The following is a 115,343-nucleotide window of genomic DNA, read 5'->3' as shown; positions in this document are numbered from 1 at the left end:
CTTGATATTGGTCTTGTCGTTCAACTCAGTCTGGGCGTTCTCGCTCACGTTTGGCTCCTGTCCTTACACGGTTACGCATAACTCTAGCGCAGGGCACGCCCGTTTCGGGCGTTTTTTTCAAGTGTATGCATACATTATCAGGTGATTTTCAGGTTTCTGGTTCTCCGCGTCGCCTGCACCGCGTGTTCCCCTCGTGGCCCCGTGGTCGGTTCCTTGATCCAAGCCCCTAATAGCCTGCATCCATGGGGTCGTCGCCGAACAGCGTTTCCCGTTCCTCATGGGTGGTGGTTCGGGACTCCAGCCAGCCGTACGGCACATGCACCTTCTTGGCGAAACGCACGCGACCGCGAGGCTTGTCCACCACACGCTGCGGGAACACCATGTTCGGATCGAGCCGGCCGATCTCGCGGCGCACATCGTCAAGCGACTCGCATTCCATGAACGCCTTGCGCGTGGAACCGCCCACGGGGAAGCCCTTCAGATACCACGCGACGTGCTTGCGCAGATCGTGCACGGCCATGCGCTCGTCGCCGTCGTAGAAGCGGGTCAGCAGTTCGGCATGACGTTCGATCACCGCACAGACCTCGCCCAGTGTGGGGTTGATCCGCTGCGTGGAGCCTTCGAACGCATGCTTGATGTCGGCGAACAGCCACGGGCGGCCCTGGCAGCCACGGCCGATGGCCACGCCGTCGCAACCGGTCTGGTCGATCATGGCCAGCGCATCGTCCGCACCCCAGATATCGCCGTTGCCGAACACGGGGATGTCAAGCTCCTGCTTCAATTCGGCGATGCGGGTCCAATCGGAATGCCCGCCATAGTATTCGGCGGTGGTGCGGGCGTGCAGCGTCACGGCGGCGCACCCCTCCTCCTGGGCGATATGCCCGGCCTGAAGGAACGTCTCATGCTCATGGTCGATGCCGACGCGGAATTTCGCCGTTACGGGAATATTCGCCGCAGAGCATACCTTCACCACGCGGCTGATGATCTCCTGCAGCAGGTCGGTTTTCCATGGCAGCGCGGATCCGCCGCCACGACGGGTGACCTTGGGCACCGGGCAGCCGAAGTTCAGATCGACATGATCGGCCATGTTCTCATCGACCACGATCTTCGCCGCCTGCTCCACAATGGCCGGGTTCACGCCGTACAGCTGCAGCGAGCGCACCCGCTCGCTCGGGTCGAAGCGGCATAGGCGCAACGCCTTGGGGTTGCGTGCGACCAGTGCGCGTGCGGTGATCATCTCCGCAACGTACAGGCCGCTGGGTCCGTACTGTTCGCACAGCACACGGAATGGCCAGTTCGTCACCCCGGCCATGGGCGAAAGCACCACGGGCGTGGGCACGTCGATGTTGCCGAGTTTCACCGGCGCGATCCGGTGCGAAGCGGCATGCTGCGAATGCTGCGGCGAACAGGGGTTCTCCCCTACTCGGCAGCCTTCATGCACGTCGATTGTTTCTTCGTTGGTTGCCACGATTCGATACGACTCCAATAGGGCCTTATCGGTTCCATATGGTCCGATAAGGCCCCGGTACGGTTGTGTGTTTCGGTATGCCTGACGATTTCAGCCCGCCATCAGTCCGTTATCAGTACAGACCGCCGGCTTCGGCGATGTGGACGGAATCCGGCCATGCCTCGCCGCCCATTTCGACCGGCATCTGCGGCACGCTGACGCGCTTTTCGCCGATGCGCTCGGCAACGTAGTCGGCCACCTTGTCGAGGCTGACGCGCTCCTGCTGCATGGTGTCGCGTTCGCGGATGGTGACGGCCTGATCGTCCAGGGTGTCGAAGTCCACGGTGACGCACAGCGGGGTGCCGATCTCGTCTTCACGGCGGTAGCGGCGGCCGATGGCGCCTGCCTCGTCGTAGTCGATCATCCACTCGTGCTGGCGCAGATCGGCGGCGAGCTTCTGTGCCACGTTCTGCAGGTCGGGCTTCTTGCTCAACGGCAGCACGGCGGCCTTGACCGGAGCCAGGCGCGGGTCGAGGTGCAGCACGGTGCGCTTGTCGACGCCGCCCTTGGTGTTCGGCGCCTCGTCGACGTCGTAGGCGTCGACCAGGAAGCACATGAGAGAACGGGTCAGGCCGGCGGCCGGCTCGATGACGTACGGCACGTACTTTTCGCCGGTGGCCTGGTTGAAGTAGCTCAGATCCTCGCCGGAGTGCTTGGCATGAGCGGATAGGTCGAAGTCGGTGCGGTTGGCCACGCCTTCGAGCTCGCCCCAGTCGGAGCCTTGGAAGCCGAACTTGTATTCGATGTCGACGGTGCGCTTCGAATAGTGGGCGAGCTTCTCCTTCGGGTGCTCGTAGTGGCGCAGATTCTCCGGCTTGACGCCCAGGTCGAGATACCACTGGGTGCGTGCGTCGATCCAGTACTGGTGCCAGGCTTCGTCCTCACCGGGCTTGACGAAGAATTCCATCTCCATCTGCTCGAACTCGCGGGTGCGGAAGATGAAGTTGCCCGGGGTGATCTCGTTACGGAAGGACTTGCCCATGTTGGCGATGCCGAACGGCGGCTTCTTACGGGAGGAGGTCATGACGTTCTTGAAGTCCACGAAGATGCCCTGTGCGGTTTCGGGGCGCAGGTAGTGCAGGGAGTTCTCGTCTTCGACCGGACCGAGATGGGTGCGCAGCATCATATTGAAGTCGCGCGGTTCGGTCCACTTGCCAAGGGTGCCGCAGTCGGGGCAGGCGATGTCGGCCATGCCGTTTTCGGGCAGCTTGTCGCCATGCTTCTCGGCGTAGCTTTCCTCAAGCTTGTCAGAACGCTGGCGCTTATGGCAGTTGAGGCATTCCACCAGCGGATCGTTGAAGACGGCCACGTGGCCGGATGCGACCCACACGGGGGTCGGCAGGATGATGGAGGTATCCACGCCCACCACGTCGCCACGGGTGACGACCATGGAACGCCACCATTCGCGCTTGATGTTGTCCTTCAGCGCAACGCCGAGAGGGCCATAATCCCAGGCGGAACGGGTTCCACCGTAGATTTCGCCGGCGGGGAACACGAAGCCGCGACGCTTGGCAAGGGATACTACTTCATCGAGTTTGGACTGAGCCACAATGCACCTTCTGGTTCGAACGGTTTGGGGTCTATACAAGCGCACAGCCTACCGTTATGCGCTGACTTCTGCACGCCGTGACGGCGACGGAAAAATCCCCAAACCACCGGCGGTGAAAGGAGGATAAGCGCCGGCGGTTTGGGGAATGGGTTGAGAGGCGGAAGAAGCTACGAATCAGCCGTTTGCCTTGTTCTCGGCGGAGGAGCCGCTGAGCATCATCGACCAGATGTTGCATTCGAGCACCACGCTGTTCTTGGTGTCGTCGCCATCCTTGTCGATGCTGTAGGTCACGGTGTTCGGCACAGCGATACGCTCGATCTTCTGCACCGCGTCGACGAACGCGCGCATGGAGTCGTAGCTGCCGGAAGCGGTGATGGTCAATGGCACTTCGACCAGATGACCGGCCACGATGCTTTTCTGCGCCTGCGCCGGCAATGCCGCCTCGACCGCATCGTCGAAGGTGACGGACTTGATGGTCACGCCGGTTCCCGCCGCAGCCTGGTCGATCGAGGTGATGAAGGCCGACTGGTCGAAGTTCTCCGGCAGCTGCGCCTGCAGCTGCTTCAGACGCGCCCGCTGGATGGTCATGGTTTCGCTGGCGATCATCAGCTGGTCGATCTTCTTCTGCGTCTTCTCGTTCTGCGCTTCGATCTGCGCGGTCTGCTCGTCGGCGTTGTGGATCTTGTCAAGGCAAGGCGAGACGGCCGCCATCCATGTGATGAGGATGACCAGCACGATGCCTACGGCAAAGCCGATCCACGCAATTCTATGCTTGTTGAGGTTCATGATTATCGCTCACTCTCCGTTGAATCGTTTCCGTTGCCGCGTCAGTTGGACGAGCCTGACGTGCTGGAATTGGACGTGCCGTTCGACGCGCTGGCGTTGCCCGCCTCGGTGCCGCTTGCGGTCTTGGTCAGGTTCTCGCGCAGCTGCTTGAGCAATGCGCGGTGGGAGTCGTCGGCGCCTGCGGAGTTGTCGCCGCGCGAGGTGGTGTTGTCCGTCAGATCGATGGACACGCTGCCGGTGTAGGTGTACCCCTGGTCGCTGTCGGAACCGTTGGTGATGGAGCTGACGTCGCCGGTCATATACCCGTTGATGTGCGAGAAGTTCGAGATGAACGCCTCGGCGGACACGAAGTCGGGCGACTGCACGGTGAAGTCGATCGAGATCACGCCCTTGGACGCCCACACGGAGGAGGCGTTGTCGCCAGTGGACGACGAGGAGCTCTGATTGTCGCCGCCCAGCTGGTATTCGCTGAGCTTGAGGTTGGTGTATTTGCCGTTCGCGGGCAATGCGCCGTTGAGTCCGTCCGCCACCTTGTACCAATCGATTTCGTCGTACAGCATGGAGACGCGAGCCACCTGGCTGTCGGCCAGCAAGTTCAGGGTGTCTTCCACGTCCTTGTATTTGGCGCGCTGCTTCTGCAGTGCGATGGAATGCTCCTGCGCCTTGTCGGTGCGGTGGTTGGCGAAGCCGACCTGTGCCATCATCACGCCGCTGACCACGATCGCGGCGATCAGCACTGCGGCCAGTACGTAGGCGAGCAGGTATTTGATGGCGCGATCGCGGTTCAGGGCGATGATCGATTTCGGCATGAGGTTGGCGCGCATGACCCACTGGTCGGGCGTCTCCGCCTTGCCGCTGCGCTTGCTGCTGCCCCGGCTCAGCGCCTGGCCGATGTCGGAGAAGTCCATCGACAGAATCGAGGTCTTCTCCACGCCGCCTTCGTCGCCGCCGCGCTTGCCACGCTGGTTCTTGGCCGGCTTCTGCGCTTTCGTCTTGGCTTTGGAACTGCTGGTGCGCCGGGTCTTTTCTCCCCTGTCCCTGCTCATCGTGCCCTCTTTCCGATTACGAGTCCGAGCATTGCGGCCATATCGGTCGCATGCATCATGATGTCCTGTTTTCTGACTTCCTTGGTCAGCTTGAATTTCTCGAACGGGTCGCCGATGCGCACCACTTTGCCGGTGGAACTGGCGAGCACGGACGGGAAGCCTTCGAGCTGCGAGCCAACGCCGGTGAGGATGATGCCTTCGATGGTGCTGCCCTCGTGGTCGGTGCTGTAGTAGTTCAGGGTGTTGCGGATGCCGACGATGAGCTGGGCCGCGGTTTCTCGAATGACTTCCTCGGCTTTTTCGAGGCGTTCGTCGCCGACCACGTTCTGCAGGCCGAGACGCTGCTTGATCTGTTCGGCGTCTTCGAACGAGATGTTGAGCGCGTTGGCCACGGCGTCGGTCAGATCGTCGGTGCCGGATGGCACGACGCGCAGGTATGCGGGCTTGCCGTGGTCGAGCACGATCACGTCGGTGCTGTTGCTGCCCACGTTCACCACGGCTTCGAGCTTTTCCTGGCTTGGGTCGCCGAACAGTCGCGACAATGCGAACGGCGCCGCGTCCACGGAGGTGACGACGAATCCGGCGTCTTCGATGACGCGCGCGGTTTTCTCCAATCCGGCGCGAAGCGTGGCGACGATCAGCCCGTGCAGCTGCTGCCCCTGGTCGCCTTCCTCCAGCGACAGCGGCACGAAGTCCAGTACGGATTCCTCCGCCGGCAGCGGGATCATGCTTTTGGCCTGGAACGGCAGCGTGGCACGCAGGTCGTCGAGCGCCATGTATGGGAAGTCGGCTTCGCGGAAGACCATGCGGCGGCTGGAGTACAGCAGCGCGGTGTCTTCGCGCGGGTATTTGAACCGCTTGACGAGTGTTTCCAACAGGCCTTTGACGGTGGTTTCGTCCACCACTTCGCCGTCGACCACGGTGCCGTTGGGCAGCGGGAAGACCTGGAAATGCTTGATGGTGGGGTGCGCCGAGTAGGGGTCGGCAATGACCGCCGCGCGTATGGCGTCGTTGGACAACGCCAGTATCGAGATAGCTCTCATGGACTCTCCTCTTGTTGTGGGCTCTAGGCGAGGCCCGAAATCTGCAGATACCAGTTGGCGATGAGCGCACCGGCGTAGATGCCGATCCATGCGCCGATCACCATGGACGGGCCGAAGGGTATGCCGCCGCGCAGCTTGACCTTGTGCAGGGCGAGCAGCACGATGCTGATGATTCCTCCGACGAAGAACGCGGCGAATGCACCGACGATGAGCTGCGGCCAGCCGAGCCAGCCGAGCGTCAAGCCGATGAGCACGGCGAGTTTGATGTCGCCGCCGCCCATGCCGCCTGCCCAGACGAGCGCGAGCAGCAGGTAGAATGCGCCGAGCACCACTGCGCCGATAAGCGCGTGCACCATGCGCATCCAATCGCCGGTGAGCAGCGAGGCCAGTGCGAGTAGCACCGCGGTGATGCCCAGGCTCGGGTAGATGATGACGTTCAGAATGAGATGGTGGTCAAGGTCGATGAACGCCACCACGATCGACACCGCGGCGAAGAACAGCAGTGCGGGCAGCGCCCACGGCTCGTAGAAGCCGAACACCGCCCCGGCCATCACTGCGGCGAAGGCCACGCCGGTCAGGCTTTCGACCAGCGGGTAGCGCACGGCGATGGGCTCCTTGCAATGACGGCATTTCGCGCCGAGCACCAGCCAGGAGACGACGGGGATGTTGTCGTACCATGCGATCTGCGCCTTGCAATTGGGGCAGAAGCTGCGTTTGGGGTTCACGATGCTGATGTGGTTGGGTACGCGCCAGATCACCACGTTGAGGAACGAGCCGATGATGGCGCCGATCACCAGCGCGGCGACCATCACCACCACGGCGGTGGTGGTGTCGAGCAGCAGATGCGGTTGCGTGTTCATGCGATCACCAGCCCGTATACGTGGCGCCGATTTCCTTGGAGGTCACGTATCCCTTGTATTGGGAGGCTTCGTGCGTGGTGACGACGGTGCCGCCGCTGGAGCCGCCGGAGCTGCCGCCACCGCTTGGGCCGCTGGAATCCCATTGCACGGCCGCGTTCCACACCTGCGATTTGATGGAGCGGTCGAGGTAGTCGGTGGACGAGCCGCAGGCGGCCATGCGAACGTCCGGTTTGCCGTCGGTGCGCGCGTAGGCGGAGACGCCGCCGATCTTATCGCCGGGGTAGACCTCGGTCAGGCATTGGCCGTTGGCTTGGAAGGTGCCTTTGTCGCTCTTGTTGGCGGCCTTGGCGTTGTAGCGCGTGAAGGTCGTTGCGGCGCCCTCGTTGTCGGTGAGTTTGATCGTGTCGCCGTCAATGACGAAGTACTTCTTCGCGCCGTTTACGCTCTTCCAGATCTTGGTCGGCGTGCCGGAGCCGTCGGTGGAGGTGTTCTCGTCGTATTCGGCGTGGTCGTCCGGCGCGGCCTCGTTGTGGTCGGCGGCACTGCAGTAGTCCGTGGCATGCAGGTCGGAGTCCTGCTGTGCGGGGTTGCCGGTCAGTGCTTTCTTGTAGCAGTACGGGTTGAAATCGCCGGATTTCACATGGCAGGTGTCGGTGTAGGTGTCGGTGCCGTCCGCGGAGGTGGACAGGCAGAATCCGGAGGTCTCGTTCACCAGCTGCTGGGTGGCGGCTCCGGCTTCGCCGGCCTGGCCGAAGGATGCGGTGGCGTTCTCCATATCGCCAGCCACGTCGAACCATGCGGTCACGTCGGCGGCATAGCTCCATTTCGAAGTGCCAAGGAAGCGGACTTGCAGGTTGGCGAAGTCATCGATGTTGGATGCCCAGTGGCCGCCGCTCAGATACCGAATATCCTGCCCGGGGTTCACGCTGGTCGAAACCTCCAGCACCTGGAAGCGGGTCTTCTTCTGCTTCTGCACGCCGCCTACCGAGAAGCCCTGCGATTCGGGCAGGCTGCTGTCGTAGGCCGCGGCCTGATCCTGCACGGAGGAGAGTTCGTTGAAATACCCGGCGTTGATGAAGCCGTTGTAGAACGCCCACTTCTGGTACAGGTTGAGCGTGCTGTTGGGGTCGCGCTTCTCCTTCTGCTGCGGCCCGTCGTCACCGGTGTTGGTGTAGTAGTCGGCCTGGCCGGCGATGTTCACGCCGTAGGAGGTGCCGCATTTCTGCAGGGTGGCCGGGGCCGCGATGCCGCCTCCGATATTGGAGCTGCTGATGTCTGCACCGGTGACACACAGCGACATGTCGGAGCTGGGGCGGATGGTGTTGTCCGTCCAATACACCCATGTGTTGAGCTTGGAGTATGTGCCGTTGGCCTTGCACTGTTCGGTGTAGCGTACAGCGCTGTCGCTGCTGGTGGTCTTATGCGCCTGCGGGATGATGACCAGCGCGGAGCCGACCTGCGGCATGCCGGTGGGGTCGACCATCTGGTCCAGGGTCTCGGCCTTGTCGACCACCTTGGTGGTGGCCAGCATGCAGGTCTGGTTCACCGGGTTCATCACGCTGGAGGGCGAAATGGGATCGGAGCCACCCGAGGTTCCCGAACCGTTGGCGTATTTGACTTCGCCGGTCGGGTTCTTGTCGGTGTCGAAGTCGGGCTTGGCGATGATCTTCCATGTGGGCTGGTTGTCCATACGCCCGTTGTATGGGGCGGCGGCGTAGAAGCCCATGCCGACGCGGCCGCCGCCACCGGATGGGGTGGGCGGCGTGGGCGGCGGGGTGACGCTGCTCTGCTGTTCGAACTTGTAGACGGCTCGCATGGAGCGCAGCGGATTGGATTCGCTGCCGGTGCGCCCGTTCGGGTAGCGGTTGATGTAGCCGTAGGATTTGGCCACCGCGTATTTCACGCCGCTTAGGCCGCTGGTGGTGGTGATCTGGTTGGTGCCGCTGGCGTCGGGGTCGCCGTCGAAGTAGGCGATCTCCACTTTGTACGACATGTTCGCCGGCGCGTAGGCGATGGTGCTGGCGTTGGCGGTGCCCGCATTCACGGCGACGTTGTTGAGCAGTACGGTGCCGCCCGCGGTTTTGGTGAACTGTTCGTCTTTGGCGGCCGCGCCCTTATCGGCGACGGTGGTGGGCAGTAGTGCGGAGGCGCTGCCGCCGGCTTCGGCCTCGCGCAGGAAGCTCAATGCGGCTTCGAGCCCGGATTCGGCGGCGTAGCCGGCCTGGGCATTGGCCCTGTTGTTCTTGTAGGGCAATGCCTGGGCGAGCAGGATGCTCAATACCAGTGCGGAGGTGGCGAGCACCACCATCACGAACATGATGGCCATGAGCATGGCGGCGCCCTGCTCCCCCACGCAGGCGTTGAGGCGTGCGCGGTAGCGTTTGTTCAATGTTGCCCAAAGCTGCGAATGCTTCATGGTTGCTTCCTCTCCCCAGCCGTCAGGCGGTGGCGTTCATGGCGTCGAACATGGAGAACATCGGCATGTACAGGCCGAGCACCATGAAGCCGACCACCACGCCAAGCACCAGGATCATCAATGGTTCAAGCAGTGAGGTGAGCTGCTTGGCCATGGATTGCGCTTCCTCGTCGTAGGCTTTGCCGGCGCTGGCGAGCATCTGGTCGATGGCGCCGGAGTCCTCGCCGATGGAGACCATTTGGGTGAGCATGGTGGGGAACACGTTTTCGCTGGCCATGCTGTCGGAGAGGCGGTAGCCGCGTTCCACCAGGTTGGAGACGCGTTTGGAGGCGGTGTCGAGCACATAGTTGCCGGAGGTGGAGCCCACGATGTCGAGGGCGTTGAGAATCGGCACGCCGGAGGCGAGCATGGACGAGAAGTTGTTGCAGAAGCGCGCCAGGGCCACGTTGGTGTTGAGCTTGCCAAATACCGGCGCCTTGAGCAGGAACGGCTCCCACCAGGAGCGAATGAAGTCCTTGTTGCGGTTGCGCCGCCAGAACATGAAGAATGCGATGAGCCCCACGATGACCAGCGGAATGGCCACGGGGGCGACTTTGCCCATGGCCACCATGATCTGCGTGATGAGCGGCAGGGTGGCGTTCATGGATTTGTACATGTTGTCGAACATGGGGACGATGGTGAGCAGCATCACGGCGACGAGCGCCAGGGCGATGCACAGCACAACCACCGGGTAGGCGAGGGCGGATTTGATCTGGCCCTGCAGGCGCACGTCCGCTTCGAAGCTGTCGGCCACGGTGATAAGCGATTTGTCAAGGAAGCCGCCGGTTTCGCCGGCACGCACCATGTACACCATGACGGGCGGGAAGATGTCGTCCTCGTTTTCCTCCATGGCCTGGGAGAAGGATGAGCCGGCTTCGATCTTGGCGGCGCATTCTGCCAGCGCGGTGCGCAGCTTCTCGTTGCGGGTCTGTTCGATGACGATGTTCAGCGCGCGGATGAGCGAGACACCTGCAGAGACCATGGTGGCGAGCTGGCGCGAGGTGACGGCGAAGTCCTTTTTGGAGGGCAGTTTGGCCAGGCCCTTGATTTCGATGTTCTTGTTGAGGCCGGTGCCTGCGGAGAGGTTCACCAGTTCGGTGGGGATGGCACCCATCTGGGTGATGCGTGCCACGGCCTGATCGCGCGAGTTGGCTTCGATGGTGCCCTTCATCTGCTTGGAGCCGTCGAGCGAGACGCCCTTGTACTTCCACTTCTGCGTGGTGTTCTGCTGCAGTGGCGCTTGTGCCTGTGCCTTGGCCATGGATTCCCCTCAATTACCGAATGGCGTACATAATATTTTCGTGAATATGAGTAAGGTGTCGAAGGCATCATTTGCCTTCGACACCTCAGTCATCAAATGTTCAGCCCGTTATTTATCAGGGCTTAGCAGGAGCAGCAGCCTTGGCTTCTTCCTTAGTCTCGCCAGTCGAAGAATTATATGTATACTTCTTGGTTCCATCATTGGTGTCTTGTCCAGAGACCTCGTAGGCATTGCCACCCAAATCAGAAATCGTAATCGTCACATCCTTAGATACAGTGACGGTATTATCACCAATTTTGCCAGTATTTCCCTTGTAGGTCTTTGCCCAAGTGCTATCAAACTTGCCGTTATTGCTGGTCATAGCGGTCTCAACAACTAGACTTGCATTCTTAACGTCAGACTGAATGGTGCTATTCCATGCGGCCTTGCGCTGGTTCAGGTAGATCGGAACAGCCACTGCGGCAAGGATGCCGATGATGATGACCACGACAAGCAGCTCGACGAGGGTGAAGCCCTTTTCACCGTTGGCGCGACGCTTCAGTGCATTCTGCACACTCTTCATATTGGATTCTTCCCTCCAATTCAGCGGAGAGTGGCTGCAAAACTCATGTCCCACACAACAGACATTTCCAACCAGTGCTTCCCCCACGGAATACCTATTGGAATCGCAACCAATCTCCTGTTGCCGAACGCCCATCTGCGGACTTCCGGCACCTTGCCCTGCCCTTATGGGCAGGGCCTCAGTTTTGTGAACTGATGGCTCCTATAGTACGTCGTTATGCAACCGTTGTCAAACCAAGAAACCCAATATTTGCACCACATCTGTTGATTAACGCGTTTAATTCCTGCAAACGATGGTATTACAGAATCTTTACTTTATTTCATCAACTAATGCATTATCGATCATGCACTCCGCTTTTTCGCACGCATACCCCCGTCGCAACCCCCGTCGTTACAAGGTCTGCGCCACGGCCACAAAACGTTAACGCCGTTTATGTTTATGAAAACACAAAAACAAATCCATGACCATCGCCGCTTCCGCCAGCCTGCCGGCTCCCCGAAAATCCCCTCTGCACCATGTGTCCGCATCATGAATCCCGCGTGTCGCACGCCATCGCCGCTTCCGCCACATACCTCTCCATATGCGGCATACCTATATATAAAGCTCCTCAATCAGCCGCACCCGGCACGTGTGGCAGCAACAAGCCCCGCGCCCGCCACCAGCCAGCGGCAGACACGGGGCCCCGAAAACGCTCCGGGCATTACAGCCGAGAACTTGTCCACAGTGTACACGACCCGGCCCACGCCCCGGCTCATACCGCTCAGCTGCACACCGAAAAATCCGGCGTGGGGTTCGTGGCCTTCACATTGCGTGCGGTGAACGTGGTAGTCACATTCGAAGTGATCGGCTTGCCGCCCGAATACGAGCCGGCCACCGGCGAGAAAGTCAGCACCTTCTTCATGCCGTCCAGGCCGAACATCTGCGCGCCGAACAAGGAATCGTCCGACGTGACACCACTGCTCGACGAATGGTTCATCAGCGAGCCGAGCACCACATTCGAACTCCACGAAGCCGCCCCGGCATCCTTGGTCTTAAGCACCAGCTTGCCATAGGTGTTCACCGTGCCGTTCGCCCACGCGGCCTCATCGTATTGCAGCACCACGCAGCGCTGCTTGCCGGCGGCCTCGCCCGGCATAAGCATGGTGACCCGCTGCGCCGCATCATCGTATTCCATGGCGGAGGCGTAGCGCACATACCGGTCGATGCGCTGCGTGGCCGTGGCGATCTCGGACGCCGACCTGGTGCGGATCGCATCCGTGGTGGTGGTGTGCAGGAACTGGATGATGGACGTGAGGAAGATGCCGGAAATCATCATGAAGATGAACATCGCCACCATCAGCTCCACCATGCTCACGCCACGCTCGCCCCGCCGTGCGGGGAATACGGTACGCCGACCAGCGCCACAGCCTGCCCGAAGCCCACGCCGCATCCGACGCACAACACCACTCATACCCGCTTCGCATTCCCTATTCATCGTCATCGCTCCCCCGTTTCCTTCACACGCCTGCCGGCTTGGCTTTTGCTCTGGCATCATGGCACCGATCACACAATCAGCTTCCAGTCGGCATTCACGTCAAGCACCGTGGCCGTGGTGTAAATGCAGGTCTTGTTCTTGGTCAGGTTATCCGGCCATGTCACGCCCACCACCACGCGGATCACAGGAACATAGGTGCTGGTGGAACCGGACTCGAACGCCTTGGTGACCGGCTTGGTGGGCGTCCACACATCACCCGAGGCGTCGCCGCCGTTCACATAGTCCAGGCCGTGATTGGGAAGCCCCCATGCGCTGGCCGTCTTGACCTGCATGGTGCCGGAAAGCCGGTAGGCCTTCTCCACCACCGTATACACCGTGAACTCGGACTGCTTGAAATCCTTGCCGGTGGTGGTACGAGCCGGATGGATGTATTTATCGGAGGAGTCGGCCGTGGCGGCCCAGCCCAGATCCTTCAGTTGCGTGGTGACGGCGCCGTTGGCAGTGAAGGCACCGGCCTTCTGCAATGCCGTATAGGCGTCGTCCACTCTGGACTCGCCCATGCCTTTGGTCAGCTCGTCGAAATACGAGTCGGAATTCACCGAGGCGATCTGCGCCTGCACACGCTCCACACCATCGTCGCCCAGTGAGACGGCGGTGGAACGCATCTGCTGCGCGTACGATGTGCGAATCGCCGTCACCGCGAACTGCGCCGCCGCCAAGCCGACCAGGCTCAGCACCAGCACGGCCACAATGGTCTCCACCAACGTGAAACCCCGTTCGCCACGTTTCGGCATGCCTCGTTTCAACATGCGCCCAGTCAGCATCACGCCTTCGGCCCCGCCTTCCTGCGGGGAGCCGACGCCTCTTCTGCGCCCCATATTCAGCCCTTCCACGCTGACGCCCGCCCATCAGTGGGCACGCGATCATAAGACCTGACAACACAACCACGCATTATCACTCTTTGCTTGACTATACCACGATACCGTGCCAACGTTTTCAGAACAGAAGACGTCTCACAAACCCTGCTGTATTAGGTTTTTCCAGATTCATCCTTTACAATGACTACGAAAGTCTGCAATTATTTTGCATACGTTACAGTCCGCGGCTCCGGCAAGCACGGAAGCTCCGAAACCGCGGACGAACAAGCCCCACAGTGGCGTGCGGGGCGGGGAGGAGGAGTCATGAGCATGAGTGACGCCGCAGGAGCTCTGTTCAATTTCAGACGGAAAAACAAAGACGAAGACGACACCGCGCCGCACGTCAGCACCGGCGACATCCCACAGGTGTTCGCACCGACGCCCACCGGAGCCGTGCCACGGCACGCCGCCGAAAACATGACGCTGCCCAAGCCGGAAATGCCCGAAGACGGCGACGAGAAAATGGACGAGGAAACCGAACGCGCCAAGGCGCTGGCCCTGGCGCAAAGCCTGAGCTTCCCCTTCGTGGACCTCAACGAATACCAGATCGACGACAGCGTGATGAAACTCGTGCCCGATGACCTGTGCCGCCGCAACAACCTGCTGCCGCTGTCCATCATCAACGGGCGACTCACCATCGCCATGGCCGACCCGAAGAACTTCTCCGCCATCGACGACGTCTCCGCCATCACCGGCATGCCCGTCATCGCCATGGTGGCCATGCCATCCCAAGTGCAGGAATCCATCAACCGACACCTGCGCGCCAACGCCGAGCTCGACGAGATCTCGCATGAGGTCGCCGTCACCGCCAAAAAGGAAATCGACCTCGAAAAGGACGATGCCGAAGCGTCATCGCCCGTCGCACGATTCGTCACCCTGCTCATCAACCAGGCCATCGACGACCACTGCTCCGATATCCACATCGAACCGCAGGAGGACGGCCTGCTCGTCCGCTACCGCATCGACGGCGTACTGCACGTGTTCCAGCGGGCACCCCGCGCCATGACCGCCGGCGTGATCAGCCGTATCAAGGTGATGTCCGACATGGACATCGGCGAGCGCCGCAAGCCACAGGACGGCCGCATCACCGTCAAGCACAACGGCGAGAAGGTCGATTTGCGTGTGGCCGCACTGCCGACCGTGTGGGGTGAGAAAATCGTCATGCGAATCCTCAGCACCCCGGCAGGCAACCTGAAGGTGGCGGATCTGAACTTCAGCAAACGCAACTTCGAAGTGTATTCCAAAGCGTATTCGCGCCCATACGGCATGGTGCTGGTCACCGGTCCGACCGGTTCGGGTAAATCCACCACCCTGTACGCCACACTGGGCGACGTGGCCAAGCCGGAGATCAACATCATCACCGTCGAAGACCCTGTGGAATTTCGCATGAGGGGCATCAACCAGGTGCAGGTGAACAACAAGGCCGGCATGACCTTCGCCGCGGCACTGCGTTCCATCCTGCGAGCCGACCCCGATGTGGTGCTCATCGGCGAGATCCGTGACGCCGAAACGGCGAACATCGCCATCGAAGCCTCGCTGACCGGCCATTTGGTGCTTTCCACCCTGCACACCAACGATGCGCCGAGCGCCGTAACCCGTTTGACGGAAATGGGCGTGGAACCGTTCCTGGTGAGCTCGTCGCTGGCCGCCGTGATGGCACAACGACTGGCGCGACGCCTATGCAAGAAATGCTGCAAGGCCGACCAGGCCACACCGGTGGAACTCAAGCTGATGGGCGTGCCGTACAAGCCGGGCGACCCGTTGCCGACCGTGTACCGCCCCGTGGGGTGCCGTGAATGTTCCAACACCGGGTATCGCGGGCGCGTGGCCATCCAGCAGGTGATGGGCGTGGACGCGAAGATGGAGGACATGATCGCCAAGGGCGCCACCTCGCTGGATATTCAGGCCGCGGCAGAGGCCGCAGGCATGACCAGTCTGCGTGACGACGGCTGGCAGAAGGTGCTGGAAGGCATCACCTCCGTGGACGAGGTGCTGCGCGTCACCGTGTAGCAGCGTGGACGATGACGTGCCACCGATTTCGTGGTTGTGACCGGCGGCACGGCACACGCTCATACACGTGCATGCACGTTCATGCACGTTCATGCACGTTCATGCACACTGTACCCGCGCTCATCGGGCAGCCGCCCAACGGCCAATGCGCCGGGGCGGCGCTCCCCCAAGATTTTCAACGAAGAAAGCAATCGAGATTAAGGACAACACATGACTGATGCGGCAGAGCAGGCCGAGTGGGATTCGGACAATGGCTCATATCTGGCCGGGTTGAAAGGCGTGACCATTCCCGGCACCGCCCCCTCGCTCAACGAATCGTACAAACGCGGTCGCCACGGCTCATCCGAAGACGCGTTGCGAGCCAACGCATCCGACATGATGGGCATCTTCGAATCACTGAACGGCAAACCAGCCGTGCAAATGACCGTCGAATCGATTGTCCCGGCAAAACCGGCCCCGAAAGCCGAAGGCGACGACGCAGAGAACGCCGACAACGCCAATCAGACGGCACGCGGCAACGAAGACGAACACAGGAAAGCCAACGGCGCAACCGCAGCCTCGCCCACAGCCGCCCAGCACCAGCCGACCTCACGCCAGTCCGCCCCGAGCCAAGTCGACGCCACAGCACACGGCGACGGCAACAAACGCCACACCAAACCCTGGTTCTCCAAACCGGCCCCCTCCACGCCCGCACAGCGCCCCGCGCCATTCCCCGAAGCCCAAAAGCCCTCCATGACGCCGGTCGAAGACTATTACACCATGCCCGAAAACACGTTCGAAGAGCAACAAGACGAGCCATTGACGGCGCGCATGCCCGAACTCGACCCCGAATTCACGCGCGACACCGGCACAACACCGAAAATCCCATTGAACAGCATTCCCTCACCGCTGCCCGTCACCGATTTCGTAGTGCCGGAAACCACCGGCTCCGACAAAGACGCCATCCCGCCGCAACGGCTGGAAAAAGCCCGGCTCGTAGAGGAAACCCTACGCGCCGAACACCCCGACGCAGACGACGAGTTCGTAGCCGCCATCCGCCAGCTCGTGGAATTGAACGCCTCCGATCTGCACCTGGTGATCAACGACCCTCCCATGCTGCGCGTGGATGGCAAACTCCAGCCCGCCAAAGACCTGAGCGTGTGGAACAAAGACCACACCTTCGCCGCCGTGCAGACCATGACCAACGATCTGGAACTCGAACGCTTCAAAGACGATCTGGAACTCGACATCTCATTCTCCATCGGCGACCTGCTACGCTTCCGCGTAAATGTATACCACGACCGCCTGGGCGTCTGCGCCGCGCTACGAACCATCCCCACCGAAATCAAAACCGCCAAGCAGCTCGACCTCGACCCGCGCATCGCCGACCTGGCGCTGCTGCCGCGCGGACTGGTGCTCGTATGCGGCCCGACCGGCTCCGGAAAGTCGACCACCTTGGCCGCGATCGTAGACAAGGCGAACGCGGAACGCGCCGACCACATCATCACCATCGAAGACCCGATCGAATTCGTGCACCAGCACAAGCGCTGCGTAATGAGCCAGCGCGAAGTGGGCACCGACACGAAAAGCTTCGCCGAAGCGCTGAAGCGAGCGCTTCGCGAAGACCCTGACATCATCGAAGTAGGTGAGCTTCGAGACCTGGAGACCATCTCCACCGCATTGACCGCAGTGGAAACCGGCCACCTGGTGTTCGCCACCCTGCACACGCAGGACGCAGGCTCCACCGTGGACCGTCTGATCGACGTATACCCGGAGAACCAGCAGCAGCAGATCCGCATGCAGGTGGCGTCCACACTGCGCGCCGTGGTCGTGCAAACCCTACTGCCCCGCGCCAGCGGGCATGGCCGAGTGCCCGCCACCGAAGTGATGCTCAACACCCCGGCCGTGGCGGCACTGATCCGCGGCGGCAAAGCCCATCAGATCCGCACGGTGCTGCAATCCGGCGAAAAGGAAGGCATGCACACGCTCGACCAGGATCTGGCGCGCCTGGTGAACAAGGGCACCGTGAAATACGAGGACGCCCTCGCCAAAGTGCAGGTGCTTGAGGAGTTCGAGAAGATGGCCGGCGCCCGGTCCGTGTTCTAGAAGCGGCGGAGCCGGAATCCGGAGACGCTTTTCTTTCTTCCGTAACCGCCCCAAGGGTGTGAAGCAGACAAACGGCTTCACACCCTTCTGTTTTGAGCAATCCGATCAGAGCGAACGACGGCACATATTCCCTGCTGTTCTGGAGAATTCCGTAGGGGGTTTGCGGTTCCGTAGGTGTTCGCCTTCCGAAACCGCGAATGGAGACGGCTGAAATACAGCGGTTTCCGCAACCGCTTTCCAAGCCCAACCACCTACGGAATGCAAAAACCACCTACGGAATCCCGGACTACAGCTGTTCATACCATTCGTGCTCATCTTCACGCGGCGGCACACCGATCCGCCGCAAAAACAAGCGAGTCACCACGACCGCATGAAAGAAGAACGACCTGGGATAGACTGGGCAGGCATGGATGCTCTGAGGGGCATAATCCAAAAGAGCGCAATCCGAGGAAACGCCTAGGGAAGAGCGATTACAGAAAAAGGGGCTGACGCAGGATGATGTTCTACGATGCCAACCGACGTGGTTCGCGCATTGCGGCGAGGATTCTCATCGCGCTGCTGATCGTGGCCGGAGGCATTGGCATTGCCGGCCGCGGGCAGATTTCCAGCGGCGAGCTGGCAGACATTCGCGCCGTGATCGAATCCGCGAAATCCACACGCGCCACCGCAGCGGCAAGTATGGATTTCGCGCAAGGCACCATGCATGCCAACGATTTCCAAAGCGCCATCACGTCCACTCGCCAAGCCGTTGCCGATTATGACCAGTTGGCCGCGAGCGCCAGTCTCACGCGTTTCACTTCGGATTCGCCATTCGCCCAGTTCGTCTTCACCCCGCGAACCACCCTGCTGGGCACCGTCGACAGGCTCAACAACGCCGCGAATACCATGCAAACGCAAACAGCCGCGCTTATCGACGCCATGGAAACCAGTTTCGCCAACGATTTCCGCACCGATGGCGGGCATTGGATGGTACAGGTCGACGACCCAGCCGCCATCAACGAACTCGTTTCCCGCTATGGCAAGCAGCGTTCATACCAGACCTTGCAGGAGCATCTCGATGATCTGAAAAGCCTGTACAACCTGGAGCAGCGGGTGCGCCAACAGGTGGCGGATTCCATAGCCAGCCTGCACACGGAAGAGACGAACGCGGCGCAGATTGCCGTGCCGACCGAAGCGGGCGCGATGGATGCCGCCGGGTGGCTGGGCACGGCGCAATCGGTGGCGTCCACCTTGGGCGTGCAGGTCAAACAGACCAGCGTATACGGCTGCCCCGGCGCCGACGACAACGGAGACGACAACGCCGACATGGTGATCGGCTTCTTCTGTGGCGGCTCGCAAGCCAGCCGCAACGAGGTGAACATGCTGACCACACACCCGGAGTGGCCCACGGTGGAGCGCAGTCCGCTGCTGGTCGACTACACGAAGCATGAGCTGGCGCATCGTTCGATCATGATCGTGTGCGGCACCACCGAGCCTGAGATCGCCGCGAACCGGACGGAGGCGGTGACCAATTCGTATGCGGTGCAGTTCCTCGGCGCCAGCCGCGAGCGCATCGCAGGCAGTCAGCAGGGTTTGGCCGCGTATGCGATGGACGCGCAGAGCGACCAGATCGCGCAGTCCATTCACAACGGCACCTGTGCGTAAGCCACGCGGTGTCAATGCTTTTACCAGCATCGCGCCGCCATGTCAATACCCTTGGTCAATACCCTTGTATACGTTGAAAACCGTATTTGTACATGCAGGGGGGCTTCCCGCACGCGCGGGAGGCTGAGATAGGCGAACGCCTGACCCTTTGAACCTGTTGGTTAGGACCAACGTAGGGAGCAGCGCAATGAGTGACAGCTCATACACTGACGGCACAGCAGCCGTTTCCGCGATTTCCGCAGCAGACCCGATTCGCGAGCGCATCGCACAGGCGGTGAGCGACGTACGTTCCACCACGCCGCTGGCGCAGTCGTTCACGAATTTCGTCACCATCAACCTGGTGGCGAACGCCCAGCTTGCCGCTGGCGGCACCGCGGCCATGAGCTTTCTGCCGGACGATATCGTGGATACCGCGAAGATCGCCGGTTCGACATACATCAACGTGGGCACGCTGCTGCCGTTCTACAAGGACGCGCTGGCGGACATCGCCCCGAAACTGCAGTATTTGGGCAAGCCGTGGGTGCTTGACCCGGTGGCCGCTGGCATCGGCAAGACCCGCACCGCCATCCTGCAGTCCTTCAAGACTGCTCCCCCGACGGTGATTCGCGGCAACGCCAGCGAGATCATCGCCTTGGACGCCATGTGGGAGCTTGGCGCGAACGACGGCGCTGAAGGCGAGACCACCCGCCCTGCCGGCGTGGAAGCCGTGGACGAGGTGGAAGCCGCCGTGGATGCCGCCAAACGACTGGCACGCTATCTTGCACAGCATGCCGCTGGCGGCAAAGGCGCGGTCGCCGTATCCGGCGCATCCGATCTGGTGACCGATGGCGAGACCGTATACCGTTTGCCCGGCGGCAGCGCGATGATGACGAAGATCACCGGAGCCGGCTGCTCGCTTGGCGGCGTGACCGCCACCTACCTGGCCGTGGCGGAACCACTGACCGCCTCCATCGCGGCATCGCTGCTGTACAACCGTGCCAGCGAAATCGCCGAACGTGAGTCCAACGGCCCGGGCTCCTTCCAGGTCGCGTTCCTCGACGCATTGTGGAACGTCACCGCAGAACAGGTGGCTCAGTCCGAGATTCTGATCGGCTGACCGTCGAAGCGGCTTCCACACGTATCAAGCCGCTTGCCAGACGGGTATGCACGCAGCATTTGGCGCATACCGTCATGCTCCGTGCCGACACACGCGCAAGCCCGTGGACCGGCTTTCCGTGCAGCAGCACGACGCATACAGATACCCGTAACGCGCGGCGAAATCCATCCACACTTTCCTTCCATATCAAGCTATAAGGGGACACCAATGAGCAATAATTTCCCATACGCATCCATGCGCGGCTGTTTCGATCTGAGCGCCTACTTCGTCGTAGGCCCGGAAGATTGCAAAGGCCGACCGGTCACCGACGTGGTGGACGACGCCCTGCGTGGCGGCGCCACCTTCATCCAGCTGCGCGCCAAGAAGATGGACGCCAAGGAACTTACCGAAACCGCACGCGACATCGCGCAGATCATCGAGGACAACAATAAGTCCGACACGGTGCCGTTCGTAATCGACGACCGCGTGGACGTGGTCTGGCAGGCTCGCAACAAGGGCATCAAAGTGGACGGCGTGCATATCGGCCAGACCGATATGGAACCGCGCGAAGCCCGCGCGCTGCTCGGCGAGGACGCCATCGTCGGCCTGTCCGCGGAAACCGAAAGCCTGGTCAAGCTCATCAACGAACTGCCGGCAGGCTGCATCGACTACATCGGCGCCGGCCCGCTGCACGTCTCCACCACCAAGCCCGAAGCCTCCGTGGGCGGCAACGACGGCTCCGGCCACACGCTTGACGAGGAACAGATCAACACCATCTGCGCGGCAAGCGATTTCCCCGTCGTGGTCGGCGGCGGCGTGCACGCCGACGATATGGAGATGCTGGCCTCCACTGACGCTGCCGGCTGGTTCGTGGTGTCCGCCATTGCAGGCGCGGACGATCCGGAAGCCGCCACCCGTGAGATGGTGACGCGCTGGAAGGCCGTGCGCGGCGACAGGAGGCACGGCTACGCGCAACGCCCGGCAGCCGTTGCGGAGAACGCCAGCCAGCAGCCGGCACAGCCCGCCGCAAAGAAGTTCACCAACGCCAAGGAGGCCAAGGCCGCCTCCAAGCTGGCCAAGCAGCAGCGCGTGGACATCGCGGCCCGCGGCTGCACCCAGCGCGACAAGGCGCATATCCGCAAGACCACGCCGATTCATTTCGAAAACCAGTTCGGCACCTACGATCTGGAAGTGCCGTACACCGAGATCAAACTGTCCGACACCCCCGGCGTCGGCCCGAACCCGCCGTTCAAGGATTACAACACGGAAGGTCCCAAGTGCGATCCGAAGGAAGGCCTGGCGCCGCTTCGTCTCGACTGGATCCGCGACCGTGGCGACGTGGAGGAATACGAAGGTCGCCGCCGCAATCTTGAGGATGACGGCAAGCGTGCCATCAAGCGCGGCAAGGCATCCAAGGAGTGGCGCGGCCGCCAGCACAAGCCCATGCGCGCCAAGGACCATCCGGTGACGCAGATGTGGTATGCACGCCACAACATCATCACCCCGGAAATGCGCTACGTGGCCGAACGCGAGCATTGCAGCGTGGAGCTTGTGCGCTCCGAACTGGCCGCGGGCCGCGCGGTAATGCCGTGCAACATCAACCACCCCGAAGCCGAGCCGATGATCATCGGCGCCAAGTTCCTCACCAAGCTCAACGCGAACATGGGCAATTCGGCCGTCACCTCGTCCATCGACGAAGAGGTGGAGAAACTCACCTGGGCGACCAAGTGGGGTGCCGACACCGTGATGGACCTTTCGACCGGCAACGACATCCACACCACGCGTGAGTGGATTCTGCGCAACTCCCCCGTCCCGATCGGCACTGTGCCGATGTACCAGGCGCTGGAAAAGGTGGAGGACGACGCGTCCAAGCTGAGCTGGGAGCTGTTCCGCGACACCGTGATCGAACAGTGCGAGCAGGGCGTGGACTATATGACGATCCATGCCGGCGTGCTCATGCGCTACGTGCCGCTGACCGCCAACCGCATGACCGGCATCGTCTCGCGCGGCGGTTCGATCATGGCCGAATGGTGCCTGCAGCATCATCAGGAAAGCTTCCTGTACACGCATTTCGACGAACTGTGCGACATCTTCGCCAAATACGATGTGGCGTTCTCACTGGGCGACGGCCTGCGCCCCGGTTCACTCGCGGACGCGAACGACCAGGCGCAGCTGGCCGAACTCATGACGCTGGGCGAACTCACCAAGCGCGCCTGGGCCAAGGACGTGCAGGTCATGATCGAAGGACCGGGCCATATTCCGTTCGACACCGTGCGCATGAACATCGAGATGGAAAAGGCCATCTGCAACGATGCGCCGTTCTACACGCTCGGCCCGCTCACCACCGACACCGCCCCCGGCTACGACCACATCACCTCCGCCATCGGCGGCGTGGAGATCGCACGCTACGGCACCGCCATGCTGTGCTACGTCACACCGAAGGAACACCTCGGCCTGCCGAACAAGGACGATGTGAAACAGGGCGTGATCGCCTACAAGATCGCCTGCCATGCGGCCGACATCGCCAAGCACCACCCGCACGCCATGGACCGCGACAACGCGATGAGCAAGGCACGCTTCGAATTCCGCTGGCTCGACCAGTTCAACCTGAGCTACGACCCGGACACCGCCATCGCCTACCATGACGAGACGCTGCCCGCCGAGCCCGCGAAGATGGCGCATTTCTGCTCCATGTGCGGCCCGAAGTTCTGCTCCATGGCCATCTCGCAGAATATTCGCAAAAAGTTCGGCGACGCGGCCGCGCAGGAAAGGCTCGTGGCCGAAGCCCGGCAGGACTGAACGACTGCGAGTAGGCTGAAAGCAGAGAACCACACACCAAGGAGACATGAATGGAACACACGACATTGCAACCGGTACTCGCCATCGCCGGATCGGATTCCTCCGGCGGCGCAGGCATTCAGGCCGATCTGAAGACCATGCTGGCCAACGGCGTATTCGGCATGAGCGCCATCACCGCGCTCACCGCGCAGAACACCACCGGCGTGCGTTCCATTCAAGACACCGAACCGTCGATCCTCGCCGATCAGATCGATGCAGTATTCGACGATATTCCACCGGTCGCGGTGAAGATCGGCATGGTCTCCTCGGTGGATCTCATCAACGCCATCGCCGATCGCCTCACCGCCCATCACGCCACCAACGTGGTGCTCGACCCGGTTATGGTGGCCACCTCGGGCGCAAAGCTCATCAGCGACGACGCCATCGACGCGCTCACAAGCCGCCTGTTCCCCCTCGCCACGGTGATCACACCGAACATTCCGGAAACCTGTGCGCTGACCGGACTGGATATCGACGATGCGGCAGGCATGGAACGTGCCGCGCTGGCGCTCACCCGGCAGTATGGCTGCGCCTCGCTGGTCAAAGGCGGGCACGACACGAACGACGCGAACGACGTGCTGGCGCAGACCGACGGCACCATCACCTGGTTCAAGGGCAAGCGCGTGGACAATCCGAACACGCACGGCACCGGCTGCACGCTGAGCTCCGCCATCGCCTCGCACCTGGCGCTTGGCGAAACGCTGCCCGAAGCCATCCGCAGCGCCAAGACGTACCTGACCGGCGCGTTGAACGCGCAGCTTGACCTGGGCCACGGCTCCGGCCCGATGGATCACGCCTGGCATTGGCGCTGAGCGCCGGGGCCGACGAGACCCAAACGCACGCGCCAATACGCCGCTATCCGTACAAACCGTAAGCAACACCTACGAGAAACGAGGAACATCATGCCCCTTGACCGCAATGCCGAAAAGCAGGAAGTGCCGGTCGATCCGAAAACCGGCAAGCCGTACATCAACACGCTGGCGGCCGTCGCCATCAGCCCGGCCGGAGCAAGCCCGGAGAAATCCACCTACGTGTCGCAGGCGGTGGATGTGATTCGACAGTCCGGCCTGCCGAATGAGACGAACGCCATGTTCACCAACATCGAAGGCGACATCGACGATGTGCTCAAGGTGATTCGTGACGCGACGATGAAGCTCGCCGGCCAGGGCTACCGCACCGACGTGGTGATCCGCCTTGACATCCGCCCTGGATTCGAAGGACAGATCCACGCCAAGCAGGAGCTGGTGAACGAGATCCTGGGCGATAAGCAGGACTGACGCTCTCGAAGAATACGAATGCGCCGGCGAACGGAATCCATGCCGTTCGCCGGCGCATTCGTATATATGGCGCATCGATGCGGATGCATACGTGGGTGTGGGAAGAGATGGAATCTCAATGATTCCGTCCGACTTGACATGTCACCCGATCTGCCATGAGCATGCTGCCCACAGCCGCAGGCTTACCGCACATGGCTAGGAACGGCGGTATGGGGAAAGCCTCGGAGCGCACCGAAATGCGTATTTCCGGCACTCCCCTATCGCGCACTATTCGCTCAGGCCGTACTCTTCGGCGATCACCTTCCACAGGTCGTCCGCGGCCTTGTCCACGGTGTCGTTGACGATGACCACATCGAATTCATTCTCGGCCGCAAGCTCCACCTTGGCGGTTTCCAACCGCTTGGCCTGCTGTTCGGCGGTTTCGGTACCGCGACCGATCAGGCGACGCTTCAGCTCTTCGAACGACGGCGGCGCGATGAACACCGTCACCACGTCAAGCCCAAGCTCGGTGGCACGTTCGCGGACGCGCCTGGCGCCTTGCAGATCGATTTCCAGCAGCGTGGGAACGTTCCTGCTCAAATGCTCCTTCACCGGTTCCAGAGGCGTGCCGTAATGGGCCATACCGTGCACCACGGCGGTTTCCAGGAACTTGCCGTCGCGTTCGCCGGCCACAAACTCGTCTTCCGTCATGAACCAATAGTTCACGCCATCCTGCTCGCCGGGTCGCGGATCGCGGGTGGTGGCGGACACCGACACCCAGATTTCGGGATGGTCGGCCAGCAGCTTCTGCTCCACCGTGCCCTTGCCGACCGCGGTGGGCCCGCTGAGCACGATAAGACGTCCGTTCGTCACTGCTTATACCTCCATGGTTTCGTCTTCGGCTTCCATCATGGCCTGGCGCACGTCGAACGCAATGGCTTCGGTAGCCGCTGCAAGATCGGCGATGTCAGGCCCTTTGGTAGCGATGGAACGCGACACGGTGACCAGCACGTTGCCATGCGTTCCCTTGAACAGGGTTTTCAGATCCTGAGCCTCGGCCCCCTGCCAGCCGTAGCCCGGGGAAAGGATCGGACCGGTGAAATGCGCCGGATTGACACCGGTCTGCTCGATCCACTGCCCTACGGTCGCACCCACGATCAGACCAACGGACCCCATGCCCTCATGCTCGGCATTATGCTTCTGCGCGGCGGCGGCAATGCCATACGCCACGGTCTGCCCCTTGTAGGAGCCGCCTTGGCGAATGGCGCTTTGCACGCTGCGCCCCTCCTCGTTCGAGGTCAGCGAAGCGATGAACACACCACTGCCGTTATCAAGGGCATCATCGATCAGGCCACGTAGCGAACGCTCACCGTAATACGGCAGTAGCGTGATCGCATCGGCCTTCATCGGCGCACCAGGCTTGAAATACGCGTCGGCGATGGCGGAGATGGTGGTGGAAAGACCTCCATGCACGCAATCCACGATGGTGATCACACCCATCTGCCGTGCCGCGTAGAGCAGCCGTTCCAATACGACAAAGCCTTTGGAACCGTACCGTTCGAACATGGGCATCTGGAATTTGACGGCGGCGGCGCGGCCGTTCGCGGCCTGCAGCATGCGCATCGAGAACATCTCCGCGCCGTTCGCGTCAACGTTGTAGCCCCAGTCCGTCAGGAGTCTGCGATGCGGGTCAATGCCAACGCACAGCGGACCGTACTTGCTCATGGAGTTGTGCAGACGCAGGCCGAAATTGGAGCGTTCCGCACGAAGCTGATCCTCGTGGCTGCTGGCAATGACGTCGTTCATCTCAGTGTCCTTCGTTTTCCAGGGCGAACAACTGCTGTGCGTGTTCCTGAATGCTCATCACCTGGTAATCGTTGCGCTTGACCGCGTCGATGGCGAGCAGCACGGCGTTGAATTCGGTGATGGTGGTGAACTGCGGCAGATCCGCGGCGATGGCGGCGGCACGAATCGAATAGCCGTCCGCACGAGATCCGCGCGAGTTCGGGGTGTTGAGAATCATGTCGATCTCGCCCTCTTCGATGAGCTGAACCACGTTCTTGCCCACGGAGCCTTCGGCATGCTTGATGACCACCGGATCGTCCGGGGCGGAGTCGACACGGCCGGAGATCTTGTCCACGATCTTCGATTCGATGCCATAGCGGCGCAGCACGGAAGCGGTGCCCTCGGTCGCCCAGATCTTGAATCCGAGCTCTTCCAGGCGCACGGCGATCAGCGGCAGCTGGCGCTTGTCGGAGTCGTTCACGGAGACGAACACGTTGCCTTCGGTCGGCAGGCCGCCATCGTATGCGGCGAGCTGGCTCTTGGCGAAGGCGTGCGGAACGTCGCGGTCGAAGCCCATGACCTCGCCGGTGGAACGCATTTCGGGCCCGAGCAGCACGTCGACGGTCTTGCCCAGCGGCGTGCGGAAACGCTTGAACGGCAGCACGGATTCCTTGACCGCGATCTGCTGGCCGGGGTGGAAGTCGCCGCCGTCGCCCTTCGGCAGCAGCAGGCCGTTGGCACGCTGCTGGGCGATGGTCTCGCCGGCCATGATGCGTGCAGCGGCCTTGGCCAGCGGAACGCCGGTGGCCTTGGACGCGAACGGCACGGTACGGGAGGCGCGCGGATTGGCTTCGATCACATACAGCGTGTTGGCCATGAAAGCGTACTGCACGTTGATCAGACCCTGCACGTTGCAGCCCTTGGCGATGGCATAGGTGCCTTCGCGCAGGCGACGGATCTGGTCGACGGACAGCGTGTTCGGGGGCAGGGTGCAGGCGGCGTCGCCGGAATGCACGCCGGCCTCCTCGATATGCTCCATGATGCCGCCGATGTACAGTTCCTCGCCGTCGAACAGTGCGTCGACGTCGATTTCGATGGCGTCCTGCAGGAACTTGTCGATCAGCAGCGGGCTGGGCAGACGGCCGGAGACCACGGTATCGGCCTTGGCCTCGTCGAGCGCGCGCTCCACGTACTTCTCAAGCTGGGCGTTGTCGTACACGATCTCCATGCCGCGGCCGCCGAGCACGTAGCTCGGGCGCACAAGCACCGGGTAACCGATGGAATGCGCGGCCTCCTGGGCCTCTTCAAGGCTCAGCGCGGTGCCGTAGCGCGGCGCGTTCATCTTGGCCTTCTTGAGTACTTCGCCGAAGAGCTCACGGTTCTCGGCCAGATCGATGGCTTCCGGGGTGGTGCCCAGAATCGGCACGCCGGCGGCCTTCAGACGTGCGGCGAGCGACAGCGGGGTCTGACCGCCGAGCTGCACGATCACGCCCTTGACCGGGCCCATCTTCTTCTCGGCCTCGTAGATCTCGAGCACGTCTTCGAAGGTGAGCGGCTCGAAGTACAGACGGTCGGAGATGTCGTAATCGGTGGACACGGTCTCGGGGTTGCAGTTGACCATGATCGTGTCGTAGTCCTTGCCGAGCTCCTGCACCGCATGCACGCAGGTGTAGTCGAACTCGATGCCCTGGCCGATGCGGTTCGGGCCGGAGCCGAGGATGATGACGGCTTCGCGTTCGCGCGGCTTGACTTCGGTCTCGTCGGCGTAGCAGGAGTAGTAGTACGGCGTGGCGGCGTCGAATTCGGCGGCGCAGGTGTCGACGGTCTTGTAGACCGGACGCAGGCCGTAGGTCCAGCGCAGCTCGCGGATGGTGTTCTCGCCTTCGTCGCCCAGGTGGCGCAGGTGTGCGATCTGCAGATCGGACAGACCGGCGAGCTTGGCCTTCTTCAGCAGCTTCGGGGTCAGTGCCTCGGCGTCGCGCACGGTGAGCGCGGTCTGGTTGATCAGCGTGAACTGCTTGAGGAACCACGGGTCGATCTTGGTGGTGGCGTACAGCTGGTCGATGGTCGCGCCGCCCCAGATGGCGCGCATGAGCTGCAGGTAGCGGTTCTCGGTCGGCACCTTGATGGCTTCAAGCAGCTCGTTCACCTCATCGGCGGACGGCTTGTCGCCATCCCAGTTGAAGCCCATGTGACGCTTGTCGATGGAACGCATGGCCTTGCCCAGGGATTCCTGGAAGTTGCCGCCCAAAGCCATGGCCTCGCCCACGGACTTCATGGAGGTGGTCAGGGTGGGGTCGGCGCCCGGGAACTTTTCGAAGGCGAAACGCGGCACCTTGGTGACCACGTAGTCGATGGTCGGCTCGAAGGATGCCGGGGTGGACTGGGTGATGTCGTTCTGGATCTCGTCCAGCGTGTAGCCGAGAGCCAGCTTGGTGGCGATCTTGGCGATCGGGAAGCCGGTGGCCTTGGACGCCAGTGCGGAGGAACGGGATACACGCGGGTTCATCTCGATGACGATGATGCGGCCGGTCTTCGGGTGGATGGCGAACTGGATGTTGCAGCCGCCGGTGTCGACGCCCACGCCGCGGATGATGGCGATGCCGATGTCGCGCAGCTTCTGGTATTCGCGGTCGGTCAGGGTGAAGCACGGGGCCACGGTGATGGAGTCGCCGGTGTGCACGCCGACCGGATCGACGTTTTCGATCGGGCAGACGACCACGACGTTGTCGTTGCGGTCGCGCATGAGCTCAAGCTCGAATTCCTTCCAGCCTTCGATGCCCTCCTCGATCAGCACCTCGTCGGTCGGCGAATAGTGGATGCCGGCGCCGGCGATGCGGTGCAGCTCCTCCTCGTCGTGCGCGATGCCGGAACCTAGGCCGCCCATGGTGAAGCTCGGGCGAACGACCAGCGGGTAGCCGAATTCCTCGGCGATCTTGTCGACTTCGGCCAGGGAATGCGCGATCTGCGAGCGTGCGGACTCCGCGCCTGCCTTCTCGACGACCTTCTTGAACAGTTCACGGTCCTCGCCGCGGTCGATGGCGTCAAGGGACGCGCCGATCAGCTCGACGTTGTACTTCTTGAGCACGCCGGCCTCGCCCAGTGCCATGGCGGCGTTCAAAGCCGTCTGCCCGCCCAGTGTCGGCAGCAATGCGTCCGGGCGTTCCTTGGCGATGATGCGTTCAAGGATCGGCGTGGCGATCGGCTCGATGTAGGTGGCGTCGGCCATCTCCGGGTCGGTCATGATGGTGGCCGGGTTGGAGTTGACCAGGATGACGCGAATGCCTTCCTCGCGGAGAACGCGGCACGCCTGAGTACCTGAATAATCGAACTCCGCAGCCTGACCGATCACGATCGGGCCGGAACCGATTACCATCACGGATTTGATGTCGGTGCGCTTCGGCATGTCACTTACCTTCCTTGGAATTCTTCATCAGTTCAACGAAACGATCAAACAGGTATGCCGCGTCGTGCGGTCCGGCGGCGGCTTCGGGGTGGTACTGCACGGAGAACGCGGGAATGTCCACGCACTGCAGACCCTCCACCACATTGTCGTTCAGATCGATATGCGAGACGAACACCTTGCCGTACTTGCCGTTCTCGAACGGGGCGTCGACGGTCTGGCCGATCGGGGCGTCGACCGCGAAGCCGTGATTGTGCGCGGTGATCTCGATCTTGCCGGTAGTCATGTCCTTCACCGGCTGGTTGATGCCACGGTGGCCGAACTTCAGCTTGTAGGTGCCGAAGCCGAGTGCGCGGCCAAGCAGCTGGTTGCCGAAGCAGATGCCGAAGAACGGGTAACCGGCGTCGAGCACCTTGCGTAGCAGTTCGACTTCGGGGCCGGCCTGTTCCGGGTCGCCCGGGCCGTTGGAGAAGAACACGCCGTCGGGATTGAGCTCCTGCAGCTGTTCGAACGTGATGTTGGAGGGGACGACGTGCACACGGCAGCCGCGCTCCGCCATACGATGCGGAGTCATGGCCTTGATGCCCAGATCGACGGCGGCCACGGTGTACAGCGGCTCCTTGCCTTCGAACTCGCCGCACGGCTCGATGGTGTACGCCTCCTTGGTGCTGACCTCCTCATACAGGCTCAGCCCCTGCATCTGCGCGGTGGCCTTCACATCCGCCAGGAACTCATCCAGTTCCTTGACCTTGCCCTTGGCGTCCAGCAGCGCCTCACCGGAGAACACACCGGCGCGCATCACACCGGCGGAACGCAGGTGACGCACCAGCTTACGGGTGTCGATGCCGCTGATGCCCACAATGCCCTGCTTCGTCAGATCATCGTCGAGGCTGCCTTCGGCACGCCAGTTGCTCACGTTCGGGCTGGGATCGCGGACCACATAGCCGGCGACCCAGATGCGGGCGGATTCCGGATCCTCGCTGTTCACACCGGTATCGCCGATATGCGGGAAGGTCTGCACCACAATCTGACGGTCGTAGCTCGGATCGGTAAGAGTCTCCTGATAGCCGGTCATGGCAGTGGCGAACACGATCTCGCCGGTCGTCTTGCCTTCGGCCCCGTAAGGCTCGCCTACATATACCTGACCATCTTCCAGAACGAGAATGGCCTCATTCTGGTCACAGATTGGTTTGTCGCTCACCGCGCAACCCCCTTATTCTCATTCGGGTTATTCAAGCCAAGAGTAACGTTCATCACGAATTCACACGCCGACCGGGCGTATTACCTGACTACTTCGATTCTCTCACGCTTGTATCGTTCTATGCCCTGTGCGCCCATAGAACGGAACCCGATACCACATTTGTCACATCTCATAAGAACGCCCCCCGTGCAATAACGGGAGGCGTTCAACAAATATCAATCCAACGGCTTCTCGTGAGCCGTGCATACAGCGGACAGCAGTCCGTGAATGAAAGCAGGCGATTCGCCGTCGCACAATGTCTTCGCAAGGCCGAGAGCCTCATCGATGGCCACCCTGTCGGGCACCTCATCGTTATACATGATCTCCCATGCGGCAATGCGCAGAATATTGCGATCGACAACGCCCATACGACTGATCTTCCAACCAGTGGAGCATTCATCGAGCTTTTCGTCGATATCGCGACGATGCTCGGCAACGCCACGAACGATTTCGATGGCGTATTCCGGCAACGGCGTCTGTGCGCCGGGAACCGCAATGCGCTCCTCAAGAAGGGAAAGAATATCCTGCCCCTTCTCATCCGCTTCATACAACGTATTCAGAGCCCTCTTACGAGCAGTGGAACGTGCCATACAGCCGTCAGTCCTTTACCTTGGTCGTAACTTGGTGATCGATAATCCGATAACTCAGTTTTCGCGGCCGAGGTAGGAGCCGTCGGTGGTGTTGACCTTCACACGCTCACCCTCGTTGATGAACAGCGGGACCTGGATCTCGGCGCCGGTCTCGACGGTGGCGGGCTTGGTGCCGGCGTTGGAGCGGTTGCCCTGCAGGCCCGGCTCGGTGTGGGTGACGGTCAGGATGACGGAAGCCGGCAGTTCGACGGACAGCGGGGTACCGTCATGGAAGGACACGATGCAGTCGGTGCCCTCAAGCAGGAACTTGCTGTCGACCAGGGTCTTCGGAACCATGATCTGATCGTAGGTGGTCATATCCATGAACACGTAGTTGTCGCCGTCCTCATAGGAGTACTGGAGCGTACGGTTGTCCACGGTCTCGAACTCCATCTTCATGCCGGCGTTGAAGGTCTTATCGACGATCTTGCCGCTCAGCACGTTCTTGATGGTGGTACGCACGAAAGCGGGGCCCTTGCCCGGCTTGACGTGCTGGAACTTCAGGACGGTCCACAGCTGGCCGTCAAGGTTCAGAACAGAGCCGTTCTTGATGTCATTGGTAGTCTGTGCCACGTTTACTCACCTATACTGTTGGTCCTCAAGGGCAAAACCCTAAAAATTGCCTTGGCTATTATGCCACCACCCCTAGAACACCTTTGTTACGCCTCGTTATGCGATTCGCCGACCCCGTTCGACCCGCCGTGTTACTCCCCCTCTCCCTCACCTATCGTCGGCAGACCGAGGAACGTCCAAACCACCGACGGTGAGAGAGCCGCCAGCGTCAACAGTTTGGGAAAGAGACACCATCCTCCCAAACTGTCGACGGTGACTCCCCTCCCACCGTCAACAGCTTGAGGAATGTCCAAACTATCGATGGTGAGAGGACCATCAGCGTCGGCAGTTTGGGAACCGATGGGAGCAGGAAGCAAAGCGGCATTCTTCTCAGAGAACAATCAGCAAATACCATCGACACCCCCAGCAAGACCACACACAATCCGCGGGGTGATGCACGACGCTATTAGCGAACAATTGCTCAGACCAACGACGAGTCTGCTACCACTTGGACCACTGCGAAAGCGACCATTATGAGACCACTGCGACCGCATTCACGCGCAAACGCAACAGCGAATGCAACAGGCACCCCATTCACACGCAAACGCATCACCACCATCGCCGCCGCAGCCACGGCAGTGGCGATCATCATCACCATGTTCCCCCTTGGTGGCACCGCCAAGATCGGCGAAGCCATCGAACGCAATCGGATCGAACGCCTAAATGCCACAATCACCAACATCTACACCACCGCATACCAGCAGGACGCCGACGCCACGCTCATCACGAACCGAGACAAGGCCACCGCCACACTGGACGATCCGTTCACCGCAGTCAACCCCTACGGAACCAACACCACATCGATGTACGTGTACTTCACCACAAGCGAAGCCACCAGCGTCTCCTACACCGTGCACGCCGAAGGGTACCCGGATTTCACCGCAACCGCCAACCAGGGCAAGGACTACGCCACCACCCATGAGTTCATCGTGCTCGGTCTTATTCCAAAGACGACCAACACCATCACGCTGAAACTCACCGATGCCAGCGGCTCCACCGTGGCGACCGGGCAGCTCACCTGCAAAGGCCCGAAGCTCCTCGGCGACGAGGAAATCCAACTCGAACAGAAACGAACGCCCACTTCGGCCGCGGCACAAAGCGTGGGCAACGGATTGTATGCAATCCTCGGCAACGATTCCGACGACCAGGACTTCATGTACTACTACGACGTCAATGGCGTGATCCGCGGCGAGATCCCGGTGAAATACTACCGTTCGCACCGGTTGCTGTTCGACGATAACGGCCTGATGTGGTTCTCGGCATCCACGCACACCATGGTCGGCATGAACAGGCTCGGCAAGCTGGAGAAGATTCTCGACCTGGACGACCAGTTCATTCTCCACCACGATTACGTGCTCGACTCCGACGGCAATCTGGTGCTGCTCGCCACCGATCTGACGCGATCGGACCACGCGGTGCAGGATCAGGTGGTCAAGCTCGACACCACCACCGGTAAAACCACACTGCTGCTCGATCTGGGCACGATGTTCCCCGACTACAAATCCACGACCACGCATTCGGGCATCGACGAATCCGATACAAGCGCCATAGGCCGTTGGGATTGGATCCACTGCAACACCATCCAGCTGTTGGACGACGGTTCGGCGATTCTTTCGGCACGCGAAACGTCCACGATCATCAAAGTGGCGGATATTGAAGGAACACCGAAACTGCAATATATGATCGGCGAGCCGAGCGTGTGGAACGGCACGCAGTACACAGCATCCTTCCTCACCAGGAACGGTGATTTCGGCGATACCGGCGGCCAGCATTCCGTAACCTACAGCACCGATGATTCGCTGGAAAGCGGCAGCTACTATCTCACACTGTTCGACAACAGCTTCGGATATGCGATGACCCGCCCCGATTATGACTGGACCACGATCAAGGGGTTGAGCACTTCGCAAAGCGCCACCGATGCGGACTCGCGATCCCGCCTGCGTAAGTACCTGGTGAATGAGAACGACGGCACGTACACCGAGGTGAATTCCTTCAAGGTGCCCTATTCCCCCTACGTCAGCTCCGTGCAGGAGATCGACGACGACCTGAATCTGGTGGATTCGGGCATGCAGGGCCTGTTCGGCATCTACGATTCGGACGGCACCTTGCAGGCGCAGTATGCGATGAAGCTCGCCACCTCGTACATCTACCGCGTGTACCTGTACGATTTCCAAGACTTCTACTTCGCGTAGCGTGCGAGCCGGGCTGGCTTGGGTGGGTTTCCATTGCGCCCATTGCACCCAACCAGCCCGGCCTTCCTATGCCCGCGAATCAGCCCGACCAGCCCGATATGTCGCAAAACCGCATGGATCCCGGCGCATCTGCCGTAGCGGAGCACCGGGAATACAAGAAAAGCCGCCATTTCTGGCGGCTTTCATTCGTGGAGCTGCGGGGAATTGAACCCCGGTCCGATGACCGTACCCTCAGTCTTCTACGTGCGTAGTCTGCTGGCCAAGATGGCGATTTTTCTGCCCCCAACGATGTCGCAGACAACTGTTGGCGAGCATATCTACAGTACGAGTCCCCTACCAGCCCTGTGGCTCAACTGGTAGAGCAAGTCTTCTAAACGACGCTCAGCATCCTCCCAAAGACGAAGAGGAGTGAACGGAGCGGCTGCTCACTGGTTAATCCTGGCGCGAAGCTCAGGCAGCGAGAGCGAACTCAGTGCGGTTAGATTTAGCACTTATTCTTTTGCAGGGGGCATCGCGAGCGGACCCTGCGTTCTCGGCACGCTTCCCTGCGACGAACAGGTCACCGTCGAAACCGATCAGCCCCAATCTTGAATTATCAAGCTCCGGTTGTGAACCGGACTTTTTAGAGTACACCCGATCAGCGACTCATGCAATCCGCTGCAGGCATAACGGCGCATCCGGCAGATTCGGCAGTTCAACGGTTCAGCGCAGCACCGGATGATACGGCGACGACACATCGACCTGCTTCTTGTCGCCGATCACGTTCGGATCGGAAAGAATCTTATCGACATCCGCCTTCTTCAATTCGATATTCGACGAATCGCCCCACACCACGGAATGCTCGCCGTCGTTCAACTCGGTGGTCACCGAATCCTGGGTTTTCGCAGTCACCTTGGTGATCTGCCTGCGCATCGACTCCGGCAGGGAGTCAAGTACCTTCACCGCTTCCTTGACGGAACGGTTCCTCACACTGGATTCGATATCGCCGACTTCGATAACGGGAATGCCCACGCTGTCGCTTTTCGAAATGACGTTCAGCACACGGTATTGCGCATCGACCGCTGCAACGGTGCCGCTCGGGGTCTTTAGCATGGCCGCCGGGCGCTGGGTCGTCAACGATATGGCAAGCCCATGCGGGAATTCCCTCGACACTTTGGCATCGAAAACGCCAGGGATGCCCTTGGCCTGCGAGGCGATCTTCGATGTATCCACCAATAGCAGCGACCGGTCGACCTGTTCCACGGCAAGGCTGCGCACCTCCGCCTCGGACACCCAACCGTTAAGCCCGTCAACGCTGATCTGTGTGGCGTTGAGCTTCAGCACCGGTGAGAAGAACAGCAGCCAGCCGAGACCGATCACCGCGAGCACGCTTACCAACGCGATAAGAATCCGCACGATGATAATGCGCGCATTCACCCGCTTGCGCTCCTTGGCCCTGGCGGTGAAATCCACGACCTTCGGTCGGGCTGCCATGCCGAATGTGCCGGCGCTCTCCCGCAACGTCTTGGCGACAAGATCTTCGCTGGCGAGTTTTCTGGCATCGACGAAGGAGCCTGGCTCGCTTCGGCTTGCCCGGCCGTTCACCGTTCCGGTATGCGATTCCACCGTACGTTTGGCGACACCGCCTGAAACGCTACGCCGCTGGCCTGACGGCATTATGCCGCCTGACGACCGGGCGCTTCTTGACGTTCCGCCGTTCGCCGCCGACTTGTATGGGCTGCGTTTTCTCGGTTTGCTTACGGATCCGGGAACGATTCCGGCCGACGCTACGGCTTTTCTCGTAGTGCCCTTCGCGGCGACGTTCCGTGCCGCGCCCGCATTCGACGCTTTGCCGCCGGATTTCGCGTTCGACCGCTGCTTGGTGCCGCCGACCCTGCGCAACTGGGTACGGGTGCTCGGCTTGATGGGATGCTTGGGCTGTTGCCTGCCGTTTGCGGCATTCTCCGTCTTAGCGGTTTGCCGTTCCTTGCCCGTAAGGGTGCGTGGCTTGCGTCCCTGATGGTCGGGGCCCGAGCGAACCACCCTTCCCGTCATCACTCACACCCTTCGCGGTGCGCTTCCAGCGCATGCAGCATGACCGGCCCCATGTCGGTGATGTCGCCGGCGCCCACGGTGAAGATCACATCGCCATGATGCGCACGCATCACCATCATCTGGGCCGCCACACGCATGTCTTCCTGAGCGCTGAATTCGACGCCCTGCATGCCCTTGGCCTCGCGCACGATGCTCAGCGGGCCGACTCCGGGGAAATCCTCCTGCTTCTCGCGTGCGGGGAACACGCCGGTGACGATGACATCGTCGGCCTTGGCGAGCGCTTCGGCGAACTCATGGGCGAAGAACTTCGTACGGGAGAACAGGTGCGGTTGGAACAGCACACGAATGGTGCTTTCCGGGTAGCGGCGGCGAGCCGCATCCAGCAGGGCCGCGATCTCGGTGGGATGATGCGCGTAATCGTCGACCACCGTGACCTGCTTGACGGTGCCACGCACCTGGAAACGACGCGCGGCGCCAAGGAACCCGGTGATGGACTTGGCGGCTTCGTCCGCATCGACCCCCAGCAGCATGGCGGCGGTGAGTGCGGCGGCGGCATTACGCGCGTTATGGACGCCCGGCACGGACAGTTCCACCGGAATATCACGGGGCTGATCGCCTGCGATACCGGCCGGCATACGCAGTGTGAACCGTTCCACGCCGCTTCCGGCGCTCTCCTGTTCCGACACGATATGCACGTAGGCCGCACCGTTCAGGTTCAAACCGTTCGGATCGGCGGTTCCGTAAGCCACGGCCTTGGATGCCACCTCAGCCGGCATGGCGTCGAGCACGGCGAGCGCATCGGCGTCATCCGCGCAAAGCACCACATGGCCCACCGCGTGGCTTGCATGACGCACGAATGCGGCACGGTAATGGGCTTCGTCGCCGTAATGGTCGAGATGATCGGCCTCGCAATTGGTGATGATGGCGATCTGTGGACGGTATTTGTCGAAGCTACCGTCGGATTCGTCGGCTTCGGCCACCAGCACGTCGCCTGCGCCAACGTGGCCGCCGTCAAGGGTCGAACCGTCCGCGCCTTGGATGGAACCGCCGATGGCATAGCTTGGGTCCTTGCCTGTCTGCACGAGAACATGCGACAGCATCGAGCTGGTCGTGGTCTTGCCATGCGCACCGGCAACGGTTACCGCACGGCACCCGTTCATCAGCAGTGCGAGGATATCGCTGCGATGCACGATGCGGGCACCACGCTGGGCCGCTGCGACGATTTCGGGATTGCTTGGTTTGATGGCGCTGGAATACACGACGGTGTCCGCATCGTCCACGTTTTCGGCCTTCTGCCCGAACTGCACGGTGATGCCCAGGGATTCCAGGCGATCGGTTTTGGCGCTGCGCTCACGATCGGAGCCGTCGACCGCAACGCCTCGTTCATGAAGCATCTCGGCAAGAACGCTCATGCCTGCGCCTCCGATGCCGATGAAATGAGTACGTCCCAATACCTCGATGCGTTCATCGGCATCGAATGCTGCGGTGGCAGGGGTAAGGGTGATGGTTGCAGTCACGACAACGCTCCTTGTTGGATTGATTCGACTGTGTTTCATTATGAACCATGGCGCACCCGCCCGAGGCGAGCAGTCCACGGTTCATGCGGTAGGTTCACACGGTATGGCGATCCGCCAAGTCAAGAATGCGGCGTGCCATGGTATCGGCCGCGTCACGAATACCGTACTCCCATGCTTTGCCGCCCATCGCCAGCAGCGCATCCGTGTCGTTCAGCAGAGCGGGGATGTGCTTACGCACCCATGCGGGGGTCAGCTCGGCATCGTCGACCATCATGCCGCCGCCGGCTTCCACTACGGGCTGCGCGTTGAATCGCTGCTCGCCATTGCCAATGGGAAGCGGCACATATACGGCGGGCAGGCCGAGCGCGGTGAGTTCCGCAACGGTTCCCGCACCGGACCGGCAGATGATCAGATCGGCGCAGGCGAAGGCCAGGTCAATACGCTCCAGATATTCGGCGACATGATAATCGCCCTCGTCGGCGGACTGCGGTCCGATGCCGGCAAGATGCCCTTCGCCGGCGTTCACCTCCACCAGATTGCGCACCTCGTCGGCCTTGCCGCGGCCGGTCAGATGCACGATCTGTGCGACGGACAATATGTCTTTGGACGCCGCGGCCACCGCCCGGTTGAGGCTGACCGCACCCAGCGAACCGCCGGTCACCAGCACAAGCGGGCGCTTCGAATCAACGCCGAGCTCCTGAGCTGCGCGCTCACGTGCCTGTTCACGATTGGATTCGAGTTCGGCGGCCAGCTTGGCGATGACGGGGCGCAATGGCAGGCCGACCCGTTCGATGGTTCCTTGCTTGCCGACTTTCAGCCCCGTCGACTCGTATACGGTGCCGACAAAATCGGCATACCTGGCACCCAGTTTGTTGGCCATGCCAGCGCGGGCGTTCTGTTCATGGATCACCACGGGGATGCCCATCGTATGCGCCACGGAATATGCCGGCGCCGACGCATAGCCGCCGAATCCGACGACCACATCGGCCTCGCGACGTTCCAGAATCGCACGCGTCTTGGCGCATTCCCTACGCCAGCGTGCAGGGAATTGGAACGCCGCCTTGTTAAGCCGCCTGGGGAACGGCACCTTTTCTATGGTGTCGAGCTCATAGCCCGCGGCTGGAACAAGATCCTTCTCCAAGCCAACCTCGGTTCCAAGCGCACTTACCTTGGCCTCAGGATCAAGCCTGACAATGGCGTCGGCTACAGCAAGCAACGGGTTGACATGACCGGCGGTCCCACCGCCCGCAAGAACAATCTTTTTCATAATCTCCGAGCATAGTCCGTGAACTAAACGCGTTGCGACGCGGCCTTGACCTGCGGCTGCTGGCGCATCATGCTGATGGCCACGCCGGATATCATCAGGCACATGATCATGGACGAGCCACCCGCCGAAACGAATGGCATCGGTACGCCGAACACGGGGAACACGCCGACCACAACGCCGATATTGACCATGGCCTGCCCCACAAGCCATGTGGCGATGCACATCAGCACCACCGAACTGTAGCTTTGCCTGACCTGTATCGCGCTGAACACCAGGCACCAGCCGAGCACCATGAACACCAGAATCACCATGGCCGCGCCGATGAACCCGGTCTCCTCGCCGATGATGGCGAAAATGAAATCGTTATGCGCGGCAGGCAGATAATTCCACTTTTCACGGGAATTACCCAGGCCGACGCCGAACAGCCCACCGGATGCGATGGCGTAGCGGGCATGCGTGGACTGATAGCAGATGCCTTGCGCGTCCTCGGCGGAGCAGGTCGAATATGCCGCAAGAATACGGTCAAGACGATTGCGGCTCGTCATGACCAACATCAGCACCACCGCCCCCAATCCGCCGATCATGCCGAGCATCCATTTGCCCGGGAAGCCCGAGGTGAGGAACGCCACCAGACCGATGAACACCACGATAAGCGCCGTGCCCAGATCCTTGCCGGCAAGAATCAGCACCAGCAGCGCAATGTATACGATGCCCGAGGGGATGTATACCAGGATGCCCTTGTCCTTATAGCGTTTGTTCGCCACGGACAATGCCGACGGCAGCCATATGCATAATGCGAATTTCACGAATTCGGCAGGCTGCAGGGTAACCGGTCCGAGCTGGATCCAGCCGTTGTTGCCATATTGGCCCACGCCTAGGGACGACAGCGTCAACGCCTGCAGAAGACCCGATCCAAGCACCGCGAAAAAGCCGAGCTTACGATACCAGTTCACCGGCACGAACGAGCAGAATATGCCCGTTGCCAGGCCGATCACGCAGAACACGCCCTGGCTCATGGATGAGACGAAGGGTGATTTCCCGGCTGATGCCGCGGTGACCGCTGAACTGGAGAACACCATGATGACGCCGAATACGCTCAGCCCCAGCACCGCCATACGGAATCCGTGGTAGCACCACAACGGATTGAACAGGCTGTTGATACCGAAGCCCTGGCGTTTCGCATTGTCGACACCCGTCTTAGCCGTATTCGAGTCGAAGAAATCCACCGGTGCCGCATGCTGCGACACTTTGCCCGAGGACGACGCCCTACGTGATTGCTTCGGCTCGGGCTTTGACGATTCAGTGCGCGTCACGACCCACCACCCACTGCTGCGCAGCCTGAGCGAATTTGTCGCCACGATCCGCATACGACTTGAACTGGTCGAAGGATGCGCAGGCCGGCGCCATGAGCACCACGTCCCCAGGCTGAGCCATCCGACCGGCCTCCTGCACGGCACGTTCCATCACCTGTTCGTTCGGGGTCGAGGGGTCGATGACCGCCAATGGGATCTGCGGGGCCTGCGAGGCGAACGCCTCAAGCATAGGCGCCTGATCGGTGCCGATGATGACCGCGCCTCTCAACGCCTTGGATTGGGACGCCACCAGATCCTCGAAACGGCTGCCCTTGGCAAGACCGCCTGCGATCCATACCACGCTGCCCTGCGCGAAGCTGGAAATGGACGCCTTCACCGCATGGGCGTTGGTCGCTTTGGAATCGTCCACGAAGCGGATGACGTTGCCATGCTCATCGGGTGCCGTAGCGGCCACGGTGGCGATGCGATGGCCTCCGGGGGCGAAGGACTTCAATGCCTCCAACGCCTTGCCGCTATCCACACCAAGGCCCAAAGCCAGCGCAAGGGCGGTCAGCGCGTCGGCGAGCAGATGCGGGTAGATGGTGCCGTCCGGCTCCGCCAGATGGGTGAATTCGCCGACAGGGGCAAGACGATTCGGCTTGCCGAACTCGCCCGAGGCCACACCGCTCATATCCACGATCCAGCCGTCGGCCACACCGATCTGCCCGGCTTGCGGAACACCAAGAGTGAAGCCGATCCTACGGCAACCTTCCGCCGTTTCGGCCTCATTCGCCTTGGCTGTGACCACCGCATCGTCGGCGTTGTATACAAGTGCACGCTTCACACGATGGAAGACCTTGGCCTTGTCTGCGGCGTAGTTCTCGCGCCCGCCATGCCAGTCAAGATGATCGTCGGCGATATTGGTGATCGCGGCGCAGTCGAGTTCCAGCGAATCGGTGAAATGCATCTGGAAGGAGCTCAGCTCCACGCACAGCGCGTCATGCTTCGGATTGGTGACGCATCGCGACAGGCTCATGGACATGTTGCCGGAGGCGATGTTGCCCGCGGTCGGAGCGTCAAGCCCGCATGCGCTCAGCATGGCCGAGGTCATCTCCGTGGTGGAGGTTTTGCCGTTGGTGCCGGTGATGCCGATCCATGGCGCCGGCTTGCCGGTACGTTCGTTGGCCACACGCAGCTGCCAGGCGAATTCCACTTCGCTCATCACGGGGATGCCGCGCTTGGCTGCCTCGAGAATGAACGGGGTTCGGGGATTGAACACCGGCGACGCCATCACGTAATCGATCTCGTCCCAATTCACCTCGTCAAAGGAGTGCAGGTCGGCGGTCGGCTTTCGCTCGTCCACGCCGATCACGCGGGCTCCCCGCTCGGCAAGCACTTCGGCCAGCGAGGTGCCGGAAACCCCGAGACCGGCAATCAGCACTGTTGCATTGGTGAAATCCATTATCGCTCCTTCAAATACTCAAATACCCCTGATACGTGCGCTATTCAACGGTTTCAGCCGAACAGCAGGCCGGACCTGGAGGCCCAGTCACCGTAGAACAGCACCAGGGCGATCACCACGAATATCAATTCGATGATCCAGAACCGTACAACAACCTTTGATTCCTGCCATCCCAACAGTTCGAAATGGTGGTGGATCGGAGCCATCTTGAATACACGCTTGTGCGTCATCTTGAAGTAGCCCACCTGGATCACGTCGCTCATCGCCTCGATGACGAACAGGCCGCCAAGGATGACGGCAAGCACTTCGGTGTGCGTGGCGATGGACAGTGCCGCGAACAGGCCGCCCAATGCCAGGGACCCGGTGTCGCCCATGAAGATCGACGCGGGATTCGTGTTGTACCACAGGAATCCAAGGCAGGCCACCGCGGCGCATACCGCGATGATGGTCAGATCGAGCGGATCGGAAACAGCATAGGCGAATCCGCCATGATCGGCTCCCTTCAGATGGTAGCTTTCCCAGAAGGCGATGACGGCGAAGCCGACGAAGGCGATCATGGACGAGCCTGCAGCAAGACCATCCAGCCCATCGGTCAGGTTGACGGCATTGCTCCACGCCGCCATCAGGAAGTTCACCCAAATGACGAACAGGACAATGGCGATCACCCTACCGGCGAATTCGAAACTGATGAACGGCTTTTCCACGAAGCTGATGCCCGCCTGCGCACTGGCGAAGCCGGATTTGGTCGGGATCATCAAAGACAGCACCGCGTAGATGGTGGCGAGAATGAACTGCCCGATGAATTTGCCGCGAACGGTCAGGCCCTCGCTCTGCTTTTTACGCACCTTGGCGAAATCGTCGATGAACCCAAGCAGACCCATGGACAGCATGGCGAACAACACCAGCACCGCCGAAGGAGATGGCGTTTCGCCGCTCCGGCAGTAGCGATAGGTCGCGCTGGCAAGCCAGCCGAGCAGGATAGCCAGGTTGATGACCACACCGCCAAGCGTGGGCGTGCCGCGCTTGACCTGATGGGATTGCGGGCCGTCCTGGCGAATGTACTGACCGTAATGCAGGCGATGCACCAGTCGGATGAGCAGTGGGGTACCCACAATCGTGACGATGAACGATACCAGGATTCCAATGATGAGCGCGATCACGTAAACGTCTCTTTTCCCTCTATGTTCCTATTGCGTTATTTCTCGTCTGCCGACCAACGTTCGGCAAGCGTGCTCAGGCCGGATGCGTGCGAACCTTTCAGCAGCACCACCGTACCTTCATGTTCGCGGGCGATGCGCACGATCATGTCGTCCGCCTGCGCGGCACTATGCGCCCATTCCACGGCCATGGCGCCATCGGCGTTCTTCGCGCCTTGCGCCAGCTCACCTGCCAGGGCGTCGAGCGCCTGATCGGTTGGACTGCCCACGGCCACTACCTCGTCGATGCCATGTTCGGCCGCATAGGCGCCGATGGAACGATGCAGCTGTTTTTCGTCGCCGCCAAGCTCGAGCATCGCGCCGAGCACGGCCACACGGTACTGCGCCCCCTCGGACCAGCGCGCAAGCCCATCCAACCCGGCATGCATCGAATCGGGGTTCGCGTTGAAGGAGTCGTCGATCAACGTGAATCGCGCGCCGCCACGTTCGACGGTGGAGACCGCCATACGGTGGGGGCTGATATGACGCTGCTCCCCCAACACCCTGGCGATGTCCTCCAACGGCATGCCCAGCCGGTGAGCCACCATTGCGGCGGCTAACGCGTTCATCACGTTATGGGCGCCCGGAATCGCCAGAGCAACCTGTGACTGTTCGCCGTCGCCGGCGACCATGGTGAAGGACGCCCTGTCGAAGCTGTCGGTGACGATGTCGCACGCATGCAGAGCATCCCGCCCGGCATTGGACTCGTCGATGCCGAAACGCAGCACTTCGCCCGGAGCCACTGCCGACATGGCCTCCACATGCTCGTCGTCGGTGTTGAGCATGGCGATGCCGTTGGGCAGCAGGCCGCGCACGATTTCGGTCTTGGCCTGCGCGATGCGCTCCACGGAGCCGAACTCCCCCAAGTGCGCCACACCGACTTTGAGCACCACTGCGATATCGGGAGGTGCAATGGTGGTCAGATGCGCGATCTCGCCAACATGATTCGCACCCATTTCGGCTACGAAATAGCGCGTATGCTCGCCAACCGTCAAGGCGGTAAGCGGCAGCCCGATCTCGTTGTTGAACGATCCGACCGGGGCCACGGTCGGCCCCAACGTGGAGAGCAGGGCCTTGGTCAGATCCTTGGTGGTGGTTTTGCCTACCGATCCGGTGATGCCGATGATGGTGAACGGCTCGCCGCTGGCACGACGGCGCGCAATGTTGGCCTTGGCCAGATCGCCCAATGCCGTGACGGTGTTGTCCACCACGATCTGCGGCACTGCGGCGCCCGGAACCTCATGGTCCACAATCGCGGCGACCGCGCCCTGGTCCGCAACCGACGCCACGTAGTCATGGCCGTCGACGCGCTCCCCCTGAATCGCCACGAATACGCTGCCGTTCTCGACTTGCCGCGAATCGCTCACGGCATGCAGTGCAACAGCCCCCTCGGGCACGCCGTTGGCACCTTCCACCAGTCGGCCTGCAACGGCCTCGGCCACCTCGCCGATGGTCATCGGCATCATCATGCTTGTCACTTTCAGATCCTCGTCTTTCCGTGTTCTCGTCTGTATCGGCTCATAATCCGCTCATAGCGCAGGGCGAGTCATGCCCTAATGCAATTCCTTGGCCATGCGCAGGGCGCTGCGAATATTCGTACGGTGCACGCCGGCCGCCAGAACCATGGCTATGGCAAGCGACAGCCGCTGCTCGTCCTCCTGATCGAGCGTTCCGGCCGCCTGACGCGCCAACGCGTCCGATTCCAACGTTCGTACCGTCACCTTGATGGGGTTTTCGGTTTTGAATCCGTATTCGTCCTGCAGGCGTTCGATGAACGCCTGATCCGCATTGGGAGGCACCGGCTGCATGGAGCCGAGCACGTCCACGTTCACGGCCTGCATGCCGTGCGCCGCCACGGTAAGGTCGTCCAACGAGACCGCGACCGCGGCAACGCCGTCCTCGCTGCACACCGCAAGGGAACGTTGTACGTCAAGCATATTCAGCGGATAGTTGAGATTCAGATCCCGTTCCAGGGAATACGATCCGGCTACGCTCAGCATGCCCACGGGGTTGCCGAGCATATGCAGGAAACGCGTCAGCTGGGTGACGACCGCGGCGTTCTGCCGTGCCGTGCTGCCGCAGACCGCGAACACCGCCAGCATGGAGGAGGGATTGCCCGCCATACGCGACGTGAGCAATCCCAGCTGCTGCGGTGTGGGATTGGCATAGAGCACCGGCAGGTCGGCTTCCGTCAACAGGTTTTCTCTGGCGGAGGGGGGAACCAGTGCCGCGTAGGCGCCTCGGGCTCGGGCTCGGTGCAGCTTGTCGGCATCGATGTCGTCGCCGAAGATCACCAGCGCCCCCGGGGTCACCGATTCCACATCGTTTGCCAGCGAGGTGATGGTGACGCCGGATGCGAAGGCGGGCACAAGATCCCAACCGTAATGCTCCACTAATTGCCCGAGCGTGGTCCGTTGCATGATGGACTCATTTACCGCACTCATATTCTGGCCTTCCGATTCTCATCAAGCACATCACCATTCCACTGGAATAGCATCGGTGCGTGCCGGCGAATTCGGCACATCGTACTTCTGCATAAGGAATTCACCTATCTTCGCAAACAGCTTACCCGACGTGGTGCCGCCGTATGAACCGTCCGGATCCTGCATGACCACGGTGACGATGAACCTTGGGTCATTGGCGGGAATGATGCCGGCGAAATCGGCGATGATCGAGCTGAGGCTGCCGTCGCTTCCGACCACTTCGGCGGTACCCGACTTGACCGCCACACGATACCCGTTGACGCCGGCCACGCCCTTATATTCCTCCAATGCCGATTCCATGGCGTTCCTGACCTGGTTCGCGATCTTCTCATCCAGCACCCTGGCGGCGGAACGATTCAGCATGTCTACGGGCTTGCCGTTCTTGTCGGTGACGGATTTGATCAGCGACTGCTGCCGGTTCACGCCTTTGTTGGCGATGACGGAGACGACTCGGCTGAGCTGAAGCGCGTTCACCGTGTACCCCTGCCCGAACAGTACGGTGTTTTTGGTTCGTCCGTCCCACGAGCTCGGCGTGCCCAGCACACCGCGCGATTCACCGGGAAGGTTCAGCCCCGTGGCCTGGCCTATGCCGAATTTGGTGAGCATGTCGTAGCGCTGCTGGCTGGTCAGTTTCTCGGCCGCCATGACCATGCCGGAATTCGAGGAGTTCTGCAGAATGCCAGCCAATGTCCACCGCTTGTCCGGATGGTAGATGGCGTCATGGAACTTCTGCCCTTCCGACGTGTATTCGTAGGGCACGGTGAAATGGTCGTCGATCTTATGCACACCGTTCTGCAGGATTGCGGCCAGAGCCGGCACCTTACCGATCGATCCGGGTTCGAAGGTCTGGGATACGGCACGCGACGCGCTGGCTTTGGCCTCGCTGGACCCCGCCTGGATGGCGTCGCTGTCCTCCAAGGCGAGAATCTCGCCGGTAAGGGCGTCCTCGACCACCGCAATGCCCCATTTGGCATGGCTGGAGGCGACCCCTTCGGCCAGCACCCTCTTGACATACCAGTCCACATCCGAGTCGATGGTAAGGGTCACGTCGCTGCCGTCCTGCGCCGCCTTGGTCTTGCTGACGGTTCCGGGGATCACCTCGCCGCCGTTGCCGCGCTGGTACACGGTATAGCCGTCGGTGCCGCTGAGCTGTTTGTTCAGCGTAAGTTCAAGGCCGGAGGCGCCGCTGCCGTCATCGTTGACGCCGCCGAGCAACGCACCGATCAACGTGTTCTCCGCATACACGCGCTGGCTGCTCAACTCGCCGTAGACGATGCCGCCGAGGTTCAGTTTGTCGATGGCGCGCTTCACCTGGGGCGTAACGTCCTTTTTCAAAATCACGTACTGGTTGGTGCCGTTCAGATCGGCTCCCAGTTCCATCGCATCCATGTCCAGCAACGGCGCGAGCAGACGCGCAACGGCCGCCGCACCGCTCACACCGACCGGTTTTCCATCGATGGAATGGCAATACCCTAAAGCCTTGGCCTGTTTGGTGCCGCAGTCGACCGGCGTGAACGAAGTGGCTGCGTCGGGAACGCCGATGATGTTGTATCGTTCCACGCTCTGAGCGAGCACGGTCCCGTTGGAGGCGAGGATACGGCCGCGTTTGGCGCTGACGACCACTTTGGAGGTACGCGAATTCGTGGCAGCCTCGGCGGTGGCCTGACCGTCGAGCAGTTGCACCTGAATGAGTTTGCCGAAGCATGTGCACGCCACGATGACCAGAATCATGCCGACCGCTATGCAGCGGGCCGCAAACGCGTCGATGCCACGAGCACGAAACCAGTCGCGAACACGATGCGCCATTACTGCTGACCGCCCTTCTTATAGCCATTCAGATCGATCGATACCGACCCCTGCTGGGGAACCATGCCCATATCGGTCGCCTTCTGCGGCAATGAGGCTTGAAGCTGGTTCAGTTTGGCCTGATCGTCCTGCACGTCCTGCGTCAGATGACTGATGGAAACCTCCAGATTGGAGGATTCGAAGGAGTTCTGCACCATCTGCGTACGAAGCAACAAGGCGGCGACTAATGTGGCGGCCAGAAACACCACGGCCACCACCACATGCATGGCTGGCGCCCTGCGACTGCCGACCCATGCGATGATGCGGTCGAATCTGCGTTTCGCGCCAGCGCCCTGCTCGGAGCTTTTGCCGCCCTGCACGACACGAAGCTCAGGTCGGGCTGCCGGTCTGATGTCAGGCGACGCCTTCTTCGTGGATGGGGCAGATGAGGAACGAATCGTACGTGCTGCGGCCATCTCAGATGCCCTTCCCTTGAGCGTGACGGGCACGCAACGCCTTGCCTGGCAGCGCGACCCGTTCCACGAACTGATGACGAATATCCTCAGGCAGCGGCCTGGTGAGTTCCACGGCACGCAACCGTACGGAAGCCGAACGCGGATTGCTTGCGATCTCCTGCTCATCGGCCTTGACCGCGCCCCTGGTCAACTCCTTGAAGAACGGCATGGCTTCGGGCGGCACAATCGGCATATTCGCCGGCACACGAGCCGTAAGCCCTTGAGTCATAAAGGATTTGACGGTTTTATCCTCCAACGAGTGGTACGATTCGACCACGATGCGCCCGCCCTTATTCAGTTTCAGCGCGATCTGCGGCAACGTGCCGGCAAGCTTGTCGAGTTCGCCGTTCACTTCGATGCGCAACGCCTGGAATACGCGCTTGGCCGGGTTGCCGGCAGGGCGATGCGCCTTCGGAATCACCTCATCGACCAGCTCATTGAGTTCGGCGGACGTGGTAAGCGGCCCCTCCTGGGTGCGACGGGCCACAATGCGACGGGCGATGGGTCGGGCGAACCGTTCCTCGCCATACACCTTGAAGATGCGGGCCAAATCCCGTTCATCGTATTCCGCCAGCACCTGTTCGGCTGTCAACGCCTGGCTGACATCCATACGCATGTCCAGCGGAGCGTCATGGGAGTAGGAGAATCCACGTTCCGTCTCGTCGATCTGCAGACTCGACAATCCCAAATCCATGAACGCGGCATCGACATGGTGAATGCCGTTATCATCCAGGGCACGGGTGAACTCGTCGAACGGCGCATGCACGGGAATGAACCTGTCGGCAAGCCCTTCGGCTTTCATACGTTCCGTGGCGAGCGCCAAAGCCTCGGCGTCACGGTCGATGCCGACCAGACGCGCCTGCGGTGCCGCCTTCAGGAAAGCGGTGGCGTGACCGGCAAGCCCCAACGTGCAATCCACTATGATCGGCGACTGTTTGCGCGATAGACCGCCTGTGACCAGACGAACGCAGTCTTCGAGCAGCACCGGCTGATGGATGGTGGAAACGTCACGATTGTCCATTGTCATCAGAATTCCACCTCCGGCAGCACATCATCGGCAATATCCGCATAGTTCTGTTCCGTATTGGCCAAGTATTCTTCCCAAGCCCTTCGATTCCAGATTTCAGCGCGCGTTCCCACACCAATCACTACAATGTCGTCGCCAAGATCGGCATAATCGCGCAGTATCTGCGGCACGAGCACACGCCCCTGCCTGTCCGGCGTCTGATCGCTGGCACCGGATAGGAACACGCGCAGATATTCACGTGCGGCCTTGTTCACCATCGATGTCCGTTGAATCTGCATGGCGATACGGCGAAATTCCATTCCCGGCAGCAGGTACACGCAATGTTCCTGGCCACGCGCCATGACCAGGCCGTTACCGAACTGCGAGCGCATTTTCGCCGGCAGGGCCATTCGCCCTTTAGCGTCGATTTTCGGAGTGTACGTACCCAGCAGCAGTGGCGGAAGCCCTGCCGCCGTTTCGCCGGCCATAGGGGCGATCGGAGTGGCCTCCACTGATTCTTCAGCCACTACGCCCACCTCCCTGACAACGACATTGGATAGTTTCACTCACGCACTGTGCCCCACTTTACCCCACCTCTCCCCATTCCTCCCCACAGTGTTGCCCTTTTAGGACATTTCGACGCATAAAAGACACACTTGCCGTTTCCGCCTGCCGTAGACGGCGTTACCGGTATGCGACCAATCTCTTACGTATTCCTTATATATATGCAGGAAACCCCATATGACGCATGCGCACCGTGCGATGTTCCTGTCGTGGTCCCGCCTTGCCGGCAGTGAAAATGACCGAGGGGCGGAGTACATTGGAACGTCTGAGTTTTCACGCATCGTGAGGGGACGGAAACTAACAGATGTCGACCTATGCCTCGCAACTTGAGGAAGAACAGCGCGCGGTCACCCGCGCTTACAATCGTCTGGACGCATTGCGTGCGGAGACGAAACAGCGCCTTGATGTGGTCAGGGCGGCCGGTTCCCACGGCTCGCCCACACAGCGCACCGAACGGGATTCCTTCGCCACCATGTACGAGGATCGTCTCATACAGCTGCGCGGCGTGGAGGATCGCCTGGTGTTCGGGCGTCTTGATAACGCGAAGAACGACCGCCTGTACATCGGGCGCATCGGGTTGACCGACGAACAGCACACACCCATGCTGATCGATTGGCGAGCCGAGGCCGCCCGCCCGTTCTATGAGGCAACGCCGTCGCATCATGGCGATATCGTGATGCGACGCCACATCACCTTGCACCTGCGCGACGTGGTGGCGTTGGAGGATGAGGTGCTGGACATCCATTCACAGTCCGTCGACGAGGCCTCCACCTCCGGAACACTTACCGGCGAGGGCGCCTTGCTGGCTTCGCTCAGTTCCCGTCGTACCGGCAAGATGACCGATATCGTCGCCACGATTCAAGGCGAGCAGGACGCGATCATCCGTTCGCCTCTCAATCGTGCCGTAGTGGTGCAGGGCGGCCCGGGCACCGGTAAGACCGCCGTCGCATTGCATCGCGCCGCATACCTGCTGTACACGCACCGCCGCACGCTTTCCAGATCCGGTGTGCTTGTCGTCGGCCCGAGCTCGGCCTTCCTGCATTACATCGATCAGGTACTGCCTTCGCTTGGCGAGACGGGTGTGGTGAGCCGTACCATCGCCGATCTGATTCCCGGCGTGGTCGTCACCGCCGTGGATACGCCGCAGGTCGCCTATATCAAGGGCGACCGGCGTATGGTGGCAGCGATTCGCAACGCGGTGGCCGACCGCGAGCGCGTTCCCGCGAATCTGCCGGTCGTGCACATCAACGGCATCGACGTCCCCATGCTGCCTTCCGACGTCGAGCAGGCGCTCGGCGATGCCAAGCGCACTCATCAACCGCATAACAAGTCGCGTGAGACCTTTGTCAAATCCATGCTGTCCGCCATGCGCATGCGGTACGAGGAGCAGCTGGACTACACGCCAGACCAGGATGAGCTGTATCGCACGGTCTCGCTGCTGCGCATGAACGACAAGGTTCGTGTGGCGTTGAATCTGGCTTGGCTGCCGATGACCGCGCAATGGATGCTTGACGACATGTTCTCCAAGCCGCATAAGCTGCGTCGCTACGCCCCGTGGCTCAGCGACGAGCAGGTAAAGGCGCTGACCCGCGAGAAGGGCGCGCCGCTGACCCGTTCCGACATCGCCCTGCTGGACGAGGCGATGCAGCTGCTGGGCGAGGACCCGAAGGTGGAGGCACGCCGCAAGCGCCTCGAGGCGAAACATGACGAGGAAATCCAGTTCGCCAAGGATACGCTTGCCCAGAACGGCATCGGCAACGGCATCGTCACCTCGCAGATGCTGCTGGACAACATCAACGGCAGCTCCCCCGAAGACACCGCCCAGCGTGCGGCCAACGATCGCGAATGGACGTACGGACATATCGTGGTGGATGAGGCTCAGGAGCTGACCGCCATGGATTGGCGTATGCTGATGCGCCGCTGCCCGTCTCGTTCGTTCACCATCGTGGGCGATGTCGCGCAGACATCGGCATTGGGCGGCACACGCTCCTGGGCGAAGACCATGAATCGTCTGTTCGGGCATGGGCACTGGGATGTGAACGAGCTGACCATCGACTATCGCAATCCGCAGGAGGTTTCCCAGCTCGCTTCCGATTTCGCTGCCAAGCAGGGTCTGTACATCTCCACCGTGCACGCCGTGCGTGGCATTCCGGATTCCGTCCGGCGCATCACCGTGCAGGATCGGGACGCGCTGTTCGACGCCGTGGCCGATACCACCGCACGGTTCGCCGGCGAATTCGTCGCCCAGGACGGCACCGGCCGTGTGGCCGTTATCGGCCCGAAGCAGCTGTTGGGTCAATTGGAGGACCGTGTATATGCCAGGCTGGAGCATGAGCTTGGCACGGAGGAGGCCCGCCGTCTGCGCGCCCAGGATTCCTGGGATTGCCAGATCATGGTAAGCGATACCGAAACGGTGAAGGGTCTCGAATATGATGCCGTTGTAGTGGTTGAACCGGCGCTCATCGATCAGGAGGCGCCGAGTCGTCTGGTGTCGGCGGCCGACCTTTATGTGGCCATGACCCGTCCGACCCAGCGTCTGGCCATTGTTCGGACATCGCTGGACGAACGGGAACTCGAACTCTAAGGTGGGAAGCATGCCTCAAGCACTGTTATTGGAAAACATCCATCCCGACGCAGCCAAGTCGCTGCGCGATCACGGATTCACCGTCACCACCATGAAGGGCGCTTTGAGCGAGGATGAGCTCATCGAAGCGCTTGATGGCGTCGATCTGCTTGGCGTGAGATCCAAGACGACCGTCACGCGGAAGGTCATCGACGCACGACCGAACCTCAGCGCCATCGGATGCTTCTGCATCGGCACCAATCAGGTCGATCTCGACTATGCCGGCACGCATGGCATCGCCGTGTTCAACGCACCGTATTCGAACACCCGCTCCGTGGTGGAGCTGGTCATCGGTGACATCATCTGCCTGCTGCGCCGTATTCCGGCACATACGCATCATATGAAGCACGGCATGTGGGATAAGTCCGCCAACGGCTCCCACGAGGTCCGCGGCAAGACCTTGGGCATCATCGGCTACGGCAATATCGGCTCGCAGCTTTCGGTGCTGGCCGAGGCGCTCGGTATGCGCGTGATGTTCTACGATCTGGAGGAAAAGCTCGCCCTGGGCAACGCCCAGCGTTGCGAGACCCTGAACGAGCTGCTGGAACAGTCCGACATCGTGACGCTTCACGTGGACGGACGCAAGTCCAATACCGGTTTCTTCGGTGAGGACCAGTTCGCGCATATGAAGCAGGATTCCATCTTCCTGAACCTGTCCCGCGGCTTCGTCGCCGATCTGGGCGCGTTGAAGCAGCATCTGGATTCCGGCCATATCGCCGGCGCCGCCGTGGACGTGTTCCCCATCGAACCGAAGAAGACCGGCGACCCGTTCGAAACCGCCCTGGCCGACGAAGACAACATGATCCTGACCCCGCATATCGGCGGTTCCACGCTGGAGGCGCAGGAGTCCATCGGCCACTTCGTTTCGCAGCGGCTCGAAGACTACTGGGAGAAGGGTTCCACGTCCCTATCGGTGAATATGCCTCAGATCAATCTGAGCGAGAACCGCGGCGTGGCGCGCATCGCCCACCTGCATTCGAATCTGCCCGGCGTGCTGGCCCGCGTGAACCATGTGCTCGGCGAGGAGAACATCAATATCGCCGCACAGGCTCTGGGCACCGAGGGCGAACTCGGCTATGTGGTCACCGACGTGGCACAGCGCCCGAACCGCGAGACGCTTGAGGCCCTGCGCTCCATCGAAGGCACCATCCGCATGCGCGTGATCAGCTGACACGGCATCTATCGCACGGCAATGGCCCGTCTCCCCTACTGTGGGGAGACGGGCCATTTACTTTTGCCGACACGTGCGATTCTCCGTACCGGCATATCAGTTGCGCGGATTGCCGAACCAATAGCTGTAGATATTCGAGAAATTGCGGTTGCCGTAGCTGGAGCATTCGTCGCCCTCGCCGTCACCGGCCTCGAGCGCCGCCTTATTGGGCTGATACGGCGTGTAGATGTACAGCAGCGCCGTCGCCTTGTTACGGATGTAGACATCCGAGGTCCCGCATGCCTTGTTCGGATTGTAGAGAATCGGAGTGAGCTTTCCCGACTGGTATCCGTAGTCGTCCTCATGCTTGACGTAATACTGGTACCGTTTCGCCGCGCCGAACACCTGTTTGAAGAACCCGGCGTATTGCGGATCGCAGCTGTCGTCGTCGGGGCAGCTTAATCCCATGGCCGATTTGAGCTGGAAATCGCTCGGATCGGTGGCGGTGACAAGATGCTGTTCCTTCTGCAGTACGGTAAGCAGCACCTTCTGACTCACCTTGCAGGCACGCCCCGATTTCTCGATGATCGCGGCTGCGCTTTCCTTCGCCGCCCCCTGGTACTTGCCGCACAGATCGTCGGCCTTCTGCGTCTGCGTGTCGAACCGCATCGAGGCGATGGCCCCGCCCTTGGATTCCAGGAAGGCTTGGATTTCGGCCTCGCTCATGGCGTTGCCGTTGAAGAACTGGCCGTCCGAGATGATGTTGCCGGGATCGAAGTTGTATTGCTGCGACAGTTCCAGCTGACGCGCCTCGGCGACTTGCAGATCGTTGTACCAGCGCAGGAAGTGGACAAGCCCCGTCACCAGTGCCACCACCACGACCACTACGACCGTGCCGATGGAGACGATTCTGAAGCGTTTGGCGAAACCCGCTCTTTTCCAGCGCTGTGTCAGCGTGACCCTTTTTCTGCGTTTGCGTCCCTTCGGCGCCGATCCCCTGCCGCGTGCCGCACCCGTCTTCGAACCTGTCTTCTTCTTGCGTGTATCTGCCATCCGTTCCACCTTGGCACAAGACCGCTCCGAATCGGCGACCGTCTTGGATTCGGAACCGAATACTCACAAACAACGGGAAGCCTCCAGGGTGGGGGCTTCCCGTTGTTCTCTACTGCGGGGCCACCGCCATGCGTTTGCCTATACTCGCATGCTCACAGCTTCGGCAGGTACTTCTTCAGCTCGAACGGTGTGACCTGACGGTTGTATTCATGCCATTCCTGACGCTTGTTGGCCAGGAAATACTCGAATACGTGCTCGCCGAGCACATCGGCCACGAAGTCGGACTTCTCCATGATCTCCAGTGCTTCGCCGAGTGAAGTGGGCAACGGCTCGATGCCCATGGCCTGGCGTTCGGCGTCGGTGAACTCCCATACATCGTCGCTGGTGGGCTCGCCCAGCTGCATCTGCTTGTCGATGCCGTCGAGGCCGGCAGCCAGCAGCACCGAATACGCAAGATACGGATTGGCCACCGGGTCGAGCGCACGGAACTCCATACGCGCGGAGTTGCCCTTGCCCGGCTTGTACTGCGGGATGCGCAGCAATGCGGAACGGTTGTTATGGCCCCAGCAGATGTAGCTCGGCGCCTCGTTGCCGCCCCACAGACGCTTGTACGAGTTCACGTACTGGTCGGTCACCGCGCAGATCTCGGCGGCATGGGCGAGAATGCCGGCGGCGAACTGACGCGCCGTAAGGGACATGTTGAATTCCTGGCCGGCCTCGTAGAAGGCGTTGGAATCCCCCTCGAACAGGCTCAGATGCGTGTGCATGCCGGATCCCGGGGCGTCGGCTAGGGGCTTGGGCATGAAGCTGGCATGGATGCCGCGTTCCAGCGAGATCTCCTTGACGACGGTGCGGAAGGTCATGATGTTGTCGGCAGTGGTGAGTGCGTCCGCATAACGCAGATCGATCTCGTTCTGGCCTGGCCCACCCTCATGGTGGGAGTATTCCACCGAGATGCCCATCTGTTCGAGCATATTCACGGTGGCGCGGCGGAAGTCCATGCCTGGGCTGCGCGGCACATGGTCGAAGTAGCCGCCTTCGTCGATGGGCTTGGGTGTCTGCGACCAGTCGTTCTGGCTTTCGAACAGGTAGAATTCGATCTCCGGGTGAACGTAGAAGGTGAACCCCTTCTCCTTCGCCTTGGCGAGCGCACGTTTGAGCACGTGGCGCGGATCGCCGAGGCTTGGCTCCCCGTCAGGGGTCAGCACGTCGCAGAACATGCGGGCGGTGCCCTGTGGGCCTCCTCGCCACGGCAGAATCTGGAACGTCGAGGGATCGGGCTTGACGATCATGTCGTCTTCGGAGACACGGGTCATGCCCTCGATGGCAGAACCGTCGAAACCGAGCCCCTCCTCGAATGCCGCTTCAAGTTCCGCAGGTGCGATGGCCACTGATTTCAGTGTGCCGAGCACGTCGGTGAACCATAACCGAATGAAGCGCACGTCACGTTCTTCGACTGTGCGCAGAGCAAACTCCTGCTGCTTATCCATAGTGCCCTATGGTTCCATGTGCGTGTTACGAACATCGTTAACACAAGTCGTGTATTCGTTTCCTGCCACTACACCGGCGGCCACCCGACTCCCCCGTCTTCACCCCTTACGAATTGCCAACGATTGCATCGCAATCCGACTCGTCCACCGGGCCCGCACCGGCCATCAGGAGCGAAAAACTGATGTAGCATACTGGTCGTGAGCGATAACACCAGTGATAACACCGTAGTCAGATCAAGTGCCGACCATCCCGTTGTAGACGTCAGATCATGGAAGCAGGCAACGACGGCCGAGCAGCGGGCCCGGGCGGGGCTCGAAGCCCGCGGCCGTGTGCCGCTATCAAGCCATGCCAAATGGCAGGTCCGCGCCAACCGGCGCGGCGTCATCGGCCTGCTTGAGGAGCAGTCGCATCAACGTGTGCAATCGCTGATCCCATTGCGCTACTACCGCATGAGCGCCTCCGCGTTCACGTTCTACCGGGGAACCGCGCTTATCATGGCCAACGATCTGGCGTCAACGCCGGTGACCGGCATACCCGTGCAATGCGTGGGAGACGCGCATATCGGCAACTTCGGCATGTTCTACAGCCCGTCGCGCCGACTGGTGTTCGATATCAACGATTTCGACGAAACCACCACCGGCCCCTGGGAATGGGATATCAAGCGCCTCGCTGTTTCCGTCGAGATCTGCGGGCGTGCGAACAAGCTCAGCCCCACAGCCTGCCATAACGCGGTGGCACGATGCGTGCACACCTATCGCGAGCGCATCGAACAGTATTCCCACATGAACTATCTCGATATGTGGTACGACCATCTGGATGTTCAGGAGTCGCTGGATCGCTATGAATACACGCAAAACGGCAAACGTAATCGTACGCTGCGCGACGCCGCCGCGAAAGCGCTGATGAAGGATTCCAACAGCGCTGCGGCGAAACTGACCTACCTGGATGGCGACAAGCTGCGGTTTAAGTCGAAGCCGCCGGCATTGGTGCCGATCGCAGAATTGCAGGATTACGCCGATCTGGAAACCATGCAGTCCAGGCTGGAAGCGCTGATGAACGATTACCGGCATAGCCTCTACCAGGATCGCCGTCATGTGTTCGACCAATATCGCTACCACGACACCGCGCGCAAGGTGGTGGGGGTAGGCTCGGTCGGCACCCGGGCGTGGGTCTCGATTCTGACGGGGCGTGATCTTGACGATCCGCTGATGCTGCAGATGAAGGAGGCCACCGAATCGGTATTGGAACGCTTCGTGGGGTATTCCCCCTATGCGACCCACGGCGAACGTGTGGTGCAGGGCCAGAAGCTCATCCAATCGACCGCCGATGTGCTGCTCGGATGGGCAAAATTCAGCGAGGGAAACGCCAAACGACGCGACTACTACGTTCGCCAACTGTGGAATGGCAAGGGATCGATCGATATCGATCATCTCAACGAATTCACCTTGAGCGATCTGTCCCGTATGTGCGCTCGATGCCTGGCGCATGCCCATGCACGCACCGGCGATAGTATCGCGATCTCCAGTTACTTGGGGCGTACCGACGAATTCGACAGGGCCATCACCTCGTTCGCCGACTCGTATGCCGATCAGAACGACGAGGATTACGCCTTGTTCCGTTCGCTTATCGATTCGGGCGAGCTTCCCTGCAGCAAGAAATAGCCGCCCGTACCACCAGGTACCGCCGCAGCATGCGCGAAAAAGCGAAAGGCGTATCGCTTGGGTTCATGCCCCAGGCGATACGCCTTGTTCATGGCAACGGGAAGGATGCCGCTCAGCGCGCCACTTCAAGCGCCTCTTCAAGGGTGAAGGCGCGAGCGTACAGCGACTTGCCCAGAATGGCGGAGTCAACGCCGATTTCGGCAAGCTGCTTGATATTGCGCAGATCGTCGAGCTTGGAAATGCCGCCGGATGCAGTGACCTTCGCATCGGTGCGTTCGGCCACTTCGCGCAGCAGCTCGATATTCGGACCGCTCATCATGCCATCGCGGGAAACATCGGTGACCACATAACGCGAGCAGCCGACGGAATCAAGGAACGCCATGGTCTCGAACAGGTCGCCGCCTTCCTTCACCCAGCCGCGGGCGGCAAGCGTGTGCCCTCGCACATCAAGGCCGACCGCCACACGATCGCCGTACTTCTTGATGACCGAAGCGGTCCAGTCCGGATTCTCCAGAGCGGCGGTGCCGATGTTCACTCGGGCGGCGCCGGCCTCCAATGCGGCTTCCAGCGAGGCATCGTCACGCACGCCACCGGACATCTCGATGTTCACCGCGCTACCCAGCTCATGCACGATGGCACGCAGCTGATCACGGTTGTCACCGGTACCGAAGGCGGCGTCCAGATCGACCAGATGGATCCACTGCGCACCGGATTCGACCCACGTGCGAGCGGCTTCCAACGGGGAGCCGTAATCGGTTTCCGAACCGGACTCACCCTGACGCAGACGCACGGCCTTGCCGTCACGAACGTCCACCGCGGGCAGAAGAGTAAGCGACATGATGTTCTCCTTATATAGCATTTATAGCGTTATGTCCTATTGACGTTTCCGGCGATCAGAACGTGTCGATCCAGTTCTTCAGCAGCTGCGCGCCGGCATCACCCGACTTCTCAGGGTGGAACTGCGTGGCGGACAGAGCGCCACGCTCATATGCCGCGACGAAGTGACTCCGGCCGTATTCGCACCATGTCACCTGCTGATGAGCGCTCAACTCGATGTCGAAACCGGCCAGATCCAGCTCTCGCGCCTCATGCGCGGCGCAGGAATGCACGAAGTAGAATCGTTCCGATTCGATTCCCTTCAACAGCTGCGATCCCTCGGCGGCCTCAACCGTGTCCCAACCCATATGCGGCACCACATCGGCATCCAGCGGGTCGACACTGCCACCGATCAGGCCGATGCCGGGAGCATCGGCACCATGCTCGCGACCAAGCTCGAACATCACCTGTTCGCCGACGCACACGCCAAGCACCGGGCGGCCGGCACGAAGACGATCGAGAATCACCCTGTCGCCGTCCACCGCCTTCAGTCCTTCCATGCATGCGGCGAACGCGCCCACGCCAGGCACCACCAGACCGTCCGCCTCTATGGCCTGACGGTAATCGGATGTCAACGTGGTATCGACACCCAGACGGGCCATCGCACGAACCATGGAACGTACATTGCCGAAACCATAATCGAATACAACTGCCGTGGTCATTGTCTCCCCTTTGCTTGTCTTCTATTGGATGCTCGCGCCGCGAACGCTGCCGCCTTTGCCGGGGCGAGTGTGCTTGGCGATTACCTGCATGGCCGACGCATGGTCGAAACGCCCCGCATCGATCACTTCGAATCCCTGCTCCTTGAGCTGCGCCGCAGTGGTGATACCTAGCATCAGGTCCTCCACAAAACGCGGCGTGGAATTGAACAGGATAGGCGGAGCCAGCGTAGGACCGGCCTTGCCGCCGGCATACATGGTGACTTCAAGCTTGTCCGCACGGTTCACGCCGAGAATCACCGACATGCCGGAAACCACGGTGGTGATGTCCTTGGCGGCAGCCTCCGGCGAATCGCCGTCGAGATTGTTCAACATGGCCACAGCACCCTGATTCGACCCTATGCAATCCGCGGAGATATCGGACAGCTGGCAGAATGCGGCCAACAGTTCAGCCGACGCGATCCGGGTGATCAGCGCCGCCCTTTTGGCCTTATTGCCAAGCAGGCCGGCCAGCTCATCCTCGAATCCCACGGACGGGTCGAGCTCCGAAGCGTCATCGGGAACATCGATGGTCTCCATGTCGATGCCGTCGTCCGCATTGGGTGCGGCAACGCCACTCGTTCCGTTTGCGTCACCGGCTGTGCCGGAATCTTCCTGTTGCGCGGAATCGTCTGACTGTGCGAATTCCTTCTCGAAATCGGACATGGCCGCTTCGAGCTCCGCATCGGAGAACGACGGCTCGTTCGAATCGGGATTCATGCCGTTCTTGTCTTCGGGCATATCGGACATCACAGTGCGCCCTTGGTGCTGGGAATGCCGTCCACACGAGGATCCGGCTCGACGGCGAAGCGCAACGCACGCGCCAATGCCTTGAATTCGGCTTCGGCGATATGGTGGGGGTCGCGCCCGGCAAGCACCTGCATATGCAGGCAGATACCGGCGTGCATGGCAATGGATTCCATCACGTGACGTACCAGTGATCCGGTGAAATGACCGCCGATCATGCAGTATTCAAAGCCTTCGGGCTCCCCGGAGCACACGCAGTACGGGCGCCCGGAAATATCGACCACGGCTTTGGCGAGCGCTTCGTCCAGCGGCACGGTGGCGTCGGCGAACCGACGGATGCCTCGTTTATCGCCCAATGCCTGCTTCAACGCCTCGCCGAATACGATCGCGGTGTCCTCCACCGTATGATGCGCATCGATGTCGGTGTCGCCATGGGCATGAATGGTCAGGTCGATCAGCGAATGCTTGCCCAGCGCGGTCATCATATGGTTGTAGAACGGCACGGACGTATCGATATCGGTTTTGCCGGTACCGTCAAGGTTGAGTTCAAGTTCGATATGCGATTCGCTGGTTTCGCGAACGATGCGTGCGGTTCTTGCCATATTGCACTCCTTACGGCAGACTGTATTCTTCGACCGGTTCCTTGCGTCGGTGCCGGCCTGTTCTACCACGTATCCACCATGTAGAACTTACACATATATTCATGGTGCGGGGCTCAGGCTCCTGCCCGCGCCCCGCACCCGTTGCGTTTACTCCGCCTCCACTATACGCAGCACTTCGGTAAGCGCCGTGCGGAAACGCTCCATCTCCTCGTCGGTGCCCATGCACACGCGCAGCCAGCCGTCCGGCCCCACTACGCGGATAAGCACGCCACGCTTGAGCAGCTCGTCGAATATGGCCTCGCGCTTATCGAACGAACCGCCGAACAACAGGAAGTTCGATTCGGACTGAGCCACGGCAAGCGGCTTGCCCTGGTAGGTCTGCGTCTTAAGCCATGCCGCGGTGGCCTCGCGCGTCTGGCGCAGATGCTCCACACGGCTCAGCTGCTCGTCGGTATGTTCGAAGGCGGCCAGAGCAGCGGCCTGCGTGACCGCGCTCAGGTGGTACGGCATGCGCACGATGCGTACGCAATCGATGATGCCCTTGGACGCGGCAAGATAGCCCACGCGCGCGCCGGCGAAGGCGAAGGCCTTGCTCATGGTGCGCGAGACGGCCAGATTCGGATGGTCCTTGATCAGGGTGACAGCACTGGGGGTGCCGGGATTGCGGAACTCCACATAGGCCTCATCGATAACGACGACGGGGTGGACACCTTCGGCGGCGCCTGTCACTTCGGCGGATTCGCATACTGCGAGCACACGTTCGATATCGGCCATCGGCAACGGCGTGCCGGTGGGGTTGTTCGGGCTGGTCAACAGCACCATGGACGGTTTGACGGCCTTGATCTGCTCGATCAGCGCGTCGACATTCAGGGTGAAGTCGGCGTTACGATGCGCCAACTGCCAACCGGTGAACGTGTCGCGGGCGTATTCGGGGTACATGGAGTACGTGGGGTCAGCACCGAGCGCCACGCGTCCCGGCCCTCCGAAGGCCTGGAACAGCTGCAGCATAATCTCGTTGGATCCGTTGGCCCCCCACAGCTCATCCACATCAAGGCGCACGCCGGATTCACGTTCCAGATAGTCGCTGAACGCCTGGCGAAGTTCGATATGCTCACGATCCGGGTAACGATTCAGCGTGGGCGCGATGTCCAGCACACGCTTGGCGATGGCCTCGCATACGGCCTGATCGGGCGCATACGGGTTCTCGTTGACGTTCAGGCATACCGGCACATCAAGCTGCGGGGCGCCGTAAGGCTCCTCGCCGATCAGATCATTGCGCAGCGGCAGGTTGGAGGGGATGGAGCTCATCGCAGACCGGCTTTCTTCTCCTGTTCGACGATGGTTTCCTTATTGTACGGATCGTCGATGAAACGGCTGAGCACGCACTCGCCGTGGGCGGGCAGGTCCTCGGAAACGGCGAACGCGTTGATGCGTGCGGCGATGGCCTTCAGCCCCTGCTCGTCATATTCGATGACTTCGACGGGCTTCATGAAGGTGTGCACGCCAAGACCGGCGGCGAAGCGCGCAGTGCCACCGGTAGGCAGCACGTGGTTCGAGCCGGACATGTAATCGCCCAGCGGAACCGGGGAATACGGTCCGCGGAAGATGGCTCCGGCGTTCTTGATGCGCGGCACCACGGCGTCCGCGTCGGCGGTCTGAATCTCCAAGTGCTCGGCCGCGTAGGCATTGGCCGCATCGATGGACTGGTCGAGGCCATCGGTCAGCACGATGGCGGACTGGGTGCCGGACAGGCTGGTGTGCACGCGTTCGGCATGCTCGGTACGCGGCACGCGGTAGTTCAGATTATCCTGGACCTTGTCCGCGATATCGGTGGAGTCGGTGAACAGCACGGAACCGGCAAGCTCGTCATGCTCGGCCTGGCCGATCAGATCGGCGGCCAGCAGACTCGGATTGGCGGTCTTATCGGCGATGATGCCGATTTCGGTCGGTCCGGCGACGGCGTCGATGCCCACGAAGCCGGAGACCAGGGACTTGGCGGTGGCCACGAAGATGTTGCCCGGACCGGTGATCTTATCAACCGGATCGCACAGGATCTCGCCATCCTGCGGTTCGCTGCCCTTGGCACCATAGGCGAACATGGCGATGGCCTGTGCACCGCCCACGGCATATACTTCTTCAACGCCGAGGATCGCGCATGTGGCCAGAATCGTCTTGTTCGGCAGGCCGTCCGGGTCTCCCTTGCTCGGCGGGGTCGCGATGGCGAGGGATTCCACGCCAGCGGCCTGTGCAGGAACGGTGTTCATGATCACGGAGGAGGGATATACGGCCTTGCCGCCCGGCACATACAGGCCGACGCGCTGAATCGGCACCCAGCGTTCGGCCACACGAGCGCCATCAGCCAGATCCGTATAGAAGTCCTTCGGCACCTGGCTCTTCGCCACGGCGCGGGCGCGGCGCACGGATTCCTCGATAGCGGCGCGGACTTCAGGGTCAAGCGTTTCCAGAGCGTTCTTCATCGCTTCTGCGGGAACGCGAAGATGAGCAGGGCGCACGCCATCGAACTTCTCGCCGAAGTCGCGCAATGCGGCGGCACCGCGAGCCTTCACATCGTCGAGAATCGGGCGTACCAGGTCAGTGGCTTCGGAAGTGCCCATTGCGGCACGCGGCATCGCGGCCAGCAGTTCGGCACGGGAGAGGTTCTTGCCCCTAAGGTCAATGATTCGCATAATGTTTTCGCTCATAGCTCCCCAGTGTATGTTCTCTTCGTGACCGGGGAACGTCATTGTCTCACTAAAACCCAAATCGTGAGACAGATGGGAATCTTGGAAGCGGAAATGTTGGAATCATGCGGTTATAGGGATATATGCGGGAAACGGTATGCGGGCGTTGCCGCAGCCGCAGAAAAGGTGCATGCAATATTCCCGTAATGTCTTGCGGCCGTGGCCCGCCCCGGTTACGTGGATGGGCTGTCGCGTCATGCCGATGGGTGCCGAATCGCCTCGCCGTTACGCATTACGACATCATGCCGCCGGGTGCCGGATGAGATCGCGTTCGATCCAGGCCATGATCAGGTCGGCAAGCCGCCGGATCTCTTCATCCGTCAGTTCTCTGCCACGTGGGATATGGTGCCATTTCTCAATGCATCCCCGGCAGCATGTGGCGGTGGCATGTTGGGCCGTGAACACCGGATGCCCACGCCAGGGCGTCTGTTTGCCGTCCTTCACGGGATTGGCGGCACCAACTCGTGAATGCAACAGTTCGCAGGCATGGCGATCAATGGTTGTCTTGCCTTTTGACCGGGCGTAGGCTCTGTCTTTGTCGGACAGGACGAATTTCGAACGGAACGTCGAATGTGAGAGTCGTTCCATCGTCTTTTCGATCCATATGCGTTCGTCCATGGTTTCCATGCTAGTTGCGCCATGCCGGTTCCAAGAAACTCATTGCCATGCCGAAAGCCATGACGTGTTCTTCCACCGACCGCTCGCAACCGTTGCAGCATCTCTCCCCCGTTATGTCATCGTTCGCGATCGCATCGGCACGGCGCGGACCTAGCGAAAAACGAATGACCCCCTTGGGATTTCCCAAGGGGGTCATTCAGAACGCTAGTTCACAGCGTGTCAATCATGCTGATGATGGAAATCAGGCGATGATCTTGGTGACACGGCCGGAGCCGACGGTGTGGCCGCCTTCACGCACAGCGAAGGTCAGGCCTTCCTCCATTGCGATGGGCTGAATCAGCTCAACGGTGAAGGTGGCGTGATCGCCAGGCTGAACCATCTCGACGCCTTCCGGCAGCTCGATGACGCCGGTGACGTCGGTGGTGCGGAAGTAGAACTGCGGACGGTAGTTGGAGAAGAACGGCGAGTGACGGCCGCCTTCGTCCTTGGTCAGCACGTAGACTTCGCCCTCGAACTTGGTGTGCGGGGTGACGGAGCCCGGAGCAGCCACAACCTGGCCACGCTCGACATCGGTACGGTTGATGCCGCGGAGCAGCAGACCGGTGTTATCGCCAGCCTCGCACTCGTCCATCTGCTTGTGGAAGGTCTCGATGGAGGTGACGGTGGTGGTCTGGGTCGGACGGATGCCGACGATCTCCACGTTGGTGTTGATCGGGAGCTTACCACGCTCAACACGGCCGGTAACCACGGTGCCACGGCCGGAGATGGTGAACACATCTTCGATCGGCATCAGGAACGGCTTGTCGAGATCGTGAACCGGGGTCGGGATGTAGTCGTCGACGGCGGCCATGAGGTCCTTGACGGACTGGACCCACTTCTCGTGATCCGGAGCATCGTCGTGCAGTGCACCGTAAGCGGAGGTGTGGATGACCGGGCAATCGCGATCGAAGCCGTTCTCGTCGAGGAGGTCACGGACCTCTTCCTCAACGAGCTCGATGAGCTCTTCGTCGTCGACCATATCGCACTTGTTCAGAGCGACGAGGATGCGCGGAACGCCAACCTGACGAGCGAGCAGCACGTGCTCGCGGGTCTGAGCCATCGGGCCGTCGGTAGCGGCGACCACGAGGATAGCGCCATCCATCTGAGCAGCGCCGGTGATCATGTTCTTCACGAAGTCGGCGTGGCCCGGGCAGTCGACGTGAGCGTAGTGACGCTTCTCGGTCTGGTACTCGATGTGGGCGATGTTGATGGTGATACCACGAGCGGCCTCTTCCGGAGCGGAATCGATCTGGTTGAAGTCGTACTCCGGGTTGACATCCGGGTATTCCTCGTGCAGGACCTTGGAGATAGCGGCGGTCAGGGTAGTCTTACCGTGATCGACGTGGCCAATGGTACCAATGTTAACGTGCGGCTTAGTACGCTCGTACTTTTCCTTTGCCATTACTTTGTCCTCCTGGACGTTTCGTAGGTTTACTGGGTTTCTGGGTTGTGCCACATTGATGAGCCAGAACCCAGTCAGCGATACAAGATATTACCGCTGACTGGAGACTGGCGCCACCTCACGCGTGGCAACGTGTGTCACTCTCCGCGCTGAGCCTTGATGATCTCTTCGGAGACGCTCTTCGGCACCTCAGCGTAGGAGTCCATCTGCATGGTGAACATTGCACGGCCCTGGGTCTTGGAACGCAGATCGCCGATGTAGCCGAACATCTCGGACAGCGGGACCTTGGCGTCGATGACCTTGACACCGGTGGCGTCGGACATCTGGGAGATGCTGCCACGACGCTGGTTCAGATCGCCGATGACTTCGCCCATGTACTCTTCCGGGGTACGGACTTCGACGGCCATGATCGGCTCGAGGATGACCGGCTTGGCCTTCGGAGCGGCTTCCTTGAAGCACATGGAGCCTGCGAGCTTGAAGGCCATTTCGGAGGAATCGACCGGGTGCATCTGACCGTCGGTGACGGTGGCCTTGACGCCCACAACCGGGAAGCCGGCGAGAATACCGGATTCCATGGCTTCCTTGACGCCAGCCTCGATGGACGGGATGAATTCCTGGGAGATGTGGCCGCCAGTGACGGCGTTCTCGAACTCGAAGGTCTTGCCGTCGGTGGTCTCGAGCGGCTCGAAGTTCATCAGGACCTTTGCGAACTGGCCGGAACCACCAGTCTGCTTCTTGTGGGTGTAGCCCTGGTCCATAACGGCCTTGCGGATGGTCTCGCGGTAGGCAACCTGCGGCTTGCCCTGGTTGCACTCCACCTTGAACTCACGACGCATACGGTCGACGATGATGTCGAGCTGGAGCTCGCCCATACCTGCGATCAGGGTCTGGCCGGACTCTTCGTCGGTGGTGACCTGGAAGGTCGGATCCTCTTCGGAAAGCTTCGCCAGAGCGATGCCCATCTTCTCCTGATCGGCCTTGGTCTTCGGCTCCACGGCGACCTGGATCACCGGATCCGGGAAGGTCATGGAGTTCAGGGAGATCGGAGCGTCCATGGCGCACAGGGTGTCGCCGGTGGTGACGTTCTTCAGACCAACGAAGGTGTAGATGTTACCGGCCGAAGCCTCATCCACCGGGTTCTCCTTGTCGGCGTGCATCTGGAAGATCTTGCCGACGCGTTCCTTCTTGCCACGGGTGGAGTCGAGCACGGAATCACCCTGCTTGACGGCACCGGAGTAGACACGCACGAACACGAGCTTGCCGTAGAACGGGTGGGTGGAGATCTTGAAGACCAGAGCCGAGAACGGATCGGACTTCAGCGGCTTGCGGTCGATCTCGATGGACTCATCCTGCGGGTCGTAACCCTGGATGGCCGGCACGTCCTCCGGGCTCGGCAGGTAGTCAACCACGCCGTCGAGCATCGGCTGGACGCCCTTATCCTTGAACGCGGAACCGCAGAAGACCGGGAAGGCTTCCTTGTTGATGGTCAGCTTGCGGACAGCGGCGCGGATCTCTTCCTTGGTGATCTCCTCGCCACCGAAGAACTTCTCCATCAGGGCGTCGTCGGTTTCGGCAACGGCCTCGATCAGGGCGTTGTGGTACTCCTCGGCCTTGTCCTTCAGGTCGTCCGGGATCTCGGTGGTGTCGTACTTGGCGCCGAGCTCCTCGGTGCCGTTCCACACGTAGGCCTGCATCTCAACCAGGTCGACAACGCCGGTGAAGTCGTTCTCAGCGCCGATCGGCAGCTGCATCACGAGCGGGGTTGCACCCAGCTTGTCCTTGATGGTGTCGACGGAGTAGTAGAAGTTCGCGCCCAGCTTATCCATCTTATTGATGAAGCAGATACGTGGAACACCGTACTTATCGGCCTGACGCCACACGGTTTCGGACTGCGGCTCCACACCTTCCTTGCCATCGAACACGGCGACGGCGCCATCGAGCACGCGCAGGGAACGTTCCACCTCGGCCGTGAAGTCCACGTGGCCAGGGGTATCGATGATGTTGATCTGGAACTTGTCCTTGGTGTCGTGGGACTGGCGGTGCCAGAAGCAGGTGGTAGCGGCGGACTGGATGGTGATACCACGCTCCTGCTCCTGCTCCATGAAGTCCATGGTGGAAGCGCCGTCGTGGGTCTCGCCGATCTTGTAGTTCTTGCCGGTGTAGAACAGAATACGCTCGGTAGTGGTGGTCTTACCGGCATCGATGTGAGCCATGATGCCGATGTTGCGGACGTGATGAAGGTCCGAAAGCACCTCTTCAGCCATTTTTATTCCTTAACTTTCTAAAGGTCCGAGTGATTACCAGCGGTAGTGGGCGAAGGCCTTGTTGGCCTCGGCCATCTTGTGGGTGTCCTCGCGACGCTTCACAGAAGCGCCCAGGCCGTTGGAAGCGTCGAGAATCTCGTTGGCGAGACGCTCGGCCATGGTCTTCTCGCGACGAGCGCGGGAGAAGTCGGTCAGCCAGCGCAGGGACAGAGTGTTCGCACGAGCGGGCTTGACCTCGACCGGCACCTGGTAGGTAGCGCCACCGACACGGCGGGAGCGAACCTCGAGGGACGGGCGGATGTTGTCGAGGGCGCGCTTGAGCACGGCCACGGGCTCCTGCTCGGTCTTTTCCTTGACCATATCGAGAGCGGAGTACACGATGTCCTCAGCGATCGACTTCTTGCCGTCGAGGAGGATCTTGTTAATGAGCTGTGCCACAACGGTGGAGCCGTAAATCGGATCCGGCAGCAGCTGATGCTTCTTGGAAGGTCCTTTACGTGACATATCTCTTACTTCGCCTTCTTTGCTCCGTACAGGGAACGACCCTGCTTGCGGTCCTTAACGCCCTGGGTATCGAGTGCGCCACGCACGATGTGGTAACGCACGCCCGGCAGATCCTTCACACGGCCGCCGCGCACGAGCACGATGGAGTGCTCCTGCAGGTTGTGGCCCTCACCCGGGATGTAAGCGGTGACTTCGATGCCGGAGGAAAGACGCACACGGGCGACCTTACGCAGAGCGGAGTTCGGCTTCTTCGGGGTGGTGGTGTAGACACGGGTGCACACGCCGCGACGCAGCGGGCTGCCCTTCAGCGCCAAAGTCTTGGACTTCTTCGGCTTCGGCGAACGTCCCTTACGGACGAGCTGTTCAATAGTAGGCAACTTGAATTCTCCGATTCAGTGGTTCTTCTTACCTGTGAGGCCGCCGCACCGCAACCACACTCTTCCACTGCGCGGGCGTACCCGCATCGGAAAAGATAGCCACTGTTCACCGGCCCGATGACCCGATCCTCTCTTGCCACGGCATTGCTGCCTGCAATCCAAACGATTCTCGGGATATCCCAACCAACCTGCCTGTTACATAAGGCATGCTGCTGGCACACACGAATTACAACTATACGGCATCGATGGACAAAATCATCGTTCGCCGTGTCGCAAGCAGGAACTTGTGGTAGCTGCCACGATGCACCCCTCACAGTCAGCCATAAACTGCTGCATGCCGGCCGGAATCGATTCATTTCCGGAAATGGCTACACTGGCCGGCTCTCCCCGCAGCCAAGTATGAGCCACTCCCCAAAATAGCCACGACAGCACCTTCCCCGGCAAGGCCGAGCATGGGTCGCAGCCGAAAACAGCCACGCAGACAGGCTACCCAGCGAATCCAAGCACACACCGCATCCGCATACGGCTACACTGCCGTCCCCTCAGCGAAGCCAAATACGGGTCGCGATCGGAAATGGCTGTCGACGCAGGAACAGACCGGCATGCCGGTACGCAGCACCACGCCATGCGATACGACAGTGCATACGACACAAAGGCGCCCCGGCCATAACCTCTGCCGGGGCGCCTTCCTGATATTCAGCCCATCATTCCTTCCCCGAATGCCCGCGCCACCTTGCGCGACACTGGGAATCAATCATCTCGTTTCAACGGCCCAGCTTCTTTGCTGATTTCCCTGCCGTTTTCGTTCATGCAATCTTCAGTTATTTCGAAGGCGTTGCGCTTGTACCTCACGGCCATGGCGCTTCGTTGCGATCTGACGAATTCTCGACCAGTCAGCAACTCCGGCCTTCAGTTACAGTATACATCAATACGAACATGAAACACGGCATATAAGAGACATAAACCCTTTTATTTTCAACGATACAAACCCACACATCACAACGAACAGAATCTAACTTTTTTACGATTTTCACCATCAGAAACGAACATCCGACAGCATCCGACACGATAATCCGAAACACACGAACAACGGCACATGCCACGGCAAGCACCCGGTCGAAGCGACCTCGCAGCCACACGCAACACGCCGATGAGCGCGAATGGGAAAAACCGTGTATAGTAATCACTCGTTGTGCGAAACGGTTCGCCGTTCACATGAACATGGTGGATATAGCTCAGTTGGTAGAGCATCTGATTGTGGTTCAGAAGGTCGCGCGTTCGAGCCGCGTTATCCACCCCACGAAAGCCCTTCCCATGCGGAAGGGCTTTTTCATATCCAATTGACCACGGGAAGGAACATCATGCTGCACTTCGAAAACGACTACTCCCAGGTCGCGCACCCAGCCGTACTCAACGAGCTCAGCGCCATCAGCACCGGCTCCTACCCCGGCTATGGCAGCGATACCGTCTGCGAGCAGGCCAAGGCCAAGATTCGCACGGCCTGCGGCAAGCCTGACGCCGATGTCTGGTTCCTGGTCGGCGGCACACAGACCAACCAAGTGGTCATCGACGCCATCACGCCGTCATACGCCGGCGTGGTCACCGTCGAATCCGGTCATCCGAATGTGCACGAGGCCGGCGCCATCGAGTATTCCGGCCACAAAGTGCTGACGCTCCCCCACCACAACGGGCTGATGGACGCCACGGAACTCGACGAGTTCTGCGCAACGTTCTACGCTGACGGCAACTACGAGCACATGGTGTTCCCCGGCTGCGTCTATGTATCACAATCCAGCGAATACGGAACCGTGTATTCCAAAGAGCATCTGCGCGCCATCGCCGACGTGGCGCATAAATACGATATGCCGCTGTTCGTGGACGGGGCACGACTCGGCTATGCGCTTACCTCCACCGGCTGCGACATGACCTTGGGCGATCTGGCCGACATCGCCGACGTATTCTATATCGGAGGCACCAAGGTGGGTGCCATGTTCGGCGAAGCGGTCGTGTTCACGAAGCACAACACGCCAAGGCATTTCCTGACCACCATCAAACAGCATGGCGCATTGCTTGCCAAGGGCTTCCTGCTGGGCGCCCAGTTCGACGCGCTGTTCACCGACGACCTGTATTTCCGCATCGCCCGCAACGCCAACGAATGCGCCGATCGCATCCGCAAGGCCCTGCAGGAGAAGGGGTATACGCTGACCTTCGACGCCCCCACCAACCAGATCTTCGTCACGCTGGACGAACCGACGCGTACGCATCTGGAGCAGCATGTGCTGCTCGGTTTCACGGAAAAGGCCGATGACGCCCATACGGTGATGCGCATCTGCACCAGCTGGGCGACCACGCCCGAGCAGACCGATCAGCTCATCGATCTGCTATAGCCTCGCGTTCCATGGCCACGAAGGCCTTCACACTGGAGCATACGGAATAGCATTGCGCCGTATGCCGCGCATAGCGGGCACTCCATTCGGCACGTTCCCGGGGATGCTCGATCCACCAGTCGATACATGCCGCGAGCGCCGTGGCATCGCGCACGGGGAAACGCGATTGGTCAAGCAATGCGAAGTGGCTTGCTGCCGACAGATTCGACACTGCGATAACCGGTACCAGCCCGCAGGCCATGGCTTCGATGACGCTGATGGATTCGATATCCGCGATGGAGCAGTGCACAAGCAGATCGCCCGAACGAAGCAGATCGGGCATGTCGGCGTTGCGATGAAAGCCGATATGCGCCGGACGTTGCAGTCTGCGCCCTGCCTGAACCTTCAGGTAATGCCGCAGCGGACCGGTTCCGGCGATGACGAGTTCGATGTCGTCGGCATGCCTGCTACGCTCAATCGCCTTGATCAGGGTGATATGGTCTTTTTCATGGGTCAGTCTGCCTGATGCGATGATGCGGAACGGCTTGTCTCCCCTTTCGGTTCCGCTTTCAGGCATGCCGGTGGTAAATCGCGGCGAATACCCGTTTGAGATGACATGCAGCTTCGCCGTATAGCCGTTTGCGCGCAATAGATGTGCCGTCATATCGGTAGGCACGTGAATGTGGCGGATATCGTGATACAGCCAATGATCGAACAGCCGGTAGATCAGATGCGGCAAACCCGGAATGTAGCGCAGCGGGCCTGCGGAGTACAGCACATTCTCCGGCTGAACGTGATACCCGGCGGTTACGGGTATGCCCATTCGTCTGGCGACCGCCGCGGCTCGCCGACCGAATGCGAACGGCATGTAGATATGCACCACATCCGCTCCGCTGAACGCGCTACGGAACAGGGCATCGCTGGGCTGGGCGAACTGCATCTGCTGCTTTGCCGCGACCCAGGAGACCAGCGGCACATGATGGACGCGAGCAGCATATACGGGAGCGCCGATGCCCACTAATCGCACGGTATGCCCTTGCCGTTCCAGCTCCTGCGCCCATTGCAGCGCCGAATTCGACGTGCCGTTGCCCTGGTTGCCTATCGAATCCACCACCATTGCGATGGTAAGCGACCTGTCTTCATGGTCCTGCTGTTGCGCGGCGTTATGCATGGTCTCCTTCACCGTCTGCCGCACTGCTTACCGCCCACGCCCGGCCTACCATCCGGACCCCATGGCCCTTTCCGCTGTTCGTGCAGCCACTCAAGCTGATGCTTCATGGCCACCAGCATGATATGCGCGTCCTCCAGCCCAAGATGGCGTTCGTTCTGATCGGCCTGCAGGGCCCCCTGCCGCTTGGCGTAAGCGTCCAAGGTATTGTCCCCGTAAGGGTGTTCGGGCGTTTCCACAGAGCCTGGATCCCATTGCCGGCTCATCGGCATCGTATCGACGATCACGATGCCGCCGGCGCGGTAGGCTTCGGCATATCCGGTGACGTTGAGCATGAAGAACCCATGCTCGAAGGTCGCGTTATGCGCCACATATGGCTGCTGGACAAGGCGTTGCAGCAATCCCAACTGTGCTTCGGGCCACTCGTCGAATATGCGGCAGCCGCTGGCCGCGCCGCGTTCGCGGACATCGATGCCGGTGAACTTGGCGATGAACGGGTTGCCCACCTTGGCATTCGCGTCGGTAACGCCAAAGCTCAGCCGCGACTGCCCATAGGCACAACCCGGCGTGTAGCTCGACTGCTCATAGGTGTATTCGCTCGGGAAATCCGCGGGGCGCGCAGACATCATGTTCATGTATTCGAAACCGACATCGATGATGTAGTCCCTGGCCGGATCCGTTCCCGTTGTTTCGATATCGATGCCCATCACCGTGTCGATGCCGCGCCCGGGAAGGTACGCGTTACGCCAGTCGTTCGCGGATTTGCGCGGCGAGCGGTTCGCCGCCTCGCCTTGAGCGGCATCGTCGATGCCGGACAGACTGGCTTGTGCCATAAGCATGGACGAGGCCACATGTTGGGCACGTTCGGCTTTGCGACGTTCGGCGCGCTCGTTCAGAATGTCGGCCGTTCGATCCTGAATGTCTTCGACGTCGAGGCCTGCGGGGAAATGCCCTCCCGGCTCGGGAGCCCCCAGCACCACGGCCGTGCCTCGCCCTTGGCGTTTGCGCGAGACCTTCCACAGATGCCGCCGTTCACCGGCGTGCAGCAACAGGTTGATTTCGTCGTTCAGCCGACGATTGGCATAGGCAAGCGCGCGAGGCAACCGATATGAGCTGAGATGCCTGTCGAAATCGGTCATGAACGAACTGTTGCATTGGGCGATGATCGGCTCCAGCCGATCGCGCGTCATGTAGTCGTTCCGCAGGTCGTCGTGGATTCGCTGTGCGCTCAACGTCTCGACCGAATCACCCGATGCAAGGCATCCGATGCCCTGGGCCAGGTCAAGCGAACCCACCCATTGCCAGTCAATGACGTTCCCATCGGCGTCCTTGGGCATGGCGAGACTCCATTGCCCGATATCGTCGCGTGCCTCGTTCTGCCAGCTCATGCCGCATTCGACCATGGTCACAGTTCGAAACCGAGTTCCTTGGCGGCTTCAGTGGGTACGGGGTCCTCGCACCAGAAGTCCTCCAGGTTCTCGTAGGTGGTCAGTGAACGGATCTCGGCCTTGTCGATATACAGTTCACCGCTCAGATGGTCGGTTTCATGTTGGAAGATGCGAGCCGGCCAACCATGCATGCGCTCCTTATGGTGCATCCCGTTCTCGTCATCCCATTCGGCGTCGATGTCAAGCCAGCGCTTGCGTACGGCCTGATACCCGTCAAAGCTCAGGCATCCCTCGTAGAAGCTGCGGGTCTCGGTGCCGACAGGCGCATACACGGGGTTGATGATCACATGGAACGGCAGCTCGCCGATCTCACGGGGATCGTCCTCATCGTCACGAATATGATCCTCCAATACGGCCAGCGCCAGTCCAAGGCCGATCTGCGTGGCGGCAAGCCCCACGCCGGGAGCTTCCAGCATGGTGGTGCGCATCGCGTCGATGAGCTTGGCCAACGTATGCTTGGACAGCTGCCCGGTATACGCGACGGTCTGCTGTCTCAATACCGGTTCGCCGGCTTGGACGATGGGCAGGATATGCTCCTTGCCTCCGGTCTTGATGAGATGCTCGACATCGCGGTTAAGTTCGAGGTCGACCTTGCTGTTCTTGCCGAACATAGGGTTCCTTTCCGTTTCGGCTGATGATCTTACGGGGATGGCTTACAGGGCGAGCTCATCGGCGACGATCTTCGCCAGGCGATCGCAGACCTCATCGGCCTGCTGCTGGGTGGCGGCCTCGGCCATCACGCGCACCAGCGGCTCGGTACCGGACGGACGCAGCAGCACGCGACCGGTCTCGCCGAGCATGGCCTCTTCCTTCCTGACGGCCTCCAGCACCACGGGGTTGGTCTTTGCCGCAAGCTTATCGACATTGGGCACATTGACCAACGTCTGCGGCAGCTGGGGGAAGTCCGCGGCAAGTTCCTTGAGGCTCTTGCCGGACTTCACCACCTCGTTGCACAGAGTGAGGGCCGTCAGGGTGCCGTCGCCGGTAGTGGCGAATTCACGGTTGATGACATGGCCGGACTGTTCGCCGCCAAGCGTATAGCCGCCCCTGAGCATCTCCTCGAGCACATAGCGGTCGCCCACGTTGGTCTGCACCGTGGCGATGCCCATATCCTTCAGGGCCAGTTTCAGTCCAAGGTTGCTCATCACCGTGACAACCAGCGTATCGTGGGCGAGCTTGCCTTCACGCTTCTTGGACCGTGCCAGAATGCCCATGATCTGATCGCCGTTGACCATGTTGCCGTCCTCGTCCACAGCCAGGCATCGATCGGCGTCGCCGTCGAAGGCCACACCAAGATCGGCATCGGATGCCTTGACCACGGCCTGCAACTGCTCGGGGTGGGTGGATCCGGCGTTCTTGTTGATGTTGTAGCCGTCCGGCGATGCGTTGATCACAATGACGTCGGCACCGGCGCGGCGCAAAGCCTCGGGAGCCACGACAGAGGTGGCGCCGTTGGCGCAATCGGCCACGACCTTCAGCCCCTTCAGCGGCGTGGCTTGGGGCTTGCCGGCCTCGATCGGCGCGACGGCCGACACCAGATGGTCGATATACAGGTTGGTGGCGGTCACCGTGTCGTGGCTGACACGCCCCACACCGGCTCCGGTCGGGCGTTCCCAATCCTTGCCGAGCACGGCCTCAATCTCGTCTTCCTTGCTGTCGGGCAGCTTGAAACCGCCACGGGCGAAGAATTTAATGCCATTGTCGGGCATGGGATTGTGGGAGGCGGAGATCACCGCTCCCATCTCGACGTTGAGCACGGAGGTCAGGAAGGCCACGCCCGGAGTGGGGATGATGCCGGCATCGATCACGTCGAATCCGCCGGCGCTCATGCCCGCGGACAGTGCGGAAGCGAGAAAATCGCCGGACACTCGCGTATCCCTGCCGACCAATGCACGGCGACGACCTTCCGGCTGCCCCTCCTTGGCTTCGCTATTCCCCAGCACGCGTACGGCGGCATCGCCCAGATCCAACGCCAGCTGCGCGGTCAAGTCCCTATTCGCCAATCCTCGAACGCCATCGGTTCCAAACATGTTCGGCATGAGTATTCAGTCCTTGCTATCTGAAGTTTTCTTTCCGCGCACTATCGTACTCAACGGGGTTCACCATCGCGCCCGCACCGGTACATTTCTGGTTCATTTTCACAATCACCATGCGGACGGCGTCGACGCACCGCAAACCACGCCGCACAAAATACACGCCGCGTCTACCGCTTTGTACTGCGCACGCGAATAACACCGGCACCCTAAAACGCAAAATCCGTACCCGTGTAGCGAACTCACCCCAATTTATCTATACAAACCGCCTTCATATGTCTATCTTATAACCACGAACGCAAACTACGTTCGCGTCAACGAAAAGGAAGTTGCAATGTCTGATACGCATTTCAGCACCACCGCCAGCTCCACTTGCTGCGGCAACGACACCCGCGATGCCGACCGCCTGGGCAGCGTGGAGATCAACCCGCTCTTCGCACGCCCGAAGGAGGCCCGATCCTTCCCGAAGAACCGCATCCCCGATACGGGCAGCCTGCCGGAAACCGCCTACCAGGTGGTGCACGACGACGCCATGCTCGACGGCAACGCCCGCCTGAATCTCGCCACATTCGTCGGCACCTGGATGGACGACTACGCCAACCGCATCTACATGGAAGCGGCCGACAAGAACATGATCGACAAGGACGAATACCCGAAGACCGCCGAAATCGAGGACCGCTGCTGGCGCATGCTGGCCGACCTGTGGAACAACCCCGACATCGACCACGCCATCGGCACATCCACTATCGGTTCGTCTGAAGCCTGCATGCTCGGCGGCCTGGCTCTCAAGCGCCGCTGGGTCAAGGCCCGCAAGGCCGCAGGCCTGCCCACCGACAAGCCGAATCTGGTGATGAGCAGCGCCGTGCAGGTCTGCTGGGAGAAGTTCTGCAACTACTTCGACGTGGAGCCCCGCTTCGTGCCGATCAGCGAAGAGCACAAGGTGCTGGACGGATACGATCTGGACAAATACGTCGATGAAAACACCATCGGCGTCGTCGCCATCATGGGTGTCACCTATACGGGCATGTACGAGCCGGTCCAGCACATCTCCGATGCGCTCGACCGCATTCAGGAGAAAACCGGACTGAACATCCACATCCATGTCGACGCCGCTTCGGGCGGCATAATCGCCCCGTTCATCCAGCCCGACCTCGCCTGGGACTTCCGCGTCAAGCGCGTGGTATCCATCAGCACCTCAGGCCATAAATACGGCTTGGTCTACCCCGGCCTCGGCTGGGTCGTATGGCGCTCCACCGCCGACCTGCCGGAAAGCCTGGTGTTCAAGGTCAGCTATCTTGGCGGCGAAATGCCCACCTTCGCCCTGAACTTCTCCCGTCCAGGCGCCCAGGTGCTGCTGCAGTACTACATGTTCCTGCGCCTCGGCGTCGAAGGGTACCGCCGCGTGCAGCAGGCGTCGCATGATGTGGCGAAATACCTATCGTCCGAGATCGCCGCCATGGACGATTTCACACTGTGGAACGACGGCTCCGATATTCCGGTCTTCGCCTGGATGCTCAAGGACAAGCCGGGCCGCAAATGGAACCTGTACGATCTGCAGGATCGCCTGCGCATGAAGGGATGGCTGGTGCCGGCATATCCGATGCCGGTCGATCTGACCGATGTGACCGTGCAACGCATCGTGGTGCGCAACGGGTTCAGCCATGATCTGGCCGAATCGTTCCTTAAGGATCTCAAGGCCTGCGTAGCGTATCTCGACAATCTGCAGGCGCCGATGCCGTCCGAGGCGCACGTCTCCGGATTCCATCACTGATAGGCTCCGGCGCCCCGGAACGGTTCCCGCGCTTCTCCTCCCTCTACTGGCGGGAATTCTTCCGGGGCGCCTTTTTGCCGCATCGTATTGAAACATCCGTTTTATGGTTAACCATCCAATGCATCAATCGTTCTTTCCTAAAACCACAACTTTCATGAAAGCTGGCTGCAATGAGCATTCATATCAAGACGCCACGTTCCATCGTTGCGCACACTACCGGTGCGGCGGGGCACCGGGAATCTGGGGCAAATCGGATCACAGCGACTCCCCCAACGACTTCAGGCACCAACGTGGCGCCATCACCTGCCCCGTTACGAGCGCAGACCCAAACGCATAGCGGCGGCAAGACACTCATGTCGATCGGCCAGCTCGCCATACTGACCGTCGTAGCCGTCGCCTCACTCCGGTCACTGCCCGCAATGGCGGATTACGGCCTGGCCTCGGTACTGCTCTATCTGATTCCCGCAGTGTTCTTCCTCGTGCCCACGGCACTGGTCTCCGCCGAACTCGCCACCGGCTGGAAAGGTGGCGTATACGTATGGGTGCGCGAAGCCTTCGGCAATCGCGCTGGATTCGTGGCCATCTGGCTGCAGTGGATCCAGAACGTGGTGTGGTACCCGATTCAGATCTCCTTTATCGCAGTAAGCCTGTCGTACGTATTCGGTTCCGGCTCGCTGGGCAACAACGGCGTATACGTGGCCGTGGTGATCATCGTGCTGTATTGGATTTCCACACTGGTCGCCCTGCGGGGCGGCAACCTGTTCGCCAAAGTCGGGTCGATCTGCGGGCTGATCGGCACCCTGCTGCCAGCCGCGCTGCTCATCATACTGGGTATCGTCTGGCTGTGCGCAGGCGAACCGATGCGCACCTCACTGCACGCTTCGGCACTGTTGCCGCCATGGACCGGCATCTCCTCCATCGTGCTTATCGTATCGAACGTGCTCGCCTACGCCGGCATGGAGGTCAACGCCGTACATGCCAACGATATGAAGGATCCGGGGCGTGAATTCCCCCGCGCCACGGTGCTGTCCACCGTACTGATCCTGTTGGTGCTCGTGCTGCCGACCCTGTCCATCGCCTTCGCGGTGCCTCACAGGGAGCTTGGTCTGATCGACGGTATCAATCTGGCGTTCAAGGAGTTCTTCGACCACTTCGGCATGGACTGGGGCATGCCCGTTATCTCCCTGCTTATCGCACTGGGCGCCTTCTCCTCGGTGATCACCTGGATCGCAGGACCCTCACGCGGCCTGCTTGCCGCAGCACGCACCGGCCTGATGCCGCCCATGCTGCAGAGGCGCAATGCCGCCGGCGTGCAGGAGGGCATTCTGCTGGCGCAGGGCGTCATCGTCACCATACTCGCATTGCTGTTCGTGCTCATCCCGAACGGCAACACCGCGTTCGCCACGCTGGTGGACATGGCCACCGCACTGTATCTGATGATGTACATGATGATGTTCGCCGCGGCGATCCGCCTGCGTATCTCCCATCCGGAGGTCGTACGCACCTACCGCGTTCCGGCTTTGAACTGGATCGCAGGCATCGGCTTCGTGGCCGCAGCAGCCGCATTCGTGCTCGCCTTCGTGCGCCCGGCCGGATTCAGCGGCATGTCATCGCTCGGCTACGCGCTGCTGGTCGCATTGGTCGTGGCGGTGCTTGGCGTCCCCCCGCTGATCATGTATGCGCTGCGCCGCACCGATTGGGATCTGCGTTCGGACCGGGACAAACGCGATTCCTCCAGCATCCTGGTCAATCCAACGAAGTGAGCCGCCTATGAACATTATCGTGCGCCGATAACGCACCGATCTTCATCATTTCTTCTACTATGCGGGGGCGTGCGCCGGGTTTCCGGCGCACGCCCCCGCATATTCCATCGTCACGGTCCGGCGGCTCACAGAGCCATGCCCATCACCAGCATCAACGGGTAGAGCACATAGAACACCCACTTGGCCCACACATGCCTATAGCCCAGCTCATCACGGCGATAATGCAGGAACGCCACGCCCACGGCAGGAGCAATGAACGACACCGCGCCCATAAGACCGGCCGTGATCATCATGGTGTTCTCATGCCTGTTCATCAGGTAGAACACCAGAACAAACGCCAAGGTAATCGCACCGACATTCATAACGCCCTGCCGCAAGCCGATATGCAGCATCAGATTCCACAGCAGTCCGACAATGGCGAGCATGACCATCAGCACATACTGCATGCCCCTCTCATAGCGGCGCTTAACCCAGTCGAACGCGGCCATCACAATCAGCGCAATCAGCAGGCCGAACACCGGATTCTGCGAATTCATATCGACATACTTGCCGGATGTCACCTTGTCGTAAGGAACCTCGCACGCCAGAGCCAGCACCAGCAGCTGCAGCAGATACAGCCAACGATTATGCGTATGGCGATACCCGTCGAACAGTAGCCATGCATAGATGGGAATGGCACACCAGGACACGATCTCGCAGATCATGGCGACGCTCAACGCCGTCATATCCTTGGTGATGTCCCCGAACACAGCGGGAACCACCGTGACGCTCGCCACGGACAGGAACATGAAGATGGCGCCGATCACCTTAAGATTGAACACCGTCAACCCGCGTCGCTTCGGCTTACGACGCCCGATGAGCTCGGTGCTGTCCGTTTTCGCATCCTGCTGTTTCATTACAGTCCTCTCGTTCGTAGCCATATAGGCCGGCTATATGCTGTGCTTCACTGTAGCCGACTACCGACGGCCCAAGACGAATTCCAGCATCGCATCATAATCGGCGCCCCTGCACGACAGCGCAGCGCGCTCACAGGTCAGGGCATCGTCGGAAGGTGAGATCTCCGTATTGAAATAGATGCCGTCAATGCCGGCGTTGGCAGCACCACCGATATCGCTGGTAGCGTCATTGCCCACCATCACCACCTGGTCGGCGGCAATCCCCTCACGCTGCAGGGCTCGTTCGAAGAACTCGGCAGCGGGCTTGCGCACCCCCTCCTCGCTGGAGATCAGCACATCGTCCAATGCCTTGTCCAATCCCAGCAATACCAGTTCGGGGCGCGTAAAGCACGATTGCGCGTTGCTGACCAGCACAGTACGCATCCCGGCATCATGCAGCCTATCCAGCATGACCATTACGCCGGGGTACAGACGGATCAGATTCGTCGAGGCACGGCGGAACACGCGTCCCATATCACGAGCCATCCGCTCGTCGGCCGACACACCGCGGTCGGACAGCATCCGCTGGTAGACGGAAACATAGTCGGGCTCATAGCAGCAATCCGACTCATGGCCTTCCATAACCTGAGCCAGCCCCTCGTCGAACGCCCGCTTCACGCCGTCGGCACTCGCATACTCGGCGCCGGCATCGCGCAACGCCTCATACAAGGCATTCCAGGCCCTCGGGGAATCCTCATCGGTACGAATGTCGATCAGGGTGCCATATAGATCGAAGAACACCGCCTTATATTGCCTGGTCATCAGACCTCCCTCTTGTCCAGATTGACAATGATCGTGCGGCCACATGGAAGCCGGCATCGTTCAGTACGCAGGCTCCGGATCCGGCCTGCGCATCGCACCGACCACTAATCGCATAGCGGTCGCTGGTCGAATCCAGCATGCACCGCCAGAGCGGCGAAACCGATTCCGTATCACCGCCGCATTGGGCCACGGTCCGGTTCATCACCGTCAACGGCATCACATGCTCGCGCACATCCGGATTAACCAGCACCGCATGACGTCCGACCAGAAACGCGATCATGGAGCTTTCCGTGGGAACGACCGTTCGTGCAGCGTCGAACCACGCGGGGTCATCGGCACGCATGGCGATGAGATCGGCGTAGTACCTCACCAGCCCTTGCATATCCGAGGCGCGTCGCCAATCAAGTTCGTTGATTCTGCTGCCGGAGTCGAAGGAATTGTCGTCGCCGTATTTGGTACGCGCGAATTCCTCACCGGAGAGCATGAACGGCAGCCCGGCGGACGTGGCGATGATCCCCGCCGCGAGCAGGTTCGCGTTCAGTACCTCCTGTGCGCAGGTACTGCCCTGAAGCACGTCATCGTACATGGTGTTGTCGGGCAGATGGTTCGCCCCGTTGCCCCGCATACTGATGCTGAGTTTGTCCCATAGCGTCAGGTCGTCATGCGCGGAAACATATTGGATGATCTGCCCCGCCTCGCCTTCACGCGCCACGGCATGCCGATGGGCGTCCACGGCATCGAGCACCGCCTGACGGTTCTGCTGCGCGGCACCGTTCACATAGCCGGGCTGGTCACGGTAGAACACATGCCCTTTGATCGCGTCGCGCGTGGTGTCGCAGAAATGCCCGATACGCGAATCCAGCCGCGGCAGCGCCTGCTTGTCGGCCAGTATCGTGCCCGGCAGCGGAGCGGACTGTCCCGCGGCCCAAGGTTCGCCGTACATCAGAATCGAGCGGCCGTTCGGCAACGCGTCAAGCGACGCGCGAATCCGGCGCATGGTTTCCACGTCGATCAGGCCCATCAGATCGAAACGGAAACCGTCCAGATGGTATTCGCTCGCCCAGTAGGTCACCGATTCGACCATGAACCTGCGGAACATCTCATGCTCGGTGGCCATATCGCAGCCGCAACCCGAACCGTTCGCGAATGCGCCGTCGTCCGTACGCCGGCAGAAATAGCCGGGAACCACACGCTCGAACCAATTGTCGGTGGTGTACATGTGGTTATACACCACGTCCATCACCACTGTGATGCCGGCCGCATGCAACGCCTGGACCATGGCCTTGCATTCGCGGATGCGCACCGCGCCATCATACGGATTCGTGGAGTAGGAACCTTCGGGAACGTTGTAGTTGACCGGATCGTACCCCCAGTTGTACCCGCCTGTGCGTGTCTCGTCGACGGAACCGTAGTCGTAGAACGGCAGCAGCTGCACCACGGTGATGCCGAGGTTCTTCAGGTATTCGACGCATGTGGGGAACGTGCCTTCCCCGTTCAACGTGGTGCCCGAATCGGTGAAGGCGAGGTATTTGCCGCGGTGCTCCGCGGGAACGCCGCTGGATTGCGCATTGCTGAAATCGCCGATATGCGTCTCCCAGATCACGTCCGAGGACATCGGGGTCGTGGGGCGCCTATCCGCATCCCAGCCGTCGGGATCGGTGCGCGACAGATCGACCACCATGCTGCGACGGCCGTTGGCGCCCGCCGCGCGGGCCCAGGGGTCGGCGCTGCGAGTCACGGAGCCGTCCGCGAATTCAATGAGATAATAGCGTACCACAAAAAATTTTCCATGCCATATATAGAATTTAATCGATGTTTCGCGGCATACGCTTTATCGACTATCCTTGTGCCTGTGGGATTCCCACTGTCATCGCGCCAAGAGCGATGTGGATTGAAAATATATTTGGCATATGTGTTGCCCTCCCAACTACGGCTCTCTCGCATACTCCTTGGAGCTTGCGAGAGAGCACTCATCCTTCCTACATCAGCAGGAGAGGCATCTCCGCCTCCCGTACTACGCCGTACTTGTCGTTGCAGTATTCCTCATTCAGCAAGAAAACTCCAAAATCCTCATTTGCTAACGAGATTGCATGCTTCCTGGCCAAACTTGGACGTCCTACACCGGCTTATGGAGCAGCATCGTGGGACCGGTCGGTGACGCCGAATTCGTTACCAACTATGAAACCTACATGCGCTACGACGGACGAAGCAAGGCCAAGACGGTTCAACAGCTGATAGACAAGAGCAAAGCCCTGGCTGACACGAATACTCCTGTCAATCCTGCTCGAATCAAAGGCTACGAGACGAACGTGAAGAGCGCCGGCAAGTTTAAGAGCGACGAAGTCCAATCGATTATCTACGAGAAGATGCCGGCACTCACCAACACTGTCGAACAAACCATGATCAAGAACGGCGTCGACGCTCTCATCTACCCGACCATGAGCTGTGTCGCCAGCGTCCGCCATGACGCCAAGGACAGCACCTACAAGTGCGACAGCGACGACCCATACGCCGCCTCCTATCTGGCTAGCAGCGCGCACCTGCCGGAAATCAGCGTCCCCGCCGGTCGTGACAGTCAGAACATGCCAATCGGACTCTCCTTCGCCGGCGCACAAGACAGCGAGCGAATACTACTATGCCTCGCTGCCGCCTATGAGAAGATAAGTCCGTACAAGAACGGCGACGGTCTGGAGCTCGACTGATTTGAAAGAACGAAGTGGGTTTGCCTCACCATTGGAGCAAGCCCACTTTCGTTATTCACATTAATGGGATGAATCAATCAGTTTGACTTCTTCGGCGTGCTCTCCATAGGTGAGTATCGTTGTCGAGCAACCATTGTCAGTTACGGCAATCGAATTGCCGATGCAGGTCCAACCAGCCCATGCTCCATCAACAACTGGACCGATATTGCTAACTGAGAATACATCCACCCCGAATTTCGATGAGAGATGGTGGAAAGGCATCTTCCACTCCTCTCCATATGCTTCTCCTAATCGTTCAGGAGGTACAGCCCATGACGATGGTGCGAGAATCATCTTGGCGCCCATTTTCGCCATGGCTTCGCCAATCATGATCGATTCCATGTGGTTGTCGGCGCATATGTCGATGCCGATTCGACCATACTTAGTATCGAACACGTTGACCGAGGTTCCGGAAGTATACATGTCTTCGACCTCGGGAACGAGGTTGATTTTCCTATGCTTGCCTAACAGTTCCCCGGTATTTGAGATGAATACCGCAGAGTTATATATATGGTCGCCTTCACGTTCCGTGATTCCGGCGATGATACCGATATCGAAGTCGACCGCCATATCTCTTATTCTCTGATATGTACTCCCCTCTGGGATAGGTTCCGCCTGCTCGGGGGCCGAGTCAGCTGCCCATCCGAGGTCGCAGCATTCTGGGAACAGAGCGACATCGGCGTCCCCGACTAGGGACAGCAGCTCCCTCATATGCCACAGATTCCGGTTGAGCTCATTGGGTTGCACACGCATTTGCATCATTGCGATGGTGGTCACAGTTAACTCCTCGTTGATCCTAAAAAATAGAGAAAGGTGGCCCGATGCAGTCGAAACATCAGGCCACGCCAACTCCTGAACGATTCCAAGCCGAAAGAGAAAGGGGCTGGGAGCCTAGAACCCTTCAGAAGGCCTATCAGTGGGTGCTCTCGTATTCGCTGGCCCAACCGTCAACGTATGCGGTCTTCACCGCATCCCATTTTCCGGTGCCCTGCACGTATTCGAGCATTGCACTGCCGACGCCGTCTCTCCACTGTTGGGAGGGCATGAACATTATGCCGTCCCAAGACACATCCTGCTTACCGGCGTCAGCCATCTCCTGATCGGCTTGGACAATCGGGTTCGACGACTTCATGTCACTGAACGACTTGAATGGCGTGACGAAGCCCATGTCATCGGTCATGGCCTTCTTACCCTTGTCACTGGTGATGACCCATTTGAGGAAGTCCTTGGTGGCTTGCTGGTCGGCTTCGGACACCTTGTTGTTGATGGCCCAGTAGTTGTCGCCAGAACCGGTCGCCAGCCCCTTTTCCTCTTCGCCGGGCAGACCCATGTAGATTGGGATGGTGCCAACCATGTCGGCTTTGACGCCTTCCTTCTGCAGGTCATTCCACGCCCAGGTTCCGTTCTGGTAGAAAACACCCTCACCGAGAGCGAATTCGGAGGTTGCATCATTACCGGTCTTAGCGCTCAGTTCAGTCGGAGAGACGGTGGAATCCTTCAAATACAGGTCGAACGTCTGCTTGAACTCCGGAAGATAAGTGCCCTTGATGGTCGCAGGCTGTTCAGTCACACCGTCCAACTCGTACGACAATGGGATGCCGGCCAACTGTTCCTTGAAACGCCAGTCGGAACTGGAGTCGAATCCGGCTGAGGTGAACGCACCTTTGACGCCAAGATCATCCTTATGCTCTTGAATCTCATCAGCGACGGTCTTCAACGCTTTGAACCCGACCAAATCGTCGATGCTCTTGATGGTCGACCAGTCCGCCTGGAAATACTTATTGAGCAGATCCTTGTTGTAGATCAACCCGTAGGATTCGATGACGAACGGGACGCCAAGGATTTCACCGTTATCGCCTTTCAGTGCAGTGCTCTGGTCTCGCAGCTGCTTATAGGGTTCGCTGTCTGACATGTCGGCTGTGTACTTCTTCCAGCGGGCCAAGCCCACATTGCCGGCCACCTGGAACAATGTCGGCGCATTGTCTTTCGCGATTTCGGATTTCAACGTCTGCTCATACGTGCCGGAGGCCGCGGTCTGCACGGTGGTTTCGATTCCGGTCTCCTTCTCATATTCTTTGGCCAACGCCTTCCACTGGTCGGAGGCTTCCGGCTTCAGATTCAGGTAATAGACACGACCCTTGTCGCTGTCACCACCCGTATCGGAGCCGCAGGCGGATACGCCGGCAATCATCATCAATGCAGCCGTTGCTGTGGCGATTATCTTGATTGTCTTGTTCATCATTGAACCTTCCTTTTGTTTTCCTCTTCATTGAGACAAAAAGCTCTTACATGACCTCATACGTGAAGGTCTTCAATCGGTCGAGCACGTATTCGCTTTCCTCCAGCCACGGCAAACCGACCGGGAATATGTGTCCCAGTGCTTCGCCTTTTGCTGGCCGGATATCATGTAGCTCAAAATCGACATGGTTACGCGCCAATGCGTCAGCCAGTGCAAGTGACTCATATTGAATAAAGTCATCGCTACTGGTTGTCAGGAACAATGGCGGCAGCTTACCGGTCAGATTCCTGAGCGAATAGATTTTCGAGCACTCGGCTGCATCGATGAACCGGCCGAACAACGGTTTGGCGAGAATGCGAAGCAAATCCGGCTCATTACCATCAATGATTGGAGTATCATCCACATACTCACTGAGATTGAATTTGCCGGACACCAAGGCACCAAACCTAAGATTCGTCTGCTCGAATCCCAGTTTTTCCTGATCCAGCAATTCTGGGTCGGATTGGATTGCAAGCGTATACAGGGATAGACAGCCTCCGGCGGAATCCCCGGTGATACCCATACGATTCGGGTCAATCGGGTACTCATCCGCATGATTCTGCAACCAGCCAATGGCCGCGTTCACGTCCTGCAATTGTCCGAGGAAATCGGCTTGTGGGTAAACGCGATAGCTGATGGAGACAACCGCGAATCCACGTCGGGCCAATGCGATGCAGAAGTTGCGGTTGAGTTCCTTGTAGCCGTAGACAAATCCGCCTCCGTGCACGTCGATGTAGACAGGCAAATTGTGAACGGCGAGCATTATTGCGTCATGTGGAATGTAGATGTCGAGTTGGTGGGCTCGGGTCCCATCGTCGATGTACGGGATGTTGGTGAATTTGTCGATATCATCGTCTGCACCGTCGTAATAGAGCATGCGGTTGCGGTCAGTTGTGCTGCAGTCGACGCGCATTTGCAGGATGACGTCGTGAATGTTCTTGGGAAGACCTTCCAAGTCTTCCTCGACCGGCGTCCATGCCTGGTATTCCTGCCGATTTTCAGCGGAGATTTCGACACTCATTGTCATCCTCCCTGTTGCGTTTACTTCGTTGTTTTCGCTTCAGATTGCTGCCAGTTTATATCCAGCGGAGTTTCTTTGCAAACGAAAACAATGTTCGGGCGTGGCGCGTTTTCATTGTGATTTAAAGTTTTTCTCAGTTTCGTTGCTGTTCTATCGATTTATTCATGTCTTATTTTGCAATCGTTTGTTTTCTGATGCCGACGACTCTTTCCAAAATGAATAATTACCAAACAGACTCATCGTTCACTCCTACTCTGCTGATGTAACGTTCTTGCCTAAGTTGAATTCTTTAACGTTCAAACCATGCCTAACGATGTGCCGATCGAGAAGCGGCGAATCCGGTGATTCGAATCTCATCACCTGCAATCACGACACACTCCGCACCGCACAGCGACTGACCGAACGAGAACGCAAGCTTGCCTATGCCACACTGCTGATGCTGCCCGGCGCACCATTCATCTACTATGGCGACGAACTCGGCATGCGCTACCGCCCTCTCCCCTCCAAGGAGGGCGGATACACCCGCACCGGCAGCCGCACCCCCATGCAATGGGATGACGGGGCCAACCTCGGCTTCTCCCAGGCAGCCGCCGAAGCGCTGTACCTGCCGGTGGACCCCGCCGAAGACGCGCCAACCGTTGAACGGGCCATGGCGAACAAGGATTCGCTATGGCATACCATCCGGTCGGTGCTTACGCTGCGTGCAGACGAACCGGCATTGCATGCGTACTCCGGTTTCGACGTGCTCCACGGCGAGGGCCGAGCATTCGCTTTCAGTCGATCCCGCGGGGATGAACGCATCGTCATCGCCGTCAATCCAGGGCGAGGCACCGAGCAAGTGCCAGTCGAAGGGCTGCAGGGCGAAACACTGTTCGCCATCGGCGGACCGACCTTCAATGCCGACGGAGGGATTATGCTTCCCGCGCAATCCTTCATCATGCTGAAATAACAGGATATTGCCTAAACAAGCGGCGGGGTCCATCCGGTTCCCAAAGGAATCGGATGGACCCCGCCGCTTGGTATCAGCTGTTGTCAGCTCACAGACTCTCGTTGTACTTGCGTACCTTCAGCGTGCGGCGAGAACCATCGAGGTTCTCGGTGATAATACGCTTGAATGCACGATCGGCGTCCGCATGCCCGGCCAACCAGGCCTCCCCCAGCTCCACCAGCTTGGCGGGATCGGCATAGGACGGGTACAGTCCTACCAGCAGCGCCTCGGCCATATGGTAGGTCTTGTTCTCCCATATCCAGTCGGCGACCTCGAAGTACCGCTCGGCATACGGATCGGCCAGATCGGCACGCGGCGTACCAGCGAAACCACCGGCGATGGATTCAAGCTGCATATTGGTCAGATCGGCATTATGCAAAGCCTGATCCCACGCCCATGCCTTGGCCTCGGCAGTGCCCGCAGTGGCGCGGGCGCCAAGCGCGAATTCACGGTTCTCGGTGGTCTCACGCTTCGCCAACTCGGCATCGATATATGCCTGGTCGATCGCGTTCACCTCGCTCAGGGCGCTGACGATGGTCCAACGCATGTTGTTGTCGATCTCAAGACCCTCAAGGGCGATGGACCCGTCAAGCAGTCCCTTGGCATTGGCCACGAACGCCTCATCGCCTTCCTTGCCGTACCCAAGGTATGCGGTGACCAGCTGGAACTGGTTGTCGGAGCCGGCCTCGGCATTGTTCGCCAACGACCACAGCTCATCGGCGACCTGCCTCAGCACCGCATCACGGGAAGCCGGAGCGACATAATGGTGCGCGGCAGTGCTCATGCAGGCCAACGCATAACGGAATGTGGTCGATTCGGTTTCGCTGGCCAGCAGGCGCAGCGTCATGGCGACGAAACGCTCGGCCGGGAACTCGCCGTCACGCGTCATATCCCAGAAGGCAAGCCAGATAACCGCGCGGGCCAGGGCGTCATCGAAACGCTGCAGATTATGCTCGGCGAAGGCAAGGCTCTCCTCGTCGAAACGGATCTTGGTATAGGTCAGGTCATCATCGTTGACCAGCAGCACCGCCGGGCGCTCCTTGCCGGCCACGCCTTCGACGACGGTGGTTTCGCCGTCCACATCCAGCTCGACACGATCGGTGCGCACGATCCTGCCAGTGGCCTTGTCCTCGTTGTAGAAGCCCAATGCCAGACGATGCGGGCGCAGCACCGGGTAGTCGGCTGGAGCGGTCTGGGTCAGGGTGACGCCGGTCAGCTTGCCGTCTTCGGATTCGACATGCGCGGCGATGGTGTTGATGCTGGACTCCTCCAGCCACTTGGCGCTCCATGCCTTCAGATCGCGACCGGATGTGATCTCGAGTTCGTCGAGCAGATCGGACAGCGTGGCGTTGGAATAGGCGTGCTTGTCGAGATAGCTGTGAATGCCTTCGAAGAACTTGTCACGACCGACATAGGCCACCAGCTGCTTAAGCACGGACGCGCCCTTGGCATAGGTGATGCCATCGAAGTTCACGTACGTATCGTTGAGATCGTTGATCGGGGCGACAATCGGATGCGTGGTGTGCAGCTGGTCCTGACGCAGACCCCAGCTCTTCTCGCCGGAGCAGAACGTGGCCCACGCGTCCTTCCATTCGGTGGCCTCGGCAGTGGCCAGGGTGGAGGTGAATTCGGCGAAGGACTCGTTGAGCCACAGATCGTTCCACCACTTCATGGTCACATAATCGCCGAACCACATGTGGGCAAGCTCATGCAGCACCGTGACCACACGGCGTTCCGCATAGGCATCGGTCACCTTGGACTCGAACACATACTGGTCGCGGATGGTGACCATGCCGATGTTCTCCATGGCGCCGGCATTGTATTCCGGCACGTAGATCTGGTCGTACTTGGCATACGGGTACGGCACACCCCAGGTCTTGGCATAGAAGGCGAAGCCCTTCTTAGTGATGTCGAACAGATAGTCGACATCCTTCTCGAATGCCTTGGCGAGCGCCTGACGGCAATACATGGCCATCGGCACGGTACGGCCGTCCTCGTTGCTGTATTCGGTATGCCATTCGGCATACGGACCGGCGCAGATGGCGGTGAGATAGGAGCTCATGACCGGAGTGCTTTCGAAGCTCCAGCGCTTCGTGCCCTCATTGGCATGATCGCCCATCGTGCCGTCCTGCGTGGTGCGGTCCAGCGTCTCGACCGAGCATACCGGCATATTGGACGTAACGATCCAGGACTGCGGGGCGACCACGGTGAAATCGAAAATGGCCTTCAGATCAGGCTGGTCGAACACCGTGTACACGCGGCGAGCATCCGGCACCTCGAACTGGGAGTACAGGTAGATGTTGCCGTCGGAAGGATCGACGGAACGGTGCAGACCCTCGCCGGTATTGGAATAACGGCATAGCGCCTTGACGACGACCTCGTTGTTCTCCTGAAGGCCGTCCAGCTCGATGCGGTCGTCGACAAACACCTTGGCCGGGTCGAGCGCAACGCCATTGAGCTCCACGGATTCAACCTCATCGGCGATAAGATCGAGGAACGTGGAGGAACCGGCCTTAGCCCCGAAGCTGATTCGGGTGACGCTACCGAAGGTCTTGCCTCCAACGGTCAGATCGAGATCGACGTAATAGTGGATGGGTGCTTCCACAATGGCCTTGCGCTCTTCGGCCTCAACACGGGTGAGGTTTGATCCGGGCATGCGACTCCTTTGTTATCTCTCTGTTCTGCGACTTATGCGCAGACGAAGCGGCATAACCGGATCGTCCGGTTATGCCGCTTCATTGCATTACTGACGTCTAGCTTACGTAGACCCCATGTCTTGCGCATTTCCCCTACCGAAGGAATACGCAAGAGAGGAAACGAAAAAGCGTCTTGACGCAGCATGCACTGCGCCAAGACGCGTAAACCCGCTATGGATACGGTATTACCTGTAGGATCAGTCGCGGCCGATCAGCATGGCGTCATCCACATCCGTGGCGATGTCGGCCACAACCGGCACGATCATCGGCTTGCGGTGCAGCTGGCGCGCAACCCAGCTGCCCAGGGTGCGACGCATGATCTGCTGCAGCTTGTGCGTGTCCTTCGCGCCCGTCATCATCGCATCGTTCAACTGTTCGATGATCTGATGACGCACCTTGTCGAATTCGCTTTCGTCTTCGGCCACGGCGTTCAGGTAGATCTTCGGACCGGACACCACCTCGCGGGCGTCGGTATCGACCACCACGAAGCTGGAGACGAAGCCCTCGGTACCGAGAATACGACGCTTCTCCAGCTCCTCATCGGTCAGTTCGCCGACCGAATCGCCATCAACGTACACGTAGCCGCACGGCACGGAACCGACGACCGCCGCCTTGCCGTGGTACAGGTCCACCACGTCGCCGTCCTCGGCAAGCACCACGTTCTGCGGATCGACACCGGTCTTGACGGCGATCAGGCCGTTGGCGACCAGGTGGCGGTTCTCACCGTGGATCGGCATGGCGCACTTCGGCTTGACGATGTTGTACATGTACAGCAGTTCGCCCTCATTGCAGTGGCCGGACACGTGCACGGCGGCGTTGTCGCGATTGACGACCTTCGCGCCGAGTTGCACCAGCTTGTTGATGACCTTGTACACGCCATGCTCGTTGCCCGGAATCAGGGAGCTGGCAAGAATGACGGTATCGAACTCGTTGATGTGGATGTCGCGGTGGTTGCCGTCGGCGATACGCCCAAGAGCGGCCATCGGCTCGCCCTGCGAACCGGTGCACATGTAGACGAGCTTGTCGTCCTGGATGTCGTTGGCCTGCTTGAGATCCACCACGGTGTCTTCGGGGATGTGCAGGTAGCCGAGATCCGCCGCGATGGACATGTTGCGTACCATCGAACGGCCGACGAATACCACCTTGCGACCGTACTTGTGCGCAGCGTCGACCACCTGCTGCACGCGGTGCACATGGCTGGAGAAGCTGGCGACGATGATCTTGCGCGTAGCCTGGGCGAACGCCTGGTCAAGAGCCGGACCGATGGAGGTCTCCGGCTTGACGAAGCCGGGAACCTCGGCGTTCGTGGAATCCATCATCAGCAGATCCACGCCCTTTTCGCCGATCTTGCCGAATTCGACCAGATCGGTGATGCGATGATCCAGCGGCAGCTGGTCAAGCTTGATATCGCCGGTATCGATCAGGGAGCCGGCCGGCGTCTTGACGTATACGGCCAACGCATCCGGAATGGAATGCGTGACGTTGATGAATTCAAGGTCGAACGGGCCGGCCTTGAGCTTGTCACGCCCGGTGACCTCGACCTTCGTCGGGTTGATGTGGTGCTCCTTGCACTTTGCCTCCGCAAAGGCAAGGGTGAGCTTGGAGCCGATCAGCGGGATATCCGGGCGAAGCCTAAGCAGGTACGGCACACCGCCGATATGATCCTCATGACCATGCGTAAGCACCAGCGCCTCGACCTCGTCGAGACGATCCTTGATATAGCTGAAATCGGGAAGAATCAGATCGACGCCGGGCTGCTCCTCCTCCGGGAAGAGCACACCGCAGTCGATGAGCAGCAGGTGGCCGTTGTATTCGACCACGTTCATGTTGCGCCCGATCTCGCCCAGACCGCCGAGTGGCGTGATGCGCATCGAGCCCTTGCGATACTTCGGCGGGGCGATCAGCACCGCGTCCTGCTGGGGCGCGGTGGCCTGCGGTGCGCTCTTCGTGTTGCGACCACGGGTTCTCGACGCAGCACCACGGCGAGAGGTGCTCTTCTGGGACTGCGTGTCGTTGCTCTTGCGCGACGCCGAACCGCGGCGACGCGTGCTTTTCGTTGCTTTCTTTTCTTGTGCCATACTGAGGGACTATTCCTTATTTATTGAAGTGCTCCCGTACTCTTACGGGAGCGACAGTTGGAATCGTCCGGCTGTGCACGGCGAAACTCGAGGGATTGCCTCACAGCAATCCGGCGGCTAGCATGCCCGCCTTCGCTTTCTCGAGCTGTGCAGCATCCGGACCGATATTCGGCAGACGCATGGTGGTGCTGTCCAGTACGCCGCGCACCTTCAACGCGGCCTTGGCCATAACGGCCTGATAGCCATCACCGTTCATGGAATGGACAAGCGGCGCAAGTCGATTGGCCAGACGCTGCGCCTCATGAATATCGCCACGATCGAACGCATCGACCAAATCGGCCATCGGGCCAGCGGCCACATGTGCGATCACGGAGATAATGCCCACCGCACCGATGGAGAGGAACGGCAGGAACAGGCCGTCATCGCCGGAATACCAGGCGAGCCCAGTACGCTGCTGCTTCTCAACGGCCGCGGCCAGATCGCCGGTGGCGTCCTTGACCGCCACAACATGATCCAACTCGGCGAGACGGTCATACGTCTCGACCTTGACTTTCAGACCGGTGCGGGAAGGCACGTCATATACGATGATCGGCTTATCCGTATTCTCGTCCACGGCCTTGTAGTGGCCGACAACACCGGCCTGGCTCGGACGGGAATAATACGGCATGACCACGAGCACCGCATCGGCGCCCGCCTCCTGGGTCTGTTCCACCATGCGCACGGTGTGTGCGGTGTCGTTGGAGCCTGCGCCGGAAATCACCGGCACATCCACGACTTCCTTGACCGCGCGAACGAGGTCAACCTTCTCATCCATGTGAGTGACAGGCGATTCACCGGTTGTGCCGTTGACGACCAAGCCGTCTGCGCCATCTGCGACAAGCTGCTTGGCCAGTTTCTGCGCCGCTTCGAAATCGACGTCGCCATTGGGCTTCATCGGGGTAATCATCGCAGGAAGGATACGGCCGAACGGAGCCGGGTTCAAAAGGTGCATGTCACTCTCACTCATAGTTGACACGGTACTTCCCGCCACGGACTCTTGAAACCGTTTCGAGCATAAAAGTCACATTATGGAAATGTTTGTCCAGTGTCGCATGTTTCCCAAGCCACCGACACTCACTGGCACCTCACCGTCGGTAGTTTTGGGAGAAACACAAACTACCGCCGCTCAGACATAGCTCACCGTCAACAGTTTGGGAGGGAGAGCCGGATAGGGACAGAACCGAAGAAAGAGCGGACACGAAAACCGGAGAACAAGCAGGACCAAAACCGAAGATAAGAGAATAAGACAACGCCGGAAATACGGAAGCAGGTGCGAAACCTGAGATAAGGGAACGGGTCCGAAACCTGAAATCAGGAGACGGACCCGAGACGGAAGAAGAATCGCGATCACAGATCAAGGAAATTATCGAGGCCGATGGTCAGACCGGCGGGAGCGTCGGCAGCGAGCTTGCGCACGGCCAGCAGCACGCCCGGCATGAAGGAACCGCGGTCGAAGCTGTCGGCGCGAATCGTCAGCTGTTCGCCGGCATTGCCGAACAGCACCTCCTCATGGGCGTTCAGGCCGCGCAGACGTACGGCGTGCACATGGATGCCGTCGACCACCTGCCCACGGGAGCCGCCATCGGTTTCGGTGTTGTCCGGCACTTCGCCCAGGCCGGCGGCCTTGCGCGCCTCGGCGATGCCGTGCGCGGTGTGGATGGCGGTGCCGGACGGTGCGTCCACCTTGTTCGGATGATGCAGTTCGATGACCTCGGCGGATTCGAAGTATTTGGCGGCCTTGGTGGCGAAATAGTCGGCGAGCACCGCGGAGATGGCGAAGTTCGGCGCGATGAACACCTTCTGCGTGTCGGGGCGCGGACCGTCCGCGATGGCCTTGCGTACCTGAGCGAGCTTCTCATCGGTCCAACCGGTGGTACCGACCACGATATCCACGCCCTGTGCGATCAGCGCGAGCACGTTGCCCAAGCTGACGGACGGCACGGTGAATTCCACGACCACATCGGTATTAGCCGGTTCGATGCGCGTAAGATCGTCGCCCGCATCGAGCGCGAGCGCCAGCTGCATGTCTTCCGCGCCGTTCACCGCGTCGACCACATGCGAGCCCATACGTCCTTTGGCACCTACGACCGAAACCTGAATCATGTTGTCTCCTTACCTATGCGAAGGGCGGGAACCTGCACATGGAAGGTTCCCGCCCGAATTCCCGTCATAATGCGTATGCGTCCGAGATTAGCCGCGTTTGCGGACGATGGCCCAGCCGAGCAATGCGAACGGAATCGAGCACAGCACGAAGACCCATGGCAGCATAAGGCTGGTATTCGGCGTGGCATGGTCGAGCACGATGCCGGTGATCATGGAGCCGAAGGACGCGCCCACGGTGCCCGCGGTGGAAACCCATGACAGGCCTTCGGTCAACGATTCCTCGGGCACGGTCTCCTTCATCACCAGATTGCCGGAGGCGAATACCGGGGAAATGGTCAGACCGGTCAGGATCTCCACCAGTCCCATGACGATCAGATTGCCCATGCAGGCGTGGATGATCACGAATCCGACGGTCATGGCGGACAGGAACATCACCATGTGCGCCCACCGTGACCCGCTAAGCTCCCGGGAGCCGAATGCGAGCGCACCGATGCATGAGCCAACCGCCAGCATGGCGAGCTGCACGCCGAGCACGGAATCGAGGTGCAGCGACTTCATCACGGCGGTCATGGAGGTGTCGAACGCGGTGAAGCTCATGTTGAAGACGACGAATACGAGCAGCAGCGGGATCACACCGGCATAGGTAAGCACGTTGCGTTTCTTCGCTGCGTCGCCGTTCTTCAGCTGCTGAAGACTGAGCCTGTCCGCGTTCGTGGCATGGAAGTTCCTGTCGCTTGCTTGAGCGGCGTCCACCTCGATGACATGGACCACGGGCGGCTGCGTGTTGTGCAGGGCGAAGAAGATGGTGCCGCCGATGGCGCTGGCTGCGGTCGGCACGAAGAGCTGCGAGACCGGGTGCACGGATGCCGCGAGGAATGCGGCGAGAATCGGCCCGAAGATGAACACGACCTCGTCGATGGCGGATTCCAATGCATAGGCAGTGTTGAGCAGCTCGTTGTTGCCGGTGCGGTCGAGCACATACGCCCAACGGGTGCGTACCAACGCCCCGAAGGAGAATTGGGTCAGTCCCATGACGATGGCCAATAGGAACAGCAGTGGGATGGGCACACGGACCAGAGCCGCGAATGCGAAGCCCAGCATGGCGACGATCTGCACGGCAAGTACGATCCTGCCGATCCTGCGCTGGCCGAACTTGTCGAACAGGCGCGCGTACAGCGGGGTGACGGCCGCAGTGGCAAGCACGTAGGCGGCACTCATGACGCCGGCGATCGTCCAATTGTCGTACAGGTGGTTCAGGGCGAGAATGATGCCCAACCCCATCATCGACATCGGCAGACGTGCCAATGCGCCCGACGCGCAGAACGCTTTTGCTCCGGGAATGGCGAACAATGCCGCGTACGGCGAGCATCGTTTGCCGGAAGTCTCCGGCTCACCGCCTGATCGGGTGCTCTGCGGCGTAGTTGTGGTGTCTGCCATCAGGCCTTCACCCGCCCACGGTAGATGAACATATCGCCGAACAACGGCTCTTTGCCGTCGACGACGGGCGTGCCCGCCAGCCGCTGCGCGATGCGTTCCAGCCCCTTGTGGTCGTAGAAGCTCACATCGCAATCGGAATCGGTATGCAGATAGAATGCATCCACGTCCCAGGCGGCCAGGTACCGCTGCATGCGATCCCAAAGCCCTCCTCCCACGCCGCAGCCGCGCACGTCAGGATTGACCACGAACAGTTCCAGTTCGCCCAGCGTGGTCTCGTTGGCCTTGCCTTCCCGTTCAAGATCGAGTTCCAGCGCGAACGCGTTCTTCAGCATGTCGAGACGTTTGGAGGCTTCGGGATTCGCGCGGATCATACGTTCGGTGACGGCCAGGTCGCCCGCGACACCGAGCTCATCAAACTGGGGACGTTCTCCGGCGACGCGGATGAGGGTGATGCCAGCGAGCGTGCCGTCAGCGGCGAATGCGGCGTTGGCGAATGTGGTCGGCTGCAGGTAGTGCAGCACGAAATACCGGGATATGAGCAGCGAGAACCTCGTACCCGCGAGCGCCCCATCCTGGGGCCAGGTGCGGTCGAACAGCTCGACCACGGCGTCCACATCCTTCCATGTGATGGGACGGTAGATGATGGTGTTCGGGTTGACGTCGGCAACTGTACCGGCGGATTTGGTTGCGTTGCTCGCAGCCATGGTGCACTCACTCCTTATTCGATGTTGCGTCCGGCACGTGCGCCCGCCCACACGTGCTGCGCGAGGGTAGCGGTCTTCCCGCAACGCGGCCCTCTGTGCGTTTCCCCTGAAGGCCTGCCATCCACATATGCGTGGCGGCTACGCTGCGTGTTCATACGGAATTCCGTAGCTCGACTCGGCAAGGGTCTTGTCTTGTCTGGCCTACGAACACTCGATTCGGTTCGAACAGGCACTTTCGATGCTAATGGAACGTGTCGATACCGCGGTTATCACGCCGCCTGCACGGCAAGCGCATCCCATCGGCTGTCGTTCGTCTCATCGATGTGGGGTTCAGTGGAATCGACGATCTGCGTGTGCAGCCGTTCCAACCGTTCGTCACGCGTCTTCGCGCCCAATTCGCATTCCCACACGTCGATGACGCGCCATCCGCTCTCCAGCAATTGCCGGTGTTGCCTGCAATCGCGTTCACGATTACGCATCAGCTTCGCGTTCCAGAATTCGACGTTGGATTTCGGCATCGTCTGTTTGCCGCAGCTTTCGTGCATATGCCAGAAGCATCCGTTCACGAAGACGATCACATGGTATTTGGGCAGCACAATGTCGGGGTGGCCTGGATAGCGTTTGTCGTTCTTGCGAAATCGCAGGCCCTGACGGAACAGGTAGCTGCGGACCAGCACTTCGATCGTAGTGTCTTTGCCTCGAATATGCGACATGGTGTAGCTGCGGGTGCCACGCTCGTATTTTTCGGTTTTGCCCGCTTTGCCACCTGTTCTGCCAGCCGACCGGCGGGTCGAGCGCCCGCTCCTCTTACCTGTGTTCCCGTTTGCCACGCCTACGAGTGTAGCCATGCCCATGCCACAGCTCCACGCCACCAAGTACCCTGAAAGGCATGAAGCTTACTGATATTTCTCCCGCAATCGCACTCACCCCTCTTGACGGCCGTTATCACAACGCCACCGCCCCGCTTGTCGAATATCTGAGCGAGCCTGCGCTCAACCGCGAACGCATGCGCGTGGAAGTGGAATGGATGATTCTGCTGGCCAATGGCTTCGAAGGCAACGGCAATCAGCCGATCGTCGACGGCGTCAAGCCGTTCACCGAGGCGGAGAAGGACTATCTGCGTTCCATCCCCGAGAACTTCGGCGCCGCGGGCATCGCACAGCATGCCGCGCACGAGGCGGTCACCCACCATGATGTGAAGGCCGTGGAATACTATATCGACGACCTCATCGACGCCGCCCCGGCAGAGTTCACCAATATCAACGAGCGTCTCAAGACCCTGGTGCATTTCGCCTGCACCTCCGAAGACATCAACAATCTTTCCACCGCACGCTGCGTCAAGAACGCCATGGAACAGGTGTGGACCCCGGCGTTCAAGGAGATCATCGACCACCTCGCCGAAAAGGCCGAGGAGAACAAGGACAAGGCGCTGCTGTCCCTGACCCACGGCCAGCCGGCCACCCCGACCACGCTCGGCAAGGAACTCGCCGTATACGTGTACCGACTGAACCGTCAGCTCAAGCACATCGAAAGCCAGGAGTATCTGGGCAAGATCAACGGCGCAACCGGCACCTTCGGCGCCCACCTGGCCGCATGCCCGAATGTGGATTGGATCGCGGTCTCCCGCGAGTTCGTGGAGAACCGCATGGGCCTGACCTGGAACCCGCTGACCACACAGATCGAAAGCCACGACTGGCAGGCCGAACTGTATTCCACCGTCTCCCACGCCAACCGCATCATGCATAACCTGTGCGTGGACGTGTGGATGTACATCTCCCGCGGCGTGTTTGCGCAGATTCCGGTGAAGGGCGCAACCGGTTCGTCCACCATGCCGCACAAGGTGAACCCGATCCGTTTCGAGAACGCCGAAGCGAACTTCGAGATCTCCTGTTCCCTGCTCGACACGCTGTCCGCCACACTGGTGGAATCCCGTTGGCAGCGAGACCTGACCGACTCCACCACCCAGCGCAACATCGGTTCCGCGCTCGGCTACAGCCAGCTGGCCCTGTACAACCTGATGGGCGGCCTGAAGTCCATTCATCCGAACGATATCGTCATCGAACGTGAGCTTGACACCAACTGGGAAGTGCTCGGCGAGCCGATTCAGACCGCCATGCGCGCCTGCGAGCTCAAGGGTCTGCCGGGCATGGAGAAGCCTTATGAAAAGGTCAAGGAGCTTATGCGCGGTCATGAGATCAGCAAGGAAGCCGTCGAAGCGTTCATCGACCAGCAGTCCTTCGACGACGAAACCGCGGCACGACTCAAGGCTTTGACCCCCGCCACCTACACCGGTTGGGCCAACAAGCTGGTCGCCTTCGACCGCTAAGCCTATGTGCAATGGCCGATGTTGATGGCGATCTTCCGGTCGTCGTCAACATCGGCCATCCATTTTTCTTCCGCAACCATAGTCATAGTCAGGAACTGCACGCATGACGGATAGGACGGACATGCATATCGATGACGTTGCCCCCAAACGCACCCATGATTTCGGCGATTTGACACGTGCCGCGCTATCACTCGTCGGCGCGGTCATAGTCATGGTGTTCGCCGTGTACATGGGCGGTATCACCAGCGGCGTGGAGTCCGACGTACACACCGCGGCACAGGCCATCAACTGGCTTGCCGACATTCCCTCCTCCGTATTGCAGCAGCTTGCCACCGTCATCATCGTCGTGACCGTGCTCATCCAGCTGATGCTCGCCCGCGAATGGCTTGTCACACTTACCGCCATCACCGGCATGCTCGCCGGATATCTTGCGGCTTGGGGACTGTCCATACTGATATGCACAACGAATAGGATGCTCGCGATTTCGGTGGTTTCCGCCACTACGCTGTTGGACTCGGGACTGCTGCCGGGCATCTATACCGCCATGGCGGCTTTCCTGACCACGGCCGGCCCGCGCCGCATCCGATCGTCGGTGAAATGGGGATGGAACATCCTGTATGCCACGGCCGCGCTTATGGTGATGCTGTCCTGGCATTCGGTCAGCGGCGTGCTGGTGGCGTTCTTCGCCGGCAGGGCGCTTGGCATGATCATCCGCTTCGCGGTCGGCACGCGCAGCACCGGCATCTGGGGCGAGGAACTGGTGAACGCGCTGCAGGACATCGGTCTCGATGTCGCCACACTGACACGCAATCAGGAACTGCATGCCCGCGTTCGTTCGCTCAACGCATCGCTGGACGACGACCTGGTGGAGGGATCCCGCATCTACGATATGCGCACCACAAGCGGCAAACGATATGTGGTTTCCGTACTCGACGCGCAAACGCACACCGCCGGCTATCTCAAGCAATTGTGGGATTGGCTGCGTTTCACCGGCATCGCCACCCGCCGAGACCGCAACGTCTGCGACACCGTGCAGCATCATTTCGCCATGCTGCTGGCCCTGAGCGCGGCCGGCCTTCCCGCCATGGCGCCGTATGGCGTGGCGGACACCGAGGAATCGGCGGTTCTGGTGCTTGACGCGCACACCGGTGAACGCCCGACGAATCTGAACATTCTCACCCGCGACGACGCCGTCGAGTACATGCGTTTTCTGGATGTGGCGAATAGGCGCGGCTATACGCATCGTCGTATCACGCCCGATACACTTGCCCGGCTGGATGGCGGCATTCCCGTTATCGCAGGCTGGCATAACGGTGACAGCGGATCGTCAGGCGCCAATATCGCACTTGACAAAGTGCAGCTGCTCGCCCTGCTCGCGGCGCTGATCGGCGTGGACGACGCCTTAAGCGCCGCCCGCGAGGTCTGGGGTGAGCAAACGCTTCTGCAGATCGCCCCCTTCCTGCAGAAAGTCGCCATCCCCTCCCCCACCCGCGCCCTGGACTCCTGGGACAAGCAGCTGCTGAAGACACTGCAGACCTCCATCACCGCCATGGCCGACGACGAGCAGAACGATGTTCCCGAATCGGTGACGCTGGCACGATTCTCCTGGCGATCCATGCTGACCATGCTGCTGGTCATCGTCGCCGTGGTCGTAGTGTTCACCCAGCTCAAGCCGGAAGAGATTGTCGCCGCATTGCGTAACGCCAATCCCACCATGGCTCTGATATGCCTTGCGTTCGGCTTGTGCAGCTGGATCGGCTCGTCGGTTTCACTGGGTGCGCTGGTCGAACGCGGCAAACGCCGCCCGCTTGGCATATTCATGAGCCAGGTGGCGGGCGGCTTCGCCACGGTATCGATGCCGGCCGGCGTGGGTCCGGCCTTCGTGAACCTGCAGTTCCTGCGCAAATCCGGTTACCGGAATACGACCGCCACCGCCATTATGAGCGCGGTGATGGCCGTTTATTATCTTGCGTACTTCATGCTGCTGATCGCCATCGGACTGTTTACCGGCAAGCACACGTTGTCCGGTACGATACCCACGAACACCCTGGTGATCGTGCTGGGTGCCGTCGGCGCGGTGCTGGCCATCGCCATGATGATCCCGCCGTTGCGCCACATGATCATGCAACAGCTTGTGCCTGTAGCGAAAAAATATTTCACCCAACTACTCAACGTGCTGAATCAACCGGCCGAGCTCGCCGTCAGCATCTGCGGCGGACTCGTACAGAACATCACCACCGGACTGGCGTTCTGGTCGGCATTGCTCGCGTTCGGCGTGCATATGAACCCCGTCGAGACGATTTTCGTGTTCATGCTCGCCTACGCGCTCGGCTCCGCCGTCCCCACCCCGGGCGGTCTTGGAGGCGTCGAAGCGGCGCTTACCTTCGCATTCGTCGCAGTAGGCGTACCCCAGGGCGTGGCGTTGTCGGCCACGCTGCTGCATCGCGTGGTGTTCTACTGGCTGCGCATACCGCTGGGAGCATTGGCCATGCAATGGCTGAACCGGCATAATCTCGTCTAGCGTCGTCCTTGATTCGTTCCAATATGCCGAACTTGTCACACAAGTCCCACATTTTTGCCCAAAACGGGGAGAAAACACGGAAAAACGTTGTCATAATGCGGTATTTGGCGGGTTCGTGCGCTAATATCTTACATGTCACAAACGGATGCGCTCCTGGCGGAGTCATCCCCGGATAAAGAAGGACACTTATGGCATACAACAAGTCTGATCTCGTCTCGAAGATTGCTCAGAAGTCCAACCTGACCAAGGCTCAGGCTGAAGCTGCCGTCAATGCTTTCCAGGATGTGTTCGTCGAGGCTATGAAGTCCGGCGAAGGCCTGAAGCTGACCGGTCTGTTCTCCGCTGAGCGTGTCAAGCGTGCCGCTCGTACCGGCCGCAACCCGCGCACCGGCGAGACCATCGAGATCCCGGCCACCTACGGCGTGCGTATCTCCGCTGGCTCCCTGCTGAAGAAGGCCGTCACCGAGAAGTGATCTCTCAGCGCATATAGCTGCATATACGGAAAGCCCCGACCACTGATGGTCGGGGCTTTCTTGGTTATGCTCGTGCATTCACTTATCCGCCCTAACAGTGCCGTTCCCGAACTGCGGACTCCTATTCATCGACGGGCAATGCGGCCATCAATGCCTTGAAATCCGGCGTGGGAGCTGTGCTGAAGGGGTCAAGCAGCACCGCTTCGCGCCGTACGGGACTGGTCAGCGTGAACGTGGTCCAATCACAGGAATACTGCGCGTTCGCCCGTTGCGCGGCGTCGATGAACATTCCACGCAACGCGGCGCGGGTGCCCTGCGGAGCACGGTCGACGGCCTGATCGGCACGCCGCCGTTCGACGATCTCACGCAGCTGCCCGTGGGCGACAAGCGAATCATACAACCGCCCGTTGGCCACATCATGGTATTCCAATTCAAGCCGTTGCAAGCCGGCATGCGAAATCCGCGGGTCACGGCGACGCATGGCCTGGGCAAGACGATATTTCATCGCCCAGTCCACACGATCCGCCAACACGGCGATATTCCCCTGCTCCAATGCGTTCAACGCCCACTGCCAGGCGTCAAGAACCTCTTCTGGCGATGTCTGCGGCAGGCCTGCTGCGATACTCTCGCCATGATTGCGCACAAACGCTTCAACCACGTCGAAATACCGCCGCTGAATCTGCAACGCCGTAAGCTGCGATTCATCGCCGTTCGACTCATTGCCACCGCCTACCGTAAGGCATGCCTGACGATCGTCAAGAAAACGACTCACCGTACGATTCGCCGCCGCGGCATCCGCCAGAGCAAGCCCCTCGAACCCGGAAGGAACACCGCGGCGTACCGCATCCTCGATAACGCATAGCACCAGATGCGTGGTGGCGAGCTTCACCCACGTTGCCCACTGGGAACGATTGGAATCGCCAATAATCACATGAAGACGACGGTAGGATTCGGGATCGGCATGCGCCTCATCCCGCGTGTTGATCATCGGACGTGCACGCGTCGTGGCGGACGAGACAGCCTCATCAAGGAAATCGGCGCGTTGCGTGATCTGAAAGCCCGACTCGGCGAACCTGCCGGCCCCCGTATACAACTGCCGGGTGATGAGGAAGGGCAACAGCTGATCCTCGATCAGTTCAAGCTTGACGAATCGGCGTACCAGATAATTCTCATGGCAGCCGAACGCATGCCCCGCGGAATCGACGTTGTTCTTGAACACATGGATCGTGGCGCGATCACCATGGCCGGCACGCAGACGCTGCTGCGCCCCGCCGGCCAGATGCCGCATAATGCGCTCCCCTGCCAGATCCTGCAGCAACGCATCCTTGGGATCGAGCGCTTCGGCAGTGGCATATTCGGGGTGGGAGCCTACATCCAGATACAGCCGCGACCCATTGGTCAGATATGTGTTGGTGGAACGCGCCTTCGACACAACCGGCTGGAACATCGTCATGGCCACCTGCCCCGCATCCACGGCATGATCGGCGCCGGTGACGGATACGCCGTATTCGGTTTCGATACCGAAGATACGGCCGAAATCATTACGCATTCCCGTATCGGCATGCATGGCGCGGGTGCTGCTGTCACGCAGCTGAGGCATTATTCGCCGCCTTTTTGCACAAAGCTGGAAACATAGTCTTCGGCGCTGGTCTCCAACGTCGAGGCGATATCGTCCAGCACGGAATCGAGTACGTCGAAATCCTCATTCTGCTGGGCATCGACGCTTGCCGCCGTCTGCTCCTCGTCGGCGGACCGGCTGGCTTCCTGCCGCTGCTGCTGGAATTGCTGAGGCATAATCGTCACGCTCCTTGCTGTTGGATGAGAATGGGCTTGAGTTCGCGGTCGATCAGGCCGTTGGTGCATACGATGTCGTTGTTCTGACGCCAGTGGATGTCGCCGCCGTCCCAACGGTGCAACGCCCCCTGTGCCTCCCATACCACCACTGCGGCGGCGGAAATGGCCGGCACGTCCCATTCATGAAGTTCCGGCTCGAAGTACGCGTCATAGGTGCCGTCGGCAACCTTGCACAAATCAAGCGATGCGGGGCCGACACGCTTGACGTCGGCGGGATGGTGATCGGCCAACGCGCCCACCGTGCCCAGTGCACGATTCGATTCGCCGGGCATATAGGACATGCCGAAGCTCACTACGGCACCATCCAGTGTGGGGGTGACGGAGGGAACGACCTTCTCGCGCTTCTCGCCCAGTTGGGTGTTACGAATGCGCACCGCGCCACCGCCACGCACCGCCACATAGGTCTCCCCCAACGCCGGCGCATGGACGATACCGAGAATCGGCTGGGCCGAGCCGAACTCGTTGAATTCGAACAGGGAGACGGTGATGGCCCATTCGCTCATATTGCGCAGGTAGTTGATCGCGCCGTCAAGTTTGCCGACGCACCAATAGCGCTGCCACGGACGGCTCTCCGCCGGGCGCGTCTGCCAGAAACCGTCGAAATGCTCGATATCCGCAAGCCTGCCGGAAACATACCGCAGCAAACGCCCGTCGACGTCTCCGACGAAACACCGACCGTCCTCACCTCGCGTGGGGACGGTGCCGTGTGAATTCAACTGATCCTGCAACGCATGGACTCCGGCGGCCTTAACCGCCTCGACGACCTTCATCGCCAGTTCTCGTAGATTCTCTTGTGTCATAGTGTCTCATTCTAACTACGCCCGGCGATTGCATCGAGCGCCTGAGCCGCGCTATTCGCCTGTTCCAGCAGCTGCGCGGTTTCAGCCTGCGTAAAGCGCAGCGGATCGGACATGTCGAGGGAAACCAGATCACATTGCCTGAACCCCGTGGACTGCGCGGCCGAGGCATTGCCATATGTCGCATCAAGCTCGTTACGCAGCGAATCCGCCGTACGCACGGTGATATGCGACCAACTGGCCGCCACGATCTCGGCAGGGAAACGCCTCACGAGTTCGGCACGCAGCCAGGCACGCGTGGTCTGCGGCGCCGCGGATGCGGCTTGGTCGAGCTGCTGGTCGGTGACCATGCGTTCGGTTTGCGATTCGACCTTGGTGTAGATGGAGCGAACCGGATCGAGCGCCGCCCAGCTCAGGTCGATGGCCGCCAATCGTGGATCGTTCCATGCGGCGTTGCCGAGCCTGCGCCGCATCTTTTCCAACAGCTGCCATTTGAGCAGCCATTCGATGCGCCCGGCCTCATCGCGCATGGCGAGACGCTCGCCTGCGCTGGCGTGGCGGATCGCAGCAGTATCGGAGAGCGCCTGCCCCCACATGGCCATGATATTGCGCGTCTGGCGGTCCTCCCATGCCGGTTCGCCCGCGGTGTCGGTGCCGAGCACGATCGCCGCTACCGCATATACTGCGGCCCGCAACCGCACCTGCATCTGCCATGCGGTGGTGGTTCCGCCCTGTTCCAAGGCGAGTTCGGCGTTCAGGCTCAGATCATGCGATACCGTGTGCATGGCTCCGACCGGATCGGCAAGACGCAGCCCCTCGATAAGCCCGCGCATGTCGAAGTCCGCCTCTTCGGCATGCTCAAGCGCCCACAGCAGCATGCTGGTGGCACCGAGTTTGAGCGCCTGCGGCGTCTCCATGCGATTGGCATCGCCCACGATCACATGGAGCCTGCGGTATTCGCCGGTGGAATGCGATTCGTCGCGCGTGTTGATGATGGGACGGTCGAACGTCGTTTGCAGGCCGATTTTGGCGTGAATGTAGTCGGCACGTTGGCTGAGCTGATACCCTGCGGTCTCACTGTGCTCGCCTATGCCGACGCGCCCCGACCCGGCCCAGATCTGACGTGAGACGAAATGGGCGGTCATCAGCCCCGCCACATCGTCGAACGGTACGGATCGGCGCATCATATAGTTCTCATGCGTGCCCCAGCTGGCGCCTTTGCCGTCGACATTATTGCGATGCAGCACTACTGTATGGCCGGTGATGTGGCTGGCCTGGCGGGCGGCGGCAAGCATGAGCCGGTCGCCGGCATGGTCGTAGGCCACGGTTTCGAACGGGTCGATGGTTTCCGGCGCGGAATATTCCGGGTGCGCGTGGTCGACGTAGATGCGCCCGCCGTTGGGAGCGATGACATTGGTGATATTGAGCTGCGGGGCGTCGGTAAGCATATCCGGTCTGGCCGCGGCTCGATCGAGACGTGTGCCGCGCGCATCGTTGACCGGGTCCTCCTGCCGGTAATCCCAGCGGATATGCCGTTGTTCGGCGCTGGCCGCGGCCCCCACCACGTCGAATGACAATTGCACGGGCTGGTAATGCGACGTGCCGGCCTGCGAGACCGCGTACTCCGTTTCCGTGCCCATCACACGCAACACACTCATAGTCGTTCCTCCTGGCTTATGTTTGGTTCCACCTGCTGCACGCGTCATTCCGTTTGCGCGGCAACGGGGCGGATGGCGACGATGCTTCCCGTTTCGAACCCGTTGACGCGGCTCCACTGCTCCGGGTCGCTGTCCAGCAGCGAATCGCGGGTTTCGGCGAATTCGTCCTCGACCGCCAAGGCGAGCAGATCGGCGTTCAGCGCAACCTGCCTGCCCGTACCGATCGAGGCTTTGACCGCACGTGTCTTGGCTCGATCGACGATGTTCTTCAGACTTGCGCCGGACACCACATCGGCAAGGAACAGACCTCGCCAATGCCCGTTCATGTCACGCACCTCCGCAAGCTGGCGTCGCAATGTTCTGGACATGATATCGTGCACGAGAACGCTGGCGAGCGCGGAGGCATCCATTCCCTGCTGCAATGGCAGATCGTCGGTAAGGTAGTGCCGTACGATCGCCACCGCCGATTCCGCGGATGGCCTGTCGATGCGAATCTTCACGTCCAACCGTCCGGCACGCAATACGGCCGGATCGATCATGTCCACACGGTTCGAGGCGCCGATCACCATTACGTTGTCCAAGGATTCCACGCCGTCAAGCTCGGTGAGGAACTGCGGCACGATCGTGGTCTCCACATCGGACGAGACACCAGATCCGCGTGTTCGCAGCAGCGAATCCATTTCGTCGATGAACACCACCACCGGGCGGCCGTCCGCCGCACGTTCGCGGGCTCGCGCAAAGATCAGACGAATCAGGCGTTCCGATTCGCCCACATATTTGTTCAAGAGCTCCGGCCCCTTGACGGAGAGGAACACGCCGCCGCCCGCACCGGATTCCTCGGCCAACGCATGCGCCACGGCTTTGGCGATCAGCGTCTTGCCGTTGCCCGGAGGCCCGTACAACAGCACGCCCTTCGGCGCACGCAGATGGTAGCGGTTGAACAGCTCCCGATGCGTGAACGGCAGTTGCACCGCATCGCGGATACGCTCGATCTGGCTGTCAAGGCCGCCGATGTCCGCGAACGTGACATCCGGCACCTCTTCAAGCACCAGGTCGAGATCATCCTCCTGAGGCAGCACCGCCACCGCCAGGCGCGCAGATGGATCCACAACGACACGCTGGCCGTTGGCCAAGTGCATCACGGCCAATTCGGAGGAGCGGCGCACCACGCTCAGGGAGCCGCTGGCATCGGAGACGAGCAGTCTACCGTCATCGAACACCTGGGCGATGGTACGTACCATGCCCACGGTATCGGCTCCGCGCTGATCGACCACCACCATCGACTCGTTCAAGAGCACGGTACTGCCGGCCGCCAAACGCGCCGCATTGAAGTTGGCCGCGACCGGCACGATCATACGTCGCGTGCCGGCGATCACCTCGGCGGAAGCATGCTGAACGCCGTATTCGTCGGTACGGCATGAATCGACACGCACCATGGTGGCGAAGGTCATGGGCGGCTGGGCAAGCTGGGCGAGCTGGGCGCGGGCCTTGTTCAGCTCCTTGCCCGCACGATTCAGCGCCTCGGCCAACGCATGGTTCTTGGCCATCAGCTGGTCGTTCGCCTGCGCGAGCGCTTCGGCGGATTCGCGTGGAGCATCCGCATTCCGTTCAACCATGAGCACACCTTTCCGTCAAATGCCAGCACCGCCTGCCATGAGTCGTTGCATCCGCTGCTCTCTACAGTTCTCTACAGTAAGGCCTTCAGTCGTTCTCCACCCGTGTTTGTCCCAGCGTTTTTCCACAATCGAAAGCATGACTGCACCCGTTTCACCCGTTCGTACCGTATCCGACGCGCCATCGCTGAGCCGCCCAGGCCTATTGGTGATGGATGTCGATTCCACGTTGATCGACGAGGAAGTGATCGACGAATTGGGTGAGGCCGCAGGTTGCGGCGAACGCATCGCCGCGGTGACCGAGCGTGCGATGCGCGGCGAATTGGATTTTCGCGAGGCGTTGCGTGCGCGCGTGGCATTGCTGAAGGGGCTGCCGGTTCGCGTATTCGACGAGGTGTACCAGCGTATTCATTTCACCAATGGCGCCCACGAGCTCATCGATACGTTGCACGCTCATGGATGGCATGTCGGCGTGGTATCGGGCGGTTTCCACGAAGTGGTGGACCGTTTGGCGGACGATGCGCATATCGACTATCGGCTGGCGAACCGTTTGGAGGTCCGCGACGGCCTGCTGACCGGCAATGTGCTGGGTGAGATCGTGACCAAACAGGTGAAGCTGGATTCCCTGCATGCGTGGGCGGACGAGCTGGGATTGCCGATGAGCCAGACCGTGGCCATGGGCGACGGGGCGAACGACATCCCAATGATCATGGAGGCCGGTCTTGGCATCGCGTTCTGCGCCAAACCCAAGACGCGCGACGCGGCTCCCGCTGCGATTACCACGCGCGACCTGCGTCTGGTGCTTGATTTTCTCCGATAAACGCTGGTCTACCATCCCAGGCCACGCCTGACGCCTCTATTGTGTTCGGCCGGCGGTCCGGCATTGCCTGACCGCCGGCCGAACACGATACGGAACGCGTAGAAGCGCCTGCTGGGGTGAACGAATCGGCGACCTTAGCCAAGATAGGCGTCGTCGGCCAGACGCGCGCCACGCGCCCAGTCGGCGGCACGCATGGCCTTCTTGCCCTGGGCCTTGACCTCGAGCAGTTCCAACGGCGTACTGCCGGTACCCATCCATACGTTCTTCTTGCCTGTCAGCAGCCTGCCCGGCTCCAACGCCGACGGCACATTGGGGCGCTGCATATCCGCAGGCTGCGCACGCAGCACATGCAGCGTAATCGACTCGGACGCGTCGCCGGAAGCATGCAGGTTCATCCAGGCACCCGGATTGGGGGTGCATGCCCGAATCTGACGGTCGATCGACTCGACCGCATCATGTACCGCAACATGCGCATCCTCAACGCTGATCTTATGCGCGTATTCGGCCTGCTCATGGGCTTGCGGAACGAATCGTGCGGTGCCGTCGCCGACCCTGGCCAACGCATCCACATACATCGGCGCGCCTTCGAGCGCCAAACGATCAAGCAGCTCGCCGGAGGTTTCCCGGCCGGTCAGCGCAACGCTCATCGAAGCGATCACCGGGCCGTCGTCCAATCCCTCCCCCACTTTGAACACGTCCGCGCCGGTAGTGGCATCGCCGGCCCAAATGGCACGCTGCACGGGGGCTGCGCCACGCCACTTCGGCAAATTGGAAAAATGCAGGTTGTACCAGCCTAACGGCACCGCGTCAAGCACAGCTTTGGGCAGAATATTGCCGTAGGCGATCACCGCCGCGATATCGGCCTGCACACCGGCGAGCGCATCAAGGAATTCCTGGCTGCGCGGCTTGTCGGTGAATACAGGGATCCCGAGTTCGACGGCGGCGGCCTTCACCGGGCTCGGTGCAAGCTTGCGGCCACGGCCGGTAGGCGCGTCCGGGCGGGTGAGTACGCCCACCACCTCGAAACGCGGATCAGCGGCGAATGCGCGCAGCGACGGCACGGCAACGTCGGGGGTTCCCGCAAACAGCAGTCTCAATGTCATGATGCCTCCTTGATTCCTTTCCGATACAGCTATTGGACGTCGGGGATGCCGACGCCGTTCGAGATAAGCAGCTCGCGCAGCTTCACCGGGTCACGGAACCGGATGCCACGGATGCCTACGGCATTCGCGCCCACGATGTTCATCGCCTTGTCGTCCACGAACACCGCACCTTGAGCGCCGATGCCGAACTCCTCAAGCGCCTTTCTGTAGATCGCGCTGTCTGGCTTGCGAAGACGCACATACCCCGATACCACTTTGCCGTCCAACTGTCGCAGGATCGGCGTGGTGCGCTCCGCGATCGGGAACAGCTCCTTCTCCCAGTTCGACAGTCCCCACACACCGATGCCGGCCGCCTTCAGATCATTGAGCAGCACACGGGCGCCTGGCACGACACCTGTCAGGGAATCCTCGAAATTCTCCAAATAGTATGCAAGAATGTCGGCCCATTTATCGCCATGGGTCCGGCGCATCCAGGCAATGCCCTCCTGTGGCGTGGCACCGGCATCCATACGGTCGTTGGCGTCGTAGAAACCCGAAATGTCGTTGTCGAGGAACTGTTCGATGGTCGCCGCGCTGTAGCGGGGAATCAGCACCGCCGCAGGATCCCAGTACAGCAGCACATTGCCGAAGTCGAAAATCACATCGGTAATCGGCTTGCCCGCATTCGCGGCAGCTTCGCCTTGCGCCATCATCGTGTCATATTCCATGTCGGGCTCTCCGGGCCAACCTTTCATCATCCGCTCCTTGCCTCGTGGCTTTCGTTCCTATCGGCATGGCTCCCCGCGCACGCCCGCTCCGGGGAGCCATACACCGCCTTCAATTATGCCGCACAGCCGCATCATAGCCGATTAGATGAGATCCTTCGGATCGAGTTGGAATCGCAGTTCGCCGAACTCCCGTGACGCGACATGCCGCGCGACCTCATGTTTCAGCCGTCTTGCCAATTCCTCGCGACGCGCATACGGTACACGCACCACGGCTTTGACACGATCGGCCGTCGCCTCCAATTCGCGTGCGTTCAACGTGCGCGGCTGTGCGATCGGCACCGGGCCGAGCAGTCCCGGCCATTGCTCGCCGAAGCCCACAGCCGTCTCATCCATGCCGTTGCCGTCGCCGGCGTTTCCGGTACCGGATTGCGGGCTCATGAAGATCGCGCCCTGATCGAATCCATGTCGTGACCCTTGCGGTGCCGGGCATAATTCCATGTCGCCGCCAATCACACCGATATGTTCCAAAGCGGTGCGCACCGCATCGTCACGTCCCCACACGCATGCCACCGACACCGCCGGCGGCATACCGGTACTGCACCGCTCCTGCAGTTCCCGCTCGGCGAGAATGGAGGAATCCCACACCATCAGCGATTGCGCAATGGCCGGATAGGTTTCACCGATAAGCAGCACCTGACCGCCACGGGTACGCGGTGCGCACATCGATGCCACACGCATCCAGGTGGCAAGCGTATCCACACGCGCATCCAATCCGGGCTTGTAGAGGCTGTTCCACGCGTCGAGAATGGCGACGGAGGCGTATTCGCCCTGCGCATCCCCCTCATCATCGGACTTGACACGCACACGTGGTTCGGCGCCTGGAGTCGCGATGACGATAACCGGCCTGTTATCGATGGTCTCGATCGGACCGTGCGGCTGGCTGGGACTGGACAGCACGACCGGAACGCCACGGAACAGGCCTCGCAGTTCCTCAGCCGTTCCGGTCGCTCCGACATGCACCACGCGCAGGCGCTCGCCATGGCAGTTCGGGCATGTCCAGTTCAGTGCGGCGAACCCGCACCACCGGCAGCGCGGCGCATTGGAGCCACGAACACGTTGCAACGGGCCGGTGCAGCGGGCGCAGCGAGCCTGTCGCAGGCATTTCGGATTCGCGCAGCTCAACGCTTCGGCCACGCCATCGGCCGGTATGGAGAACAGCACCGGCCCGGATTGCAGCGCCTGACGAATATTGTTGACTGCGGTATGCGGCACGCGAGCGCCGATCGAAGGATCGGCAAGACGTACAAGTTCGTCACGGTTCAGCCAGCGCACCCATGGGCAGGCATCCTTCAGCACGCTGGGCAGCGGCCGTATCGCCCGGCTGGGGCCGCTGACCGCGCTGCTGGCGTCCATGCCGCCATAACGCCCGCCTTTGCCGCAGTCGATTTCCCATTGGCTTAACGGGCTACGAGCATTGGCGAGCGCCACGAACACGCCGCCGTGCAGTCTGGCGCGCAAACGCATCACGCCACGAGCCTGAGCGTAAGGCACCATGCCGTCGGCCTGTTGGTAGGCGGCGTCATCCATCACTGCGAACAGTGCCGGCCCCTCCACCGGCGCATACATGGCAGCACGCGTACCGATCACGCATTGCACGGCGCCTGTGGCAATGGCCAGCCATGCCCGGTAGCGGTCCGCCGGCGGCAATGCTGCGGTAAGCACCGCGACGTCCCCCGTCCAGCCACCGGTTTGCGACCCATTGCCTGCGAACCTCCGCAGGCCAAGCGCTTCCAATTCCCGCATCATGGCATCGGTTTCACGGGCATCCGGAAGCACCACCACCGCGGCATGCCCCGCCATCAGCGATTCCGCAGCCATCCATGCCAGTGCGCTGGCCGCACGGCGCATACCCGGCAACGGGTCGACGATGAAGGAGGCGAATGCGGTGCCGTGCAATGCTGATCGTAGATCACGAATACCGGCGTCGTATGAACCTGCCAACCGTTCGAATGCCGACCCGGCTGGTTGCCCCAATCGTTGGACTATGCCGCCAGTGCGATGGAACGGCGCTACCAAGCGCTGCTCCTTCTCCACCTTCGCCACGCGAGGCGGAATCGCCAGGCGCAGAATATTGGCGCGGGTACCGCCGTATGCTTCGGCGATGGCGGCAATATCGCGCCGCAACGATTCGGATACGCGCACTCCCCCGACGAACACGCGTTCCACGTAGCGCAATGATGCGGCGGCGACATCGCTGCTGTCCGTTCGCTCCCAGATAATGCCGTTCACACGCTGCCCGCCGAACCGCACGCGCACCATCGCGCCGGGCTGGGCCTGGGCGGAATCCTTCTCGTCGATGAGATAGTCGAAGGTCTGCCCCAAGTGCGCCGCCTGGATATCAAGCACCACGCGCACAATCGGTTTGCTTTCGGCCTTGCTGTGCCTGGATGCGCGTGAACGGCGCCTGCTGGGGGCCAACCCGTCAAGCGCCAGCTGCTCTGCATCCTCATAACTCATGGTTTCAGCTTACGTCACCATACGGGAAAAGCGGCTGGGATCATGCCTGTTTGCTGATTCCAACCGCCTTATGAAGCAGGTCCGCCCGGTTCGCCCTCAGCGAATCGACCGGGCCCGCCGGCATACGCACCTGATCAGGCTTCTTCGATGGCCGCCTTGAGCGCATCGACCTTGTTCAGACGCTCCCACGGGAATTCGACATCGATTCGTCCAAAATGGCCGTAGGCCGCGGTCTTCTCGTAGATCGGACGCTTCAGGTCGAGTTCGTCGATGATCGCAGCCGGACGCAGATCGAACACCTTGCGCACAGCCGCCGCAATCTGATCGCGGGTCACGCCAATCTCGGTGCCGAAAGTCTCCACGTTCACGCTCACCGGATCGGCCACGCCGATGGCATAGGCGACCTGGACCTCCACACGATGCGCCAGACCGGCGGCCACGATGTTCTTGGCCACCCAACGGGTCGCATAGGCCGCGGAACGATCCACCTTGGACGGATCCTTGCCGCTGAACGCGCCGCCGCCATGATGCGCCGCACCGCCGTAGGTGTCGACGATGATCTTACGGCCGGTCAGACCGGCATCCGCAGCAGGGCCGCCGAGCACGAAGGAGCCGGTCGGATTCACCAGTTCGCGGTAATCGTCGTGACGCACCTTGCCGCCCAGTACCTCGTCGAGCACCGAATCGATCACATGCTGCTTCAGCTGCCCGGCAAGCCATGCCTGGGACGCTTCCGGATCATGCTGCGTGGAGATCAGCACCGTATCCACACGCACCGGCCGATCATCATCGTCGTATTCGATAGTGACCTGGGTCTTGCCATCCGGGCGCAGATGCGGCACGATGCCCTCGTGGCGAACCTGCGCCAAACGGTAGGAAAGACGATGCGCCAAATAGATCGGCAACGGCATATACACGTCGGTCTCGTCCGTGGCGTAGCCGAACATCACACCCTGGTCGCCGGCGCCCTGCGCCTCATAACGTTCCTCACGGCTGGCCGCGGACTCCTGCTCGGCGTTCAGACGCGCCACCCCCTGGTTGATCTCGGAGCTCTGCTCAACAAGCGCGACCAGCACACCGCAGGAATCGGCGTCAAGACCGACCTCTGAGCTGGTGTAGCCGATGCGGCGAAGCGTCTCGCGCACCTTGGCCTGTACATCGACGTACCCTTCGGAGCTTACCTCGCCGAACACCATGAAGGTGCCGGTGGCGGCGCTCACTTCGGCTGCGACATGAGACGCCGGATCCTGCGACAGCAGGTCGTCGAGAATGGCGTCGGAAATCTGGTCGCACACCTTGTCGGGGTGGCCTTCGGTTACGGATTCAGCGGAAATAAGTCGCTTTTCAGTCATATCATCCCTCTTTCGGACTTATCGCCCCGCTCCCCAGCGAGGCACAATGATACGTTTTCGTTTGCTGTGTTCAGTTTTGCCGTGTTCAGTTATTCGATCTTCGGTTTTCTTGGGTTATGGGGTCTTCCATATGCGGATGGCAGCAGGCTGCCGGCGATCCCTTGCTTGGGACTGGCACCTCGGCGCCGCCCCGGAGCGATATTCCGGCAAACAAAAGGGCTTGCCCCGGCCTAACAGCCGACGCAAGCCCTTATGCCCATAAGCTGCAAAATCAGTTGCCTTCGGTCAGATCGTCCTCGCCGAGAGTCTCCTCCAGCAGGCCTTCGTCGATCTCACGGAATGCGATGGACAGCGGCTTGTCCTGGCTCTGGTATTCAACCAGCGGACCAACGTTCTGCAGCAGACCCTCGTTAAGCTGGGTGAAGTAGGAGTTAATCTGACGTGCGCGCTTCGCGGCGAAAATCGCCAGCGCGTACTTGGAATCGGCGTGCTTCATCAAATCGTCGATAGACGGAGTCGCCAGTCCGGTGGGGGTGGGCTCAGTGCCGAATGCCATATGCGTTATCTCCAAACATGGAAAACTACCTTAACCGAGCTAAGTATAGCTTTGGGCGGAGACTATGCCGAAGCACCGGCTCGGCCGCATCACGCATTCCACGGCAACGCGGCCAAAGTCAGTCCAGCTCCGGTTCGTCGGAATCCTCGGCATCGCCCTGTGGCTTATCGTCGGGCATCTTGGTGAGCAGCAGCATGGCGAAGCATACACCGCCCGTAGCCAGGCCGAACGAACCGGCCACAATCCCCTTGCCCAGAATGCCGAACACCAGCGAAAACACCGCCAGCACCATGCCGAACATGCAAAACACCGCATATTTGTCCAGTTTCATATCATGACCTTTCCGTTTCCGGCATGTTCTGCCGGCACAGCCCAACGCTCCACGCCATCCTACTCCCCATAACCTGCCAAGTGGCCTACCTGTGGCAGCAAACATGTAATTGCGCCAGTACGATCCCCGGAATTCCCGGGACTCATACTTCGCATATCTCCTTTTGGCTGCCACAACCAAGCCAACTG

The 115,343-nt window shown here is 60.6% G+C and carries 91 protein-coding genes, 1 tRNA gene, 1 other RNA gene and 2 riboswitches (1 of these 95 running past the window's edge); of the genes, 21 read left to right on the top strand and 72 right to left on the bottom strand.

Annotation, left to right across the window (positions count from 1 at the left end; genetic code table 11):
- The 12 genes from ftsZ to BBAG_RS02730 all read right to left on the bottom strand — a co-directional run.
- Positions 1–48: the 5' end (the start) of a cell division protein FtsZ gene (ftsZ, locus tag BBAG_RS02785; RefSeq protein ID WP_003825858.1), read on the bottom strand. 1,188 nt of this gene lie to the left of the window's left edge; 48 of the gene's 1,236 nt are visible here — the first part of the coding sequence; its start codon is at positions 46–48; the stop codon falls past the left edge of the window.
- Positions 49–226: 178 nt separating this feature from the next.
- The gene (gene dusB, locus BBAG_RS02780) at positions 227–1,468 is read right to left on the bottom strand and encodes a tRNA dihydrouridine synthase DusB (protein ID WP_231855891.1); all 1,242 of its coding nucleotides are present in this window, start codon (positions 1,466–1,468) and stop codon (positions 227–229) included.
- 112 nt (positions 1,469–1,580) lie between these two features.
- On the bottom strand, positions 1,581–3,056 hold the full coding sequence (locus tag BBAG_RS02775) for a glycine--tRNA ligase (RefSeq protein ID WP_047750065.1): 1,476 nt from the start codon (positions 3,054–3,056) through the stop codon (positions 1,581–1,583).
- A gap of 174 nt (positions 3,057–3,230) precedes the next feature.
- A complete protein-coding gene (locus tag BBAG_RS02770; RefSeq protein ID WP_003825852.1) occupies positions 3,231–3,842 on the bottom strand; it encodes a type IV pilus inner membrane component PilO in 612 nt (203 codons plus the stop codon).
- 41 nt (positions 3,843–3,883) lie between these two features.
- A complete protein-coding gene (locus BBAG_RS02765) occupies positions 3,884–4,888 on the bottom strand; it encodes a hypothetical protein (protein WP_003825850.1) in 1,005 nt (334 codons plus the stop codon).
- Positions 4,885–5,931 (bottom strand): type IV pilus assembly protein PilM, encoded by a 1,047-nt coding sequence (pilM, locus tag BBAG_RS02760; RefSeq protein ID WP_003825848.1) that lies wholly within the window; start codon positions 5,929–5,931, stop codon positions 4,885–4,887. The genes BBAG_RS02765 and pilM overlap by 4 nt, the downstream gene beginning before the upstream one ends.
- Positions 5,932–5,954: 23 nt before the next feature.
- Positions 5,955–6,791, bottom strand: a complete 837-nt coding sequence (locus BBAG_RS02755) for a prepilin peptidase (protein ID WP_003825845.1) — start codon at positions 6,789–6,791, stop codon at positions 5,955–5,957.
- A gap of 4 nt (positions 6,792–6,795) precedes the next feature.
- Positions 6,796–9,207, bottom strand: coding sequence for a hypothetical protein (locus tag BBAG_RS02750; protein WP_003825842.1), 2,412 nt, complete (start codon positions 9,205–9,207; stop codon positions 6,796–6,798).
- A 22-nt stretch (positions 9,208–9,229) separates the two neighbouring features.
- A complete protein-coding gene (locus BBAG_RS02745) occupies positions 9,230–10,507 on the bottom strand; it encodes a type II secretion system F family protein (RefSeq protein WP_003825840.1) in 1,278 nt (425 codons plus the stop codon).
- Positions 10,508–10,622: 115 nt separating this feature from the next.
- Positions 10,623–11,069 (bottom strand): type IV pilin protein, encoded by a 447-nt coding sequence (locus BBAG_RS02740; protein ID WP_003825838.1) that lies wholly within the window; start codon positions 11,067–11,069, stop codon positions 10,623–10,625.
- A gap of 760 nt (positions 11,070–11,829) precedes the next feature.
- Positions 11,830–12,519, bottom strand: coding sequence for a PilW family protein (locus BBAG_RS02735; protein ID WP_231855890.1), 690 nt, complete (start codon positions 12,517–12,519; stop codon positions 11,830–11,832).
- 92 nt (positions 12,520–12,611) lie between these two features.
- Positions 12,612–13,421 (bottom strand): type IV pilus modification PilV family protein, encoded by an 810-nt coding sequence (locus BBAG_RS02730; RefSeq protein WP_003825831.1) that lies wholly within the window; start codon positions 13,419–13,421, stop codon positions 12,612–12,614.
- A gap of 303 nt (positions 13,422–13,724) precedes the next feature.
- Between BBAG_RS02730 and BBAG_RS02725 the strand changes: the two genes are divergently transcribed.
- The 7 genes from BBAG_RS02725 to BBAG_RS02695 all read left to right on the top strand — a co-directional run bounded on the left by BBAG_RS02725 (position 13,725) and on the right by BBAG_RS02695 (position 24,389).
- Positions 13,725–15,470 carry a GspE/PulE family protein gene (locus BBAG_RS02725; RefSeq protein ID WP_003825829.1) on the top strand — a complete coding sequence of 582 codons (1,746 nt, stop codon included), beginning with the start codon at positions 13,725–13,727 and terminating at the stop codon, positions 15,468–15,470.
- A 210-nt stretch (positions 15,471–15,680) separates the two neighbouring features.
- On the top strand, positions 15,681–17,555 hold the full coding sequence (locus tag BBAG_RS02720; protein ID WP_003825827.1) for a type IV pilus twitching motility protein PilT: 1,875 nt from the start codon (positions 15,681–15,683) through the stop codon (positions 17,553–17,555).
- A 495-nt stretch (positions 17,556–18,050) separates the two neighbouring features.
- Entirely contained in the window at positions 18,051–19,199 is a 1,149-nt protein-coding gene (locus tag BBAG_RS02715) for a hypothetical protein (RefSeq protein ID WP_003825824.1), read from the top strand.
- A gap of 86 nt (positions 19,200–19,285) precedes the next feature.
- Positions 19,286–19,395: riboswitch (TPP riboswitch) on the top strand.
- Positions 19,387–20,295 carry a hydroxyethylthiazole kinase gene (locus tag BBAG_RS02710; protein ID WP_003825822.1) on the top strand — a complete coding sequence of 303 codons (909 nt, stop codon included), beginning with the start codon at positions 19,387–19,389 and terminating at the stop codon, positions 20,293–20,295. (Overlaps the previous riboswitch by 9 nt.)
- A 207-nt stretch (positions 20,296–20,502) precedes the next feature.
- Positions 20,503–23,073 carry a phosphomethylpyrimidine synthase ThiC gene (gene thiC / locus BBAG_RS02705; RefSeq protein WP_033508598.1) on the top strand — a complete coding sequence of 857 codons (2,571 nt, stop codon included), beginning with the start codon at positions 20,503–20,505 and terminating at the stop codon, positions 23,071–23,073.
- A 50-nt stretch (positions 23,074–23,123) separates the two neighbouring features.
- Positions 23,124–23,924, top strand: a complete 801-nt coding sequence (gene thiD / locus BBAG_RS02700) for a bifunctional hydroxymethylpyrimidine kinase/phosphomethylpyrimidine kinase (protein WP_003825815.1) — start codon at positions 23,124–23,126, stop codon at positions 23,922–23,924.
- Between the two features lie 90 nt (positions 23,925–24,014).
- The gene (locus BBAG_RS02695; protein ID WP_003825813.1) at positions 24,015–24,389 is read left to right on the top strand and encodes a thiamine-binding protein; all 375 of its coding nucleotides are present in this window, start codon (positions 24,015–24,017) and stop codon (positions 24,387–24,389) included.
- Positions 24,390–24,656: 267 nt separating this feature from the next.
- Here BBAG_RS02695 and gmk read toward each other — a convergent pair whose 3' ends face one another.
- From gmk to efp, 6 genes are all read right to left on the bottom strand, one after another.
- Positions 24,657–25,241 (bottom strand): guanylate kinase, encoded by a 585-nt coding sequence (gmk, locus tag BBAG_RS02690; RefSeq protein WP_003825811.1) that lies wholly within the window; start codon positions 25,239–25,241, stop codon positions 24,657–24,659.
- Positions 25,242–25,244: 3 nt separating this feature from the next.
- Positions 25,245–26,174 carry an orotidine-5'-phosphate decarboxylase gene (gene pyrF, locus BBAG_RS02685; protein WP_003825810.1) on the bottom strand — a complete coding sequence of 310 codons (930 nt, stop codon included), beginning with the start codon at positions 26,172–26,174 and terminating at the stop codon, positions 25,245–25,247.
- A 1-nt stretch (position 26,175) separates the two neighbouring features.
- Positions 26,176–29,559 carry a carbamoyl-phosphate synthase large subunit gene (carB, locus tag BBAG_RS02680; RefSeq protein WP_003825809.1) on the bottom strand — a complete coding sequence of 1,128 codons (3,384 nt, stop codon included), beginning with the start codon at positions 29,557–29,559 and terminating at the stop codon, positions 26,176–26,178.
- Position 29,560: 1 nt separating this feature from the next.
- Positions 29,561–30,757 carry a glutamine-hydrolyzing carbamoyl-phosphate synthase small subunit gene (carA, locus tag BBAG_RS02675; protein WP_003825808.1) on the bottom strand — a complete coding sequence of 399 codons (1,197 nt, stop codon included), beginning with the start codon at positions 30,755–30,757 and terminating at the stop codon, positions 29,561–29,563.
- 215 nt (positions 30,758–30,972) lie between these two features.
- The gene (gene nusB / locus BBAG_RS02670) at positions 30,973–31,386 is read right to left on the bottom strand and encodes a transcription antitermination factor NusB (protein ID WP_003825807.1); all 414 of its coding nucleotides are present in this window, start codon (positions 31,384–31,386) and stop codon (positions 30,973–30,975) included.
- Positions 31,387–31,440: 54 nt separating this feature from the next.
- Complete coding sequence (gene efp / locus BBAG_RS02665) at positions 31,441–31,998, bottom strand: elongation factor P (RefSeq protein WP_003825806.1); 558 nt, start codon at positions 31,996–31,998, stop codon at positions 31,441–31,443.
- 635 nt (positions 31,999–32,633) lie between these two features.
- Between efp and BBAG_RS02655 the strand changes: the two genes are divergently transcribed.
- A complete protein-coding gene (locus tag BBAG_RS02655; RefSeq protein WP_003825803.1) occupies positions 32,634–34,229 on the top strand; it encodes an aryl-sulfate sulfotransferase in 1,596 nt (531 codons plus the stop codon).
- Positions 34,230–34,415: 186 nt separating this feature from the next.
- Here BBAG_RS02655 and ssrA read toward each other — a convergent pair.
- The 13 genes from ssrA to mraZ form a co-directional block, all read right to left on the bottom strand.
- Positions 34,416–34,812, bottom strand: a transfer-messenger RNA (tmRNA) gene (gene ssrA, locus BBAG_RS08210).
- Between the two features lie 119 nt (positions 34,813–34,931).
- Positions 34,932–36,263, bottom strand: a complete 1,332-nt coding sequence (locus BBAG_RS02650) for a cell division protein FtsQ/DivIB (protein WP_003825802.1) — start codon at positions 36,261–36,263, stop codon at positions 34,932–34,934.
- Positions 36,263–37,819 (bottom strand): UDP-N-acetylmuramate--L-alanine ligase, encoded by a 1,557-nt coding sequence (gene murC, locus BBAG_RS02640; protein WP_003825801.1) that lies wholly within the window; start codon positions 37,817–37,819, stop codon positions 36,263–36,265. Before murC ends, BBAG_RS02650 begins: the two co-directional genes overlap by 1 nt.
- Positions 37,820–37,874: 55 nt before the next feature.
- Positions 37,875–39,047, bottom strand: a complete 1,173-nt coding sequence (locus BBAG_RS02635) for a UDP-N-acetylglucosamine--N-acetylmuramyl-(pentapeptide) pyrophosphoryl-undecaprenol N-acetylglucosamine transferase (protein WP_003825800.1) — start codon at positions 39,045–39,047, stop codon at positions 37,875–37,877.
- A 23-nt stretch (positions 39,048–39,070) separates the two neighbouring features.
- Entirely contained in the window at positions 39,071–40,273 is a 1,203-nt protein-coding gene (locus BBAG_RS02630; protein WP_003825799.1) for a peptidoglycan glycosyltransferase FtsW, read from the bottom strand.
- Positions 40,274–40,346: 73 nt separating this feature from the next.
- The gene (gene murD, locus BBAG_RS02625; RefSeq protein ID WP_003825798.1) at positions 40,347–41,801 is read right to left on the bottom strand and encodes a UDP-N-acetylmuramoyl-L-alanine--D-glutamate ligase; all 1,455 of its coding nucleotides are present in this window, start codon (positions 41,799–41,801) and stop codon (positions 40,347–40,349) included.
- Positions 41,802–41,854: 53 nt separating this feature from the next.
- Positions 41,855–42,961: a phospho-N-acetylmuramoyl-pentapeptide-transferase gene (gene mraY / locus BBAG_RS02620; protein ID WP_003825797.1), complete on the bottom strand. Its 1,107-nt coding sequence runs from the start codon at positions 42,959–42,961 to the stop codon at positions 41,855–41,857.
- A gap of 35 nt (positions 42,962–42,996) precedes the next feature.
- Positions 42,997–44,463 carry a UDP-N-acetylmuramoyl-tripeptide--D-alanyl-D-alanine ligase gene (locus BBAG_RS02615; protein WP_033508653.1) on the bottom strand — a complete coding sequence of 489 codons (1,467 nt, stop codon included), beginning with the start codon at positions 44,461–44,463 and terminating at the stop codon, positions 42,997–42,999.
- Positions 44,464–44,550: 87 nt separating this feature from the next.
- Positions 44,551–45,441: a hypothetical protein gene (locus BBAG_RS02610; RefSeq protein ID WP_003825795.1), complete on the bottom strand. Its 891-nt coding sequence runs from the start codon at positions 45,439–45,441 to the stop codon at positions 44,551–44,553.
- Positions 45,442–45,471: 30 nt separating this feature from the next.
- Positions 45,472–47,286, bottom strand: coding sequence for a peptidoglycan D,D-transpeptidase FtsI family protein (locus tag BBAG_RS02605; RefSeq protein WP_003825794.1), 1,815 nt, complete (start codon positions 47,284–47,286; stop codon positions 45,472–45,474).
- Positions 47,286–47,741 carry a hypothetical protein gene (locus BBAG_RS02600; RefSeq protein WP_033508589.1) on the bottom strand — a complete coding sequence of 152 codons (456 nt, stop codon included), beginning with the start codon at positions 47,739–47,741 and terminating at the stop codon, positions 47,286–47,288. The genes BBAG_RS02605 and BBAG_RS02600 overlap by 1 nt, the downstream gene beginning before the upstream one ends.
- Before the next feature lies 1 nt (position 47,742).
- Positions 47,743–48,807 carry a 16S rRNA (cytosine(1402)-N(4))-methyltransferase RsmH gene (rsmH, locus tag BBAG_RS02595; protein ID WP_003825792.1) on the bottom strand — a complete coding sequence of 355 codons (1,065 nt, stop codon included), beginning with the start codon at positions 48,805–48,807 and terminating at the stop codon, positions 47,743–47,745.
- Positions 48,807–49,274, bottom strand: coding sequence for a division/cell wall cluster transcriptional repressor MraZ (gene mraZ, locus BBAG_RS02590; protein WP_045920001.1), 468 nt, complete (start codon positions 49,272–49,274; stop codon positions 48,807–48,809). The genes rsmH and mraZ overlap by 1 nt, the downstream gene beginning before the upstream one ends.
- A 380-nt stretch (positions 49,275–49,654) precedes the next feature.
- Here mraZ and BBAG_RS02585 point away from each other — a divergent pair, with 380 nt between their 5' ends.
- Together BBAG_RS02585 and serA are read left to right on the top strand one after the other, a co-directional pair.
- The gene (locus BBAG_RS02585; RefSeq protein WP_003825790.1) at positions 49,655–51,934 is read left to right on the top strand and encodes a HelD family protein; all 2,280 of its coding nucleotides are present in this window, start codon (positions 49,655–49,657) and stop codon (positions 51,932–51,934) included.
- A 10-nt stretch (positions 51,935–51,944) separates the two neighbouring features.
- Positions 51,945–53,144 carry a phosphoglycerate dehydrogenase gene (gene serA, locus BBAG_RS02580; RefSeq protein WP_003825789.1) on the top strand — a complete coding sequence of 400 codons (1,200 nt, stop codon included), beginning with the start codon at positions 51,945–51,947 and terminating at the stop codon, positions 53,142–53,144.
- 96 nt (positions 53,145–53,240) lie between these two features.
- On the opposite strand, the gene BBAG_RS02575 is transcribed toward serA, so the two are convergent.
- Positions 53,241–54,176 carry a hypothetical protein gene (locus BBAG_RS02575; RefSeq protein WP_003825788.1) on the bottom strand — a complete coding sequence of 312 codons (936 nt, stop codon included), beginning with the start codon at positions 54,174–54,176 and terminating at the stop codon, positions 53,241–53,243.
- Positions 54,177–54,328: 152 nt separating this feature from the next.
- Complete coding sequence (gene glnA, locus BBAG_RS02570; protein WP_003825787.1) at positions 54,329–55,666, bottom strand: type I glutamate--ammonia ligase; 1,338 nt, start codon at positions 55,664–55,666, stop codon at positions 54,329–54,331.
- 198 nt (positions 55,667–55,864) lie between these two features.
- On the opposite strand from glnA, the gene BBAG_RS02565 reads away from it, so the two are divergent.
- Complete coding sequence (locus BBAG_RS02565) at positions 55,865–57,328, top strand: DUF2252 domain-containing protein (protein ID WP_003825786.1); 1,464 nt, start codon at positions 55,865–55,867, stop codon at positions 57,326–57,328.
- Positions 57,329–57,440: 112 nt separating this feature from the next.
- Here the strand turns inward: BBAG_RS02565 and priA are convergent, their stop codons facing one another.
- The 11 genes from priA to rpsL all read right to left on the bottom strand — a co-directional run bounded on the left by priA (position 57,441) and on the right by rpsL (position 68,196).
- Complete coding sequence (gene priA, locus BBAG_RS02560) at positions 57,441–58,166, bottom strand: bifunctional 1-(5-phosphoribosyl)-5-((5-phosphoribosylamino)methylideneamino)imidazole-4-carboxamide isomerase/phosphoribosylanthranilate isomerase PriA (protein WP_033508585.1); 726 nt, start codon at positions 58,164–58,166, stop codon at positions 57,441–57,443.
- A gap of 55 nt (positions 58,167–58,221) precedes the next feature.
- Positions 58,222–58,866, bottom strand: a complete 645-nt coding sequence (gene hisH / locus BBAG_RS02555) for an imidazole glycerol phosphate synthase subunit HisH (protein ID WP_003825784.1) — start codon at positions 58,864–58,866, stop codon at positions 58,222–58,224.
- Positions 58,867–58,887: 21 nt separating this feature from the next.
- The gene (locus BBAG_RS02550; protein ID WP_003825783.1) at positions 58,888–59,652 is read right to left on the bottom strand and encodes a hypothetical protein; all 765 of its coding nucleotides are present in this window, start codon (positions 59,650–59,652) and stop codon (positions 58,888–58,890) included.
- Positions 59,652–60,251 carry an imidazoleglycerol-phosphate dehydratase HisB gene (gene hisB, locus BBAG_RS02545; protein WP_003825782.1) on the bottom strand — a complete coding sequence of 200 codons (600 nt, stop codon included), beginning with the start codon at positions 60,249–60,251 and terminating at the stop codon, positions 59,652–59,654. The genes BBAG_RS02550 and hisB overlap by 1 nt, the downstream gene beginning before the upstream one ends.
- A gap of 147 nt (positions 60,252–60,398) precedes the next feature.
- Positions 60,399–61,559, bottom strand: coding sequence for a histidinol-phosphate transaminase (locus tag BBAG_RS02540; RefSeq protein ID WP_003825781.1), 1,161 nt, complete (start codon positions 61,557–61,559; stop codon positions 60,399–60,401).
- The gene (gene hisD / locus BBAG_RS02535; protein WP_033508583.1) at positions 61,556–62,953 is read right to left on the bottom strand and encodes a histidinol dehydrogenase; all 1,398 of its coding nucleotides are present in this window, start codon (positions 62,951–62,953) and stop codon (positions 61,556–61,558) included. The genes BBAG_RS02540 and hisD overlap by 4 nt, the downstream gene beginning before the upstream one ends.
- Before the next feature lie 279 nt (positions 62,954–63,232).
- Complete coding sequence (locus BBAG_RS02530) at positions 63,233–63,619, bottom strand: DUF4186 domain-containing protein (RefSeq protein ID WP_003825779.1); 387 nt, start codon at positions 63,617–63,619, stop codon at positions 63,233–63,235.
- Between the two features lie 232 nt (positions 63,620–63,851).
- Positions 63,852–65,051 carry an elongation factor Tu gene (gene tuf, locus BBAG_RS02525; protein ID WP_003825777.1) on the bottom strand — a complete coding sequence of 400 codons (1,200 nt, stop codon included), beginning with the start codon at positions 65,049–65,051 and terminating at the stop codon, positions 63,852–63,854.
- Between the two features lie 137 nt (positions 65,052–65,188).
- Positions 65,189–67,315: an elongation factor G gene (gene fusA / locus BBAG_RS02520; protein WP_003825776.1), complete on the bottom strand. Its 2,127-nt coding sequence runs from the start codon at positions 67,313–67,315 to the stop codon at positions 65,189–65,191.
- Between the two features lie 33 nt (positions 67,316–67,348).
- Positions 67,349–67,819: a 30S ribosomal protein S7 gene (gene rpsG, locus BBAG_RS02515; RefSeq protein ID WP_003825775.1), complete on the bottom strand. Its 471-nt coding sequence runs from the start codon at positions 67,817–67,819 to the stop codon at positions 67,349–67,351.
- Positions 67,820–67,824: 5 nt separating this feature from the next.
- The gene (rpsL, locus tag BBAG_RS02510) at positions 67,825–68,196 is read right to left on the bottom strand and encodes a 30S ribosomal protein S12 (RefSeq protein ID WP_003825774.1); all 372 of its coding nucleotides are present in this window, start codon (positions 68,194–68,196) and stop codon (positions 67,825–67,827) included.
- 1,224 nt (positions 68,197–69,420) lie between these two features.
- Here rpsL and BBAG_RS02505 point away from each other — a divergent pair.
- Positions 69,421–69,496, top strand: a tRNA-His gene (locus BBAG_RS02505).
- Positions 69,497–69,557: 61 nt separating this feature from the next.
- A complete protein-coding gene (locus BBAG_RS02500; RefSeq protein ID WP_003825773.1) occupies positions 69,558–70,583 on the top strand; it encodes a threonine aldolase family protein in 1,026 nt (341 codons plus the stop codon).
- Here BBAG_RS02500 and BBAG_RS02495 read toward each other — a convergent pair.
- The 4 genes from BBAG_RS02495 to glmM are packed head-to-tail and all read right to left on the bottom strand — an operon-like array spanning position 70,567 to position 75,217.
- Positions 70,567–71,733 (bottom strand): glycosyltransferase, encoded by a 1,167-nt coding sequence (locus tag BBAG_RS02495; RefSeq protein WP_081443752.1) that lies wholly within the window; start codon positions 71,731–71,733, stop codon positions 70,567–70,569. The two genes, BBAG_RS02500 and BBAG_RS02495, sit on opposite strands and share 17 nt — an antisense overlap.
- 8 nt (positions 71,734–71,741) lie before the next feature.
- Positions 71,742–73,133: a 3'-5' exonuclease gene (locus tag BBAG_RS02490; RefSeq protein WP_003825771.1), complete on the bottom strand. Its 1,392-nt coding sequence runs from the start codon at positions 73,131–73,133 to the stop codon at positions 71,742–71,744.
- Between the two features lie 2 nt (positions 73,134–73,135).
- Positions 73,136–73,789 carry a peptide deformylase gene (locus tag BBAG_RS02485; RefSeq protein WP_003825770.1) on the bottom strand — a complete coding sequence of 218 codons (654 nt, stop codon included), beginning with the start codon at positions 73,787–73,789 and terminating at the stop codon, positions 73,136–73,138.
- A gap of 42 nt (positions 73,790–73,831) precedes the next feature.
- Positions 73,832–75,217: a phosphoglucosamine mutase gene (gene glmM / locus BBAG_RS02480; protein WP_003825769.1), complete on the bottom strand. Its 1,386-nt coding sequence runs from the start codon at positions 75,215–75,217 to the stop codon at positions 73,832–73,834.
- 328 nt (positions 75,218–75,545) lie between these two features.
- Between glmM and BBAG_RS02475 the strand changes: the two genes are divergently transcribed.
- Both BBAG_RS02475 and BBAG_RS02470 read left to right on the top strand, forming a co-directional pair.
- Positions 75,546–76,982, top strand: a complete 1,437-nt coding sequence (locus BBAG_RS02475) for a glutamate decarboxylase (protein WP_003825767.1) — start codon at positions 75,546–75,548, stop codon at positions 76,980–76,982.
- 290 nt (positions 76,983–77,272) lie between these two features.
- Complete coding sequence (locus tag BBAG_RS02470) at positions 77,273–78,745, top strand: APC family permease (RefSeq protein ID WP_231855887.1); 1,473 nt, start codon at positions 77,273–77,275, stop codon at positions 78,743–78,745.
- Between the two features lie 125 nt (positions 78,746–78,870).
- Here the strand turns inward: BBAG_RS02470 and BBAG_RS02465 are convergent, their stop codons facing one another.
- The 3 genes from BBAG_RS02465 to BBAG_RS02455 are packed head-to-tail and all read right to left on the bottom strand — an operon-like array spanning position 78,871 to position 82,219.
- On the bottom strand, positions 78,871–79,641 hold the full coding sequence (locus BBAG_RS02465; RefSeq protein WP_033508579.1) for a TraX family protein: 771 nt from the start codon (positions 79,639–79,641) through the stop codon (positions 78,871–78,873).
- A 60-nt stretch (positions 79,642–79,701) separates the two neighbouring features.
- Positions 79,702–80,442: an HAD family hydrolase gene (locus tag BBAG_RS02460; RefSeq protein ID WP_003825764.1), complete on the bottom strand. Its 741-nt coding sequence runs from the start codon at positions 80,440–80,442 to the stop codon at positions 79,702–79,704.
- Positions 80,426–82,219 (bottom strand): alpha-amylase family glycosyl hydrolase, encoded by a 1,794-nt coding sequence (locus BBAG_RS02455; protein ID WP_003825763.1) that lies wholly within the window; start codon positions 82,217–82,219, stop codon positions 80,426–80,428. The genes BBAG_RS02460 and BBAG_RS02455 overlap by 17 nt, the downstream gene beginning before the upstream one ends.
- Before the next feature lie 313 nt (positions 82,220–82,532).
- On the opposite strand from BBAG_RS02455, the gene BBAG_RS02450 reads away from it, so the two are divergent.
- Positions 82,533–83,144, top strand: coding sequence for an amidase family protein (locus tag BBAG_RS02450; protein ID WP_003825761.1), 612 nt, complete (start codon positions 82,533–82,535; stop codon positions 83,142–83,144).
- A 60-nt stretch (positions 83,145–83,204) separates the two neighbouring features.
- On the opposite strand, the gene BBAG_RS02445 is transcribed toward BBAG_RS02450, so the two are convergent.
- From BBAG_RS02445 to BBAG_RS02435, 3 genes are all read right to left on the bottom strand, one after another.
- Positions 83,205–83,960 carry a carbon-nitrogen hydrolase family protein gene (locus BBAG_RS02445; RefSeq protein ID WP_152595315.1) on the bottom strand — a complete coding sequence of 252 codons (756 nt, stop codon included), beginning with the start codon at positions 83,958–83,960 and terminating at the stop codon, positions 83,205–83,207.
- A 136-nt stretch (positions 83,961–84,096) separates the two neighbouring features.
- Positions 84,097–85,425 (bottom strand): ABC transporter substrate-binding protein, encoded by a 1,329-nt coding sequence (locus tag BBAG_RS02440; protein ID WP_003825759.1) that lies wholly within the window; start codon positions 85,423–85,425, stop codon positions 84,097–84,099.
- A gap of 43 nt (positions 85,426–85,468) precedes the next feature.
- Positions 85,469–86,482 carry an alpha/beta hydrolase gene (locus BBAG_RS02435; RefSeq protein WP_152595314.1) on the bottom strand — a complete coding sequence of 338 codons (1,014 nt, stop codon included), beginning with the start codon at positions 86,480–86,482 and terminating at the stop codon, positions 85,469–85,471.
- A gap of 313 nt (positions 86,483–86,795) precedes the next feature.
- On the opposite strand from BBAG_RS02435, the gene BBAG_RS02430 reads away from it, so the two are divergent.
- Positions 86,796–87,431 carry an alpha-amylase family glycosyl hydrolase gene (locus BBAG_RS02430; protein ID WP_050754768.1) on the top strand — a complete coding sequence of 212 codons (636 nt, stop codon included), beginning with the start codon at positions 86,796–86,798 and terminating at the stop codon, positions 87,429–87,431.
- A gap of 88 nt (positions 87,432–87,519) precedes the next feature.
- Here BBAG_RS02430 and pepN read toward each other — a convergent pair whose 3' ends face one another.
- From pepN to BBAG_RS02395, 7 genes are all read right to left on the bottom strand, one after another.
- The gene (gene pepN, locus BBAG_RS02425) at positions 87,520–90,126 is read right to left on the bottom strand and encodes an aminopeptidase N (RefSeq protein WP_003825756.1); all 2,607 of its coding nucleotides are present in this window, start codon (positions 90,124–90,126) and stop codon (positions 87,520–87,522) included.
- Between the two features lie 237 nt (positions 90,127–90,363).
- Positions 90,364–92,244, bottom strand: a complete 1,881-nt coding sequence (locus BBAG_RS02420; protein ID WP_003825754.1) for a ribonuclease J — start codon at positions 92,242–92,244, stop codon at positions 90,364–90,366.
- A 100-nt stretch (positions 92,245–92,344) separates the two neighbouring features.
- Positions 92,345–93,250: a 4-hydroxy-tetrahydrodipicolinate synthase gene (gene dapA, locus BBAG_RS02415; RefSeq protein WP_003825753.1), complete on the bottom strand. Its 906-nt coding sequence runs from the start codon at positions 93,248–93,250 to the stop codon at positions 92,345–92,347.
- A 380-nt stretch (positions 93,251–93,630) separates the two neighbouring features.
- Positions 93,631–94,386: a 4-hydroxy-tetrahydrodipicolinate reductase gene (gene dapB / locus BBAG_RS02410; protein ID WP_003825752.1), complete on the bottom strand. Its 756-nt coding sequence runs from the start codon at positions 94,384–94,386 to the stop codon at positions 93,631–93,633.
- Between the two features lie 87 nt (positions 94,387–94,473).
- A complete protein-coding gene (locus BBAG_RS02405) occupies positions 94,474–95,823 on the bottom strand; it encodes an MFS transporter (RefSeq protein WP_033508575.1) in 1,350 nt (449 codons plus the stop codon).
- Entirely contained in the window at positions 95,823–96,527 is a 705-nt protein-coding gene (locus BBAG_RS02400) for a GNAT family N-acetyltransferase (protein WP_003825750.1), read from the bottom strand. Before BBAG_RS02400 ends, BBAG_RS02405 begins: the two co-directional genes overlap by 1 nt.
- 269 nt (positions 96,528–96,796) lie before the next feature.
- Complete coding sequence (locus tag BBAG_RS02395; protein ID WP_272944772.1) at positions 96,797–97,357, bottom strand: very short patch repair endonuclease; 561 nt, start codon at positions 97,355–97,357, stop codon at positions 96,797–96,799.
- A 59-nt stretch (positions 97,358–97,416) separates the two neighbouring features.
- Between BBAG_RS02395 and purB the strand changes: the two genes are divergently transcribed.
- From purB to BBAG_RS02380, 3 genes are all read left to right on the top strand, one after another.
- Entirely contained in the window at positions 97,417–98,853 is a 1,437-nt protein-coding gene (gene purB, locus BBAG_RS02390; RefSeq protein ID WP_003825748.1) for an adenylosuccinate lyase, read from the top strand.
- Positions 98,854–98,956: 103 nt separating this feature from the next.
- Positions 98,957–101,374 (top strand): lysylphosphatidylglycerol synthase transmembrane domain-containing protein, encoded by a 2,418-nt coding sequence (locus BBAG_RS02385; RefSeq protein WP_003825747.1) that lies wholly within the window; start codon positions 98,957–98,959, stop codon positions 101,372–101,374.
- A 188-nt stretch (positions 101,375–101,562) separates the two neighbouring features.
- Positions 101,563–101,847 (top strand): HU family DNA-binding protein, encoded by a 285-nt coding sequence (locus BBAG_RS02380; protein ID WP_003825746.1) that lies wholly within the window; start codon positions 101,563–101,565, stop codon positions 101,845–101,847.
- Between the two features lie 121 nt (positions 101,848–101,968).
- Here BBAG_RS02380 and pafA read toward each other — a convergent pair whose 3' ends face one another.
- Genes pafA through arc form a run of 5 tightly spaced genes read right to left on the bottom strand, consistent with a single transcriptional unit; the run spans position 101,969 to position 107,772 of the window.
- Positions 101,969–103,447, bottom strand: a complete 1,479-nt coding sequence (pafA, locus tag BBAG_RS02375; RefSeq protein WP_003825745.1) for a Pup--protein ligase — start codon at positions 103,445–103,447, stop codon at positions 101,969–101,971.
- Positions 103,447–103,650, bottom strand: a complete 204-nt coding sequence (locus BBAG_RS02370; RefSeq protein WP_003825744.1) for a ubiquitin-like protein Pup — start codon at positions 103,648–103,650, stop codon at positions 103,447–103,449. Before BBAG_RS02370 ends, pafA begins: the two co-directional genes overlap by 1 nt.
- Positions 103,647–104,501, bottom strand: a complete 855-nt coding sequence (locus BBAG_RS02365; RefSeq protein ID WP_003825743.1) for an inositol monophosphatase family protein — start codon at positions 104,499–104,501, stop codon at positions 103,647–103,649. The genes BBAG_RS02370 and BBAG_RS02365 overlap by 4 nt, the downstream gene beginning before the upstream one ends.
- Positions 104,502–104,512: 11 nt before the next feature.
- Positions 104,513–106,156 (bottom strand): depupylase/deamidase Dop, encoded by a 1,644-nt coding sequence (gene dop / locus BBAG_RS02360; RefSeq protein WP_003825742.1) that lies wholly within the window; start codon positions 106,154–106,156, stop codon positions 104,513–104,515.
- A 44-nt stretch (positions 106,157–106,200) separates the two neighbouring features.
- Positions 106,201–107,772 carry a proteasome ATPase gene (gene arc / locus BBAG_RS02355; RefSeq protein ID WP_003825741.1) on the bottom strand — a complete coding sequence of 524 codons (1,572 nt, stop codon included), beginning with the start codon at positions 107,770–107,772 and terminating at the stop codon, positions 106,201–106,203.
- A 136-nt stretch (positions 107,773–107,908) separates the two neighbouring features.
- On the opposite strand from arc, the gene serB reads away from it, so the two are divergent.
- Entirely contained in the window at positions 107,909–108,589 is a 681-nt protein-coding gene (gene serB / locus BBAG_RS02350) for a phosphoserine phosphatase SerB (RefSeq protein ID WP_033508571.1), read from the top strand.
- A 134-nt stretch (positions 108,590–108,723) separates the two neighbouring features.
- Here the strand turns inward: serB and fmt are convergent, their stop codons facing one another.
- The 6 genes from fmt to BBAG_RS02320 form a co-directional block, all read right to left on the bottom strand.
- Positions 108,724–109,692, bottom strand: coding sequence for a methionyl-tRNA formyltransferase (gene fmt, locus BBAG_RS02345; RefSeq protein ID WP_003825739.1), 969 nt, complete (start codon positions 109,690–109,692; stop codon positions 108,724–108,726).
- 29 nt (positions 109,693–109,721) lie between these two features.
- Complete coding sequence (locus BBAG_RS02340) at positions 109,722–110,426, bottom strand: HAD family hydrolase (RefSeq protein WP_033508639.1); 705 nt, start codon at positions 110,424–110,426, stop codon at positions 109,722–109,724.
- A gap of 114 nt (positions 110,427–110,540) precedes the next feature.
- Positions 110,541–112,916 (bottom strand): primosomal protein N', encoded by a 2,376-nt coding sequence (locus tag BBAG_RS08555; RefSeq protein WP_003825737.1) that lies wholly within the window; start codon positions 112,914–112,916, stop codon positions 110,541–110,543.
- 134 nt (positions 112,917–113,050) lie between these two features.
- Positions 113,051–114,268 (bottom strand): methionine adenosyltransferase, encoded by a 1,218-nt coding sequence (gene metK, locus BBAG_RS02330; protein WP_003825736.1) that lies wholly within the window; start codon positions 114,266–114,268, stop codon positions 113,051–113,053.
- A riboswitch (SAM riboswitch) is annotated at positions 114,264–114,322 on the bottom strand. It overlaps the preceding gene by 5 nt.
- A 217-nt stretch (positions 114,323–114,539) precedes the next feature.
- Positions 114,540–114,824: a DNA-directed RNA polymerase subunit omega gene (rpoZ, locus tag BBAG_RS02325; RefSeq protein ID WP_003825734.1), complete on the bottom strand. Its 285-nt coding sequence runs from the start codon at positions 114,822–114,824 to the stop codon at positions 114,540–114,542.
- A gap of 118 nt (positions 114,825–114,942) precedes the next feature.
- Positions 114,943–115,155: a hypothetical protein gene (locus BBAG_RS02320; RefSeq protein ID WP_003825733.1), complete on the bottom strand. Its 213-nt coding sequence runs from the start codon at positions 115,153–115,155 to the stop codon at positions 114,943–114,945.
- Positions 115,156–115,343 lie beyond the last annotated feature (188 nt).

It is taken from the genome of Bifidobacterium angulatum DSM 20098 = JCM 7096, from assembly GCF_001025155.1.
Taxonomy (GTDB): Bacteria; Actinomycetota; Actinomycetes; order Actinomycetales; family Bifidobacteriaceae; genus Bifidobacterium; species Bifidobacterium angulatum.
The sequence above is the reverse complement of the archived record's forward strand: the minus strand, read 5'-3'. Positions and strand labels throughout refer to the sequence as shown.

Coding starts and splice junctions, on each gene's coding strand:
- hisB (WP_003825782.1), bottom strand. CDS start 60,251: ATGGCAAGAACCGCACGCATCGTTCGCGAAACCAGCGAATCGCATATC.
- BBAG_RS02650 (WP_003825802.1), bottom strand. CDS start 36,263: ATGACGGGAAGGGTGGTTCGCTCGGGCCCCGACCATCAGGGACGCAAG.
- BBAG_RS02400 (WP_003825750.1), bottom strand. CDS start 96,527: ATGGCTGCGAGCAACGCAACCAAATCCGCCGGTACAGTTGCCGACGTC.
- BBAG_RS02770 (WP_003825852.1), bottom strand. CDS start 3,842: ATGAACCTCAACAAGCATAGAATTGCGTGGATCGGCTTTGCCGTAGGC.
- metK (WP_003825736.1), bottom strand. CDS start 114,268: ATGACTGAAAAGCGACTTATTTCCGCTGAATCCGTAACCGAAGGCCAC.
- rsmH (WP_003825792.1), bottom strand. CDS start 48,807: ATGACAATGGACAATCGTGACGTTTCCACCATCCATCAGCCGGTGCTG.
- arc (WP_003825741.1), bottom strand. CDS start 107,772: ATGGTTGAACGGAATGCGGATGCTCCACGCGAATCCGCCGAAGCGCTC.
- fmt (WP_003825739.1), bottom strand. CDS start 109,692: ATGACATTGAGACTGCTGTTTGCGGGAACCCCCGACGTTGCCGTGCCG.
- BBAG_RS02605 (WP_003825794.1), bottom strand. CDS start 47,286: ATGGCGCATCGTGTTCGCGACTGGTTTCGTGCTCGTGGCATCGACGCG.
- BBAG_RS02765 (WP_003825850.1), bottom strand. CDS start 4,888: ATGAGCAGGGACAGGGGAGAAAAGACCCGGCGCACCAGCAGTTCCAAA.
- mraZ (WP_045920001.1), bottom strand. CDS start 49,274: ATGGCCGGCGAAACGGCGGCAGGGCTTCCGCCACTGCTGCTGGGTACG.
- purB (WP_003825748.1), top strand. CDS start 97,417: ATGAAGCTTACTGATATTTCTCCCGCAATCGCACTCACCCCTCTTGAC.
- BBAG_RS02385 (WP_003825747.1), top strand. CDS start 98,957: ATGACGGATAGGACGGACATGCATATCGATGACGTTGCCCCCAAACGC.
- BBAG_RS02365 (WP_003825743.1), bottom strand. CDS start 104,501: ATGACACAAGAGAATCTACGAGAACTGGCGATGAAGGTCGTCGAGGCG.
- BBAG_RS02380 (WP_003825746.1), top strand. CDS start 101,563: ATGGCATACAACAAGTCTGATCTCGTCTCGAAGATTGCTCAGAAGTCC.
- BBAG_RS02730 (WP_003825831.1), bottom strand. CDS start 13,421: ATGGGGCGCAGAAGAGGCGTCGGCTCCCCGCAGGAAGGCGGGGCCGAA.
- rpsG (WP_003825775.1), bottom strand. CDS start 67,819: ATGTCACGTAAAGGACCTTCCAAGAAGCATCAGCTGCTGCCGGATCCG.
- carB (WP_003825809.1), bottom strand. CDS start 29,559: ATGCCGAAGCGCACCGACATCAAATCCGTGATGGTAATCGGTTCCGGC.
- dop (WP_003825742.1), bottom strand. CDS start 106,156: ATGAGTGTGTTGCGTGTGATGGGCACGGAAACGGAGTACGCGGTCTCG.
- BBAG_RS02740 (WP_003825838.1), bottom strand. CDS start 11,069: ATGAAGAGTGTGCAGAATGCACTGAAGCGTCGCGCCAACGGTGAAAAG.
- thiD (WP_003825815.1), top strand. CDS start 23,124: ATGGAACACACGACATTGCAACCGGTACTCGCCATCGCCGGATCGGAT.
- BBAG_RS02490 (WP_003825771.1), bottom strand. CDS start 73,133: ATGGTCGAATGCGGCATGAGCTGGCAGAACGAGGCACGCGACGATATC.
- pyrF (WP_003825810.1), bottom strand. CDS start 26,174: ATGAACGACGTCATTGCCAGCAGCCACGAGGATCAGCTTCGTGCGGAA.
- BBAG_RS02405 (WP_033508575.1), bottom strand. CDS start 95,823: ATGGCAGACACCACAACTACGCCGCAGAGCACCCGATCAGGCGGTGAG.
- BBAG_RS02745 (WP_003825840.1), bottom strand. CDS start 10,507: ATGGCCAAGGCACAGGCACAAGCGCCACTGCAGCAGAACACCACGCAG.
- BBAG_RS02500 (WP_003825773.1), top strand. CDS start 69,558: ATGCTGCACTTCGAAAACGACTACTCCCAGGTCGCGCACCCAGCCGTA.
- BBAG_RS02440 (WP_003825759.1), bottom strand. CDS start 85,425: ATGATGAACAAGACAATCAAGATAATCGCCACAGCAACGGCTGCATTG.
- BBAG_RS02435 (WP_152595314.1), bottom strand. CDS start 86,482: ATGAGTGTCGAAATCTCCGCTGAAAATCGGCAGGAATACCAGGCATGG.
- pilM (WP_003825848.1), bottom strand. CDS start 5,931: ATGAGAGCTATCTCGATACTGGCGTTGTCCAACGACGCCATACGCGCG.
- BBAG_RS02540 (WP_003825781.1), bottom strand. CDS start 61,559: ATGAGCTCCATCCCCTCCAACCTGCCGCTGCGCAATGATCTGATCGGC.
- BBAG_RS02695 (WP_003825813.1), top strand. CDS start 24,015: ATGCCCCTTGACCGCAATGCCGAAAAGCAGGAAGTGCCGGTCGATCCG.
- BBAG_RS02600 (WP_033508589.1), bottom strand. CDS start 47,741: ATGGCCGCAGCACGTACGATTCGTTCCTCATCTGCCCCATCCACGAAG.
- BBAG_RS08555 (WP_003825737.1), bottom strand. CDS start 112,916: ATGAGTTATGAGGATGCAGAGCAGCTGGCGCTTGACGGGTTGGCCCCC.
- dapB (WP_003825752.1), bottom strand. CDS start 94,386: ATGATTCAGGTTTCGGTCGTAGGTGCCAAAGGACGTATGGGCTCGCAT.
- BBAG_RS02495 (WP_081443752.1), bottom strand. CDS start 71,733: ATGCATAACGCCGCGCAACAGCAGGACCATGAAGACAGGTCGCTTACC.
- BBAG_RS02420 (WP_003825754.1), bottom strand. CDS start 92,244: ATGGCACAAGAAAAGAAAGCAACGAAAAGCACGCGTCGCCGCGGTTCG.
- BBAG_RS02450 (WP_003825761.1), top strand. CDS start 82,533: ATGCTTCCTGGCCAAACTTGGACGTCCTACACCGGCTTATGGAGCAGC.
- hisD (WP_033508583.1), bottom strand. CDS start 62,953: ATGAGCGAAAACATTATGCGAATCATTGACCTTAGGGGCAAGAACCTC.
- serB (WP_033508571.1), top strand. CDS start 107,909: ATGACTGCACCCGTTTCACCCGTTCGTACCGTATCCGACGCGCCATCG.
- fusA (WP_003825776.1), bottom strand. CDS start 67,315: ATGGCTGAAGAGGTGCTTTCGGACCTTCATCACGTCCGCAACATCGGC.
- serA (WP_003825789.1), top strand. CDS start 51,945: ATGCCTCAAGCACTGTTATTGGAAAACATCCATCCCGACGCAGCCAAG.
- BBAG_RS02585 (WP_003825790.1), top strand. CDS start 49,655: ATGTCGACCTATGCCTCGCAACTTGAGGAAGAACAGCGCGCGGTCACC.
- BBAG_RS02615 (WP_033508653.1), bottom strand. CDS start 44,463: ATGATGCCGATGACCATCGGCGAGGTGGCCGAGGCCGTTGCAGGCCGA.
- BBAG_RS02530 (WP_003825779.1), bottom strand. CDS start 63,619: ATGGAAACCATGGACGAACGCATATGGATCGAAAAGACGATGGAACGA.
- BBAG_RS02340 (WP_033508639.1), bottom strand. CDS start 110,426: ATGAAAGGTTGGCCCGGAGAGCCCGACATGGAATATGACACGATGATG.
- BBAG_RS02750 (WP_003825842.1), bottom strand. CDS start 9,207: ATGAAGCATTCGCAGCTTTGGGCAACATTGAACAAACGCTACCGCGCA.
- BBAG_RS02720 (WP_003825827.1), top strand. CDS start 15,681: ATGACTGATGCGGCAGAGCAGGCCGAGTGGGATTCGGACAATGGCTCA.
- pepN (WP_003825756.1), bottom strand. CDS start 90,126: ATGCCCGGATCAAACCTCACCCGTGTTGAGGCCGAAGAGCGCAAGGCC.
- BBAG_RS02715 (WP_003825824.1), top strand. CDS start 18,051: ATGATGTTCTACGATGCCAACCGACGTGGTTCGCGCATTGCGGCGAGG.
- BBAG_RS02550 (WP_003825783.1), bottom strand. CDS start 59,652: ATGTCCGATATGCCCGAAGACAAGAACGGCATGAATCCCGATTCGAAC.
- BBAG_RS02485 (WP_003825770.1), bottom strand. CDS start 73,789: ATGTTCGGCAAGAACAGCAAGGTCGACCTCGAACTTAACCGCGATGTC.
- BBAG_RS02635 (WP_003825800.1), bottom strand. CDS start 39,047: ATGAAAAAGATTGTTCTTGCGGGCGGTGGGACCGCCGGTCATGTCAAC.
- nusB (WP_003825807.1), bottom strand. CDS start 31,386: ATGGCACGTTCCACTGCTCGTAAGAGGGCTCTGAATACGTTGTATGAA.
- pafA (WP_003825745.1), bottom strand. CDS start 103,447: ATGCCTCAGCTGCGTGACAGCAGCACCCGCGCCATGCATGCCGATACG.
- tuf (WP_003825777.1), bottom strand. CDS start 65,051: ATGGCAAAGGAAAAGTACGAGCGTACTAAGCCGCACGTTAACATTGGT.
- BBAG_RS02655 (WP_003825803.1), top strand. CDS start 32,634: ATGTTCCCCCTTGGTGGCACCGCCAAGATCGGCGAAGCCATCGAACGC.
- priA (WP_033508585.1), bottom strand. CDS start 58,166: ATGTCGCTTACTCTTCTGCCCGCGGTGGACGTTCGTGACGGCAAGGCC.
- hisH (WP_003825784.1), bottom strand. CDS start 58,866: ATGACCACGGCAGTTGTATTCGATTATGGTTTCGGCAATGTACGTTCC.
- BBAG_RS02735 (WP_231855890.1), bottom strand. CDS start 12,519: ATGAGTGGTGTTGTGCGTCGGATGCGGCGTGGGCTTCGGGCAGGCTGT.
- thiC (WP_033508598.1), top strand. CDS start 20,503: ATGAGCAATAATTTCCCATACGCATCCATGCGCGGCTGTTTCGATCTG.
- BBAG_RS02725 (WP_003825829.1), top strand. CDS start 13,725: ATGAGCATGAGTGACGCCGCAGGAGCTCTGTTCAATTTCAGACGGAAA.
- glmM (WP_003825769.1), bottom strand. CDS start 75,217: ATGCCGAACATGTTTGGAACCGATGGCGTTCGAGGATTGGCGAATAGG.
- BBAG_RS02475 (WP_003825767.1), top strand. CDS start 75,546: ATGTCTGATACGCATTTCAGCACCACCGCCAGCTCCACTTGCTGCGGC.
- BBAG_RS02460 (WP_003825764.1), bottom strand. CDS start 80,442: ATGACCAGGCAATATAAGGCGGTGTTCTTCGATCTATATGGCACCCTG.
- BBAG_RS02755 (WP_003825845.1), bottom strand. CDS start 6,791: ATGAACACGCAACCGCATCTGCTGCTCGACACCACCACCGCCGTGGTG.
- murC (WP_003825801.1), bottom strand. CDS start 37,819: ATGAAACACAGTCGAATCAATCCAACAAGGAGCGTTGTCGTGACTGCA.
- murD (WP_003825798.1), bottom strand. CDS start 41,801: ATGGATTTCACCAATGCAACAGTGCTGATTGCCGGTCTCGGGGTTTCC.
- BBAG_RS02320 (WP_003825733.1), bottom strand. CDS start 115,155: ATGAAACTGGACAAATATGCGGTGTTTTGCATGTTCGGCATGGTGCTG.
- BBAG_RS02430 (WP_050754768.1), top strand. CDS start 86,796: ATGTGCCGATCGAGAAGCGGCGAATCCGGTGATTCGAATCTCATCACC.
- rpoZ (WP_003825734.1), bottom strand. CDS start 114,824: ATGGCATTCGGCACTGAGCCCACCCCCACCGGACTGGCGACTCCGTCT.
- BBAG_RS02710 (WP_003825822.1), top strand. CDS start 19,387: ATGAGTGACAGCTCATACACTGACGGCACAGCAGCCGTTTCCGCGATT.
- dapA (WP_003825753.1), bottom strand. CDS start 93,250: ATGAGTGAGAGTGACATGCACCTTTTGAACCCGGCTCCGTTCGGCCGT.
- glnA (WP_003825787.1), bottom strand. CDS start 55,666: ATGGATAAGCAGCAGGAGTTTGCTCTGCGCACAGTCGAAGAACGTGAC.
- BBAG_RS02575 (WP_003825788.1), bottom strand. CDS start 54,176: ATGGCAGATACACGCAAGAAGAAGACAGGTTCGAAGACGGGTGCGGCA.
- BBAG_RS02610 (WP_003825795.1), bottom strand. CDS start 45,441: ATGAGTGCGGTAAATGAGTCCATCATGCAACGGACCACGCTCGGGCAA.
- BBAG_RS02465 (WP_033508579.1), bottom strand. CDS start 79,641: ATGAAACAGCAGGATGCGAAAACGGACAGCACCGAGCTCATCGGGCGT.